A 114,677-nucleotide genomic window follows, 5' to 3' on the forward strand; every position below is an offset into this window, starting at 1 on the left:
CTGCGCGCGGGCGCTGGTGCCGAGCGTGGCCGCGGCAGCGGGATCGTCCAGCAGGTCGACGATGCGGTCCGCGAACGCCTGCGCATCGTCGGCAACGCGGATCGTGGCGGCATGGTCGATGCCTTCGGCGGCGGCGGCGGAGGCGACGACGGGGCGTGCCATCGCCATCGCCTCGAGCACCTTGTTCTGGATGCCGCGTGCGAGCTTTAGCGGCGCGACGCAGACGTCCGCCGCGGCGAGCCAGCCGCGGACGTCGTCGACCGCGCCGGTGACGAGGACGTCGTCGCTAGCCAGCGCCTGCACCGCGGCGGCGGGGGCACGGCCGACGATCGCGAAGCGCGCGGGGTGGCGGCGGCGGACGATCGGCAGGATGTCGCGGGCGAACCACGTGACCGCGTCGATGTTGGGGCGATAATCCATCTGGCCGGTGAAGACGATGAGGGGGGCGTTTCCACAAGAACCACCCACCCCCGGCCCCTCCCTTTCAGGGAGGGGAGAAAACCTTGCCGAATCGATGCCGTTTTCGACCGTCATCACCCTGCCCTGCGCGCCGCCGGCGCGGAACAGCGCGGCTTCGGCGTCGCTGACGAACAGGCTGGCAGAGACGCGCGCGGCGACGTCGCGTTCGAACGCGCCGAGCAGGCGGGCTTCGCGGCGCATCATCCAGCGCATCGGCCCGCGCGCGTCGGCGGCATAGCCAGCGAACTTGGCGGAATCGACGTCGACGAAATCCATGATCGCGAGGTCGTCGGGGCTGAGATACTGCGCCATCTGACCCGAGAAGACGAAGGTGGTCGCTATCGAATCCCGAGCGCGCACTGCAGCCATCGCGGTGGCGAAGCGCCGGTCGGCGAATGCGGTGAGCGAGACCGGCTTACCACTGGCCAATGCTTCGATCGCGGCGCGAGCCTGCGACTTGGTGCGCGGCACAATCATACAGCTGGCCAGCATATCGGTGAACGCCACCGGGGGTTCGAAGTCCCCTTCGTCCTCCGCAAACGCGACGAGGTGTACGCGCGCACGCTTCGCTAGATATTGCAGGATATGGAAGCTGCGGATCTTGTCGCCGCGGTCGGGCGGGAACGGGACGCGATGCGCGAGGAAGAGCAGCGCGCTCATCCCAGGCCCCGGGATATCCACGGGCCGGCGGCGTTGGCGGCCCAGAGCGGGAGCCTCTTCCACGTCCGCACCATCAGCGCGTATTTCGGGTTGAGCGGGTTCACCTCGCGCGCCGGGCCGTCGCTGCGCTTGGCGTAGAGGCGCGGTTCGGGGGTGAAGCCCCAGTTCTTCTTGAATGCCGCGGCGCCGGTGCCGGTCTTCGAGCGGCCGAAGTCGAAGCGCGTACAGCCGCGGGCGCGGGCGTGGCTCATCAGCGCGAAGTACATCCGGTCGTTGGCGCGAAGCCCGCGCGCCGCGTCGGTGCCGCCGCCCCAATAGGGATAGACGGTGCCCTGGAAGTACAGGCTGAGCACGCTCGCCACCGCGCGACCCTGATGGCGGACGGTCAGGATGTCGGCGTCCATCCCCGCCATCACCGCGCGGAAGAGTTTGGCGGGGAACACCGGCGTTCCGAGGTTGCGGACCGATTCGGCATAGACGCGGTAGTGCTCGGCCTGCATCGCCGCGCTCGTACCGGTCGCGATTTCGAGATCGAAGCCGAGCGCGCGGCGGACCTCGGCACGCTGCTTGCGCGGGATCGCCAGCATCTCGGCATCGTCGTCGGCCGCCAGGTCGCGGGCGAAGCCGAGATAGCTCGTGGCGTCACTGGTCCACCCGACGGGTGCCGCGCCGCCGCGCAATTCGACCGAGGGGCAGCCGATCCGCTGCGCCAGGGCCCAGGCTGCGGCCGACAGGTTTTCCACCGCCTGGCCGAGCACGCCGCCATCGACGCCGAACCCGGTCGACACCAGCGCACGCCCGAACAGCGGCGAGCGCATTTCGCTGAGTGGCAACACGCCGGCGATCGATCCGTCGGCCCGATCCGCGATCAGGTAGCGCGCGCGCTGGCCGCACCCAGCCTGCACCGCGAGGCTCCAGGCGGGGAGATGGAACGGCGTGGCGCCTTCGCTGGCTTGAACGAACGCGCTGATCCTGGCCGCTTCGCCCGCGTCGCGGAGATCCGCCTCGCGGACGCTCGGCGTCGTCATCGGAGTCGTGCCGCTTCGCCCGCAATCACCGCGTCGACGCGGCCCCATTCATGCCGGCCGATCAGCCCGCGCAACTTGCCCTTCATCGCCGCCAGACGGGAGTAGTGGCGTAGCTTCGACCGGATCGGTGCGGCGGCGACACGCGGCTGGGCGGGGTCGATTTCCCAGGGGTGGAAGTAGAACACCGCAGGCCGGTCCGCCCCGTTGACCTGACGCACCGCGAAATCGGTCAACGCGGACGGCAGCAGGCGGAAGAAGCCGCCGCCGGTCGCCAGCCGCCGTTTGCCGATCTGCGCGACCGTCACCGGCAGCTCGATCAACCCACTGTCCGGCAGCGGCTTGAACGCGTAGCGCGGCGCCTCGCGCCAGCCATAATGATCGTGCCTCAGCGGCGCGACGCTGGAGGAGTAGGTGTAGCCCTCTTCGGCAAGGACGACATGCGCCCAGGGGGTGCGCTGGTCGATCGAGAAGCTCGGCGCGCGGTAGCCGGTGACCGTCTGCCCCGCGGCATCCTCGATCGTCGCGCGCGTCCGCGCCAGATCGGCGCGGAACGTCGCGGCGTCCATCGTGAAGACGCGCTGGTGGTCCCAGCCATGGCTGGCGATCTCGTGCCCCGCATCGACGATCCGGCGGATCAGCCGCGGATAGCGGTCCGCGACCCAGCCGAGCGTGAAGAAGGTGCCGACGACGCCGCTCTCCGCGAACAGCGCCAGAGTCGCGTCGGTGTTCGCCTCGACGCGCGAGTCCAGGCTGTTCCAGTCGCCCTTGTCGATCACGCGTTCGAACGCGCCGACCTGGAACCACTCCTCGACGTCCACGGACATGCCATTCAGAACGTGGCCGTTGCGCATGGTCGTCAGGCCGCGTCGTGCCAGTTCGCGACACCCCGGATCGGGGCGTATTCGGGCTTGGCCGAATCGCTTTCGACCCAGTCGACCAGCAGCGTCAGCACGCGGCGCAACGCGGCATCCTGTTGCTCGACCCGCGCCTCTAGCTCGGTGACACGCGCCGCGAGCGCGTCGTGCGCGCCGTCATCGTCGCGAGGGCCGATGGCGTGCCAGCGCGATGCGGTCTCCGGCGCCTCTGTTGCGTTCACGATCGGCAACGGCGCGGCGGCGGGTTCGTCCGCTGCCGCCGGGCTGCCCATCGACAAGGTCGGCAGGTCGGTGTCGAGATCGGTCGTGACCGCCTCGACCACGCCTGCGTCGATCAGCGTCAGCCCCTCGACCGCGGCGTGCAGCATGACGCGGCCCGCGAGCAGGTTCAGCCTACGCGGCACGCCCGCCGACCCGCGGTACAGCGCAGCGAACGAATCGTCCTGGAAATCGGGGTTGCCGGTCCAGCCGACCACCGACAGCCGGTGCGCGATGTAATCGGCGACCTCATGCTCCTCCATCGGATCGAGATGGTGGATCGCGATGATCCGCTGGCGCAGCTGTTCGAGCCGCTCCGAGCCGTGCAGCCGATCACGGAATTCGGGCTGGCCGAGCAGCAGGATCTGCAGCAGCGCCTGGCCACCCGCCTGGAAGTTCGACAGCATCCGCAGCTCTTCGAGCGCGGAGACCGGCAGCGCTTGGGCCTCGTCGACGATCAGCAGCGTCCGCCGCCCGGTGCGTGCGACGGCGTGGAGCCCGCGTTCGATCGCGGTCAGCAGCTGCGCCTTTTCGAGCCCCGCCGGATCGACGCCCAGATCGGTCGCGACAATCCGGAGCAGATCCTCCGCCTCGATCGCGGTCGAAACGATCTTGATCGCATTCAGGCTCTTATGGTCGATCGTGTCCATCAGGTGGCCGACCAGCGTGGTCTTGCCCGCGCCGATATCACCCGTGATGACGATGAAGCCCTCGCCCTGCGCCAGGCCATAGCCGAGATACGCCATCGCCTTGCGGTGCGTAGCGGTCTCGAACCAGAATTTCGGGTCCGGGGTCAGCTGGAAGGGCCGACCGGTCAGTCCATAATGTTCGTCGTACATATGCCTGTCCTAGAACTGGTAGCGTGCGCCGAGCAGCGCTTGCGCCGACCAGTCGCTGTCGAAATCGCCGACCTTGAAGCTGTACAGCCCGACCGACGCCGTGGTGCCCAAACGCCCGAAGTTGCGATAATAGCTCCCCGTGGCGCCATATGACCACACGCCATTATCGCCCTCGATAAGCACGCCGTTGGCGCCAGCGTTGCCGCCAAGACCGCTGTCGTAGTAATTGACGAAGGCGTTGGCGTTGATCCCCGAATTCTCGGTGAGCGAACGCGCGAAGAACAGCTGGCCGTAATAGCTCTGATCCTCGAGCCCCGACACGACAAGGCCGGGCGCGGCGCGCGGCGCATAGAGCTTGCGGTTGGCATAGCCGATCCCGAGGCCCCAGGTGCTGCGGCCGCGGGTCGCGACCAGCACACCGTCGATGCCGCGCGCGCGGTAGCTCGCGGTCGAGATCGACTGGAACACGTCGTCCAGGCACCCGCCGGGCGCCGCGCCGGTCGATCCGAACACGCAGCCGTTGAACTGCTGGCTGAACCCTTGGGTCGGCGAGACGAAGCTGGTCGGCAGGCTCGCGAGCCCGGTGCGGAGCTGGCGTCCGAAGGTCTGCACGCCGTCATAGACGTTGACCGCTAGGCCGACCGTCTTCGACGCCTGATAGGTCGCGGTGCCGGTATAGCTGAGCGAGCCGTAGCGCTTGCCGACATGCCCCTCCACCGAAGTGCGGCGGTTGGGGCGCCAGATCACGCCCGCGTCGTAATAGACCCCGTCGGTGCGATAGGCGATCCGGCGCGGCGACCCCGCGGCGGTGACGTAGCGGCCGTTGTCGTCGAGCACCGGCGCGCCGGTGGCATCGACCGCGGCATCCTTCTGGCTGGTCTCGATCTTCTCATACCCCACGCCCGCGGTCAGCGCGACATAGGGCGACACCGGCAACAGCGCGTCGCCGCGGCCGTAATAGCCCTCATAGCGCTGCGACAGCTGGCTCGCGGTCTCGCGATCATAGGCGCCGCTCGCGGTCAGGCCGACGGGTAGCAGCGTGCCGGGCTTGAACCCGGCGCTCGCCAGCACGGTATGGCCGATCGAATCGTCGTAATAATCGAGCCGGCGGGTGCCGACGCTGGTGTCGGCGAAGGTCGGCGTCTCGACCTTGGTATAGCCGAAGCGGTAATCGGCATTGAGCGCGATCGGTCCGGCGTTGGTCGCCAGGCTGGGGCCGACATAGCCCGAATAGATCTGCGCGATATTGTCGACATTGCCGACCAGGATGCCGGGCGCGGCGCCGCGGATGTCGGAGCGGGCGCGCGTCGCGATGCCGCCGGCCTCGATCGACAGCGCGCGGGTCAGTTGGACGTCGGCACGGGCGAGACCCGAGAGCACGTCCTGGTCGCCGATGCGGTCGTCATAGGCGAAGCGGTGCTCGTACCGCACGCTGGCCTGCGCCGAGACGCGCTGCGTCTGGACCGAACCGTCCAGCCCCGCCGCGAGCGTGGTGTAGGTCACGACGTCGCCCCCGTTCAGATCGGCGTCGAGGATCTGGCTCGCCTCGATATAGGGCACGAGCGTGACGCGCCGCGCGTTCTGCGCGACCGCCGGACTGCTCGCGAGCCATGCGATCATCGCGACGCCGCCCCCCCGGGCCGCCGCACGGATCAACCGTGTCACTTGGATCCCTCCTGGCCGTAATAGCTGCCGAACCGCGCCCCACCCGGCACGAACGAGACTGCGTTGAGGACGAGCTGGATATGCTCGCAGCTGTCGAGCAGATTGACCGCGGCGCGCAGTTCGCCCTCGGGCGTGCGATCGGCGCGGACCACGAGCATCACCTGCCCGACCATCATCGCCAGCACCGGGGCTGGCGAGGCGGCGAGCGCGGGCGGCGAATCGAAGATGATGACGCGGCGCGGATTGGCCGCGAGCAGCCGCGCGAGCACCGTGCGCGTGCGCGCGCTCGCCAGCAGCTCGGTATCCATCGTGGTCTTGGTGCCTGCGGGCAGGATCGAGAGATGCGGCACGTCGGTACGCATCACCAGCGTCTCTACGTCGATATGCGAATCGGCGAGCGCGTCGAGCAGGCCGGGACCGTCCTGCAGCCCCAGCTGGTTGACGACATCCGGCTTGGCGACGTCGGCGTCGACCAGCAGCACCTCGGTATCGCGCTCGGCGGCGAGCGACAGCGCGAGGTTGATCGCGCAGAACGTCTTGCCGTCCTCGGGCCGCGCCGAGCAGACCAGGATGGTGCGCGCCTTGTCGGGGCTGTCGCTGTCGGCGATGCGGCCTTGCGTGATCAGCAACTGCCGCTTGATGAGCCGGAACTCCTCGGCGAGCGGCCCCACCGGCGCACCGGGCACGATCATGCCGTTGCCGGCGAGCATGCCGCGATCGATCAGCGCGATGTCGCCCTGGTCAACCGGCAGGTGGAAGTCGTCGGGCAGTTCCTCACCGATCGGCGCGCGCAGTTCGGCCGGAATGGCGAGGAAGGTCGGGTCGCTGTCGTCGGCCTCGAAAGGTTCGGCCGCGACGTGGTCGGGCTCGACCGGTGGCAGCTCCCGCGCGCGGACATGCGCCGAAAAGTCATAGACCTTGGCCGCGCGTTCGAGCAGCGACGGCTCGCGCCCGGTCTTCGGATTGGTCACGGTCATCCCCCTTACGCCGCCAGGCCGCGCTGGAGGATCTCGACCCCCAGCAGCAGGACATAGGCGGCCCCCAGCGCGGCGGTGCCGCCCAGGAACATCTTGAGTTTGCGGCGCCGCTGCTCGGACTGGATCCGGGTCACGACCTCACCGATCGATCCGATCACGGGCAGGCCAGAAGCCCTTTCGAGCCGCGTGCCGGTCGCGAAAGTGGTGCGCAGCTGCCCCATCGCGAACGCGGCGCCCACCCCGGCCCCGAGCCCGGCGATCAGCACACCGGTCAGCAGCAGCATCCGGTTTGGTGCGGTCGGCGTGCGCGGCGTGGTCGGCGGATCGATCACGCTGAACTTCACGCGGTCGGTCTGGGTCTGCGCCTGACCGCGCAGCGCGATCTGTTCGCGCTGGGTCAGCAGCTGGGCGTACTGGTCCTTCAGCACCTGATAGTCGCGGTCGATGCTGCCTTGCTCCGCGGCGGCTTCGGGATCGGCGGCGATCTTGCTGTTGAGCAGGTCGACATCGCCCTGCAGCTGGCTTTTGCGCATCCGCAGCGCGGCGACGGTGGCCTGCTTGTCGGCGAGCATCGATTGCAGCGAGACGTAGAGCGGGTTGGCGTTGGCCCCCGCCCCACCACTGCCGCCCGACAGCGGCTCGCCGCGCGCGGCTGCGGTGGCGGCGGCAAGCTGGCTCTTCAGCGCGACCACGTCGGGATGGTTGTCGGTATAGCCGCGCGCGCGTGCATCGGCGAGCTGGCCCTGGATCGCCTGCAATCGTGCACGGGCCGGGCCCGCCGTTCCGGCAGCACCCGCGGCGCCGGGCACCGTCGCGGGGGTACCGGCCATCTGGCCCTGCACCGCGGCCAGGCTCGACTGCGCCGCGGCGAGGTCGCTGTCGACCTGCGCCATCTGCGCGCGCGATGCGCCGATGCGGTCGCTGACGGTGCCCGTGCCGGGCAGCGCGCCGAGATAGCGGTTCTGGAAGTCGGCGCGCTTGGCTTCGGCGTCCTGCAGCTGCTTCTGGCGCTGTTCGAGCTGCGCGTCGAGGAAGGTCAGGCTCTGGCTGGTGCTGGTGCGATCGCCCGCCAGATTCTGTTCGACGAAGATGTCGATCAGCTTCTGCGTGATCGTCCGCGCCAGCTTGGGGCTGGAGGCGGTGGTCGTGATCTGGAACAGATTGTCCTGCTGCGACACGATCTTGATGTTCTGCGCGAGCCCGGCCACGCGGTCGGCAACGTCGCGGTCGCTCGACACGGTGTTGGCCAGGTCGGTGCCGCGCACGACCTTCTCCAGGTTGACCGCCGAGACGAGCGTCTGGCGGATCGTGTCGACGTCCTTCTGCGTCGACTGCGCGGGCGCATCCATCGTCGTCGGCAGGATGTTCTGCATCTGCACGAACACGCGCGCGCTCGATTCATATTTGCTCGGGATCTGCGATACGAACAGCCAGCCGAGCACGCACACGCCCCACGCCACCGCCAGCGCGAGCCAGCGGCGGTTCCAGATCGCGTGCAGCGCGATGCGGACTTCGTCGTAGATCCCGTTCATATCAGAACATCGATTCCGGAATGATGATCACGTCGCCCGGCTCGAGCCCGACATTGGCCGACGAATCGCCCTTCTTGAGCAGGTCGCCGATCTGCAGCGAGAATTCGGTCTGCTTGCCGGTCGCGCGGTCGTAGCGGACGAGGCGCGCCTTGTTGCCCGCCGCATATTGGCTGAGCCCGCCGACCGCGATCATCGCGTCGAGCAGGGTCATGTTGGCGCGGTAGGGGATCGACGCCGGCTTCTCGGTCGCGCCGACGATGCGGACCTGCTGGCTGTAGGTGCCCGAGAAATTCTCGACGATCACCGAGACGATCGGATCCTTGATATACTGGCTGAGCGCCTTCTTCATGTCCTCGGCGAGCACGGCCGGGGTCTTGCCGACCGCGGGCATGTCGTTGATCAGCGGCGTGGTGATGCGGCCGTCGGGGCGCACCTGGATCTTCGCCGACAGTTCGGGATTGCGCCAGACGAAGATGTTGAGCTGATCGAGCGGCCCGATGACATATTCCTCGCCCGGCATCTCCTTGTTCGCGACATAGGAGGCCGGCGGCAATTCGGGACGCCCGCCGGTGCTGGTGCAGGCGGCCAGCGTCGAGGCGGCGAGGCCGGTGATCAGCAGGGAACGGGCAACGGGTCCGGCACGCATGGGTAGAAGTCTCCTGACATCATGCCGAACGCCGGTCTGCACCGGGAACGGCTGAACTCAGGATCGATATGGGTCGAACAGGTGAATATAGCGTTAGGAACGCTCGACAACCAGTTCGGATGCAAGCGGATGGCCGAGGAAGGCCGCCGGACTCGCCGAGGCCCCATAGGCGCCTGCCAGGAAGATTGCGATCAGATCGCCGACCGCGACCGGCGGCAGCGCGACGCGGTCGCCGAGGCGGTCGAGCGGGGTGCACAACGGGCCGACGACGGTGACGTCGCCGTCCGCTTCGCCGCCCATGCGCGCGGCGACCGCCAGCGGATAGTTGCGGCGCACGACGGTGCCGAAATTGCCGCTCGCCGCGAGCTGGTGATTGAGCCCGCCGTCGACGATGACGAAGGTCTCCCCCTGGCTCTGCTTCACGTCGACGACGCGGGTGAGATAGACGCCTGCCTCGGCGACCAGCCAGCGGCCGAGTTCGATCGCGAAGCCGCTGTCGGCAAGAATGGGGGCGCGGGCAGCGATCGCGTCGGCAAGCGCAGCGCCGACGCGCTCGACGTCGAGCGCCACGTCGCCGGCGAAATACGGCACGCCGAAGCCGCCGCCGAGATTGACCAGCGGGGGGGCGGCTCCTGCCTCGTTTGCCAGCCGCGCGGCCAGATCCAGCGTCCCGGCCTGCGTGTCGATGATCGCCTGCGCGTCGAGCGCCTGGCTGCCTGCATAGATATGGAAGCCGCGCCAATCGGCGCCGGCGGCGACGATGCGGCGTACCAGTGCGGCGGCACGCGCCGCGTCGACGCCGAAGGGCGACGCGCGACCGCCCATCTTCATCCCGCTGCCGCGCAGTTCGATATCGGGGTTCACGCGGACCGCGAGGTGCGGGGTCAGGCCCAGCCGGCCGCCGATCGCAAAGGCGCGGTCGGCCTCGCCTTCGGATTCGACGTTGAGAGTCGCGCCGGCGACGATGGCGGCGGCGAGTTCGTCGTCGCGCTTGCCGGGGCCCGCGAAGCTGATCGCGCCGGCGGGCTTGACCGCGAGCGCCTTGGCGAGTTCGCCGGCGGAGGCGACGTCGAGGCCGTCGACCAGCGGCGCGAGGGCCGCGAGCAGGTCGGCGTAGGGGTTGGCCTTGATCGCGTAGTGGAGATCGACGCCAGCGAACGCCGCGCGGAACCGCACGATCCGCGTCGCGATGGCGGTCATGTCGTAGACGAACAGCGGCGTGTCGCCGGCCTGTCGCACAAGCGAGTCTGCGCTGTGTGTGCCGATCTGCAGCATCCCCGCCTGGTCTCGGAACTCCGGCGGGAGTGGCCCCATCGGTTTCATCGCGTCACCTCCGTGTTCCCCCGCGAAGGCGGGGGTCCAGACTGAGCCCCCGCCTTCGCGGGGGAACACGCCTTGACCTCCGCCGCAATCGCCGACCGATCGAGCTTGCCGTTCGCATTGTGCGGCAGCGCATCGCGCCAGTCATACCGCGCGGGCTGCATGAAGCTCGGCAGTGCCGCCCGCAGTCGCGCGCGCAACGCCGGTTCACCCGCCACGTCGCCGGCGAGAACCACCACGATCGCCTGCCCCAGGCGTTCGTCCGCGACCCCGACCGCGACCGCCTCGCGCGCTTCCCCGCCCGCCAGCACCGCTTCCTCGATCTCGAGCGGACTGATGCGGTTGCCTGCGCTCTTGATCATCTCGTCGTCGCGGCCGACGAAGCGCAGCAGTCCGTCGTCCCCCTCGACCACGGTGTCGCCCGACCAGACCGCAAGGCTGCCGTCCGGTTCGGGCCGGAAGCGATGCGCGGTCCGCTCGACGTCGCGCCAATAGCCTTGCGCGACCAGCGGCCCCGCGTGGACGAGTTCGCCCGGCTCCCCGACCGCAGCGCGCGTACCGTCGGCGCGGCGCACCGACACGTCCGCGAACGGGATCGCGCGGCCCATCGCGTCCGGATGCACGTCGATCAGGGCGGGGTCGAGATAGGTCGATCGGAACGCCTCGGTCAGCCCGTACATCGCGTAGAGATCGGCCTGCGTGAACCGCGCGCGCAAGCCCCGCACCAGCCGCGGCGTCAGCGCGCCGCCCGAATTGGTGAGCCGCCGGAGTTTCGCGGCGGTCTCGGGCGGCCAGTCCGCTTCGAGCAGCTGCACCCATAGCGGCGGCACCCCCGCCAAAGTCGTCGCATCGGTCCGCTCGACCGCCTTCACGACGTCGCGCGCGGTGAGGTAATCGAGCGGCGCCACAGACGCACCCGCCGCCCAGGTCGAGAGCAGCTGGTTCTGGCCGTAATCGAAGCTCAGCGGCAGCACCGCGAGCACGCGGTCGTCGGGCGTGAGCCTTAGGTAATGCGCGACCGAAATCGCGCCGAGCCACAAATTCGCGTGGCTGAGCATGACGCCCTTGGGCCGGCCGGTGGAGCCCGAGGTGTAGAGGATCGCCGCAAGCGTATCGGGATCGGCCCAGGACAGGCTCAAGCCCTCATCGTTCCCCGGCGAAGGCCGGGGCCCAGTTGGGAGAACAGACGTAACCGGAGCCGGTCCTTCGTTACCGAGGCCATCCCAACTGGGCCCCGGCCTCCGCCGGGGTACAAGCGGGAGTTCGACCTCCTCCACCACAACGCACCCTGCCGGCACATCCCCCGCCTCCAGCGTCCCCGCCCGCACGCCCTGCGTCACCAGCAGCGCCGCGCCACTATCGGCGAGGATATGCGCGACCTGCGCACGCCGCAGCGCCGGGTTCACCGGCACATGCACCAGCCCCGCGCGCGCCACGGCCAGCGGCATCACGCAGGCGAGACGCGTCTTCGGCAGCCACGTCGCTACCCGGTCGCCCGCCAACAGCCCCCGCTCCGCCAGCGCGCCGGCGGCCGCCGAAACCGCCCTTTCCAGCTCGGCGAACGTCATCGATCCGGCACGGTCGACCAGCGCCACCGCGTCCGGCGCGCCACGCGCGGGCAGATGGTCGATTGGATAGGGCTGAGGGTCGAGCGCGATCATCGGTGCCTCATACGCCCAAGGCGTTGCCGAATTCACCCCCGCACTATACCGCAGCGCGCAATCGCAACGGGTTTGGGTACGAAATTTGATCCGCGAAGGCACTTCCCAGGTCGACACCGCGGTCCGCGCGGTGCTGGCCGACATCCTCGGTCTGAGCGCGGAGCGCGTCGCCGCGTTCACGCCCGAGACACCGCTGTTCGGCGCGCTGCCAGAGCTCGATTCGATGGCGGTCGCCAGCGTGCTGACCGAGCTCGAGGATCGCCTGGGCATCCTGATCGAGGATGACGAGGTCGACGGCGAGATGCTCGAGACGTTCGGCGCGCTCGTCACGTTCGCCGCGACCAAGGCGCTTGTCTGACGTCTACGCCTGCGCGCGCGGCCGCGAGGCGCAGCTGTGCCTGGGGCCCGACTCCGGCCCGGTGCTGCTCGTCGCGCCGGCGCTGTTCGAGGAAGCCAATCGCCTGCGCGCGTTCACCGTCGCGATCATGCGTGCGCTGGCGTCGCACGGCGTCGCCAGCGTGCTGCCCGATCTTCCCGGCACCAACGATAGCCTGATCGCGACCGAGGATGCGCGGCTCGACGACTGGCAAGACGCCTTCGCCGCGGCGGTGCCGGCGCGGCGGACGTACGGATTCGCGATTCGCGGCGGCGCGCTGGTCGACGCGCGCGCCGCGCTTGCCGGCCGCTACCATCTGTCGCCGCCGACAGGAGCGGACATCGTCCGCGATCTGGTGCGGACGCGGCTTGCAGGCGTGCGCGAAGGCGGGGCGGCGTTCGACCCCGCCGACATCGACCGCCCCGGCCCGCCGATCGAACTGGCCGGTAATGCCATCGCCCGCGACCTGCTGTCCGCGCTGAAGTCCGCCGAACCTTCGCAGGCCGACCGCGTCGCCCGGCTGGAGGGTGACGGACGCCCAGCGGACCGGGTCTTTGCCGGAAGACCGCTCTGGCGCGCGGCAGAGCCCGGCACCGACCAGACGCTCGCCGCGGCGGTCGCCGACGACATCGCCGCCTGGATCTCCCGATGCGAAGGATGATCGGCATCCCCTGTGAAGGCGAGACTCTCGCCGCGACGATCGACGAGGGTCAGGGCACCACCGGCCTCCTGATCGTCTCGGGCGGCAACGAGATCCGCTGCGGCGCGCATCGCGGCATGGCGATGCTGGCGCGCCGCCTTGCCGACCGCGGCGTTCCGGTGCTGCGCTACGATCGCCGCGGGATCGGCGATTCGAGCGGCCCCAACGGCGGGTTCCTCACCGCCCGGCCCGACCTCGTCGCGGCAGCCGCAGCGTTTCGCGCCGAAGCGCCGCACGTCGAACGCGTGATCGGCTTCGGCAATTGCGACGCCGCCAGCACGCTCGCGCTGTTCGGCCGCGACGCCGGGCTCGACTCGATCATCCTCGCCAACCCCTGGGTAATCGAGGACACCGACGCCCTGCCCCCCGCCGCTGCGATCCGCGCGCGCTACGCCGATCGCCTGCGCGACCCGCGGGAATGGCGGCGGCTGCTTGGCGGCGGGGTTAATATTCGCGGTGTCCTCCGCGGCTTACGGAAGCTTGCTGACGAGCCTCGCGAGCATGCGCTGGCGGCGCGAGTCCTGTCGGCGATCGACCAATGGGGTCCAGCTGCGACCGTCATCCTAGCCACGGGCGATGCGACGGCACTGGCGTACGCGAGTGCCGCTCGAAACGCCGGACTGACGTGCAGCACGACCGAGATCACCACCGCGTCGCACAGCTTTTCGGGCCCGGCCGCTGCGCCGCTGGAGGAGGCGATCACCTCTCTTCTCCGTCATCCCGGACTTGATCCGGGATCCAGAGCCACGGGCGCCGCCGATCGTGACTCTGGATCCTGACGTTCGTCAGGATGACGGACGGCGTACCTACTCCGCCGCCTCGGCCATCTCAGCAAACTCCGCCGCCGCCAGGAAGCGCTCCGCGTCCAGCGCCGCCATGCACCCCGTCCCCGCGGCGGTAACCGCCTGGCGATACACCTTGTCGGCCACGTCGCCACAGGCGAACACACCCTCGACGCTGGTCCGCGTGCTGCCCGTCTCGACCGCGATATAACCGTCCGAATCGAGATCGATATGCCCGCGGAACAGCTCGGTCGCGGGGTGGTGGCCGATCGCGACGAAGCCGCCGTCGACGTCGAGCCGGCTATGCTCGCCCGTCACCGTATCCTCGAGGTCGAGCGCGACCAGTCCGGCATTGCCGCCGCCGTCGACGAACCCGCGCACCTCCTTGTTCCACAAGACCGTGACGCCCTTGTGCGCGAACAGCCGCTCCTGGAGGATCTTCTCGGCGCGCAGCGAATCGCGGCGGTGGATCAGCGTGACGTCGGGCGAATGGTTGGTCAGGTACAGCGCCTCCTCGACCGCGGTGTTGCCGCCGCCGATCACCGCGACCTTCTTGCCGCGATAGAAGAACCCGTCGCACGTCGCGCAGGCGCTGACGCCCTTGCCCTTCATCGGCTCCTCGCTGTCGATCCCGAGCCACTTCGCCTGCGCGCCGGTCGCGATCACCAGCGTCTCGCCTTCGTACACGTCACCCGAATCGCCGACCAAGCGGAAAGGCCGCTTGGAGACGTCGACCTCGACGATCGTGTCCCACATCATCCGCGTGCCGACATGCTCGGCCTGCGCCTGCATCTGCTCCATCAGCCAGGGGCCCTGGATCACGTCCTTGAAGCCGGGGTAATTCTCGACATCGGTCGTCGTGGTCAGCTGGCCGCCGGGCTGGATGCCCTGCACGACGATCGGCGCCATCCCCGCGCGCGCGCCATAGATCGCGGCGGACAGCCCGGCGGGGCCGGACCCGAGAATGAGCATGCGGGTGGTGTGCGTCGTCATGTTGGGCAATCCTTGGAGCGTCGGATCCCATCTAGGCGATGAGGCGAGCGATTTGAACCGTCGGGATCGCGTTGCCACCGCATCGAATTCCCGGCAGCTTCGTTTTGAGCGCGAAGCGAGGGACGATCATGAGCGAAGACATTGAAATCGAAGCCTACACCGCACCGGCCGGAGGCTGGGGTTCGATGCGGTCGCTGGCCGAAATCGGCGCGCGCGAAAAGATCGGGCCGGAGGCTCTCAAAGAGCTCAGCCGCCAGAACAAGCCCGACGGGTTCGTCTGCGTCAGCTGCGCCTGGGGCCGTCCCGCCAAGCCGCACATCGCCGAATTCTGCGAGAACGGGGCGAAGGCGACCGCATGGGAGCTGACCAGCTATCGCAACACCCCGGCGTTCTTCGCCAAGCACGACGTCACCGAACTGCGCGGCTGGAAGGATTTCGACCTCGAACAGGCCGGGCGCCTGACCCACCCGATGAAATATGACGCGAACACCGACCGCTATGCCGCTGTAAGCTGGGCCGAAGCCTTCGCCGATATCGGTGCGAAGCTGAAGGGCTACGACCCCAAGAAGGTCATCTTCTACTCGTCGGGCCGCGCCAGCCTTGAGACCTCGTACATGTATGCGCTGATGGCGCGGATGTACGGCAGCCACAATTTGCCCGACAGTTCGAACATGTGCCACGAGACGACATCGGTCGGGCTCAAGTCCGCGATCGGGGTGCCGGTCGGCACGATCCAGCTCGACGATTACGAGAAGTGCGACGCGATCTTCTTCTTCGGGCAGAACCCGGGGTCGAACAGCCCGCGCTTCCTGCATCCCTTGCGCGATTGCGCCAAGCGCGGCGTCGAGATCGTCGTGTTCAATCCGCTCAAGGAACGCGGGCTGGAGCGTTTCCAGGACCCGCAGAACCCGATCGAGATGGCGACGGGCAAGTCGACGCCGATCGCCTCGCAATATCACCAGGTGAAGGCCGGCGGCGACATCGCCGTCATGATGGGGATTTCGAAGTTCGTCATCGAAGCCGATGATATCGCCCGCGAAACCGGCGCACCTGGGATCATCGACCACGCCTTCATCGCCCAGCATACTACCGGGTTCGAGACCTTCGCGGACAAGGCACGCGCGACCAGCTGGGACGCGATCGAGCTCAACAGCGGCCTGACGCGCGCGGCGATCGAGGAAGCCGCGGCGGTCTATGCGCGGTCGAAGGCGACGATCGTGGTCTATGGCATGGGTCTGACGCAGCACGTCCACGGCATCGACAACGTCCATATGGTCGTGAACTTCATGCTGCTGCGCGGCAATGTCGGCAGGCCCGGCGCCGGGTTCGGTCCGGTCCGCGGCCATTCCAACGTCCAGGGTCAGCGCACCGTCGGGATCACCGAGAAGCCCGAACTGGCCCCGCTCGACCGGCTGAAGGAGCAATATGGCTTCGAACCGCCGCGCGAACTCGGCTGGGACACCGTCGCCACCTGCGAGGCGGTGATCGCGCACGAGGCGCAGGCGTTCATCGGGCTGGGCGGCAATTTCGTTCGCGCAGTCGCCGATACCGCGCCGGTCGAGGCGGCATGGCGCGACCTTGATCTGACCGTGCACGTCGCGACCAAGCTCAACCGCTCGCACCTGCTGCCCGGCAAGACGTCCTATGTACTCCCCTGCCTCGGCCGGATCGAGACCGACATGCAGGCGACCGGCGCGCAGAGCGTGTCGATCGAGGACTCATTCAGCCACATCTACGGCTCCAAGGGCAAGGCGACGCCCGCGTCCGACGCGTTGCTGTCGGAACCGGCGATCGTCGCAGGGATCGCCAAGGCAATGCTGCCCGCCAACCCTAAGGTCGATTGGGACGCGTGGGTCGGCGACTATGCCAAGGTGCGCGACGCGATCGAGGCGACCTATCCTGACATGTTCGCGCGGTTCAATGCGCGGATGTTCACGCCCGGCGGCTTCTGGAAAGGCAACGCCGCGGCGCACCGCGAGTGGAAGACCGAGAGCGGTCGCGCCGAGTTCAACACGCCCGAGGTGCTGAGTGCGACCGGGTTCGACGATGTCGAGGGGCGGTTCCGGTTGATGACTCTGCGGTCGAACGACCAGTTCAACACCACCATCTACGGCTATCACGACCGGTTCCGCGGGGTGAAGGGCACGCGCGACATCGTCTTCATGAACAAGCACGACATCGCGAAGATGGGAATCGCGGACGGGGATAGTGTGCACCTTGTCGGCGATGCGGGCGACAATGCGCAACGCCGTGTCGATGGACTGCGGGTTGTCGAATATGACATCCCGGTCGGGTGCGTCGGGGCCTATTATCCCGAATGCAACATCCTCATACCGACTGCGCACCATGCGCTGGAAAGCCATGTTCTAGCAGCGAAATCTGTGCCGGTACGGCTGGAAAAGGCGTGATTCTGGGGGTCGTCCTCGCCGGCGGCCGGTCCTCGCGCTTCGGGTCGAACAAGGCGGACGCGCTGTTGGCCGGTCGGTCGCTGGTCGAGCATGCGCGTGCGCAACTGGCGGCGCATGTCGCGACGACCTTGATCGTCGGCGGCGCGGCGGGCGACATCGCCGACCTGCCGCGCCCCGGCCTGGGGCCGCTGGGCGGCATCGCCGGTGCGCTCGATCGCGCGGCGAGCCTCGGCTACGTATCGGTGCTGACGATCGCCTGCGACATGCCCCGCGTGCCCGACGCGCTAATCGCCGAACTGGCCAAACGTGCCCCCGCCTATTGCGCCGACGCGCCCGTGCTCGGGCACTGGCCGACGGCGGCGGGGGCGCAACTGATCGCCGACATGGCGGCGTCGGACGACCATTCGGTACGGCGCTGGGCGCGTGCGATCGGCGCGGTCGAGGTCGCGACCGCGTCGCCGCTGCCCAACGTCAACACCCCCGCCGACCTGGCCGCGTTATGACGACGTCGCGCGCCGCCACCGTCACCGTGCTGCGGCCCGACGGCGTCACCCAAACCGAACGCCGGATCGCGGTCGAGGCGCCGGTCGCGATCGAGGTCGACGGACTGGGCTATGCGGTGATGATGATGACGCCGGCCGACCTGCCGGCCTTCGCCACCGGCTTCCTGCTGACCGAGCGGCTTGCGGACACGCCGGCCGACATCGTCGACATCGACGTGTTCGAAGGCGAACCCGGGTGGATCGTCCGGGTGACGCTGGCGGAGCGATGCCGCGGTCGAATCCACGACCGCGTCCGTCACCGCACCAGCGACACCAGCTGCGGGCTGTGCGGGATCGCCGGACTCGAGCAGTTGCGCCGCCCCGTCGCGCACCGCCCGCCCGCCCCGGACGTCGCGCCCGCCGCGCTGTTCGCGGCGCTTGCCGGGCTGCGCGACCATCAGCCGCTCAATGCCGAGACAGGCGCGATCCACGCCGCCGCGGCGTGCGACGCGTCGGGTGCGGTAATCGCCGCCTATGAGGATGTCGGGCGGCACAATGCGCTCGACAAGCTCGTCGGCGGGCTGGCAATCGCGAGGACGGGATGCGCGTTCATCCTGGTGACGTCGCGGATCAGCTTCGAGATGGTCGACAAGGCGCTGATCGCGCGCGCGCCGCTGCTCGTCGGGATCTCGGCGCCGACCAGTCTCGCGATCGATCACGCGCGCGAACACGGCCTTACGCTGCTGGCGCTGGCACGCAGCGACGCCATTCTGGTCGTCAACGATCCGTGCGACCGGTTCCGTCATCCTGACGACCGTCAGGACCCAGGATTTCACGCGTCCGCGCCCGTGGCCGGGATTCCGGATCAAGTCCGGGATGACGGCGGTGTATTGCGTGGAGATCGTACGGCCCCCTAGACCCGTCGCGACATGACAGCCCCCCCGACGATCGCATCTGCCACCGAACCCGACGGTGCGTCGCGCCTGACATCGCTCGACATCCTGCGCGGAGTCGCGATCCTCGGCATCCTGTTCATGAACATCAACGACATGGGCCGGTCGTTCAGCAACCCGGACATCCGCACGCTCGGCTGGACCGCGGCGGACCAGATCGCCTGGTGGCTGCGCGCGATCCTGGCCGACGGCACCGCGCGCGCAATGCTCGAAATGCTGTTCGGCGCGGGGATGGTGATCCTCACCGATCGTCTCTCGCACGCGGCGGAGGACGACGAGGGGCTGGTGCTGCAGCGCTATTACTGGCGCAACGCGGTGCTGTGGGTGTTCGGGATCATCCACATGGTCGTGCTGCTATGGCCGGGCGACATCCTCCATACCTATGCGATCGCGGCGATGCTCGCCTTCTGGTTCCGGCGGCTGCCCCCGCGGTGGCTGCTGACGCTCGGGCTGGCGGGCGCGGTGCTGCAGCTGGGCGGCGCGGGCTATTGGGGCGTCTACGCGCCGCTACAGGCACGTGCCGAGGTGACGGCGCTCACCGCCCGGCGCGATGCCGGTATACCGCTCGACGCGACCCAGCGCGCGACGCTCGCCAGGGCAGCCGAACGCGCCGCGACCCGCGCACGCGCGGTTGCCGACCACGCCGCCATCGTCGCCGCGGAGGACGCGGCGCGTTCCGGTACCACCGCCGACTGGATCGGCGCGCAGACCGCCAAGAGCATAGAACGGCTCGGGTTCGGCGAGATCTTCTCGATCCTGGAAGCCGCAACGACGATGCTGATCGGTGCCGCGCTGTTCAGGCTCGGCATCCTGCAGGGCAACCGGTCACGGCGGTTCTACGCCCGACTGACGCTCGCCGCTTATGGTGTCGGGCTGAGCCTGCGGGCGTGGGGCGCGTACGAGGTGACGCGCTTCACCGACGCGCCGCAATGGAACTGGGCAACGTCGGAGATCGCGCGCCTCGCGACCACGCTGGGGCATATCGGCGCGATCCATCTGCTGCTGAGCACGCTGCTCGGCGCGCGGCTGCTGCGGCCGTTCGCGGCGGCGGGGCGAACCGCGCTGACGCTCTACGTGCTGCAGACGATCGTTCTGCTCTGGATCCTGTTCCCGCCGTTCGGCTTCGCGCTCTACGGACGGCTCGACTGGATGCCGATGATGCTGGTCTGCGTCGCGGTCGATCTGGCGCTGCTGGGGGTCGCGGTCGTCTACGTCCGCCACTTCAGGATCGCGCCGGTCGAATGGGCCTGGCGCTCGATCGTCGAGCGGCGGCGGCTACCGTTTTGTCATGTCGAAAGCGGCGCGAGTGGTAGCGGAGGAGGGATTTGAACCCCCGACCCCAGGATTATGATTCCCGTGCTCTAACCAACTGAGCTACTCCGCCAAAGGCGTGCTTTCACTCGCGAGGGGGGCCTATAGGAAGGGGATTCCGGGCGGTCAAGCGAACATGTGCCGCGACAGCGCTTCCCATGGTCCGCCGCGATACCACCACGCCCCCAGCCCCGCGATCTCGATGTCGCGCGCGCGGAAATCGCGGTTGAGTTCGGCGAGCAGAAGCTTCGCCACCGCGGGCGTTACCTTGTTCTGGATCGTCACGTGCGGGCGCCATCCGCCGGCATCCTGCGGTGTCAGCATGCCCGTGAACGCGTCCGCCAACCGCGCGCGGATGCCGAGCAATTCGGGGGATTCGATCCGGTAGGCAACGCCGCGGCCAAGCGACATGAGTCCACCCACCCGCGCCTGGGGCGCCCGGATGCCGCGCGTCTCCTGGTTGAGGCGGTGCTTGAGCTCATCGACGCCCGAAGGCGGCAGATGGTGGAACAGCGTCAGATGCGCGTCGAGCTGGTTGCGCTCGGGCGGGAAGTGCGCGCGGCGCATGCCGTCGAAGAACGCGGTATCCTGCCGCCCGAACAGCGCGGTGACGATGATAGGGGCCGGCCCCGATTCGACGGACATCAAATCTCGATCTGACTGCCGAGCTCGACGACGCGGTTGGTCGGCAGGCGGAAGAACTCCATCGCGCTTTCGGCGTTGCGCAGCATCCACGCGAACAGCTTCTCGCGCCAGATCATCATGCCGGGCTTGTCCGACGCCAGCAGCGTCTGCCGCGACAGGAAGAAGCTGGTGTCCATCATCTTGAAGTCGGCGCCGCAATTATGCACCTCGCGCAGCGCCGCGGGCACGTCGGCGTCTTCCATGAAGCCGTAGCGCAGGATCAGGCGGTGGAACCCCTCGCCCAGTTCCTCGCGGATCGCGCGGTCGTGCGCGGGCCAATAGGGCTGGCCGACGATCTTGACCGTCAACAGGATCACGCGCTCGTGCAGCACCTTGTTGTGCTTCAAATTGTGCAGCAGCGCATGCGGCACGCCGTCCGGCGTCGACGTCATGAACACCGCGGTCCCCGGCACGCGCGACGCAGAGTTTGCAGCAGAATTAATGAACACCCGTATCGGCATCGCCGCCTCCCGCATCCGATCGATCATCAGCTGCCGCCCCTTCGACCAGGTGGTCAGGAAGGTGAAGATGATGAGACCGACCAGCAGCGGGAACCAGCCGCCCGCGGGCACCTTGGTCATGTTCGCCGCAAAATAGGCGCCGTCGACCAGGAAGAAGACGGCGAGCAGCGGCACGGCGGCATAGACCGGCCAGTTCCACAGCCGGAACAGCACGACGCCCAGCAGGCAGGTGTCGATCAGCATCGCCCCCGTGACCGCAATCCCGTAGGCGCTGGTCAGGTTTGACGAGGTGCGGAAGAACAGTACCAGCAGGATGACCATGATCATCAGCGCCCAGTTGACGAGCGGGATGTAGATCTGGCCCTGGGTCGAGGCACTGGTGTGTTCGATGCGCAGCCGGGGGATGAAGCCCAACTGGATCGCCTGCTGCGTGACCGAGAAGGCGCCCGAGATCACCGCTTGGCTCGCGATTACCGCAGCCATCGTCGCCAGGATGACGAGCGGCAGCTGGAGCGCCGGCGGCGCGAGATTGTAGAACGGGCTGACCAGCGCGGCACTGCCGTCGCGGAAGAGGAGCGCGCCCTGGCCCATATAGTTCATGATCAACGCGGGCAGGACGAAGACCAGCCACGATATGCCGATCGGCTTGCGGCCAAAATGCCCCATGTCCGCATAAAGCGCCTCCGCACCGGTGACCGCGAGCACGACCGAGCCCAGCGCCAGGAAGGCGCGTTCGGGATCGATCAGGAAGAACTGGACCGCGTAATGCGGCGAGAACGCCCAGAGGACCTCCGGCGTCTGCACGATGCTCAGCACGCCCAGCGTTCCGATCACCGCGAAATAGACCAGCATGATCGGCCCGAAGAACAGCCCGACACGCGCCGTTCCGCTGCTCTGGATATAGAACAGGAAGATCAGAATGGCGATCGAGATCGGGAGGACAAGCGCCCCAAAGCTGGGTGCCGCGACCGCCAGACCCTCGACCGCCGACAGCACCGAGACCGCAGGCGTGATCATGCTGTCGCCATAGAACAGCGCAGTCGCGAACACGCCGAGCAGGATGATACCCTTGCTCCAGTGCCGCGTCTTGGTCTTGCCCGAGACGAGCGCCAGCAGCGCCAGGCTGCCGCCCTCGCCCTTGTTGTCGGCGCGCATGATGATGATGACGTATTTGACCGTCACGACGATCATCATCGACCAGAACATCAGGCTGATCACGCCCATGATGTGCGCGGGGTCGAGCGCGAGCTTGTGATGCCCCGCGAAGGTCTCGCGAAACGCGTAGAGCGGGCTGGTGCCGATATCGCCGAAGACGATGCCGATCGCGCCGATCGCGAGCTTCAGCATGCCGTCCGAATGATGATGACCAAGATCGCCGTCGGCATCCTGGGGTACCGCCGGGAGCGCGGCCTGGGGAGAATCGGTCACCGGCGCTGCGCAGTGTCCGAAAGGTTGGTCATCGTCATCTTCAAAACCCGTTGTTCACCCCAATGCCCCGATTAGCACGCGCGCGCGCGGGGGAGCAACGGAAGTGTATCGCAGGGAACATAGATAGAACGTCGGCGTTGGGTATCGCGAAAGGAACACCGCATGTCCGATACCAATCCCAAATCCGAACCCTTCTCGAACGCCGAGAAGGATCCGCACGACTGGACCACCGGCGACGAGAAGATGACCGGTGCCCAGGCGAGCTACCTCAAGACCCTGTCAGAGGAAGCGCACGAGGAGTTCGACGACACCCTGACCAAGGCGGATGCGTCGATCAAGATCGACGAGCTGCAGGGCAAGACCGGCCGAGGCCAGTAGGCACCACTTGCACGGAAGCGCTTGATCCTCCCCCGGAAGGGGGAGGATTTAGTCTCCGGTTACCCGCGTCGGGCCGAGGTCGCCTTTGCCGACCGATCCCGACGCCATCGCCAGCATCGCATCGAGGCTCTTCTTCGCCTTGAGGCGCAGCCCTTCCTCGATCTCGATCCGGGGAGACAGGTCGCGCAGCGCGACGTACAGCTTCTCGACGGTGTTGAGCGCCATGTACGGGCAGATATTGCAGTTGCAGTTGCCGTCTGCGCCCGGCGCGCCGATGAAGCGCTTGTTCGGCAGCGCCTTTTCCATCTGGTGAATGATGTGCGGCTCGGTCGCGACGATCAGCGTGTCGCCCCCGCCCGTCGAATCCATCGCCATGGCGTATTCCAGGATCCCCCGCGTCGAGCCGATGTAATCGGCATGGTCGAGGATGATCGCCGGGCATTCGGGGTGCGCGACGACGGGGGCGCCGGGGTGCTGCGCCTTCAGCTTCATCAGCTCGGTCTCGCTGAACGCCTCGTGGACGATGCACACGCCCGGCCAGAGCAGCATCTCGCGGCCCGTCTTGCGCACCAGATAGCCGCCGAGATTGCGGTCGGGGCCGAAGATGATCTTCTGGTCTGCCGGCAGCTGCGCGAGGATCGTCTCGGCCGACGAGCTGGTGACGATGATGTCGCTGAGCGCCTTCACCTCGGTCGAGCAGTTAATATAGGTCAGCGCGATGTGATCGGGATGCTTGGCGCGAAACGCCGCGAACTGCTCGGGCGGGCAGCTGTCCTCCAAGCTGCAACCGGCATCCATGTCGGGCAGGATCACGGTCTTGCTCGGCGACAGGATTTTCGCGGTCTCCGCCATGAAGCGCACGCCGCAGAACGCGATGACGTCAGCGTCGGTCGCCGCCGCCTTGCGCGACAAATCGAGGCTGTCGCCGACGAAATCGGCGAGGTCCTGAAGCTCGGGCTTTTGGTAATAATGCGCGAGGATGACCGCGTTCTTCTCCTTGCGGAGGCGTTCGATCTCGGCGCGGATGTCGACGCCGACGAGGTTCTGACGAAGTTCCATGATGTTTCCCGAATTAGCTGGCGTTGCCTAGCACATCCTGCAGCGAGCGCGAGGTGTCCCAGCGTTCGGTGGAACCACCCTCCCCGGCAAAGCGGACTTGCACGGTGACCTTGCCCAGCCCTGCCGCGCCGAGTGGTCCGGCAATCAACCGGGTCAGTGCAGCGCGCGCGTTGGCGCGAGCCGCTGCGATCCGCGCGGGCTTGCGCGCTTCACCCTCGGCCACGCGGTCGGCGCCTTGCGACGCCTGGCGACGCATGGTGCCCATCATCTTGCGGGTGACGAACACGCCCTTGGTATCCTCGATATAGATGCGCGATTCGTCGATATTGATATCGCCGACACGGACATCGGGGGCGTGCACGGTGAGCACCTTGGCGGTTTCGTCCCACCGGAAATCGCCGGGGTCGAGCGCCGACAGGTCGACGAAATAGCCGACCGAGAACGGCGCCTTCATCACATAGCTCGAGTCGAGCCAGCTGAACCAGCCGCGGTTCGAGCCGACGCTCTGCACGGTTCCGGCAAGCGTGCTGACCTTGAGATCGCTCGCGCCTGCGAAGGTCGTCTCCACGATACGCGCGACCGCGGGGCCATCGCGGCCCTCGGTGGTGATCGTGTAGCGATCGGTATAGGTGCGATACGCGGCATAGATCGCGACCAGCGCGGCGATGCCGACGAGCAGCAGCACCACGATGCGGATGCTGCGCGTGGGCTGCGTCACGCCGCGATCTTCCACAGCGTCCCCTCCCCCTGCACCAGTCCGCGGTTCTGCAGATCGATCAGGTGCGCGAGCACCGAGCGTTCGGCGGCGGGCAGCAGCCGCACGTCGAGCCCGACATACATGCGCGCGACCATGTCGGGGATCGCCTGCGGCGCGGCGCGCAAGCCGCGCAGGATCTGGCCCTCGCGCTGCTTGCGGTGGCCGAGCATCCCGCGGACGAGCCGCTGCGGCTTGTCGATCGCCTCGCCATGCCCCGGGTAATAGACCCGGTCGTCGCGCGCCATCAGCTTGTCGAGGCTCGCCATATAGTCCGCCATGTCGCCATCGGGGGGCGAGACGATCGTCGTCGCCCATCCCATGACGTGGTCGCCGGAGAACAGCGCGCCCGTTTCCGGCAGCGCGAAGGCAAGATGGTTCGAGGTGTGGCCGGGGGTCGCGATCGCCTGCAGCGTCCAGCCATCGCCCGCGATCGCCTCGCCGTCTGCGAGCACCCGGTCCGGCGCATAGGCGGCGTCGAACGCCATGTCGGCGCGCGCGCCGTGATCGTCGAGGCCGAACGGCGCGGCACCGACGATCGGCGCACCGGTCAGCGCCTGGAGGGCGCGCGTCGCCGGGCTGTGGTCGCGGTGGTGGTGCGTGACGACGATCGCGGTAACCGGGCGGCCGGCAATGACATGGGCCAGGGCTGCAAGATGCGCCGCATCGTCCGGTCCAGGATCGATCACCGCAAGGTCGGTGGTGCCGACGATATGGGTCTGCGTGCCCGTATAGGTGTAGGGCGACGCATTGGGCGCGAGCACGCGGACGACGAGCGGCTCGAGCTGGATCGGGATGCCGGTCGGGTGCTCAGCCATACGCGCGAAATGGCGGGTCCGGCGGGTGATGGCAAGGGTCGTCTACAGTGGGAGCGTGTACCCCAATGCCTATCCGTTCTCCCGCGAAGGCGGGAGCCCAGGGTCAAACAGCGGTGCGCTCGATACCCTGGACCCCCGCCGTCGCGGGGGAACGGGAGGCGCCGGGGACCAGCTCCGGGGCTCACTCCGCCTTGGCAATATCCGCCTCGACCTCGGCGATCCCCTCGTCGATCCCGGCGAGCGCCTGCGCGCGCTGTTCGGCGGACATGCTCATATTGCCGACAATCCCCGCGCGCGCGCTGCGCAGACCCGTAATGGCGGAACGGAGCGCGCTGCGTTCGATGTCCTTGCTGTTCGCGGCGAGCTGGGCGCCATCGGCGGCGGCCTTTTCGATACGGTTCGAGCAGATGATCATGATCTTCCTGGCGCCTTGCTGGCGATGAATCACCATCTGCTTAGCATCGCCATCGCGGCCTTCGGCGCAGGACCTTTCGGTGATCTCGGGCATGTCCGCCATCGTCATCCGCTCGCCGTTGCGGATTGTCATGACGCGGGTCGGGCTGCCGGTGCGTACGGGCGGGACCGGCGGCATCGGCGGCACATCCCCTGCGTTCGGGAGCACGGCCCGCGGCGGCATGGGCGGAACGGACGTCACCGCTGGGACCGACGCGACCGGCGGCATCGGCGGGACCGGCGTGACGGGGGGAACGGGCTGGATGTCGGTGCGGATACGCGCGCCGATCGCCTCGGCGGCGCTGGTGCCCGATGCGGTGACGCCGAGCCCGGCGGCGACGAGTGCCGCAACCGAGACGGTGCCGATCGCGAAGCGACGGCGCGAGGTGCGCGAAGTTGTCAGCATGCGAAGTCTCCCTTTCAGGTCGGTGATGGTGTGAAGGTGGCACGCCGCCGACACCGCACCGCCATGCGCCGCCTTGACGATCGCGCAGGCATAGATGTGGCGGTCGACCGCCGAGCGGCCGGCGAGCACGCGTGCGTCGTTGGCGAGTTCCTGGTCGGCGCGGAAGCTGCGGAAGGCGCGCCACGCGATCGGGTTGAACCAGTGCAGCGCGAGCACGATCAGCGCCACCCAGTTGGCGATCAGGTCGCCGCGCTGGTGGTGACCGATCTCATGGGCCAGCGCGAGGGCGCGTTCGTCGGAGTCATACCGGTCGTCGAAATCGCGCGGGAAGGCGACGTAGCGACGGACAATGCCGAAAGCGAGCGGTCCGGGCGCGGCGGGACTGGCGATCACGCGCACACCCTGTTCGTCGTCGAGACGCTCGGCGGTGCCGAGCATCCGCGCGCAGAACCGGCTGTGCTGGACGAAATGCCAGACGAGGAACGCCGCCGCGCCCGCACCCCAAAGCGCACCGGCGACCAAACCGAGCGAGGGACCGGGGGCGGACGCGACGGCGGCGGAACCGGCGGGGTCGACCACATAGATGATGATCGTCTCGCCGGCACGCGAGAGCGGGGTGGCGGACGTGTGCCACCCCTGTGGCATGGGGGGCAGGATCAGCCGCAGCGCGGGCAAGGCCCACAGCGCATAGGCGACCTGCGCCCCGAACAGACGCCGTACGGGCGTACGGATAGCGAGGACGATGATCATCAGCACCGTCGAGGCGATCAGCGCCTCGATCGCCCAGCCGGGCAAGGCCGCGCTCACGCCCTCAACTCCTGGAGCAGCGCCTCGATCTCGGCGATGTCCTGCGCGGTGAGTTCGTCGCGTTCGGCGAGGTGCGCGACCAGCGGGGTCAGCTTGCCGCCGAACAGCCGGTCGATCAGCCGCCGCGATTCGCCGCTGACATAATCGTCGCGCGCAACCAGCGGGCGGTAGAGATACCGGCGGCCGTCCTGCTCATGGCCGATGACGGTCTTGGCGAGCAGCCGGCCGAGCAAGGTCTTGACGGTGTTGGCGCTCCAGCCCTTGGCCGGATCGACGCGCTCTGCGACATCCTGCGCGGTGAGCGGGGATTCATCCCACAGCACCTCCATGACCGCATGTTCGGCGTCGCTGATGCGTTCTGGCACGACTCGGCTCCTCTGTGACTACGACTGTAATCGTACCGATTACGGTTGTAGTCAAGAGGCATCAGACCACCGCATCAGGCGGTCATCAGATGATTGAAACGTCGGCGTTTTTGACAGCTGAAGGTCGCTAGAATCCGCGTTAACTATTGCACCCCGCAGGAAGCGGTCGATCGGCGCAATTGGCACGCGCTCTGCATCGCTCCCGATGTACCGAGCGTTTCAGCGCTTCAAGCCGGGTGGATCGGTCGCTTCGCGATCTCGCGTCGATCCACCCGCACCCGGTTCAGGCGTCCTTCGCCATCAGCTGCCCGAGTTCGCCGCTCTCATACATTTCCATCATGATGTCCGACCCGCCGACGAACTCGCCGTCGACGTAGAGCTGCGGGATGGTCGGCCAGTCCGAATAGGCCTTGATACCCTGACGGATACCCTGGTCCTGCAGCACGTCGACACTCTCGAACTCGACGTTCAGATGGTTGAGGATCGCGATCGCGCGGCTGGAGAAGCCGCACTGCGGGAACAGCGGGCTGCCCTTCATGAACAGCACGACGGGGTTGGCCTTCACCACCGCGTCAATGCGGGCGTGGGATTCGTCGGTCGGGGCTGGGGTAATCTGGTCGGTCATCGTTTCGTCCTCAAGCAATCACGGTGGTAAGCTGGAGCGCGTGCAACACGCCGCCCATGCGGTCGCCGAGCGCGGCGTAGACCGCCTTGTGCTGCTTCACGCGGCTGAGGCCGGCGAAGCTCGCGCTGGTGACGCGCGCGGCATAATGGTCGCCGTCGCCGGCGAGATCGGTGATCACAACGTCGGCGTCGGGGATCGCGGTGCGGATCATCGCGACGATATCGTCTGCAGCCATCGGCATTATTGCGACTCCAGCAACTGGCGGCGGGCCTCGATCATCTGGACCGTCAGCGCGCGGCGCACGGTGGCCTCGTCATGGTCGAGCCCCGCCGCGGTGAAATCGCCGACGAGCTTGCGCACGACGTCATCGTCGCCGCCGCCCTCCATATCGGCGTGGACCAGTGCGGTCGCATAGGCCTCCGATTCCTCGGGCGTCAGCGCCATCTCGGTCGCCGCCCATTGTCCGAGCAGGCGATTGCGTCGCGCGGTGATGCGGAACGCCAGCTCCTCTTCGCGGGCGAAGTGCGATTCGTTCGCGCGCTCGCGATCGTCGAACATAGTCATGGCGCGCAGGGTCCCCGTGGTTGTGTCCCAGCCAAGATAGGGGGCGGGCGCACGGGGCGCAACACGAGCGCGGGCGTGTCAGCCGACCTCGACGACCAGCTTCCCGATCGCGCCGCGCGCCGCCATCTTGGCGATCGCATCGCCGGCGCGGTCGAGCGGGAACGTCTCGGTCACGCGCGGTGCGATCTTCCCCTGTTCCCACAGCGCGAACAGGGTCGCGAGATGCGTCGCGTTCGCCTGCGGATCGCGCGCCGCGAACGCGCCCCAGAACACGCCGCAGACGTCGCAGCTCTTCAGCAACGTCAGGTTGAGCGGCAGCTTCGGAATACCCGCGGGGAAACCGACGACCAGATAGCGCCCCTCCCATGCGATCGACCGCAATGCGGGCTCGGCATAGTCGCCGCCGACCGGGTCATAGACCACGTGCGCGCCAGCCGGGCCGACCGCAGCCTTGAACTGCTCGGCCAGCGCCTTGGATTGGGCCTTGTCGAACGGCGCGCGAGGATAGATCAGCGTCGCGTCGGCGCCTGCCTGTTTCGCGGCCGCGGCCTTGGCGTCGGACGACACCGCGGCGACGACGGTCGCGCCGAACGCCTTGCCGAGCTCCACCGCGGCGAGCCCCACCCCGCCAGCCGCGCCGAGCACGAGCAGGGTCTGCCCCGCCGCAATATGCCCGCGATCGAGCAGCGCGTGGATGGTGGTGCCGTAGGTCAGGATCAGCGCCGCACCTTCGGCGAAGCTGCGCCCTTCGGGTAACCGGTATAATGCGGCGGCGCTGGTAACGACGCGTTCGGCGAGCCCGCCATGGCCGAGCATGGCGATCACGCGGTCGCCGATCGCCCAGCCGGTCACGCCCTCACCCAGTTCGGCGATCACGCCCGCGATCTCGCCACCCGGCGCGAACGGGCGCGTCGGCTTGAACTGGTATTTGTCCTCGATGATCAGCACGTCGGGATAGTTGATCGCGCAGGCCTTCACCGCGATCACCACCTGCCCCGGCCCGGCGACCGGATCGGGCAGGTCGCTCAATTCCAGCGTTTCAGGTCCGCCCGGCGCTCTCGACAACATCGCCCGCATACCCGCTCTCCTTGAGGCTCCAGGGACGATGCTCACGCACCGTCTCCTCGAATTTCGAAATCTGGGTATCCCTTGCCAGCGTTAGGCCGATCTCGTCCAGCCCCTCCATGAGACACTGCCGACGGAACGGGTCGAGTTCGAACGAAAAGCGATCCTGGTACGGTGTGGTGACCGTCATCGTCTCGAGATCGATCGTGATCGGCTCCGACTTGGCGACCTCGATCAACCGATCGATGACGTCCTCGGGCAGCACCACCGCGACGATGCCGTTCTTGAACGCATTGCCCGAGAAGATGTCCGAGAAGCTCGGCGCGATCACCGCCGCGATCCCCATGTCGGCAAGCGCCCAGGCCGCGTGTTCGCGGCTCGAGCCGCAGCCGAAATTGTCCCCCGCGATCAGGATCGGCGCGCCCGCATAGGCGGGGTCGTCGAAGATGTTGCCGGGTTGGGCCCGCACCGTCTCGAAAGCGCCCTTGCCGAGCCCGGTGCGGGTGATCGTCTTCAGCCAGTGCGCGGGGATGATGACGTCGGTGTCGACGTTCTTCGCACCCCAGGGATAGGCGGTGCCGCTGACGGAGGTGACGGGTTTCATTTCGGCGTCACATGCTCCCCAAGCGGACGGGCCGAGGCGACATACGCCGCCACGCCGCTGAACATCGCGCCCGCAACCAGCAAGACCAGAACCTTCTTCACGCCCGTTCCCCCATCAACTCGCGCACGTCGCTCAGATGTCCGGTCACCGCCGCGGCGGCGGCCATCGCGGGCGAGACGAGGTGCGTGCGCGCCCCCGGCCCCTGCCGCCCGACGAAATTGCGGTTCGACGTCGATGCGCAGCGCTCGCCCGGCGGCACCTTGTCCGGGTTCATCGCCAGGCACATCGAACATCCCGGCTCGCGCCATTCGAAGCCGGCACTGACGAAGATCCGGTCGAGACCCTCCGCCTCCGCCTGGCGCTTCACTTGCCCCGAACCGGGGACGACCAGCGCACGGACGCCCAACGCAACGTGGCGGCCCTCGGCGATGGCCGCGGCGGCACGCAGATCCTCGATCCGGCTGTTGGTGCAGCTGCCGATGAAGACGTGCTGGACGCTGACATCGGTCATCGGCGTGCCGGGCGTCAGGCCCATATAGTCGAGCGATTTGCGCGCCGCGATGCGCTTGGCGGGATCGGCGAAGCTGTCGGGATCGGGTACCACGCCGGTGATCGCGACGAAATCCTCGGGGCTGGTGCCCCAGGTCAGGCCGGGCGCAATCTCGGCCGCGTCGATGATCACGGTCTTGTCGTACACCGCCCCCGGGTCGCTCGGCAGCGTGCGCCAATAGGCGACCGCGTTGTCCCACGCCGTGCCCGAAGGCGCCATCGGCCGGCCCTTCAGATAGGCGAAGGTGGTATCGTCCGGCGCGACCAGTCCGGCGCGCGCGCCCGCCTCGATCGACATGTTCGCGATCGTCAGACGACCCTCGACCGAAAGGCCGCGGATCACGCTGCCGGTGAATTCGATGACGTAGCCGGTGCCGCCCGCGGCGCCCAGACGGCCGACGATCGTGAGGATCACGTCCTTGGCGCTGACCCCGAAGCCGAGCTCGCCGTCGACGCGCACTTCCATCGTCTTCGACGGCGACAGCAGCAGCGTCTGCGTGGCGAGCACATGCTCGACCTCGCTGGTGCCGATGCCGAACGCCAGCGCACCGAGCGCGCCATGCGCCGAGGTGTGGCTGTCGCCGCAGACCAACGTGGTGCCGGGCAGCGTGAAGCCGAGCTCGGGACCGATGACGTGGACGATGCCCTGCTGCACCGCGTTCGCGTCGATATAGTCGATGCCGAACTCGGTCGTATTGCGGCGAAGCGCATCGAGCTGCGCGGCACTTTCGGGGTCGGCGATCGGGATCTCGCGCCCCGCGGCGTCGACGCGCTGCGTCGTCGGCAGATTGTGGTCGGGGACGGCGAGCGTCAGATCGGGCCGGCGCACGCGGCGCCCGGCAAGCCGCAGCCCGTCGAACGCCTGCGGGCTGGTGACTTCGTGAACCAAATGGCGATCGATATAGATGAGGCAGGTGCCGTCGTCGCGGCGTTCGACGACATGCGCCGCCCAGATCTTCTCGTAGAGCGTTTGCGGACGGGATCGCATCATGCGGGTGTCGGTAACCGATAGTTGCACCGAGGCAAAGCCCTCGCGCAACTATCGGTCCGGCGACGCGACCGTCGCAACGATTTCGGCGTCAGCCGCCCTGCGCCAGATCCTTCACCGACGACACCAGCACCCCGATCACGATCGGGTTGCCCGCCGCCGACGTCGTTTCGACGACCAGGTTGCTCGACGAATTGAACGTCGTGCTGCTCTTCGTCGTGCTGTCCGAGCTGTTGCTGACATAATAGGGCCAGCAGCCATAGCCCTCTTTGCTCTGCTGTTCGGCATAGGTCTGCTCGGCGGTGCTGAAGCTCTGCGACGAGGTCGTTATGGTCGTGGTCCCGTCGGCGATGATCAGGTTGGTGACGACATATTGCATCGACCCCGTCGGACCGAACAGCGCGTCCCATTGCGTGAGGTCGGTCCACACCTCGGTGGTTTTGTTGTTGTACGCGTAAGCGAGCGCCGCGCCATAATACCAGGGCAGGAACGTCGTACCCCCCGCTTCGATCGACTCGCCCGACAACGGCAAGGCGGCGACGTTGATGAAGTGATCGTACGACACCGACACCGTGAAGGACGACGACGCGAAGGTTTGCGAGAAATCACTCGACTGCGAGCTGCTCGATTTCGAATAGAAATAGGTGCCGCCGGTCGAGCTGCTGCTGTTCGCCCACGAATCGCTGATGTCCGACGACGCCTCGGTCGACTCCATCGTGAAGTTCACGCTGGGCGCTGCGGCGATATCGGCGAGCACCTGCTCGTAGGTCTGGTTGAACGCGGTCGGGCCGCCCAGCGGCAGGTTGGCTTGCAGTTCCTGCGCGATATAAATCGGGTTCTCGAACCCGGCACGGTACAGGGTGTAGCATTGCGCCGCCGAGCCGGGGTTGGGGACGAGCGCCTCCATCGACCAGTTCTGGAACAGGTTCTGCAGCGCCGTTTGCAACACCGTCGGCGGTTCGCTGAACGCCGAAGGATTGGCCTGGAAATACGCCTGTTTGGTGGCGGTCCACGCCGCCATGTTGGCCTCGCCCATCGCCGCGTTGAAATTGGCGGCGCCGGCCGCCTGCACGAACGACAACAGCGAAGTGTACTCGCTCGACATGCTGACCAATGTGTCGGGCGTGTAATATTGCACCACCGAATTCGTCGGCAGCTCGTTCATCATATCCCACAACTGGTCCGTGGTCCGCGGCAGGATCACGTCGCCCTGGCTCAGCTGGAACTCCTCGACCGACAGGTTGAGTTCCTTCGCGAGCGTATTGTACCATTGCGCATTCACCGTATCGAGAACCGTACCGGTCCCCGTATCGGCTGCATCAAGATCGGCGGTTGGCCCCAGGTCTGCATCCGCATCCTGAACCGGAGTCGTATAGGACATGACATACCTCTCATGAAGACGCAGTTATGCACGAGCGTAGTAACGGGAATCGTTACTACGCTGGGGCGTCTTTCTGTATAGTCCCCCCTCACAACCACCATCGTCAATGTAGAGATAGTCCATTTTGACTATCAAACTGTCCAATATTATGAAATATTTGGCGTAAATTATATACCGCGCACGAAGAGACTATTGATGACAATTTGATTAACCACGGCGGCCATCTTTTGCACTGATCTGGACACACCAGTGGTTAGTCGTAAGCTATGGATTTTCGGCAGGATCTTCTCGATCTGGCACGCGACTCGGGACTGTGCGCGTCGGCTCAGTCCGTTTGCCGCGCGTCCAGTGCCGCACGAAGGTATGCGACGCTGTCCGCCAAGACCGGCGCCTTGCCGCGAAACGGCTTCGACAGCGCCATAACGACGTTCTCGTGGCTCAGTCCCGGATAGTCGATATGGCGCACCGGGGCGCCAAGCGCCTCCAGCCGGGCGGTCAAATTGACCGCGTTGTGCGGCTTCACCTGCGTGTCGTTCCCCGCCGTGACGAGCAGCATCCGCGGCGCATCGGCGCGCGCGAAATGGATCGGCTGGGTCATCGCCGGGTCCGCGGCGCCCTGCATCGCGTCGGCCGCGCGCTTGGCGGTGAAGGGGTAGAAATCATAGGGTCCGCACAGCCCGACGGCGGCGCGCACGATATGCGGATCGACACCCTCCGCGCGCAGCCAGCGCCGGTCGAGCGCCAGCATCTCTACGGTGTAGGCGCCCGCCGAATGGCCCGCGAGCGCGATTCGAGCGGGATCGCCGCCAAAGTCGCGCACATGGTCGCGAGTCCACTTCACGGCCTCCGCGCCGTCCTGCACGAACGCCGGGAAACGCACGTCGGGTACCTTGCGATAGTCGGGCAGCACGACGACGAACCCCGCCTTCGCATAGGCCCTCGCGGCAAACGCATAGGCGGCGCGGTCGCCGTGCGCCCAGCCGCCGCCATACCAGAAGATCAGCACCGGCAGGCCCGCGCGCGCGCCGCCCGATGGACGCCACACGTCGAGCGTCTGGCCGTGCGTCCCGAACGGCACGCCGGATCGCACCCTCGCGGTGCCGCGGCCGCCGCCCATCAGGCCATCGAGCACGCTGAGCGTCATCGGCCCCGCGGTCAGCGCGATCCCGCCGATCACCACGGCCAAAATGATGGCGACGATCGCCAGCCGGCGGATCACTGCGTGTAGCGCGCCGTCGTCTTCGCGGCGACCTCGTCCGCGGTCACGCCCGGCGCCAACTCGATGAGCCGGAACGGCGCCGCGTGATCGGCGCGCTGGAACACCGCCAGGTCGGTGACGATCATGTCGACGACGTTCTTGCCCGTCAGCGGCAGCGTGCACGCCGGGATGAATTTCGGGCTACCGTCCTTGGCGACGTGATCCATCACGACAATGATCTGCTTCACCCCGGCGACCAGATCCATCGCGCCGCCCATCCCCTTGATCATCTTGCCCGGGATCATCCAGTTGGCGATGTCGCCGGTCTCGCTGACCTCCATCGCGCCGAGCACGGTCAGGTCGATATGCCCGCCGCGGATCATCGCGAAACTGTCCGCCGAGCTGAAATAGGACGACGACGGCAGTTCGCTGATCGTCTGCTTGCCGGCGTTGATCAGGTCGGCGTCGACCTGGTCGTCATACGGGAACGGGCCGATCCCCAGCATCCCGTTTTCCGACTGCAGCGTCACCGTCATCCCCGCGGGGATGTTGTTCGCGACCAGCGTCGGAATGCCAATGCCCAGATTGACGTAGAAGCCGTCCTTCAGCTCTTGCGCGGCGCGTGCCGCCATCTGGTTGCGATCCCATGGCATCAGTTGAGGGCTCCGTCCTGAATTGTCGTGATCTCGGTGAATTGTTCGCGCAGTTCGGCGCCGACACCGTCGACGATCGCCTGCAACGCCTGGCCCTCGTCCAGCGACCAGGTTCCGGCATAGGCTTTGGCGGCATGGCGGATCGTGTCGGCCATCAGATAGCCGAACACGGTGGGATCCTGCAGCAGCCCGGCATCGATCCAGACGCTGCTGCCGGCCCCGTTGGTGATCCAAATCCGCGCGACTTCGACGGAATCGGGGGTCAGGACGTCGCCCTGATCGAGGCTGATCGCGTTCGGATGGTCGATGCTCATTTCGCAACTCCATTTGGGGTCCAGCGCGTGGCGGGCGGAAACACGGTGTCGAAATCGCCCTTCAGCCCGGTGCCGTAAACCGGGTTGGGCAGCATGAACCAGCCACGTCCCCACATCAGCGAGACTTTGCGCCCGCCGACCGCTTCGCGCCGCGCGGGCGGCGTCATCGATGACGCGTTGAAGAGATCGGTGAAGTCGCCGAGCTGGTCGCCCGACATCGCGACGACGCAATATTTGGCCGCGATCGCCCAGCGGCGCGCGTCCTTGCCGCTGCCGGTGCCGCCAGCATCGCCCTGCAGCCACAGCGTGTCGCCATGCACCACCGGCCCCAGCCCGATACGGTCGAGCATCGCCGCGGTCTCGGCGGCATGCGCGACGCTGCGGTTGGAATTGAAGATGACCGTGATGTCCGTGATCCGAGCCACCTTGATGACGTCGAGCAGCCCCGGCACCACCGCGACATGACCGCCGCCGGTACGTTCCCACTCCGCCCAGCGCGCCGAATCGAAGGTCTCGCCGCGCCGCGCGGCATCGGCCTCGTACCCGAGGTTCAAGACCGCGGTCTCGTCGATATCGAAGACGATCGCGAGCGGCTTGCTGCCGCACGGAACGAAACGGGGCGCGTCCAGCGTCGATCCCGGCGCGATCACGACCGAGGGCACGTCATGCCCGATCGATCGATCCGCGGGCAGGCCGACGAGATAATTGGCGAGCGCCATATAGGCCTGAAGATCGAGCGCCGCCGCTTCTCCCGAACCGTATAGATACTGCATCGCGCCCGGCACGGTCCCGCCGGTCGCGGCGGCGGTCGCGCCGGCGGTCGCGGCGGCGGTCGCGGCGGCGGTCGGCCGCGGCAGTTCCTTCATGTCGACGAGGCGATAGGCGGACGTCTTGCGCTTGTCGGGCCGCTTGGATTTGCGGTCCTGCAGCTTGGCGCGTCCGACGAATCCTCCCGCGACGATCGGGATCGCCGCCGCCGCACACCCCTGCAGCACGAGCGCGGCGGTTGCGAGGGCAAGCGTCGCGCGATGCCTCATGCCGATGCGCGCTCGCGGACGGTGCGGAACTCGATCTTCTTGTCGTAGGGCCCGCCCATGATCATCCGGTTCACATAGATGCCGGGCAGGTGGATGGCGTCGGGGTCGAGGGTGCCGACGGGGACGATCTCCTCGACCTCGGCGAGGCAGATCTTGCCCGCGGTCGCCATCGGTTGGTTGAAGTTGCGCGCGGTCTTGCGGAAGACGAGGTTGCCGGCCTCGTCGGCCTTCCAGCCCTTGATGATGCTCAAGTCGGCACGGATGCCGCGTTCGAGGATATACTCTTGACCGTCGAAGACCTTTACCTCCTTGCCCTCGGCGACCAGCGTGCCGACGCCGGTCTTGGTGTAGAAGCCCGGGATGCCCGCACCCCCTGCCCGGCAACGCTCGGCGAGCGTGCCCTGCGGGCAGAATTCGACCTCGAGCTCGCCGCTCAGATATTGCCGCTCGAACTCCTTGTTCTCGCCGACATAGGAGCTGATCATCTTCTTGACCTGACGCGAGCGGAGCAGTTTCCCCAGGCCCTGGCCGTCGATTCCGGCATTGTTGCTGGCGATCGTCAGATTCTTGACGCTCGACGCTTCGATCGCGTCGATCAGCCGTTCGGGGATGCCGCACAGGCCGAAGCCGCCGGCGCAGATCGTCATGCCGTCGAACAGTACGCCGTCCAGCGCCGCGCCCGCGTCGGTGTAGAGTTTCTGCGCCATCCAACCTCCTGTCGTTTTGCCGTGGCATAGGGCGCGGTGATCGCGACGGCAACGTCGGGCGACGCCGCGCCCGCCCATCGACTTCGCGCGAACCGCCGGGCTAGGGTGCGGCCAGGAGAAGTTCATGACCCAGCGTACCGGCGGCCGTATCCTCGTCGACCAACTCGTCGCACAAGGCTGCGACCGTATCTTTACCGTGCCGGGCGAAAGCTTCCTCGCGGTGCTCGACGCGCTGCACGATACGCCGGCGATCGAGCTCGTCACCTGCCGGCAGGAGGGCGGCGTGGCGTTCATGGCGTGCGCGGACGGCGCACTCACCGGGCGACCGGGAATCGCTTTCGTCACGCGCGGACCGGGCGCGACCAACGCGTCGATCGGGGTCCATGTCGCAATGCAGGATTCGCAGCCGATGATCCTGTTCATCGGCGACGTCGACCGCGGCACGCGCGACCGCGAGGCGTTCCAGGAAATCGATTTCACCGCGATGTTTGCCCCGATCGCCAAATGGGCGGCGCGGATCGACGACGCGCGGCGCATCCCCGAATATGTCGCGCGCGCCTATGCCACGGCGATGTCGGGCCGGCCGGGTCCGGTCGTGCTGGCGCTGCCCGAGGACATGCTGCTCGACATGGTCGAAGCGGTCGACCGGCCGCGCGTCGAGCGGGTGGCGCAGGCAGCCGATGCCGACACGATGGACCTGCTCGCCGACCTGCTCGCGACCGCCGAGCGACCGGTGGCGATCGTCGGCGGCGCCGGCTGGGACGTCGCCGCCTCGGGCGCGTTCGCGACCTGGGCAGACCGCAACGGTATTCCCGTGGCGGCCGCGTTCCGGCGGCAGGACGCGATCCCCAACGACTGCCCGGTGTGGGCCGGCAATCTTGGTTACGGCCCGAACCCGAAGCTGATCGAGCGCGTGAAGGCGGCCGACCTGCTGCTGGTCGTCGGCCCACGGCTCGGCGAGGCGACGACCGATGGCTATGCGCTGATCACGCCCGATCATCCCGGGCAACGGCTGATCCACGTCCATCCCGATCCGGACGAGTTGCGGCGCACCTATCGCACCGACGTCGCGATCTGCGCGGGGATGGCGGAGTTCGCCGAGGCCTTGCTCCTGATCGACCTGCCGCCACGGACCGCGGGGCGCGAGGCGCACGCGCAGTGGCGGACCTGGTCGACGCCGGAGCCGCGCGACCTGGCGATGGACCTGGGACCGTGCGTCGCGGCGATGCGCGAGCGGCTGCCGGCGGATACGATCATCTGCAACGGCGCGGGCAATTATTCGGGCTGGTGGCATCGCTACTGGCCCTATGCCGGGCCGGGCACGCAGCTGGCGCCGACCGCGGGGGCGATGGGATATGGTGTGCCCGCCGCGGTCGCCGCATCGCTGCGGCAGCCCGGGCGCTGCGTCGTCGCGCTGGCGGGCGACGGCTGTTTCCTGATGAACGGACAGGAACTGGCGACCGCGGTCGCGCACGGAGCGGACATGCTGGTGATCGTCGTCGACAATGGCGCGTACGGCACGATCCGGATGCATCAGGAGCGCGAGTATCCCGGCCGAGTATCAGCGACCGCGTTGCGCAATCCCGACTTCGCGGCGCTCGGGCGAGCCTATGGGTGCTGGGCGGAAACGGTGAAGCGGACCGAAGATTTCGCAGCCGCGCTGGGACGAGCGATGGGGCAGCCGGGCGTGAGCCTGCTGCATCTGGTGACCGACGTCGAAGCGATTACCGCTGGGACAACGCTGACAAAGATGCGCGGGACCGGGTAATTTCAGCCGAATACAGCATGCACCACCCCGGCGGAGGCCGGGGCCCAATTGGGGGACGGCGGTAACCAAGGGCAATCCCTTCTTTACAGCGACCTCCCAATTGGACCCCGGCCTTCGCCGGGGTGGCGTCGGTGACGTATGCTCATGTTCTCCCGCGAAGGCGGGAGTCCAGGGTTACGGGCGCTGGCATTTGGGGCTCCTGGACTCCCGCTTTCGCGGGAGAACGGTTTAGGCGACAGCGTGCGCCGTTAGGGCTTCGCGCACCGCGGCGAGCGCATCGGCGGCCTTGTCGCCATCCGGTCCGCCACCTTGCGCCATGTCGGGACGGCCGCCGCCGCCCTGCCCGCCCAGCGCCGCTACCGCGATCTTGAGCAGGTCCACCGCATTGTGGCTGGCGACCAGATCGGCGGTGACGCCGACCGCGACCGACGCGCGGCCTTCGTTGACGGCGACCATTACCGCGATGCCCGAACCGAGCCGCTGCTTCGCCTCGTCGACCGCGCCGCGCAGGCCCTTGGCCTCGAAGTCGTTCAGCACCTGGCCGAGGAACGCCACCCCGCCGACCTGCTCCGGCCCGGCCGCTTCGCCCGCACCACCGCCCATCGCCAGCGCCTTCTTCGCGTCGGCCAGTTCGCGCTCCAGCCGGCGGCGATCCTCGATCAGCGCCGCGACGCGTGCGGGCACCTCGTCCGGCGTGGACTTCAGCGCCGCCGCCGCCTCGCGCAACCGGTCGTCGCGCCCGGTCAGATAGGCGCGCGCCGCTTCTCCGGTCAGCGCCTCGACGCGGCGCACGCCGCTCGACACCGCACCTTCGCCGACGACCTTGAACAGGCCGATATCGCCGAGCGCGGACACGTGCGTGCCGCCGCACAGTTCGATCGAATAGGTTTTACCGTCGTCCTGCGATCCCATCGAGACGACGCGGACCTCGTCGCCATATTTCTCGCCGAACAGCGCCATCGCGCCCATCTCGATCGCGGCGTCGGGCGTCATCAGCAGCGTGGTAACCTGGCCATTGCCGCGGACCTGTGCGTTCACGTCCGATTCGACCTGCGCGATGTCGGCGGGCGTCATCGCCACCGGCTGCGAGAAATCGAAGCGCAGGCGGTCGGGGGCGACCAGACTGCCCTTCTGCGCGACGTGCTTGCCGAGGCGTTCGCGAAGGGCCTCGTGCAGAAGATGCGTCGCCGAGTGATTGGCCCGGATCTGCGCGCGGCGCGCGACGTCGATCTGCAGCTTGACCGGATCGCCGACCTTGATGTCGCCCGCGCCGATCACGGCGTGGTGGACGAACACGCGGCCGAGCTGCTTCGAGGTGTCGGTGACGGTGGCGTGCAACCCGGCATCGTTCGCAATCTGCCCCGCATCGCCGACCTGCCCGCCGCTCTCGCCGTAGAACGGCGTCTGGTTGACGACGATCGCCACGGTGTCGCCGGTGGTCGCGGACTCGACCCGCGCGCCGTCCTTGACCAGCGCGACGACTTCGCCCTCGCCGGTGTCCGACGCATAGCCGAGGAACTCGGTACCGCCGCTGGTCTCGGCGATGTCGAACCAGATATCGTCCGACGCCTTGGCGCCCGACCCCTTCCAGGCAGCGCGGGCGGCACGCTTCTGTTCGGCCATCGCGGTGTCGAAACCGGCGCGGTCGACGGTGATCCCGCGCTCGCGCAGCGCATCCTCGGTCAGGTCGTAGGGAAAGCCGAACGTGTCGTAGAGCTTGAACGCGGTCTCGCCGGGCAGCGTGCCCTCGGTCATGTCCGCGGTTGCCTCGTCGAGCAGCTTCAGCCCCTTGTCGAGCGTCTGGCGGAACCGCGTCTCCTCCTGCTGCAGCGTCGCCTCGATCAGCGACTGCGCGCGGAACAGCTCGGGATAGGCGGCGCCCATCTCGGTGACGAGCGCGGGCACCAGCCGGTGCATCAACGGCTCCTTCGCGCCCAGGATGTGCGCATGACGCATCGCGCGGCGCATGATCCGGCGCAGCACATAGCCGCGGCCTTCGTTCGCCGGCAGCACGCCGTCGGCGACCAGGAAGCCCGCGGTGCGAAGGTGATCCGCGATCACGCGGTGGCTGGCGGTGTTGGCGCCGTCGGTCGCGGTGTGGGTCAGCGAGCCCGATGCGGTGATCAGAGCCTTGAACGTGTCGGTGTCGTAATTGTCGGTGACGCCCTGCATCACCGCGGCGATCCGCTCCAGCCCCATGCCGGTGTCGATCGAGGGTTTGGGCAGATTGCCGACGATCTCGTTATTCTCCTGCTCATATTGCATGAACACGAGGTTCCAGATCTCGACGAACCGGTCGCCGTCCTCGTCGGGGCTACCCGGGGGGCCACCGGGGATGTGGTCGCCGTGGTCGAAGAAAATCTCCGAGCACGGGCCGCACGGGCCGTTCTCGCCCATCGTCCAGAAATTGTCCTTGGTCGGAATCCGGATGATGCGGTGGTCGGGCAGGCCGGCGACCTTTTTCCACAGGTCGAAGGCTTCGTCGTCCGTGTGATAGACGGTGGCGGTCAGCCGATCGGGCGACAGGCCCCAGTCGCGCGTCAGCAGAGTCCAGGCGTTGACGATCGCCTGTTCCTTGAAATAGTCGCCGAACGAGAAATTGCCGAGCATTTCGAAGAACGTATGGTGTCGGGCGGTGTAGCCGACATTGTCGAGGTCGTTATGCTTGCCGCCCGCGCGGACGCATTTCTGCGACGAGGTCGCGGTCGAATAGGGGCGCGATTCCTGGCCGGTGAAGACGTTCTTGAACGGCACCATCCCGGCGTTGACGAACATCAGCGTCGGGTCGTTCTGCGGCACCAAAGGCGCGGAGGGGACGATGGTGTGGCCCTCCCTCGCGAAGAAATCGAGGAAGCCGCGGCGGATGTCGTTGGTCGATGTCATGCGCGGGACTTAGGCGAGCGGCGCGGTTCGCTCAAGTGAGGTGTAGGCGCGATATCCTGCGCGCCCAACGTGTGCTTCCCCGCGAAGGCGGGGACCCATACTGGGCTCCCGCCTTCGCGGGAGAACAAGAGCGGGGCCAGCCGCTCGCGCGGGGCAACGCCGCTAAACCACCCCGGTGGTAAGAGGTGGTCGGCCCCCTACCCCAACGGCGCGTCGATCGATGTTGGCGGCGTGCTGAACCACTTCGGTCCGGCATCGATCATGTGGAAGCAATCCTCGATCCGCACCCCGAACTTGCCGGGCGCGTAGATTCCGGGCTCGTCCGAAAAGCACATCCCCGCCGCCAGCTTGGTCGTTTCGCCGTGGACGAAGTTGACCGGTTCGTGGCCGTCCATGCCGATTCCGTGTCCGGTGCGATGCGACAGGCCGGGCAGCGCGTACCCCGGTCCGTAACCGAGCGAATCGTAATATCGCCGAACCGCATCGTCGACGCTCCCCGCGGGCACGCCAATCCGCGCCGCGGCCAACGCGACCTGTTGCCCGCGCGCGACCTGATCCCAGGTTTTCCGCTGCGCTGCGCTCGCGGTGCCATGCACCCAGGTGCGCGAGATGTCGGACTGGTAGCCCTGGACGGTACAGCCGCAGTCCATCAGCACGACCTGGCCGTCGGCAACGCGGTGAACCTCGCGGCTGCCGTGCGGATAGGCCGACGCCTCGCCGATCAGCGCCAGTGCGAATTCGGGCGCGCCGCCGAGCTTCCTCGTCGCGGCATTCATCAGCGCAGAGATGTCAGGGCCGGTCATGCCCCTCTCGACCCGCGTATGGGTCCAGCGATAGGCCGCGAGCGTGACGTCGGTCGCCGCCTGCATCAGCGCGATCTCGGCGGGTGTCTTGATCATCCGGCAGCCGCGTACGACGGGGTTGGCGGAGACCTGAGGCACGGGCAGCACGCGGGCGAGCGCGGCGGCGGCGAAATAGCGGACGTTCTCCTCGATTCCAAGCGGCAGCACCGCGAGTTTGCGGTCGCGCAGGAAGCCCGCCACGACGGCGAGCGGGTTTTCGTCCTCCTGCCAAACCCGCACCTCGGCCGGCACCGCCAGCGTCTCGCGGACCGAGGGTTCCTCGAAGAACGGCGTGACGATGCACAGCGGGCCCTCGACGGGGAGGATCGCGAGGGTCAGCCGCTCGCTGGTATGCCAGCGGACGCCGGTAAAGTAGATCATCGACGATCCCGGCTCGATCACCACCGCGCCGATCCCCGCCGCCTTCATCAGTCCTTGCGCCCGCACCAGCCGCGCGGCGCGTTCGGCGGCGTCGATCGGTTTCGCACTGCCGGCGAGGTCGGACAGGGCCGACAGATCGGGGTCCGCCGCGCGCAGGATGGCGGCGCTCGACAGCAAGGGTAGCGCGGCGCCGGCGGCAAGGATGTGGCGGCGATTGGGGTAGGATGTCATGGCGGGAACGATAGGGTCCTTGACCGCGCCGCCGCAATCCCCTCCCTAGGCGCCAACGTTCCCAGGAGATCGACCTTGGCCAAGCGCCTGACCCTCTACATTCTCATCGGCCTGGTCTTGGGGCTTGTCGTCGGGTGGAGCTTGCACGTTTCGATCGACGACGGCAGCCCGGCATCGGCGGCGCGGCTGACCGAGATCGCCGGCTATGTCTCGATCATCACGACGATCTTTTTGCGGCTGATCAAGATGATCATCGCACCGCTGGTGTTCTCGACGCTGGTCGTCGGCATCGCGCATATGGGCGACACCGGCGCGCTCGGTCGCGTCGGCCTGCGCGCGGTCGGCTGGTTTCTCAGCGCGAGCCTGTTGTCGCTCACGCTCGGGCTGATCCTGGTCAATCTGTTCCACCCCGGCGTCGGGCTCGACCTGCCGCTGCCGCCCGTCACCGCGTCGAGCGGCGTCGACCAGGCCGCGTTCGACATCGCCAAGTTCGTCACGCACATCGTGCCGTCCTCGATGATCCAGGCGATGGCCGAGAACGAGATTCTGCAGATCGTGATCATGTCGCTGTTCGTCGGCGTCGCGATCACCGCGGTCGGCGAAAAGGCCGCGCCTCTGGTCCGCGCGATCGACGCGCTGGCGACGGTGATGCTGCAGATCACCGATTACGTGATGCGGTTCGCGCCGTTCGCGGTGTTCGCCGCGGTGACCGCCACGCTCGCAGAGCGCGGCCCCGGGGTGATCGGCGATCTCGGCTATTTCATGCTGACCTTCTATATCGGGCTCGCCCTGCTCTGGGTGCTGCTGATCGGGCTCGGTTATCTGTTCGTAGGGCGCCGGATGGGCGAACTGGTGGGCTATATCCGCGCGCCGCTGCTGCTCGCCTTCACCACCGCGTCGTCGGAGGCGGCGTATCCGCGCACGCTCGAGGCGCTCGACCGGTTCGGGGTGCCGCCGAAGATCTCCAGTTTCGTGCTGCCGCTCGGCTATTCGTTCAACCTCGACGGGTCGATGATCTACATGACGTTCGCGTCGCTGTTCATCGCGCAGGCGTACGGCATCGACCTGTCGCTGGGGCAGATGGTGACGATGCTGCTGGTGCTGATGGTGACGTCAAAGGGCATCGCCGGCGTGCCGCGCGCGTCGCTGGTGGTGATCGCCGCGACGCTGCCGCTGTTCAAGATTCCCGAGGCCGGGCTGCTGCTGATCCTCGCGGTCGACCATTTCCTCGACATGGGGCGCAGCGCGACCAACGTCATCGGCAATGCCGTCGCGGCGAGCGTCGTCGCGCGCTGGGAAGGCGAACTCGACCCACCCGAGCCGGTGGATATCGAACCACCGCACGCGCCGAGCCATGGGCTGGGCGGCCACGGCTGAAGGCTGAAAGCCATCGACACGCCCTCCCCGCGACCGTCATGCCAGCGCAGGCTGGCGTCTCCCCGGGGCGGGTGCTGCGGCACCAACGGGAGACCCCAGCCTTCGCTGGGGTGACGAAACGGGGGGTGACGAAACGGGGCCGACGGAACGGGTAGCGGCCGACCTTATGCGTAGGCGTAGGGCCCACCCTTCGCGAGCGCAGCCTGATACGCCGGCCGCGCATGCACCTTCGCCAACCACGCGATCGTCGCCGGGCGCGATGTATCGAGCCCGGCACGGCTGCGTGCGGCCTCGAGCGGGAAGCTCATCATGATGTCGGCAGCGGTCATTTCAGCACCCGCGAACCAGGGTCGCTGCGCGAGTTCGGATTCCACATAGTCGAGATGCACGTCGATCATCGGCTGGATCCGCTTGAGCGCGACCTTGCCGAACACCGGGATCCGACCGACCACGAGCTTCAGCAGCAGCGGCGGCATCAGCGACCCTTCGGCATAATGCAGCCAGAACCGGTAGCGCAGCGCGTCGGCGCGCTTCGCCGGTGCGCCCAGCCGGCCATCCGCCTTGTCGACCAGATATTCGACGATCGCGCCGGTCTCGGCGATCACGGAACCGTCCGCGTCGGTATCCTCGATCACGGGGGACTTCCCCAGCGGATGAACCTGCTTGAGTTCGGGCGGCGCGAGCATCGTCTTCTCATCGCGCTGATACCGCTTGATCTCATACGGCAGCCCGAGTTCCTCGAGCATCCACAGCACACGCTGCGACCGCGAATTGTTCAGATGGTGGACGATGATCGTCATGCGGTGATCCTCTATGCGCTGTGGCCGTGCCAGGCGGCGGCGCGGCGCCCATGACCGTGATGGTCGCAGACCATGGCCGTCGGCGCAACGCACGGAACGCCTGACCCACACCCGGCGGAGCGCCGCCGTCAACGGATTTTCCATGCGCGCGCGGTAAGGCGCTGAGCACGGAGGCCAGCATGTACAAGATTGCCTTCGACCCGATCCACGCCCTGGTTCGGATCCAGATGAACGCCATGCTGGGCGTCTCTGATACCGAACGCCTGGTCGGCGAGCTCATAACGACGATCACCGAGGCCAAGCTCGACAACTATGCGCTGATCATCGACGTATCCCAATGCCCCGTACAGTCGCAGGACATGATCGCCTCGATGGAACAGCTGCTGAAGCTGATGAAACGCGTGCGCGCGTTGGCGATCGTCACGGGCACGACGCTCGTCCGGCTTCAGGTCCAGCGGATCTTTCTCCAGCCTATGCCCGCTTCGCGTCCATCATCGACGAAGCGCTCAAATGGGTGTTGTTCGGAACCGAGCCGCCCCAACCCGAACCCACGATCGGCCTCCAGCACGGATAGCCGCCGCGACCCGCCCCGTCGCGGTTCGTCTTCGCTACTGTCGGCGGTGCCGCCAGCGCCGGAACAGGCCGCGCTTGTTCAATAATTCGAACATTTCCTCGGGCCCTTCGGGATCGAGCACCTCGTTGTCGGCAAGCCACGCCTCGACCGTGGTAAGATCGGGGACTTCATAGGGGCGCAGCGTCTTGCCCTCGCCGCGCAGGCGTTCGATCGTCGCGAGCAGCGAGCCGGTTTCCGCGATCGCGTCGCTGACCGTAGCGACCTCGACACCGAGATGCTCGGCGATGAGCGCGTCGCGGATCTTGCCGATGCAGGTTGCGGTGGCGTCGTCCGACGCCTCGATCGCCAGGTCGCATTCGGTGTCGAGCCGCAGCGAACGGTTGTTCATGTTCGACGAGCCGAGCCGGAACACGGACTCGTCCGCGATCAGGATCTTGGCATGGCAATAGATCGGTACGCCGCCCTCGGTATAGGGGTGATACATCCGCAGTCGCTGGTGCACATCGCGGTGCCCCAGCGCCGTCATCAGCCGGGCACGTGCAGTGTCCATCGCGATCGGCTCGAGCCAGCCCTGCGCGCTTTCGGGGTTGATGATCACGATCTCCGGACCGTCCGGTTCGTCGAGCCGACGCGCGATCGTCTCGGCGATCCGGCGCGACGCGAAATACTGGCTCTCGATGTACAGGTGCCGCTTCGCCCCGGCGATCTGCGCGAGGAACAGCGCCTCGCTCTCATGCACGGCCGGCTGATCGGGCATTTCGGGTTCGGTCCGCGCGATCGCGACCTGCTGCCCCTCGAAATCGACCGGCAGCCCCTCGGGCCAGAATTGGTCGCCGGGCGCGGGGTCGCTCATCGGCTTGCCTCCCGCGAGCCCCCAGCGCCGCCGGAACAGCTCGCCCAGCGCCACCGCGATCGGGCCCTCCACCGCGCTGATCGCGTCGTGCCAGGGCTTGTACGGTTTGCCCGAGGGTTGAATGCGCAACGGGTTGTCGTCGAGGTGCGCGCGCGTGTCCCAGCGGTCCCCGGTCATGTCGATCCCGCCGCAAAACGCAAAGCTGTCGTCGATAATGACGATCTTCTGGTGATGCGACGCGCCGGTCGGATGGTGGCCATCGAGCTTGGTGTGGATGCGGGGGTGGCGCATCCATTTGGCCATCGTGAATATCGTCGACCCGCGGAACAGCGCCTTGATCGCGCCGGTATCCCAGCGCAACAGGAACACTTCGAGATCGGGTTCGCGCTCGACCAGCCAGTAGATGAAGTCGCCGAGCGCGCGAGGCTCACCCTCGCGAACGATGCCGGGCTCCAGGCTGATGCGCGCATCGAAATCCCAGCCGATCAACATGATCCGACGCTTCGCCCCCATCATGGCGACGCGCGCATGGTGGAAATAATCCTCGGCATCGACGATCACGGCCATCCGCCGCGCTTCCTCGATCCGCCAGCACTCGGTTCCGACCCGCATCAGCGCCCCTAGTATGATGCAGCCAGACGGTCTGTCATGGGAACCGTTTGCCGCCTATCTATGCCGGACGATGCCCGACCGCGCCCCCTCTACCCTGCCGCCCGTGCAGCGCAAGGTCATCCATGTCGACATGGATGCCTTCTTCGCATCGGTCGAACAGCGGGACGACCCGGCGCTCCGGGACAAACCGGTCGCGGTCGGCGGGTCGCGCGCGCGCGGCGTGGTGGCTGCCGCGAGCTACGAAGCGCGCGTGTTCGGGGTGCGCAGCGCAATGCCGTCGGTGACCGCGATCCGGCGCTGCCCCGACCTGATCTTCGTCAGGCCGCGGTTCGACGTCTACAAGACGGTGTCGGATCAGATCCGCGCGATCTTCGCCGATTACAGCGCGCTGGTCGAACCGCTATCGCTCGACGAGGCGTATTTGGACGTCACCGACGATATCCGCGGGCTCGGATCGGCCAAGGCGATCGCCGAAGAGATCCGTGCGCGGATCCGCGAGGCCACCGGGCTGACCGCGTCGGCCGGGGTCAGCTACAACAAGTTCATCGCCAAGCTCGCATCGGACCAGAACAAGCCGGACGGCATCTGCGTGATCCCGCCGCACAAGGGCGCGGCCTTCGTCGCGTCGTTGCCGGTGAAACGCTTCCACGGCGTCGGGCCGGTCACCGCGCAGAAGATGGAGCGGCTCGGCATCCTGTCCGGCGCCGACCTGCGTGACCAGCCCCTGGCCTTCCTGCAAGCGCATTTCGGCAGCTCCGCGGACTATCTCTACCGCGCGGCACGCGGCGTCGATCATCGACCCGTGCGCGTCAACCGCGTCGCCAAGTCGGTCGGCGCGGAACGCACGTTCGAGACGAATCTGACCGATCCCGCCGACTTGCGCGATGCGATGGAGCGGGTCGCCGAGGCCGCCTGGGTGCGGATCGCGCGCCACGATGCCAAGGGGCGGACGGTGACGCTGAAGCTGCGTCACGCCGATTTCCGGACGATCACGCGCGCCCGCTCGTTCACGCGCGCGGTGTCGGACAAGGCGGCGTTCCTCGCCGCGGGGCAGGAGCTGTTGACCGCGCAGCTGCCGGTCCCCGACGGCGTGCGGCTGCTGGGGCTGACGCTGTCGGGGATCGTCGGCGAAGACGTGGTCGAGGTGCAACCGGGTTTGCCGCTGTAAGCCGGCGCCGCTCTGAAGACACTGCCCCCGGGCCGGGCGGCCCCACGGACGCAACGGCGCCTCGCATCGGGCTTCGGTTACGCTGGAATAATGTCGGTACCCGCCGCATCCTGGACGAGCACGGGACGCCCCGCGGACTCGGCATTCGCGGCCGGCAGCGTCAGGATCGCGACGGCGCCACACCCCCATCCCTCGCTGGACAGCCGGAGCCCGCCGCCCATCGCGGTCATCGAATTGGCGCACCAGTGGAGGCCAAGTCCGCCCGATTTGTGCGCCCGTGTCGAGAAGCCGCGCTGGAACAGCAGCGCACCGATCTCGGGCGAAAACCCCTCCCCATCGTCGCGGATCTCGAGCGCCACATGTCCATCCTCGACATGCACGGTGGCGGCGATCGTCCCGCTGCCACGGCCGCGCGCGACGATCGATTCGGCGGCATTGCCGAACACGTTGCCGATCACCTGGCTCAGGATCACCCGGCTTGCGAGGACGTAATGGGGTTCGCTCGGGAAGCTGAACGCGATCGACGCGCCTTCCGCATAGCGTGCGATCGTCGCGTTGCGCGCGATGATGTCGGTCACGTCGCAGACCTCGAGCATCGGCCGCTCGTGCGCCGCCCTTTGCTGCTGGCCGATGATGTCGAGCACATGCGTCATCGCCTCGCGTCCGACCGCGAGTTCACGCCGCGTGACGCTGCGACCATGGTCGTCCGCCTCGATTGCGGCGGTGACGAACGCGGCGAGCTTGTCACGCCGCGCTGGCGGCACATCGTCGCGCGCGAGCTCGGCCACCGCGCGATCGAGCACGGTGCGGTCGATCGGCGGCTCCTGCGCCAACCCCTGGCTCAGGATGGTGCTGATCGGGTTCAGCGCATTGCGGACATTGTGCATGACGGTGACCGCGCTTTCGCTGCGCCCCAGATCGAACGACTGGACCTCGAGCCGTTCGCGCAGATCGCGCAGCTGCTGCAGCATCGTGTTGAAACTGCGCCCGAGCGCGCCGATCTCATCCTCCCGGCCGTCCTCTTGGAGCAGCGCCAGCGAGCCCGAGGCGGGGACGCGTTGCATATGATCCTCGATCCGGCGGAGCGGGCGCAGCACGAGGCGCGCGATCAGGCGGCGCAGCACGACCAGCACCAACAGCAGCAACAGAATCGACCCCGCCACCGCCAGCAGCAAGACCCGGGCGCCGAGCAACGCGACCTCGCGCGGCACATCGAGCCGCGCAGCGGCGACCGCATGGCGGTCGACCCCGATCATCGGCACCGCGATCGACAGCGTCCGGTGGGCTTTGGTGACGGTCACGCTATCGCCAACCGCCGCCGCGTCGATCTGCGCGCGCAACCCGAGCTGCTGGGAAAGCCGCCGTGCGCTGACCATATGGGCAACGACGACATAGCCGCCCGGCGGCCCGGCCCCCTCGACGCCGAGCACGCGCGCCAGTCCGATCGCCGCGACGCCGTTGCCGACGCGCGCGTAGAAACCCCGCGCGTTCCGGCCCGCAAGCGCCACCGGCAGATCGAATCCGACAATCGCGGCAAGCAACGCGCGGCGCATGGCCGGCCGGTCGGCGCCCGTGCGGGGATCGCGCCAATAGGCGAGAACGGTGCCGCCGTTCGACCTGACATAGGCCAGCCCAGGCGCTCCGGTATCGTGCTCTACCGGCGGACCGGCGAGGCGTTCCATGGAATCCGGGTTCAGCCGTTGACTGCCATAATCGCGTGCGGCGATTTCCGCATGGGCTTCGATCCGGGCGAGCGCGGCGCCGGTGCGCTCAACACGACTGGCGATCGCCTTGACCTCGAGCGTCTCGAAGCTCGGCATGATGATGCACGCGAGCAGTAGCGTGATGGCGAGCGCCCCGGCGGCGCCCACCGAGGTCATGATCAGCACCAGCTTGGCGCCAAGCGATACAGGCCGCGGGCGGCGCATCAGCCGAGCGCCCCGCCCCCCAAGCCGACCTGATCGTCGACGGTGCCGCCGACATGACCGGCTTCGGCCATCGCGCGCGCGCGGTCCGCGGCGACCGGGGCCGAAAAGAAATGCCCCTGCAGATGGCTCGCGCCCGCAACCCGGAGCGCCTGGACCTGTGCCTCGGTCTCGACGCCCTCCGCGATCACGCCCAACCCAAGCGCACGGCCGAGCTGGATGATCGAATGGACGATCGCCGCGCTCTCGCGCTCTCGGCCCATGCCGTCGATGAACGACCGGTCGATCTTGAGGCAATCGAGCGCGAATTTGCGGATGTTGTAGAGGCTGGAATAGCCGGTGCCGAAATCGTCTAGCGCGATCCGGAACCCCATCTGACGCAGCTTGTATAGCGTCTCGGCGGCGCGTTCGGCGTCGTCGAAGATCGCGGTCTCGGTGATCTCGATCTGCAGCCGCGCGGGCTCGACCCCGGCGCGCAGCACGGTTTCCATGACGTGGCCGACGAAATTGTGACGGCGGAACTGACGCGGGCTGAAATTGACCGAGACATATTGACCCGGCCACTGTTTCATCACGTCCAGCGCTTCCTGCAGCACCCAATCGCCAAGCTCGTGGATGAGGTTCGATTCCTCCGCGATCGGGATGAAGATGGCGGGCGTGATCGGCCCATATTCGGTGGTGTTCCAACGCAACAATGCTTCGAAGCCGATGACCGCGACCGTGTCGCGCGCCACGATCGGCTGGTAGACCAGGCTGAGTTCGCGGCGCTCGATCGCCTTGCCGAGCCCCCCCTCGACACGACGGCGGAAGCGGATGCCTTCGTCCATGCTTTCGTCGAACAGCCGGGCCAGGCCACGCCCGCCGCGCTTGGCGTCGTTGAGCGCGAGATCCGCGTGGCGCATCACGTCGTTGGGGTCGCCGCCCTGCCCGCCGCGCGTGACGACGAGCCCCGCCGACGCGCCGGCGCGTACCGAACTGCCGAACAGCTGCACGCTGACCGCGCAGGCCGCGATCACGCGGTTGCACGCCATCACCGCGGCGTCTTCGCCGGGCGTATCGAACAGGATCCCGAATTCGTCGCCGCCAAGCCGTGCGACGATCGCGCCGTCGGGCGTCGAGCGGTTCAAGATCGCGCAGATCTCACGGATCAGCGCGTCGCCGGCGAGATGGCCGAGCGTGTCGTTGACCAGTTTGAAGCGATCGAGATCGACCATCACGGTCGCGAACAGTCCGTCGCAGCGGGTGCGCTCGGCGAGTGCGCGCAGGAAGGCGAGACGGTTGGGTGCGTCGGTCAGCGAGTCGTGCGTCGCCAGGTGCAGCGCGCGGCTTTCGTTCGCGGCGAGCTCGGCGGCCTGTTGTTCGAGCTGGACGACCTGTTCGGCAAGCGTCGCGCGGGCCTGCGCCAGATCGCGGTCGATCTGCCAGCGGCGGGAGAGCGCGGTCGCGGCCTGGACGATCTCGGCCACTTCGAACGGTTTGGCGATATAGAAGATCTTGTCGGCCGGGCCGGCGACCTTGCTGATCTCGACCGGTAGATAGTCGGAATAGCCGGTGACGATGACCAGGTTGATATCGGGATCGAGCGTGCGGATCTTCCGCGCGGTCTCGCGGCCGTCGATGCCCGGCGGCATCCGCACGTCGATGAACGCGACCGCGAACGGGTCGTTCGCCGCCAACGCCTGTTCGACCCGCACGATCGCAACGAGGCCCTGATTGACGTGGACGAACGTGAACGCGAGCGAATCGTCGGCGATCGCGACGTCGGTGCCGAACAGGTCGGCGGCCATCGCGCCGAGCGCGGTGCTGCGGTCCGATCGCTGGCCGGCGAAACTGCGCCGGTAGCTGTCGTGCATCCCGGGCTCGTCATCCACGATCAAAATACGCATCGAAACATCCGCTCCTCGGCGGCAGGTCGTCGCGTCTGAGGACGCAAACCTTAACGCTCTGTCTTGCTGAGCGCGGGTAGGCGGATGTGGTTAAACTCTCGTAAAAGAACCATTTTGCTGATCTTGCAATGCCTGATCTCCGAGCACGATCGCACCCAGCGGCCCGGCATTGTCGCCAAGCGCCGGCGCCACGACGAAGTTGTCGGTCAGCGCCACGTCTGGCAGGGTCACGTAACCGCCGAGACTGCGCGTCATCGCCGCTCGGACACGCGGGTACAGATGCGTCGCCCCCATCACCCCGCCGCCCATCACGATCCGCCGCGGGATTCCGGTGAGCACGAGCACGTGCAGCAACTGGCCGAGCGCGTGCGCGACGCCATCCCACACCGGATGATCGGCGGGCGCCTCGTTGGCCGGGTGGCCGATCCGCGCGGCGATCGCCGGCCCCGCCGCGAGCCCCTCGACGCAGGCACCGTGGAACGGACACGCGCCGATCCAGTCGTCGCCGGGCACGCGAACCGGGCGGATATGGCCGAGTTCGCTGTGGGTCAGCCCGTCGACCGGGCGCCCGCCCGCGATCATCCCGGCGCCGACCCCCGTGCCGACGGTGACATAGGCGATGTCGGCTAACCCCTTGGCGGCGCCCCAGCGGGCTTCGGCGAGCGCCGCGCCGACGACGTCGCTGTGGAACCCGGTCGGCACGCCGTAGCGTCGCTGCAGCCGCCCGGCGATGTCGGTGCCGGCCCAGCCCGGCTTGGGGGTCGAGGTGATATGCCCATAGTCGGCCGCATGCCGGTCGATCGAGACGGGGCCGAAGCTGGCGATTCCGATCGCGACGAACCCGCTCCAGCGGTCGAGCACCGCCTCGATCGCGGAGAGTGTCTCGTCGGGTCGCGTCGTCGGGATCCGCACCGTCTCCTCGATCTCGCCGGGGCCGCGCGCGAGGATGCAGATGCATTTGGTGCCGCCGAGTTCGATTCCGGCGATCAACGGGACTTCGGTCATGCGCATCTCCAATCGCAGCCGCTTTCCCCCCGGATGGCGTTTCGTCAAGATCAACGGCGGGTGGCGGACCGCGTGATCGCGTCGAACTCGGGTAGCGCGGCGTCGAAGTAATGGAGTTCGGCGCCGTCGAGCGAGGCACAGTAGAATTTGCCGTCGACCACCGCGAGCACCGCACGGCCGCGCCGCTTGACCTCGTCCGCGCCGACATAGGCGAAGTCGAATTGCAGTCCGGGCTGCCCCAGGAAGGTGACAGGCGCGACGCCGCGGGTCTCGAACAGCGCGGCGCCGGCGCGGATCCGGTAATAGCTCTCGATCATCGCGACGAGATCCTGCGGGCTCATCGTCGCGCGGAACACCGGCACTTGGCGGTCGGCCTTGCGGCGCTGCTTGGCGATCGCCTCGCCATCGGGCAGCCCGCCGATGAACCCGATCGAATCGAGACCAGGGCCGTTCGCGGTCCAATTCTCTTCCCAGGCAATATCGTGCCGCCCCTTCGGCGCCCTGTTCCACGCGGTGCCGGGATGCACGCGCATGCCGTTCTTCGCGACCGCGACGGTAGACGGCGGCACCAACGTATAGCGCGGCGCGCAGGCGGCGAGCGCGAGCAGCAGGACGAGGGGGAATGCGCGCATCGGCGGGCTCCTCATGGCGCGAGCACGAAGCGGACCATCGCCGCGTCGGTCGCATCGGGTTTGCGGTCGAGATACCGTGCCAGCGATGCCCGACCCTGTTCGGCATTGCCCGCCTTGAGCAACGCATAGCCGTTGGCACGCCACGCCTCGGGCGGCGCGTCGCTGAAACCCACCGCCTGGGCATAGGCGGCGGTTGCGCGCACGGCGTCGCCGGGTTCGTCGCGCAGCCGATACGCCTCGCCCTCATAATAGCGCAGCAGGCCGTCCCACTGTCCTTGCGCGAGCGCGGCGACGAGATAGAGGCTGGCACCCGGATCGTTGAGCTTGATCTGCTCGTCGAGCAGCTGCGCGCGGAGCGGCGCGACCGCGGCGAGCCATTCGGAACGGCGCCCGTCATACCGACGCGGGGGGACCGACGCCGCCTCCAGTTCGCGCGCCGACGCCGACAGGTCGAGCATCCGCTCCGCGCTCGGCGGATGCGTAGACAGCGCGTTTCGCGCCTTATCGCGGTAGCGCTTGTCGCGCGCGCGCGCGCTGGCGCGACGTTCCTCGATCACCTGCCGCCACATCGCCGCCGCGGCGTCGGGCGGATACCCCGCTGCGTCGATCAGCGCGATGCCATAGGCGTCGGCCTCCGCCTCCTGTTCACGGCTGAACCGAAGGATCGACAGGACGAGCGCGCCGTTGATCGCGTTGGCGAGATCGATCCAGGTCCGCGCGTCGCCCCCCACCCCCGCTGCGACGCCCGCCACCACGCCGGTCCCCGCGCCGACGAACGCCATGATCCCGGTCTTGGTCCGCGTGTCGCGCCAGCGCTGGAGCGAATGACGGCGCAGATAATGCGCGCATTCATGGCCGAGCACGGTCGCGAACTGCGCCTCGTCGCGGCACCGCGCGAGCAGCCCGGTATTGACGATCATCATCCCGTTCGGTGCCATCGACGCGTTGAACTCGGCATCGTGGATCAGATAGACCCGCGTCTCACGCGCGCGGTCGCCGAGCAAGCGCGCCATCACACCCTCCGTGTAGCGTTGCATGTCGGGGGACTGCAGTAATCGGTTCGACGACGCGATCTCGGTCTCGAGCCGGCCGAGATCCTGCCACAGCCCGCGTTCGTCGGCATCGGCGGGGCGATAATCGGGCCCGATCAGCGCGTGCATCGCCGCAGGGCGGATGTGTTCGGCAACCGCGGCACCGTGGAAGGCGCAACCGCACACCCCGCCCACGACGAACACGCGGCGGGTGGTCATCGCGCTGCGGCCATCACGCGCTTGCCGGGCTTCATCCGGTCGAGCAGTTTCGCGATCATCGTGTCCGCACCGGCAGGCTCGCGGATGTCGCCGACGCTCGAATTCAGCGCGTTGAACCAGACGACCCGACCGGTCTTCAGGTCCACCAGCGACGCGAATGCCGCCTGTTGCCCGCCATGCGCGACGACGCAGAAGCCGACGACGCAGCCGAGCATGCCCAGCGCCTGCACCGCGACCCGCCCCGTGCTCGCGAAACTGTCTTCGGCATGTAGGAACAGCGCATAGTCATAGCCGGTCGCGAGCCCGAACCGCACCGCGTCGTCGCCGAGCGTCCAGTCGAACCGTCCCTTCTTCGTCGGCAGCGAAAGTCCGCCATATTTGTGGATACGGATCGCGGTGCCGACCGCGCCGTGGAGCCGGTCGAGATCGGCGACCGCGGTCGGATCCGAACCGGTGACGTCGCGCGTCGCAGCGATCGTGACGGTGCCGCCGCGCCCAGCCTGCTGCGCTTCGATGGCCCGCAGGATGTTGGCGCGCGCCGCGGTGGTCCATTCCTCGCGCGGCTCGACCGCCCCGCCCGCGGTCAACAGGCCAACCGACACGTCGGGACGCATCACGATCAGCCGATAGCTGCCCTCGGGCGGCTGGAAACCGATATCGGCGAGCTGCTTGGTATGCGTGCAACCGCCGAGCAGCAAAGCCGCGGCGACCGCGGCGTACGAAACGCGTCCCATCGAAGCCCCCGCCCCCTGATCGCCGGCCAGAGTGGCAAGCGGCCGCGCGAACGAAAAGCGCAACCCGATCGGAAATCGGTGCGAATAGGTACTGGCACGGCGGCGCCGGGATCAGACTTGCGCCGCACGACCGTGTGACCGAAGATCGCTGGATCAGGTTTCACTCCAGCAGACAGGATATCCAATGGCCAAGAAGCCGGTAAAAGTCGCCAAGACCGCCGCAAACGCCGAAGCGCAACCGCAGTACAAGGTCGCCTACCGCGAAATCCAACCCTATGGCACGCTGAAGAATTTGCCGATCGCACTCGAAGACAATGCGCGCGCGCAGAGCGTAGCGATCCTCAACCAGGTGCTGGCCGACACGATGACGCTGCGCGACATGTACAAGAAGCATCACTGGCAGATGTCGGGCGCGACCTTCTATCAACTGCATTTGTTGCTCGACACGCATTACGAAGCGCAGGCAGCCTTGGTCGACACCATCGCCGAGCGGATCATGGCGCTGGGCGGGATCAGCATCGCAATGGCGCCCGATGTCGCCGAGATGACCCGCATCCCCCGCCCGCCCAAGGGCCGCGAGGACGTGCCGACGCAGCTCGCGCGGCTGCTCGAAGCGCATGAGATCATCCTGCGCCAGGCGCATGAGGGCGCCGAACAGGCCGACGAATCGGGCGACGACGGTACCAACGACCTGCTGGTCAGCGACATCATCCGCACCAACGAACCGCAAGTGTGGTTCCTGGCCGAGCATCTCGCCGCGACCGAACTGATCCGGGCGGACAAGTAACCGCGAGGATTGACGCTCCTCCCCCGTTCGCCCCGAGCGAACGGGGGAGGAAATCTCCGGCATGCGTCCCGCGGGCCGCGAGCCGATCAGGGCGTCGGCAGCGCCGCCAGCACGGCCTTCGCACCCCCGCGCTCGGGGGACTCATACCCGCCGAGCGCCACCGGCCGCAGAACCGTCCGCGCCGCCACCGCGTCACCGCGCCGGGCCAGCGCGGTGCCAAGTGCCAGTCGCGTGGTCGGAGAATTCGGGACCACCATCAGCGCCTTGGTAAGCCCGTCGATGGCGATGCTCGGCGGCGGATCGCCCGCCACGACATAGCTGCGATAATAGGCGACCAGCGGCAACGGGGCGTCGGTATCGAGCCGGTTGGCGCGGCCGATCGTCGCTCGCGCCTCGCGCAGCGCGGTGGCGCGCTCCGCGCCCGGCGCTACGGCCGCCAGTTGTGCGATCGCGCTGCCCTTCCACGTCAGCGCCGCCGCGCTGCCCGGCATCAGCGCCAGCGCGCGATCGGCGGCGCTGCGGCATTCGGCGGCGTTGCCGCTGCGGCATTCGGCCTCGGCGAGCAGGAGCTGCGCATCGGGATCGCCCGCGTACCGGGTCGCGTCGGCCCGCAGGCGTTGCAGCCATTTGTCGCGCTGTTCGAGCGCCTCGGCACGCGCCCTGATCATTTGCTTCGCCACCGCAGGATCGGCGTCGGCGGACGGCGCGGGCGGTATCTCGACCCGCGACCCCAGCTCGAGACGGCCCTTCACGAACGCCGCCTGCGCCATCGTCAACCGCCGGACGATCGGTGCTTCGGCATTGGTGGCCGGATAGGTCATGCGTTCATACGGCTTTTTCGCGCGGAAATAGCGCTTCAGGTCCTTGGCCAGCACGTCCATGTCGCCGAACGCGGTCATCGCCTGATCGGCGGGGATGCCGGCGGCGATCGCCTTCAGATATTGGCGGAGCTGGCCGTTTCGCTCGCTCGAAAAGAACAGGAAGTGGGTGAGCATCCAGGCGTGAACCGGCGTCCACCGCGTCCGCTTGCCCGGCTGTTCGAGATAGCGGCCGCTGAGCACGTCGGGCAACGAATAGCTGCCGAAACTGCGCAGCACGGTGGTGCTGCCTTCGGGCGCGCGGCCATATTCCATCACGCCGTCGCCGCGCGTCACCAGCGTCGAGAATATCTGCCCGAAACCGTCGAGGTACCAGCGCGGATAGGCGACAGGGAAGAACGTCTGCAGATAATGCTGCGCGAACCCCGCATAAATCATCGTCTCCGCCGAGATCGGCACCGACAGTTCGTTGGCGGGTGCGATCAGGTCGGGCGCGCTCTGCAAGCCGAACAGCGCGCTCTGTGCGGCGATCGCGCCACCACTTTCCGCGGCGCCGGCCCCCGGCAGTTGCAGCCCAAGGAGCGCCATGTTCGTGCCGCGTTCGATCACCGCCTTCTGGTCGATCCGCGTCGTCGCGAGCACCGCGCCGTCCTCGCGCGGATCATAATAGCGGCTGAGGTCGAACGCCGGATTGAACGGACCCTGCTGCCAGCGCAGATTGCGTAAGCTCATCGCCTGGAACTCGGCAGCACCGCCAATCAGCGTCACGCGCAGCTTGACCGTCTCGTCGGGTTTCTGCGCGCGGTCCAGCAGAACCGACAACAAGAAATGGAGCCGCTCGAGGTTGTGCGCGATCTCCGTCACCTCGCCCTCGCGCCCATCGCTCAGGACCACGACGTGCGCGGTCTCGGCTTCACGCCAGTCGCTGGGCTGGAACCGGCGGCCCTGCACGACGATCTCGTCGCCTTGCGCAAATGCGGAACCGGGAACCAGCAGCAGCGCCGCTGCCAAAGCCTTGATACCGCGCATAACGTTCCCCGCCCGGGCTGCTGCCCGGGGTTTCCGGGGCAAGTAAGACACAGCTTGCCGGCACGCACAATCGAACGTCCAGACGCATGTCGACCTAAACGCCGCCCGTGTGCGGCACACAAGCAAAGGGCGCCCGCATCGCTGCGAGCGCCCTCCGAATCGTCAGACGCGTTTGCGTCAGATGCCGTTGGACAGGTTCGTGTCCGGGTCATTCGTGCGCATGTCGTCGGCCTGGTTCTGGCCCGTCGCGCGAACCGCATCGGCCTTGTTCTCGAGGCCTTCTTCGCCAGCCGTCGTGGTCGCGTTGTCGGCTGCGTCTTCAATGTTGTCGGCAACCGCTTCGGTGTTCGACTCGATCGTGTCGGCGGCATTCTCGCGCGGGCTGCTGTTGCAGGCGGCGAGCGATGCGAGGCCGGCCATGACGGCGAGCGTAACAAACTTCTTCATGCACTATACTCCGTAATTCGAAAGCCGCCTGAACACGCGGCCCCGCCCTATCTGCCTCGAAACGCGCCGAAAGAGCAATCCATCAATAGGCGCTCGGCGTCGTGCGATAGCGGTCACGCTCGGCGGTCACTTCGTCGTGAGTATACGCCGGTGCAGCGTCGTCGAAACGCTCCCAACCGCTCTGGCGGTATGCCGCGCCACGCGTTGCCGCGTCGACCGACTGGTTGCGCTCGAGCACCGCTTCCGCATCGGCGGCCAGCGCATCGTCGACACGCGCGCTGAGCAGGGTGCCGCCGCGGCGGACGCCCTCCGAATAGACGTGCGCCTCTTCGTCGGTGTGACCCGCCTCTTTCAGCGCGCCGACGATCGTGCCCGTCGCCGCGCCGCCGGCAGCACCGATCCCGGCGCCGACCACGGTCGATGCCAGCCAACCGGCGGCAACGATCGGCCCGAGCCCGGGAATGGCAAGCAGTCCCAGACCCGCGAGCAACCCGCCAACACCGCCGAGCGCTGCGCCGGTCGATACGCCGCGGCTGACGTCGCCATGGTCGTTGACGTCACCGATTGCAGCCGCCGCATCGCCATGTGCGCCATCGGCGTTGTTCGCGACGATGCTGACCGCGTTGTGGGGGACGCCGAGGCGTTCGAGATCGTGGAGGGCCGCGGTTGCGTCGGCGTAGTTGTCGAACAGGCGGGTAATGGTCGTGGTCATCGTATCTCTCCTGAAGATGGGATCAGCGCGTGGTCACGTTGCCCTTGTAATCGAGCCCGACATGGACCTTCTTGCCGCCGCGCATCGCGGTACCGCGCCAGACGCCGTCCTTGTCCTTGGCCAGCGTCGACACTGCGCGGTAACCGGCCTTGGTGATCCGGCCACGCGCCTGGTCCTGCGAAAAGGAATTAGCGCCGCTGGCGGGTGCCGCGACATGCGCGGCGTCGCTGTCCTTGACGGCGGGATTGTGGGCGCCGGCGTGGGTGGCGGTCTGGGCGAAGGCGGTCGATGCCAGCAGCATCGCCCCCGCGGTCGCAAACACTCGAACGATCATGATGGCCTCCGTGGATAAGGGAATGAGGGTGACGACGTCGGTGGGTTCAGCGAACCGAACCGCGACGCATCATGTTGACGATCGCGAGCAGGATCACCGCGCCGACCAGCGAGATCAGGATCGACTGGATGTTGAGCGCGCCGTCCATGATCGATGCACCACCGATCAGCGGCGTGATGATGAAGCCCGCCAGCAGCGCGCCGACGATGCCGACGACGATGTTGAGGAAGACCCCCTGTTGCGCGTCGGTCCGCATGATCATGCTGGCAACCCAGCCGATGAGACCGCCGACGATGAGGAGGATGATGAGGTTCATTTTGAGTTCCCGTGCAGATGGATGGTACGGGATGCTCAACCAGCAAGTCCCCGGTTCCGTTCATTTCTCGCGTCGCGTCAATGATTTGGGATTGGTGACGAACTACCTATGATATTGGTGTTTTTGCATGCCGGCACCGGGAACTCCGGTGCTCGCCCGGCGCTGAGCATGGATGACGAAACCCAGCCCGAAGCCGCTGCACGCGCCCACGCTCCATCATCTCGAACAGCTGATGGAGGGGTTGATCGAGGGGGTGATCCTGATGGATCCGACCGGCGTGATACTCAGCGCCAACCCTGCCGCGCTCAAGGCGCACGGCGTCAGTGCGCTGGACGATCTGGGTGCCACCGCGGACGATTATGCGTCGCGCTTTGACCTGCGCTACCGCGACCATCACCGGCTCCACCGCCGCGATTATCCGCTGATGCGGCTGCTGGCGGGCGAGAGCTTTCCGGACCTGATCGTCGAGGTCGCCCCCGTCGGCGCCGCCGAACCGCGCTGGGTGCACCAGGTGCGCGACATCGTGATGGACGAGGATGGCGGCGAGCCGGACTGCCTGGGGCTCGTCATCACCGACGTCTCCGAACGTTTCGATGCGGAGGACCGGTTCGAAGCGATGTTCCACGCCAACCCCGCCCCCGCGCTGATCCTGCGCGTCGCCGACCAGCGGTTCGTGCTGGTCAACCAGGGGTTCCTCGACCTGTCGGGTCATGACCGCGACGAGATCGTCGCCAAGACGCTGTTCGACTTCGACTTCCTGGCCGGGGTCGAGCGCAAGGCGTTCGTCAAGGAGCGTGTCGCGCAAGGCGAGACGGTGCCGCAACTCGAGGCCGAATTGCCGCTCGCGGGCGGCGACACCACGCTGGTGGTGCTCGCAGGCCAACCGATCGAGGTCGCCAACCAGGATTGCCTGCTCTTCACCTTCGCCGACCTGGAGCCGCGGCGGCGCGCGGAACACGCGCTGCGCGCCAGCGAACGGCACTTCGCCTCGGTGTTCGAGATGGCGCCGGTCGCAATGGCGCTGACCGAGGGAGCGGACTACCGCATCGCACAGGTGAACACGGGATTCACCGCGCTGACCGGCTATGACGAACGCGCCGTGCTCGGCCGGGTCGCCGACGACCTGCAGCTCTGGAACGACGCAGCACAGCGCGAAGGACTGGAAGACGAGATCCGCGGGTCGTTCGGGTTTCGTGGGCATGACGTCCGCTTGCTCCGCCGGGACGGCCAGGCGGTCGACTGCCTCGTCTCCGCCGAGCGGATCAGCCGCGACGGGAGCCCTTGCGTGCTGTGGGTGTATCAGGACATCTCCGCACGCCGCCGCGGCGAGATCGAGCTCGTTGCGGCGATCGAGGCGGTGATGCAGGACGCCAACTGGCTCAGCCGCTCGATCATGGACAAGCTGGCGACGCTGCGAAATCCGGGCGCGGGGGTCGATGCCGCTGCTCCTGCCACCGACCTCAGCAAGCGCGAGCGCGAGGTGCTAGAACTGATGTGCAAGGACATGGACGACGGTGCGATCGCCGAACAGCTCGGCCTGTCGCGCAACACGATCCGCAACCACGTTGCCCGGCTTTACGCGAAGATCGGCGTCAACCGCCGCAGCGCCGCGATCGTCTGGGCGCACGATCGCGGCGTGGGGGCCTGATGGTCAGGATGCTGGCTCGTGCGTCCGCGGCACGAACAGCGCCAACACCAGCGTCGCTACCGCGATCACCAAAACACCCCAGAACGTCAGGTGCAGGCCATGCGCCAGCGCCGTGCGGCTGACCGCGGAGTCCGCTGCCGGAGCGTGACGCACCAGCAATTGCTGGATCTGATCGAGCGACCCGGCATGCCCGCGCGCCAGGCTGGCGTTGAGCACCGCCCCCAGCACGGTCGCGCCCAGCGTGCTGCCCAGGTTGCGCGCGAACATGTTGGAGGCGGTGGCGGCGCCGCGCTCGGCCCAGCCGACGCTGCCCTGGATCAGCACGATGGCGGCGGTGCTGAAGAAGCCCATGCCGAACCCCATCACCAGCGACCCCAGCCCCGCGACCAACGGCGACATATTCGGTCCCAGAACGACGAACGCGATCGCCCCGATCGGCAACAGGGTCGCGCCGGCGATCAGGATCGGCCGCAGTCCGAACCGCGCGAAATTGCGCGCCCCGAGGGTCGCCGCGATCGGCCAGCCGAGCACCATCGCGGTCAGCATGAAGCCGGCGACCAGCGGTGATTTCCCCATCACCGCCTGCACGTACATCGGCAGGAAGGTGGTGAGCCCGATCACCGCCATGCCGCTGAACAACGTCGCGGCGTTGGTCGCCGCCAGCGAGCGATGCGCCCACAGGCCGAACGCGATCATCGGATCGCGCGCGCGGCGTTCCTGCAGCACGAACAACACGCCTGCGACCACGAACACCACGCCCGCCGCCACCGTCACCGACGTCCTGCCCGCCCCCGCCTCGGTCAGGGCGACCATCAGCGAAGCGATCGCGACCGTGAACAGCCCGGCGCCCACGACGTCGACGCTGCGTTCCTCCGTCGACACCGTCTCGCGCAGGAAAACGAAGAAGCCGGCGGCGGCGGCAAGGCCGATCGGCACGTTGATCCAGAAGATCCACGCCCAGCTGACATGCTGGATGATCAACCCGCCCGCGAGTGGCCCGATCACCGACGACACGCCCCACACGCTCGCCAACCAACCCTGCACCGTGCCGCGCTCGTGCGCCGGATACAGGTCGCCGATCACGGTCAGCGACACCGGCTGGATCGCGCCCGCGCCGAGCCCCTGGATCAACCGGAACGCGATCAGCGCGGGCATCGACCAGGCGAACCCGCAGAGGATCGATCCGAGCAGGAAGATGCCGATCCCGACCAGCAGCACCGAACGTCGGCCATAGAGATCGGCGAGCTTGCCGAACACGACGGTGGTCGCGGTCTGCGCCAGCAGGAACGACGAGAACACCCAGGAATAGAGCTGGAGGTTGCCGAGCTGCCCGGCGATCTGCGGCATCGCGGTCGAGACGATCGTCGCCTCGATCGCGATCATGAACGATGCTGCCATCACCGCGGCGAGCACGAACGGGCGGCGGACGGCGGGCGGCGCGGTGTCGGCGATCACAGCGGCGGTCACGCGTCGCGCTCCATATGCGCCTTGAACGCCGCGGCGTGGTCGGGATGCCAGCGCGACAGCGCCGGCCGGTTATCGATGATGTCGCCCGCGGCCCAGGCGATGCGGCGGACGTCGGTCTCGCGCGCGACGTCGTTGTCGGGGCAGAGGATGTAGAAATCGCCGCGCGCGATCGCGGGCAGCATGAAGTCCACGACCTGTTCAGCGGTCCACGCCGCGTCCGGCTTCTCGTCGACGCCGCGACGGCGCGTGAAGCCGGTAAAGGTGAAGCCGGGGATCAGCAGATGCACGCTCACCCGCCCGTCGGTCGGCAGCAGATCGTGCGCGAGGCTTTCGGTCAGCGCCTTCAGCCCCGCCTTGCTGACGTTGTACGCGGTGTCGCCCGGCGGCAGCGTGATGCCCTGCTTCGACCCTGTGTTGATGATCGCGCACGGCCAGTCGGCGGCGAGCATGCCCGGTAGGAACGCCTGCAAACCGTACACCGCCCCCATCAGATTGGTCGCGATCGTCTGCTCCCAAACGGCGGCACCGGCCAGGATCCCGCCGCCGCCTTCGCGGCCGGCATTGTTCATCAGCACCGCCACCTCGCCGAGCGCCTCGGCCGCATCGCGCAGCGCCGCGATGTCGCCGGGATCGCTGACATCGGTGCGCACCGCGGACACGGTGAACCCGGCGCCGAGCAGTTCGCTGGCGGCGCTCGCCAGTTGCGCGTCGTCGATGTCGGCGATCAGGACGCGCATACCCGCCGCGCCGAAGCGGTGCGCCGCGGCTAGCCCGATACCGCTCGCGCCGCCGGTGATCACCGCCACGCGGTCCGCGGCGATGGCTGGATGCTGGTTCATCAATAGGTCCTTGGGATCAGGGAAGAACGCGCTGGCGCTTGAGGCTGTCGATCGCGTTCAGCAACGATTCGGTCGAGTTCATCCGCTCGGTAAAGCCGTGTTCGTAGATCTTGTTCACGTCGGAGATGACATCGGTCTCGGTGTTGAAGATGAAGTCGCCGAAGCCCCAGCCAACCAGGCCGTCATAGTCCGGCTGCGCCAGCCCGGCCTTCTCCGCCAGCGACCGCCACAACGGCCCCTTGTCCGCCATATGCTTGGCGAGGTTCAGCGGGACCGGCGTCGCGGTCTCGAGGCCCAGATGGCGCGCGACATCGTCCCACATCCGCTCCCAGCGGAAGGTGTCGCCGTTGGTGACGTTGAACGCCTCGCCCCCTGCCCGCGTGCTCGTCGCCGCCCAGCGGCTCGCACGCGCGAGCAGCCCGGAATCGGTGAACTGGACGAGCTGCCTGAACGCCCGGTCCGTACCAGGGAAGCGCAGCGGCACGCCGAGCGCACGGCTGATTTCCGCGAACGCGCCGACCACCAGCGCGATGTTCATCGGGTTGCCCCAGATATCGCCGACGACGACATCGGGGCGCAGCGCGACGTAATCCCAGCGGCTGCGGCTGGCACGGTCGCGAAGTTCGGCTTCCTGCGCCATGTACAAATTGGGCGGCATGTGCGGCGGATCGCTCTCGCGCGCCGGCGTCGGCACGTGCGCGGCGAGATGAATGCCGTAGATCTTGAAACCCTGATAGATGATCACGCGCTGCAGCGGCGCGCCTGCCGCCTCGAGCCCGTCGAGCAGATTACCAAGCATCGCCGCGTTGCGCGTCGCCTCGGTCGCCAGATCCGGATCGGGCGCGAGCGCGGCGTAGAAGACGTGGGTCGTGTCCTTGGCGTCGCGCAGCGCGGCCGCGGTCGCGTCAGCATCCGTCAGATCGGCCCGGATCGACGCGTGGCCCTGGATCGAACGGCGCGCGAGACCGCGCACCGTCCAGTCCTTGCCGTCCAGTTCGCGCATCACCGCGTCGCCGATGATCCCGGCGGCGCCTGCGACCAGCGCGGTTCCGGTCATTACCATTCGACCCCGATCTTGCCGAAGTGCCCACCGCCGGCCTGCAGCTTGAACGCCTCGGCCAACTGGTCAAGCGGGAAACGCTTGTCGATTACCGGCTTGATTCCGGTCACTTCAAGCGCGCGGACGAATTCCTGCTGTTCGCGGCGGCTGCCGACAATCAGACCCTGGAGCCGCGCCTGCTTGCCCATCAGCGCCGCGGTCGGCACGTCGCCCGACACGCCTGTCAGCACGCCGATCAGCGAGATATGCCCGCCGACGCGCACCGCCTGGATCGACTGGGCGAGCGTGCCTGGCCCGCCGACCTCGACGACATGATCGACGCCGCGGCCACCCGCCCAGTCGAAGATCGCCTGGCCCCATTCTGGCCGGTCGCGATAGTTCAGCGTGAAATCGGCGCCCAGTTCCTTCGCACGCGCGAGCTTCTCGTCGGAGGACGATGTGATCGCGACCGTCGCGCCCATCGCCTTGGCAAGCTGCAGCGCCCAGATCGACACGCCGCCGGTGCCGAGCAGCAGCACGGTGTCGCCCGCCTTCAGCTTGCCGTCGACGACCAGCGCGCGCCACGCGGTCAGCCCCGCGGTGGTGATCGCCGCCGCCTCGACCGCGTCATAGCCCTTGGGCGCGTGCGTGAACGCGGTCGCGGGTCGCACGACGAATTCCTGCGCGAAGCCGTCGATGCCGTCCCCCGGCGTCAGCCCGAAATCGCCGACGGTCGGGGTACCGTCCTGCCACTGCGGGAAGAAGCCCGACACGACCAGGTCGCCGATCGCGAACTCGGTCACGCCGTCACCAACCGCCTCGACCAGCCCTGCGCCGTCGGCGAGCGGAATGCGGCCGTCGTCGGTCGGCATGTGCCCGGTGACCACGCCCAGATCATGATAGTTGAGCGAGCTGCCATGCAGCGCGACGCGGATCTCGCCGGGCCCCGGCTGACCCGGATCGGCGCGCTCCACGACCGAGAGCTGGTCCAACCCGGCCGGAAGCCGCAACGTTACTGCTTTCATGTAAACACTCCTTGTGCGTCGGCCCCTCGAACGCACGGGGGTGCCAAGCTATCCCTCTCGAATCGAAACGCTTCGTTCGCGTTTGCGCGCCATTGCTTGCAGCGACGGACGGACACGCAGGAACAGCCGATAGCTTCGCTCCAGCGCGGCCAGAATGAGCGGATTCCGCGCCGCCAGCCCTAAAGGGCGCAGCAGCGGGATCGCACGCCACAACGCGGCGAACGCCGCCTCGCCCGACAGCAAGCGCCCGTCCTCGCGGGCGTGGAACCGCGCCAGCATCGCGTCGCGATCGATCGGGCAGCTGCTGGCGGGGTCGCCGGCATCGACGAAATGAATCGCGCCGCGACGATCGAGCCGCCGCATCAGCGCGATCTCGCGACGGCATAGCGGGCACCCGCCGTCATGCCATACCGTCAGCCTCGTCACGACGCCGCGTCTGCCGGACTGACGTTGCGCTCGCGAATCCGCTCGGCGAGCAAGGTCGCGAACCCCAGCCAGGCAACGAACGGCACCCCGGCCGCCGCTGCCGTCCGGTCGACCCGCGCCGCGGCCGCCACATAGCCCGCGCTGGTCGCGACCATCGCTGCCGATGCCGCCGCACTTGCCCCCAGCGCCTTGCGACGGAAGAACAATTCGGTCCAGCCGCCGACCATCGCGGTGTTGAGAATCCATAACCCGGCCGCAACATTGCGATCGCGGCCGCCAGGCAGGCGGAGTAGCCGATAACCGCCAACCGCCAGCCCGGTCTCGAGCACCGGCCACACCGCGCCGAAAACGGGATCGGGGGGTGTATAGGCCGGCTTGTCGAGCCGTTTGTACCACCGCCGGATACGGGGATGTGTCGGATCCGGCGCGTTGCGGAGGCCCATCACCGCGCTGATGCCCAGCACGCCGACGACGACGGCAATCGCCGCGGGGCGAGACAAACCTGTCCGGGCTTCAAGTGCGTCGGTGATCTCTGCCATGGCGATCCTCCTTGCGGACATCAGGTCCGCCCTCGCTAAGCGCGGCGCGAGCCGCGACGTTCCATGCCGCCGTTCAACGCCCCAACGGAGACTCGTCATAGCCTGCCAGGAGGGCGGCGACATCGTCGTAGATCGCGATCGCTCCGGCGCGCGTGAGCACATCGTCGGCGAACTTGCCCGACCGCACCGCGACCGCAGCGATCCCGCATTTGCCCGCCGCCTCGATATCATAGGGCGTGTCACCGACGACGAGCGCCTCCGATGCATCGACGCCGTCGAGCTTGCCGAGCGCGGTCGCGAAGATGTCCGGCGCGGGCTTGGTACGCTTGACGTCGTCGCTGCTCGTCGTCGCCGCCACTAGGTCACGTGCGTCGAGCAGGTCGAGATAATGGTCGAGCTCGGCACCCGAGGCCGACGATGCGAGCACGACTTTCTGCCCGCGCGCATGCGCGTTCGCCAGCAGGTCGTGCGCGCTTGGGAATGGCTTCGCGGTCTTCAGATACTTGGCCTTGAACGCGGCGCCATGCGCCTCGCCCAGTTTCTCCTGCGCATCCTCGTCGAGATCGGGCAGCAGCGTTGGTACGAGCATGTCGGTGCCCTTGCCGATCTGATCATGCAACCGCTGCCGATCGAAGGTCTGACCAATGCCTGCAAACGCCTCTTCCCAAGCCAGCACATGCATGTCGTTGGTGTCGACCAACGTACCGTCGATATCGAAGAGAATGGCCGTGATCTGCATGGGGGCTACGTGTCCTGAAATACTCACGCCGCGCCCTGCATCGGGCGGGTGCACGCGTGAAGACGATTGGCTCGGAACAGACGTAACCCTCCGCGCCGGATCAAGGTCCGTCGCGCCCGGATTATTGTGGGGAACGGCACCGATACTGAAACGATCCCATCAAATATTAAATCCAGGTGGGCGCAACCGACCGCACTGCAATCGGTTTTTGTCGCATGACCCTATCAACGACACCCTATGCCCTCGTCGTGGACGACGACCCGCTCATCTTGATGGATGCCTGCGGCATTCTCGAAGAGGCGGGTTTTCGCTTCCACCAGGCGAGCACCGGCGACGCCGCCAAGCGGATGCTCGAACATCACGCCGACAGCGTCGTGCTGCTCTTTTCGGACGTCGAGATGCCCGGTGATACCGACGGGTTCGCGTTGGCGCGATACGTCGCCGAACACTGGCCCTGGATCGAAATCGTCATCGCTAGCGGCCGGGTCACCGCCATGCCCGGCGACCTGCCCGACAAGGCGACGTTCATGCGCAAGCCGTTCGACAAGAAGATGGTGCATGACCACCTTCGCAACATCCTGCCCGACGGCAAGAAGCCGGATCCGCTGAAGCAGGCCGTGTGACCGAAGGTCGGCGCGGAGCGCGCCGACCTATTCGACCGTCACGCTTTTCGCCAGGTTGCGCGGCTGATCGACGTCCGTCCCCTTGGCCACCGCGACGTGATACGCGAGCAGCTGCACCGGGACAGCGTACACCAACGGCGCGATCAGCGGGTGGACCTTGGGCATGGTGATCGTCGCGATGCACCCCTCGCCCGCCGCCTGGATGCCGTCGTAGTCGCTGATCAGCACCACCTTGCCGCCCCGCGCCTGCACCTCCTGCATGTTGCTGACGGTCTTGTCGAACAACGGTCCCGACGGGGCAATGACGATCACCGGGACATGCTCGTCGATCAGCGCGATCGGCCCATGCTTCATCTCGCCCGCGGCATAGCCTTCGGCATGGATGTAGCTGATTTCCTTGAGCTTCAGCGCCCCCTCCAGCGCTAGAGGATAATCCGTGCCGCGACCCAGGTACAGTACGTCGCGCGCGCTCGCGATCACGCCCGACATCGCCTCGATCGCCTCGTCATAGGCGAGCGCGCCGTTGAGTGCGGCGGGCGCCTCGGCCAGGTGCCGGACGATGTCCCGCTCGTCGTCCACCGACAGCAGGCCCTTGGCCTTGGCGAGGTTGGCGGCAAGCGCGGCGAGCACTGCGAGCTGGCAGGTAAACGCCTTGGTTGAGGCAACACCGATCTCGGGTCCGGCATGCGTCGGCAGCAGCAGATCCGCCTCGCGCGCCATCGAGCTGGTGGGCACGTTGACAACGACCGCGATCTTCTGCCCCTCGGCCTTCGCATGGCGCAGCGCCGCCAGCGTGTCGGCGGTTTCGCCCGACTGCGAGATGAACAGCGCGAGCCCGCCCGGCTCCATTACCGGCGCGCGGTAACGGAATTCGGAGGCCACATCGAGATCGACGGGGACGCGGGCGAACTGTTCGAACCAGTATTTGGCGACCATGCCCGCGTAAAAGCTCGTCCCGCACGCGACGATCGTGACGCGCTTGATGCTCGACAGGTCGAACTCGGGGATCGGCAGCGACACCTCCCCCTCCATCCGCTTCAGGTACGACCGTAGCGTCTGCGCGACGACGATCGGCTGCTCGTAGATTTCCTTGAGCATGTAGTGCCGGTGGTTGCCCTTCGACACGAGTTCGCCAGTGATCCCGGAGATCGTGATCGCGCGCTCGACGGGGCTGTTGTCGCGGTCATAGACCTGCGCGCCGTCGCGGGTGAGCACGACCCAGTCGCCCTCGTCCAGATAGGCGATCCGCTGCGTCAGCGGCGCCAGCGCCAGCGCGTCCGAGCCGAGATACATCTCGCCCTCACCGTGTCCGACGACCAGCGGCGACCCGAGCCGCGCGCCGATCAACAGATCGGGATGCTGGCGGAACAGGATCGCGAGCGCGAACGCACCGTGCAGCCGCGGCAGCACGTCGCGCACCGCGGCGACCGGATCCATGCCGGCCTCGACCTTCTCGCTGATCAGGTGCGCGACAACCTCGGTATCGGTTTCGCTGGTGAAGACGCGGCCGCGTGCGATGAGCTCGTCGCGCAGCGGCTTGAAATTCTCGATGATCCCGTTGTGGACGACCGCCACTTCGCCGGTCGCGTGGGGGTGCGCGTTGTTGGTGGTCGGACCGCCATGCGTCGCCCAGCGCGTGTGCGCGATACCCGTCCGCCCGGGCAGCGGGTGCGCGGCGAGCTCGGTCGCCAGGTTGACCAGCTTCCCCGACGCGCGCCGCCGCTCGATCGCACCGTTATGATCGGTCGCGATACCGGCCGAATCATAGCCGCGATACTCGAGCCGCTTGAGACCATCGAGCAACCGCTCGGCGACATCCGTCGTGCTGAGGATACCAACGATTCCACACATTAAATTACACTCCTCAGGTGGGACGTCACTTGGCCGCCTTGCGCGCGACCATGCGGTCCCGAAAGCTTTTCGCCCAGCCGCGTTTTTCGGTTTGCGGCGGGCGAACAAGTACCAGCGCGTCCGCGCTGACATCCTGCGTTACGACGGAACCGGCGGCGACGATTGCGCCCGCGCCGATGCTGACGGGGGCCACCAGCGCGCTGTTCGAGCCGATGAACGCACCTTCGCCGATCACCGTCCTGGCCTTGAAATAACCGTCGTAATTGCAGGTAATCGTGCCCGCGCCGATGTTTGCACCGGCGCCGATCTCGGCATCGCCCAGATAGGTCAGGTGGCTCGCCTTGGCGCCGTCGCCGAGTACCGCCTTCTTCATCTCGACGAAATTGCCGACCTTCGACGCGGTGCCCATCACCGCGCCGGGGCGCAACCGCGCATAGGGGCCGACCTCCGCGCGTTCGCCGACCGTCGCGCCTTCCAAATGGCTGAATGCGTGGATCGTCGCACCGTCGGCGACGCGCGTGCCCGGACCGAACACGACATTGGGTTCGATCACGACGTCGCGACCGATCACCGTGTCATGCGCGAACCAGACTGTGTCCGGCGCGATCAGCGTAACGCCGTCCGCCATCGCCTGCATGCGCCGCGCGGCCTGCCACGCCGCCTCGACACCGGCGAGTTCGGCGCGGCTGTTGACGCCGGCCACTTCGCCCGCTGCGGTTTCGATCACTGCGGACGCTCGACCGTCGCTGGCGGCCAACATGACGATGTCGGGCAGATAATATTCCCCGGCCGCGTTGTCGTTCCCGACGCGGTCGAGCAGCGCGAACAGATCGTCCGATCGCACCGCCATCAGCCCCGAATTGCACAGCGTCTCGGCGCGCTCGGCTGGCGAAGCGTCCTTGTATTCGACCATCCGCTCGATCCGGCCTGCGGCGTCGGCAATGACGCGGCCATAGGCGCCGGGATCGGCGGGGCGGAACCCGAGCACGACCGCTGCCGGTGTGTCGTCGGCGTGAAGCCGATCGACCATCCGCCGCATCGTCTCGGCCGTCACCAGCGGCACGTCGCCGTACAGGATCAGCACGTCCCCCGAAAAGCCGGCGAGCGCGTCGCGCGCCTGGGCAACCGCATGGCCGGTGCCGAGCTGCTCGGTCTGCAACGCCGTGGCGATGCCGAACGGCGCGACCGCCGCCTCGACCTGGTCGCGTCCCGCGCCGGTCACGACGACGGTTTGTGCCGGCGACAGTTCGGCCGCGCTCGCGATCAGGTGCAGCAGCATCGGCCGACCGGCAATCGGATGCAGCACCTTGTGGAGATCGGACTTCATCCGCGTGCCCTTGCCGGCAGCAAGAATGACGATTGCGAGAGCGGGTGCCAGATTGCGGGCGGGAGCGGGCGTCATCATGCGGGCCCCGCTGCCACGAAAGCCTTGCCAATTCCATAGCCGGACTGGCACGCGACGGGCGATGACGCACTTTTCATTCGATATCGTCGGGTTCGACCTCGACGGAACATTGCTCGACACCAGCGGCGACCTGACCGCAGCGGTCAACCACGCGTTGGCGTCGATTGACCGCACGCCGCTGACTGTCGAGCAAGTCAAGCCGATGATCGGCGGCGGCGCGCGGCACATGCTGGCGCAAGGCATGGCCGCGACCGGGGGATGCGACACCGAGACGCTCGATCGGCTGCACGCGCTGCTGCTGGCATATTACGAGACGAACATCGCCGTCCTGACCCGCCCCTATCCCGGCGCGCTCGATGCGCTCGACGCGATCGTCGATGGCGGGGCGAAGGTCGCGATCGTCACTAACAAGCTCGAATCGCTGGCGACGACGGTGCTCCGCGAGCTCGGGTTGCTCGACCGGTTTGCCTGCGTGATCGGCGGCGACACCATGGGGTCGGGCAACGCCAAGCCCTCGCCCGCGCCGATCCACGAAATGATCCGGCGGTCGGGCGGCGGGCGCGCGGCGTTCGTCGGGGATTCGATCTTCGATATCCAGGCTGCGCACGCCGCCGGGCTGCCGGCAATCGCGTGTAGCTTTGGCTTTCTGATGCAGCCGGTCGCCGAGCTCAACGCCGACGCGATCATCGATGGCTATGACGCGCTTCTGCCAACGCTCGCGCGCCTTTCGGCGTGACCTCGCGGGCACTTTGGCTGTTCCGGCTGGCCCTGTTCGCGGCAGTGGTCTTCGCGGTGACGATGGCGCTGCTCCCGAAGCCGCCGCACATGCCTTTCGACAGGTTCGGCGACAAGGTTTCGCACATGCTCGCGTTCGCGACGATGGCGGGACTGGCGGCGGTCGCCTACCCGCGGCGCGGCCTGCTGCGGATCGGCGAGCGGTTGTCGTTCCTGGGCGCGATGGTCGAGGTACTGCAATCGATCCCGTCGCTGCACCGTGACTGCGACATCCGTGATTGGATCGCCGACACGATCGCGATCACCGTGGTGCTGCTGATCGTCGCGGCGATCCGCTGGCGGAATCCAATCGTGGGAAAGACGATTCACTGAGCCGTGCTGGTGCGTTCGGCAGGTCGAGGCGGACCTGTTAGCGGATACTCTTAATCCGGCTTCATGCCCCCTTTGACATCGCCACCCCCCTCCCCTATATCCGCCTCTCACCACAGCATCCGGGAAATGACTTGCCGTCGCGCAGCGGGTCGATCGTATTGGATCTTGAGGTTTCATTCGCCGGAGCCGCCGCACCTGATGCGCGCGGCTTTTCGGCGTTTCGTTGCGTCCCGTTCGGGGGTTCCCGGGCACGAATTTTCGGCTGAGAGGCAAATAAACCCATGGCAACCAGAGCGATCAACGAGGGCGGCACCGCAAAGCGCCGCATCCGGAAAGTCTTCGGCAACATCCACGAAGTCGTGCAGATGCCGAACCTGATCGAGGTCCAGCGCGAGAGCTACGAGCAGTTCCTGCGCTCCGACAAGTCGATCGGCCACGTTTCGGGCCTCGAGAAGACGCTGCGCAGCGTCTTCCCGATCCAGGATTTCGCCGGCACCGCCTATCTCGATTTCGACGATTACGTGCTCGAGCCGCCGAAGTTCGACGTCGAGGAATGCCGCCAGCGCGGGATCACCTATGCCGCGCCGATGCGCGTCACGCTGCGCCTGACCGCGTTCGAGGTCGATCCGGATACCGAGGCCAAGTCGGTCATCGATATCAAGGAGCAGGACGTGTACATGGGCGACATGCCGCTCATGACCGAGAACGGCACCTTCTTCATCAACGGCACCGAGCGCGTCATCGTCAGCCAGATGCACCGTTCGCCGGGCGTGCTGTTCGACCATGACCGCGGCAAGACGCATGCTTCAGGCAAGTATCTCTTCGCTGCGCGCGTGATTCCGTATCGCGGGTCGTGGCTCGATTTCGAGTTCGACGCGAAGGACATCGTCAACGTCCGCATCGATCGCAAGCGCAAGCTGCCGGTGACGGCGCTGCTCTACGCGCTCGGCATGACGTCGGAAGAGATCCTCAACTATTTCTACAACCGCGTGACGTTCGTCCGCGGCCAGGGTGGCTGGATCGTCCCCTTCCAGGTCGAGAACTGGCGTGGCCAGAAGCCGATGTTCGACATCGTCGACGCCAAGACCGGCGAAGTCGTGTTCCCGAACGGCCAGAAGATTTCGCCGCGCGCCGCGAACAAGGCGTTCAAGGACGGCCTGACCGACCTGCTGATCCCGACCGAGGAAATCTTCGGCCGCTATTCGGCATACGACCTTATCGACGAGTCGACCGGCGCGATCTACATCGAGGCCGGTGACGAGGTCACCGCCGAGAATCTCGAACTGCTCGACAAGGCCGGGATCGAGCAACTCGAACTGCTCGACATCGATCACGTCGCGACGGGTCCGTGGATCCGCAACACGCTGAAGGCCGACAAGGCCGAAGAGCGCGAGCAGGCACTGTCCGACATCTACCGCGTGATGCGTCCTGGCGAGCCGCCGACGCTGGAGACGGCAGAGGCTTTGTTCTCGGGCCTGTTCTTCGATCCGGATCGCTACGACCTGTCGGCCGTGGGCCGCGTGAAGCTCAACATGCGCCTCGACCTCGACGTCGAGGACACGGTGACGACGCTGCGTACCGAGGACATCCTCGAGGTCGTCAAGACGCTCGTCAACCTCAAGGACGGCAAGGGCGAGATCGACGATATCGATAACCTCGGTAACCGTCGTGTGCGTTCGGTCGGCGAGCTGCTCGAGAACCAGTACCGCGTCGGTCTGCTCCGCATGGAGCGCGCCGTGAAGGAGCGGATGTCGTCGGTCGACGTGTCGACGGTGATGCCGAACGACCTGATCAACGCCAAGCCCGCGGTTGCCGCGGTGCGTGAATTCTTCGGCTCGTCGCAGCTGTCGCAGTTCATGGATCAGACCAACCCGCTGTCGGAAGTCACCCACAAGCGTCGCGTGTCGGCACTTGGACCGGGTGGTCTGACGCGCGAGCGCGCAGGCTTCGAAGTCCGCGACGTTCATCCGACGCATTACGGCCGCATCTGCCCGATCGAGACGCCGGAAGGCCCGAACATCGGTCTGATCAACTCGCTCGCCAGCTTCTCGCGGGTGAACAAGTACGGCTTCATCGAGACGCCGTACCGCAAGGTCGTCGACCACAAGGTCACCGACGACGTCGTCTATCTGTCGGCGATGGAAGAGGCCAAGCACACGATCGCGCAGGCCAACGCCGACCTGACCGAAGATGGCGGGTTCACCGAGGAGCTGGTGTCGTCGCGTCAGGCGGGCGAGTTCCTGATGGCGCTGCCCGACCAGATCACGCTGATGGACGTTTCGCCGAAGCAGCTCGTTTCGGTTGCCGCATCGCTCATTCCGTTCCTGGAAAACGATGACGCCAACCGCGCGCTGATGGGCTCGAACATGCAGCGTCAGGCCGTGCCGCTCGTCCAGGCCGAGGCGCCGTTCGTCGGCACCGGCATGGAAGAGACGGTCGCGCGTGACTCGGGTGCGGCCATTTCGGCCAAGCGTGCGGGCATCGTCGACCAGGTCGACGCGGCGCGTATCGTGATCCGTGCGACCGGCGAGATCGATGCCGGCAAGTCGGGCGTCGACATCTACACGCTGATGAAGTTCCAGCGCTCGAACCAGTCGACCTGCATCAACCAGCGTCCGCTGGTGAAGGTGGGCGACGTGGTGCGTGCCGGCGACGTGCTCGCCGACGGCCCGTCGACCGAGTTCGGCGAGCTGGCGCTGGGCCGCAACAGCCTCGTCGCGTTCATGCCGTGGAACGGATACAACTACGAGGATTCGATCCTCATCAGCGAGCGGATCGTGAAGGACGACGTGTTCACGTCGATCCATATCGACGAGTTCGAGGTGATGGCCCGCGACACGAAGCTCGGGCCCGAGGACATCACGCGCGACATCCCCAACGTCGGCGAGGAAGCGCTTCGCAACCTCGACGAGGCGGGCATCGTCTACATCGGTGCCGAGGTCGAGCCGGGCGATATCCTCGCCGGCAAGATCACGCCCAAGGGTGAATCGCCGATGACGCCGGAGGAGAAGCTGCTCCGCGCGATCTTCGGCGAGAAGGCATCGGACGTGCGCGATACGTCGCTGCGTCTGCCGCCGGGCGTGTCGGGGACTGTGGTCGACGTTCGCGTCTTCAACCGTCACGGCATCGACAAGGACGAGCGCGCGATGGCGATCGAGCGCGAGGAGATCGAGCGGCTGAAGAAGGATTCGGACGACGAGCGTTCGATCCTGAACCGTGCAACCTGGTCGCGTCTTCGCGAGATGCTGCTCGACCAGGTGTCCACTTCGGTGCCCAAGGGCCTGAAGAAGGGCGCGCTGATCGACATGGAGATGCTCGACAGCGTCGATCGTCACGAGTGGTGGAAGTTCTCGGTTGCCGACGACAAGGTCCAGGGCAATCTGGAAGCCGTCAAGCAGCAGTATGACGACGCCGCCAAGCTGATCACGGACAAGTTCCACGATCGGCGCGAGAAGCTGGAGCGTGGCGACGAGCTGTCGCCGGGCGTGCTGAAGATGGTCAAGGTGTTCGTCGCGGTGAAGCGCAAGCTGCAGCCGGGCGACAAGATGGCCGGCCGTCACGGGAACAAGGGCGTCATCAGCCGCATCCTGCCGGCGGAGGACATGCCGTTCCTCGCCGACGGGACGCCGGTCGACATCGTGCTCAACCCGCTGGGCGTGCCGTCGCGCATGAACGTCGGGCAGATCTTCGAGACGCATCTGGGCTGGGCCGCACGCGGCCTCGGCCAGCAAATCACCCAGTCGCTCGAGGATTGGCGCGAGGCGAACCCCGATGCGAAGGCGGGCGCGATGCCCGAGGCCGTGAAGGATCGCCTGAAGACCGTGTATGGCGAGCAGTATCACGACGAGATCGAAGCCCGATCGGGCGACGAAATCATCGAGCTCGCGCAGAACCTGAAGAACGGCGTGCCGATGGCGACGCCAGTGTTCGACGGCGCGCGCGAGGCCGATGTGTCGGCGATGCTGGAACTGGCGGGTCTCGACCCGTCGGGCCAGTCGGACCTGTTCGACGGACGCACCGGCGACAAGTTCGACCGCAAGGTCACGGTCGGCTACATCTACATGCTGAAGCTCCACCATTTGGTCGACGACAAGATCCACGCACGGTCGATCGGGCCGTACAGCCTCGTCACGCAGCAGCCGCTGGGTGGTAAGGCGCAGTTCGGTGGCCAGCGCTTCGGCGAGATGGAAGTCTGGGCACTCCAGGCCTACGGCGCGGCGTATACTTTGCAGGAAATGCTGACGGTGAAGTCGGACGACGTGGTCGGACGCACCAAGGTCTATGAGGCGATCGTCAAGGGTGACGACACGTTCGAGGCCGGCATTCCGGAGAGCTTCAACGTGCTCGTCAAGGAAATGCGCTCGCTGGGCCTGAACGTGGACCTGAAGCAGTCGGAGCCTGGCTTCGACAGCGACGGGATCCAGATCGCGGCGGAGTAAGCCTCAACTCCTCCCCTCCCGCTTGCGGGAGGGGATCGAGGGGTGGGCTCCCGGCCGGCAGCGAAGCGCGACGCCGATGCCGGGTGCCCACCCCCTCCCAGCCTGAAGAGGCTGGGCCCCTCCCCCTCCCGCAAGCGGTAGGGGGGAAGATTTTTTCTAAGGACAGCTCATGAACGAGATGACCCCCTTCGCCAATCCGGTCGCCAAGGCCGAGACGTTCGACCAGATCCAGATCGGCATCGCATCGCCGGACAAGATCCGCAGCTGGTCGTTCGGCGAGATCAAGAAGCCCGAGACCATCAACTATCGCACGTTCAAGCCCGAGCGTGACGGCCTGTTCTGCGCGCGCATCTTCGGTCCGATCAAGGACTACGAGTGCCTGTGCGGCAAGTACAAGCGCATGAAGTACAAGGGCATCGTCTGCGAGAAGTGCGGCGTCGAGGTCACCGTCTCGAAGGTCCGCCGCGAGCGGATGGGCCATATCGAGCTGGCAGCGCCGGTCGCGCACATCTGGTTCCTGAAGTCGCTGCCGTCGCGCATCGGCCTGCTGCTCGACATGCAGCTGAAGCAGCTCGAGCGCGTGCTGTATTTCGAGGCGTATATCGTCATCGAGCCGGGCCTGACCCCGCTCGAAAAGTACCAGCTGATGACCGAGGACGAGCTCCTCGACGCGCAGGACCAGTATGGCGAGGACGCGTTCTCGGCCGGGATCGGCGCCGAAGCGGTGCGGATCATGCTGGAGTCGCTGGATCTCGAGGGTGAGCGCACCGCGCTGCTCGAAGAGCTCGCGGTCACCAAGTCCGAGCTGAAGCCCAAGAAGATCATCAAGCGGCTGAAGGTCGTCGAGAGCTTCATCGATTCGGGCAACCGCCCCGAATGGATGATCCTCGAGGTCGTGCCTGTGATCCCGCCCGAGCTGCGCCCGCTGGTGCCGCTGGACGGTGGTCGTTTCGCGACGTCGGATCTGAACGATCTGTATCGCCGCGTGATCAACCGCAACAATCGTTTGAAGCGTTTGATGGAGCTGCGCGCGCCGGACATCATCGTCCGCAACGAGAAGCGCATGCTCCAGGAGGCCGTCGACGCACTGTTCGATAACGGTCGTCGCGGTCGTACGATCACGGGCGCGAACAAGCGTCCGCTGAAGTCGCTGTCCGACATGCTCAAGGGCAAGCAGGGCCGCTTCCGCCAGAACCTGCTCGGCAAGCGCGTCGACTATTCGGGTCGTTCGGTCATTGTGACCGGGCCTGAGCTGAAGCTGCACCAGTGCGGCCTGCCGAAGAAGATGGCGCTCGAGCTGTTCAAGCCGTTCATCTACGCGCGCCTCGACGCCAAGGGCCTCAGCATGACGCTGAAGCAGGCGAAGAAGTGGGTCGAGAAGGAGCGCAAGGAAGTCTGGGATATCCTGGACGAGGTGATCCGCGAGCATCCGGTGATGCTGAACCGTGCGCCGACGCTTCACCGTCTGGGCATCCAGGCGTTCGAGCCGGTGCTGATCGAGGGCAAGGCGATCCAGCTTCACCCGCTGGTCTGCTCAGCGTTCAACGCCGACTTCGACGGCGATCAGATGGCCGTGCACGTCCCGCTGTCGCTCGAAGCGCAGCTCGAAGCGCGCGTGCTCATGATGTCGACCAACAACATCCTGTCGCCCGCCAACGGCAAGCCGATCATCGTGCCGTCGCAGGACATGGTGCTGGGTCTTTATTATCTGTCGATGATGAAGGAGAACGAGCCGGGCCAGGGCATGCTGCTCGGCGATATGGCCGAGGTGCACCAGGCACTCAACGCCGGCGCCGTGACCTTGCACAGCAAGATCATCAGCCGCGTTCCGCAGACCGATGAGAAGGGCAAGCAGTACCTGAAGCGGTACGAGACGACCCCGGGCCGCATGCTGCTGGGCGAGACGCTGCCGCACAGCCACAAGGTGCCGTTCGAGACCGTCAACCGCCTGCTGACCAAGAAGGACGTCGGCGACGTGATCGACGAGGTCTATCGTCACACCGGCCAGAAGGAGACCGTGCTGTTCGCTGATGCGATCATGTCGCTCGGCTTCCGTCACGCCTTCCGTGCGGGCATCTCGTTCGGCAAGGACGATATGATCATCCCGGACGCCAAGGTGGGTCTGGTCGACGATACCAAGGCGCTCGTGAAGGACTTCGAGCAGCAATATCAGGACGGCCTGATCACGCAGCAGGAGAAGTACAACAAGGTGATCGACGCCTGGAGCCGTTGCGGCGACCAGGTCGCGAACGCCATGATGGACGAGATCCGATCGGTGAAGATCGACGAGGAGACCGGCCGCGAAAAGCCGATCAACTCGATCTATATGATGGCGCACTCGGGTGCTCGTGGTTCGCAGGCGCAGATCAAGCAGCTCGCCGGCATGCGCGGACTGATGGCCAAGCCGTCGGGCGAGATCATCGAGACGCCGATCATCTCGAACTTCAAGGAGGGCCTGACCGTCCTCGAATACTTCAACTCCACCCACGGCGCCCGCAAGGGTCTCGCGGATACGGCGTTGAAGACGGCGAACTCGGGGTATCTCACCCGTCGTCTGGTCGATGTGTCGCAGGATTGCGTCATCATCGAGCAGGATTGCGGCACCGAGCGCGCACTCGAGATGAAGGCCATCCTTCAGGGTGGTTCGACGATCGCAAGCCTCGGCGAGCGTATCCTTGGTCGTACGACGGCGGAGGACATCGTCGATCCGAAGACCGGCAAGGTCGTCATCCCGTCGGGCACGCTGCTCGACGAGCCGATGATCACGCAGATCGAGGCGCTGGGTACGCAGTCGTGCAAGATCCGCAGCCCGCTGGTCTGCGAATCGAAGATCGGCGTCTGCGGCAAGTGCTACGGGCGCGATCTCGCGCGCGGTACGCCGGTGAACATCGGTGAAGCTGTCGGCGTCATCGCCGCGCAGTCGATCGGTGAGCCGGGCACGCAGCTGACGATGCGTACGTTCCACATCGGTGGCGCGGCGCAGCTCAACGAGACGTCGAACCTCGAAGCCCACGCAGATGGTACGGTGCAGTTCCGCGACCTGCGCATCATCGTCGACCAGCGTGGTCGTCGCGTGGTGCTCAGCCGCTCGGGCGAAATCGCGATCGTCGACATGGACGGCCGCGAGCTCTCGGTCGATCGGATTCCCTACGGCGCGTACGTGCTGTTCGACGATGGTCACATCGTGTCGAAGGGCGACCGGATGGCCGAGTGGGATCCGTTCACCATGCCGGTGATCACGGAGAACCCAGGTACGATCAAATATGTCGACCTGATCGAGGGCAAGACGCTCACCGAGCAGACCGACGAAGCGACGGGCATCGCCCAGCGCGTGGTGGTCGAATATCGGGCCGCGACCAAGTCGAAGGAGGATCTGCGTCCGCGCCTGACCCTGCTCGACGATGCGAGCGGCGAGAGCGGTCGCTACATGCTGGCGATCGGTGCGACGTTGTCGGTCGAGGATGGCGCACAGGTGCAGGGCGGCGACGTCGTGGCGCGTGTGTCGCGTGAGAGCGCCAAGACGCGCGACATCACCGGTGGTCTGCCGCGCGTTGCCGAGCTGTTCGAGGCGCGCAAGCCCAAGGAGAACGCGATCATCGCGAAGGTCTCGGGTCGCGTGGTGTTCGGCAAAGACTACAAGGCCAAGCGCAAGATCGGTATCCAGCCCGAGGACGGCAGCGAGGTCGTGGAGTATTTGATCCCGAAGTCGAAGGTCATCGACGTTCAGGAAGGCGACTACGTCAAGCGTGGCGACAATTTGATCGGCGGCTCGCCCGATCCGCACGACATTCTGGAAGTGCTCGGCATCGAGCCGCTTGCAGAGTATCTCGTGTCGGAAATCCAGGAGGTCTATCGTCTCCAGGGCGTGAAGATCAACGACAAGCACATCGAGACGATCGTTCGTCAGATGCTGCAGAAGGTCGAGATCACCGACGGCGGCGACACCACGCTGCTGGCCGGCGAGCAGGTCGATCGCGAGGAAATGGACGCGATCAACGAGAAGCTCGATAAGAAGCAGGTCCGTGCACAGGGCAAGCCGATCCTGCTCGGCATCACCAAGGCGTCGCTGCAGACCCGCAGCTTCATCTCGGCGGCGTCGTTCCAGGAGACCACGCGCGTGCTCACCGAGGCCGCGGTGCAGGGCAAGCAGGACATGCTGATGGGCCTGAAGGAGAACGTCATCGTCGGGCGTCTCATTCCGGCCGGCACCGGCGCGGGGCTCAACCGCCTTCGCGTCGCGGCCAACAGCCGCGATGCGGCGATGCGCGTCGCACAGCGCAAGATGGCCGAAGTCTCGATCATCGCGCCGGAAAGCGCGAAGGAAGAGCATGACGCCGAGTTGGCGCGGTCGGCACGCGATGCCGGCGGCACTGGCGACGATCCGCTGGCCGAGGTCGTGACGAGCGGCACCGGCACGGATGCGGACGCTGGCGAGTATCTGAACACGCCGGAGTAATCCGCGGGTTCGGCCGCTCAGGCTGAAGACGAAGAGGCCGCCGTCCGGGACACCGGGCGGCGGCCTTTTTCGTTCGAAATGGCGCAGGTTGCACGAGTCTGCGTCCGTTTTGCCGCCGATCCCGATGCATCGGGATGTGCGCGCCGGTCCGGGGCGGCGCACACTCGCGAGCGACGACAGCCGCTCCGGCTTCGTCGCAGGTGTCGCTTACCGACCCCTGTCCATCCGATCGGAGGATCAGATCATGGCGAAAGATACCGACGCGAAGCTACCCGACAGCGAACTGAAGAAGATTCAGTCGATAGTCCTCGATCACGTCCAGTCGCTCAATCGCGCGGGCTCGGTCGGCGGCGCCGACCCGGTCTCGAAGGAGGCAGCGTTGGCGGCACTCGGGTTCGAGGGGACGTCGGATGCGCCGGACCAGTGGCTGTGCGGCGCGGACAATGTCTGCGGCGCCAAGGCCTGAGCCCCGCGTCGTCATCAATCCCAAACCCGGAGACGCTGCCATGCTGCGCAAGTCGCAATATACGATCGACGTCGAATGCGACGGCTATCGCGTCTGGATCAACTCGTTGACCGGGGCGATCGACCGGGTGCCACCCTCGGCAGGCGCAGCATTCGCGGATATGGGATCGGACAGCCTGGCCACGCTCGTCGCGCGTGGCCACCTGACCGATCTCGATCCCGAGCAGCAGCGGTTCCAGGCGCTCGAGGCGTGGTCGATGATGGACGGGGTGCATCGCAAGAAGGCCAAGATCGTCATCTGCCCGTCGATGGACTGCAATTTCCGTTGCACCTATTGCTTCGAAGCGCCGCTGCAGGCGCGGATCGATTCGGGGCAGATGCCGACGCGCGCCGCGCACATGACGCGCGCGCAGGTGGCGCATATCTTCACGTCGTTCGACGATCTGCTGCCGTTCAACGATTCGATCGCGAACCATATCACGTTGTTCGGCGGCGAGCCGCTATGGGCGCGCAACCTGGACGTCGTCACCGACATCGTCGAGCGGGCACGAGCACGCAGCATGACCGTCAGCGCAGTCTCCAACGGCTATGATCTGGGCGCCTATCGCCATCTGCTCGGCGCGGGCGGTATCCAGCGCGTGCAGATCTCGCTGGACGGCCCCGCCGCGATCCATGACCGGATGCGCCCGCTAAAGGGCGGCGGCGCGAACTTCGACCGGATCATCGCGAATATCGATAGCGCCAAGGGCATCCCGGGGTTCAACATCGACATTCGGATGAACTATGATTCGGGCAACATGGCGCACGCCACCGCGTTGCATGCGCTACTGGAAGAGTACGGGATTATCGGACGCGCCAATGTCAGCTTCCACGCCAACCTGATCTCGATGAACCATTCCGGCGACGGCAAGGATTATGCGACGATCAAGCAGTATGAGGCGGTGTCGAAAACGCTGCCGGACGCGGAGCTAGACTGTTTCACCAGCGGGTTGCGCAGCAATTATGTCGATGCGCTGGACACCGGGGCGCCGCTCGCGCGGCGCGCGCATTTCTGTTCGGCGACGTCGGGGATGTACGTCTATTGCCCGGACGACCGGATCTATTCGTGCTGGGAAGGGATCGGCGAAGAGCATTCGTGGATCGGGACGTTCGGCAACGGCCCGATCGACTGGCGGATGAACGCCGTGCGCCGCTGGCACGACCGGACCGCGCCGGCGATGCCCAAGTGCCAGACGTGCAGCCATCTCTTCCTGTGCGGCGGGGGCTGTGCGGTCCATGCGATCGAGCAGACTGGCGACATCACCGTCTCGCAATGCGACGGCATCCGGAAGAAATTTCGGTACATGGTGCAGAAGACGATGCGCGAGCGCGATCCGTTGCAGATCGCCGGTTGAGGGTCACGCGGCGCGCGTTTAGCCCTTGATCACGTGTTTCGGTTCCGGCGACAGGGTCCGCGCGAGAGTCTCGAAGCTGCCGCCCTTTACGCGGATCTCGTTGAACGCCGGCGGGCTGCCGCGGGTCCGCTTGGACAGCGTTCCGGCGCCGATCATGCGCACGACGCGCCTCGCGCGATCGATCGGAATATCGAACGGATCGTGGACGTGTCCTGACAGCACCGCATGCGCGCCCGCTTCGGCGAGCGCGGTGAGTGCGCTGTCGCCGTGGCGCGTGCGCGCGGTGCCGGTGGTGCCGCCCTCGATCAGCGGATGATGCGCGGCGACGAAGATGAGGTTTCCCTTTGGCACGTCCGCGATCATCGCCAGCGCGCGTTGCAGCGAGCCGGGGCTCACTCGCCCCTTCGACCAGTTCAACCGCCACTGCGCGCGTGCGGTGGTCTTGAGCGGCACGATCGTCGTGCCGGGCAGGTCGAGCGGTTTCTCGATCATCGTCTCGACCGCGGCGTAGCGTTGATAGGGCGCGAAGAAGCGGCGGAACGGGTCCCAATAATAGGGGATGTCGTGGTTGCCGACCTCAAGCGTGACCGGCACGCCGAGCGAGCGAAGCCAGTCGCCGCCCCGCTGGAACTCGTCCTTGGTGGCGCGCATCGTCAGGTCGCCGGTCATGATCACGGCGTCGGGCTTCTCCTCCGTCACAAGCCGGGAGAACCACGCGATCGCGGCCGGGTCTTCGGCGCCGAAATGGACGTCGCTGACGTGGAAGAGTTTCAGAGAACAGGGGTCAGACAAGATCGGTCAGGCTCCGGGGCTGGTGGACGGGGCAGCCATTGAACTGGCCACGGAAGTTGGACGAGAGTTCGTACGGGCTTTGCCGCGCGCGGTTGATGCCGCCAAGCGGCTGGTGCGCGGCGACGCCGTCCCAGACGCTGTAGACGAGCGCATCGTCGGTACGTTCGGTCGTGCCGGCCTCCCAGCTGAGCTGCGGCGGGATGGTGAGCGTCGCGACAGTGACGAACGGGCTTTCCTGCGCGTCCCAGACTACGCTCGGGTCTTCGATCGGCATGCTCGCCAGGTCGGTATTGAGCTGGACGCGGAGTTCCCAGGTGCCGCCATGTTCGATCATCGCATCGCGCACCACTTCGCGGAGCGCATCGGGGCGCGTGGTGACGTCGACGAGCGTGCCGGTCAACCGGGTCAGTTCGGGCGATACGGGGAAGAGTGCGATCTTGGCGATATGGTCGCCGTAGCGGAACGGGGTCTGCGTGTAATAGGTCTCACCCATCGGGTGGACGGGCGGCGCGCCGCCGAGCGTCTTGAGCGTCGCGGATTCGCCGCCGACGGCTTCAAGCGCGGATTCGACGACGCGGAAGGTCGCAGACATCGCCTTCTTGACGCCCTCGAACCGGTCGGTGGTCTTGACCAGCAGCTTCAGATTCTTGGCGAACGCCTTGGCGTCGGGCGCGGAGAAGGCCGGGCCGTTGACCATGATGAAATCCTGGTTGGTCGACTCTTCCGATCCCGACAGCCGTGCGCCGTGGACGCCGAGGATCTTCAACGCGAGACCGCGCGGCAGGCTGACGCTGTCGTCAAGGATGTCGCCCGCGTTGGTCGAGAGGCGGATCACCGCCTCATGCGTGCCGGGCGCGGCGAAGAACCCCTGCGCGAACTGGGGCGGCAGGTGCCCGACCGTCAGCGTGCCGCGCGCGATGCCGTGCGCCTTGGCATGGACCGCGCGGACCGCGTGGCCATAATCCTTCGAGGTGGTGTCGAGGATCTCCTGGAAGCTCTCGTTCAGGCCCGCGATCGTCTCGGCCTCGTCGGGGGCGACCGTCTCGACCGACGGGTCGTAGCGGACGGGCGGGTTGGGCATGCAGTGTCTCCGGTAACTCGCAGGGGTAACCCGTCGCGCGGGGCGACGTTCCGTCGGCGGCCGATTGCAAAGCGCTGGGCGCGGGTGCAATCGCGCGTGGTTCCAAGGAGATCGCCCATGTTCCCGACCGTCGTCGCCCCCACCGTCGCCATCGCCGGATCGACCGAGCGGTTCCCGGTGCGGCGGATATTCTGCGTCGGGCAGAATTATGCCGATCACGCGCGCGAGATGGGCAACGATCCCGACCGGCAACAGCCGTTCTTCTTCATGAAACCCGCCGACGCGGTGGTCGAGAGCGGCGCCACCCTGCCCTTTCCGGTGCGTACCGACGATCTGCATCACGAGGTCGAACTGGTTGTTGCGCTCGGTGCGGGCGGGACGGATGTCGATGCGAAGGACGCGCTCGGGCTGGTCTACGGCAGCGCGGTCGGAATCGACCTGACGCGACGCGACCTGCAAGCAGTCGCGAAGAAGGCGGGTCGCCCATGGGACATGGCCAAGGGGTTCGACCGCTCGGCGCCGATCGGTGCGCTGACGCCGGGCATGCCGCCGGAAACGGGCGCGATCGCGCTGACCGTGGACGGCGAGACGCGGCAGTCGGGCGATCTGTCGATGATGATTTGGCGCGTGGCCGAGGTGATCGCGGTGCTGTCGACCTATGTCGAACTGGCACCCGGCGACCTGATCTTCACCGGCACGCCCGCGGGCGTCGGACCGATCCGTGCGGGGCAGCGCGTGCGCGCGACGATCGCGGGGCTCGCGCCGATGGAGATCGCGTTCGCGGGCTGAGGCGACGACGCCTAGCGTCCGTCGCCGAGCCGCGCCTCGATCCGCGCCAGCGTCTGCTTGATCTCTTCCTGTTCGGCATGGGTGAAGGCGTCGCTGTCGACGATCATCTTCGCCGCCATCTTCGCGGTGATCAGCGGCACCAGGAACAGCGGCACGACGTGCATCAGCGCGACCGCGACGATCTTGCCGCCAGCCGCGACCGGGAAGATGTCGCCATAGCCGATCGTCATCGCGGTCACGAACGACCACCACAGGCCGACGTCGATCGGCTTGCCTTCGAACCCTGCGAACAGCGCGGCGCACAGCAGGATGGTGACGAGGTAGCCGGTGACCAGCATCGGCAGCGCCTGGATGATCGGTCGCCAGGATCCCTTGGATCGTCGTCGCATGCTGTGTCCCCCTGCCCCGTCCGCACGATTATTACGCAGCGATATCAATCTGCCAAGGATCGCGATTGCCCCCGGGCCTCGATTGCGCCTAGCTTCGCGCCATCGTCTTCGGAGCTTTGCTGCATGAACCTGAAATTCGCTCTTCTCGCCTCGATCGCGCTTGCCGCAACGGCGTCTGCCCAGACCTCGACCGCGCCCGTCGGCGGCGATATCCCCGCCAAGTTCGTCCCGCCGATCGAAGCCCGCGACTATGTGAAGCGCGAAGTGATGGTGCCGATGCGCGACGGGACCAAGCTCTACACCGTGATAGTCTATCCGAAGGGCGTGACCAACGCGCCGATCGTGCTGACGCGGACGCCGTACAACGCCAAGGGCCGGGCGAACCGGTCCGACAGTTCGAGCATCTTGGCGACGCTGCCGCTGGCCGACGAGATGTTCGTCAAGGCCGGCTATATCCGCGTCTATCAGGACATCCGCGGCAAATACGGGTCGGAAGGCGACTATGTCGTCACGCGTCCGGTGATCGGGTCGCTCAACCCGACCAAGGTCGATCACGTCACCGACGCGTATGACACGATCGATTGGCTGGTGAACAAGACGAACCTGCCGGAATCGAACGGCCGCGTCGGCATGATCGGGTCGTCCTACGAAGGCTTCACGGTGGTGATGGCGCTGCTCAACCCGCACCCCGCGCTGAAGGTCGCGGCGCCGGAGAGCCCGATGATCGACGGCTGGATGGGCGACGACTGGTTCCATTACGGCGCGTTCCGCCTCGCCAACATCGCCTGGCTGGGCAGCCAGACCGGCTACAAGGGCGCCGGCACCGCGCCGCCGACCGGCGGCTACGACGATTACGAGAATTTCCGCGACGTGGGTTCGGCCGGGGACTGGGCGAAGAAGTCCGGGTACGACCAGCTGCCCTATTGGCAGCGGATGGTGGCGCACCCGGCGTATGACGCGTTCTGGCAGGGTCAGGCGCTCGACAAGCTCCTCGCCGCCAATCCCTCGAACGTGCCGACGATCTGGGAACAGGGGCTGTGGGACCAGGAGGACATGTACGGCGCGATCACATCGTGGGAGGCGCTGAAGGCCAAGGGCAAGCTTGGCAACAACCACCTCGTGATGGGGCCGTGGCGGCACAGCCAGGTCAACCGCGAAGGGCGGAGCCTGGGGCCGTTCGAGTGGAATGGCGACACCGCGGAGCAGTTCCGCGAAGAGATGATCCTGCCCTATTTCAACCAGTATCTGAAGGACGGCCCGGCGGTCACGCTGCCCGCGGCGACGATCTACAACACCGGCGAGAATCATTGGGACAAGTTCGCAAGCTGGCCGCTGGCGTGCGAGACGGGTTGCGCGGCGCCGCTGAAGCCGATCTATCTGCAGGCGGGCGGTGCGCTCGGCTTCGGGCAGGCGGCCGCGGGGGGCGACAGCTATGTCTCGGATCCGTCCAAGCCGGTGCCGCATCTGCCGCGGCCGGTGAATTTCGGCGATGGGCGCTGGGGTGACTGGCTGGTCAGCGACCAGCGCGGGGTCGACGGGCGGCCCGACGTGATGACCTACACGACCGAGGCACTGACCGCGCCGGTGCGGGTGTCGGGCGCGCCGATGGCGGACATCTTCGCCAAGACGACGGGCACCGACGGCGATTTCGTGGTCAAGGTGATCGACGTCTATCCAGCGGAGAACGCCAGCGAGCCGAAGATGGGCGGATACGAGCTGCCGATCAGCATGGACATCTTCCGTGGCCGCTATCGCAACAGCTTCGCCAAACCGACCGCGATTCCGGCGGGCAAGGTGCAGGAATACAAATTCCGCCTGCCGACGGTGAACCATGTGTTCCAGCCGGGCCACAAGATCATGGTGCAGATCCAGTCTAGCCAATTCCCGCTCTATGACCGCAACCCCCAGACCTTCGTGCCCAACATCTTCCTGGCGAAGAAGTCGGACTATAAGGCGGCGACGGTGACGATCATGCGCGGCGGGGCGCAGGGGAGCGCGGTGCTGTTGCCGGTGGTGCCGGTGGATCAGTCGGCGGTGATGGCAAAGTAGAGGCGACGTCACGGCATCCATCGCGGGCGCCCGACGTTACAGATGGGCAGGTCGGCATCGCGCCGCCCTGCCCATTTTTCTGGAGTATCACATGGCGACGACATTGACCGCGACCTTCGACACGCGCCGCGAGGCCGAGCTGACCATCGAGCGGCTGGTCCAGGACCGGGGGCTGGATCGCGCGAAGATCCTGGTCACCGCGGCGGGTGACGAGAATACCGCGGGCGAGGAAATCGCCGGATCAGACGAGAAGGCGGCCGAGCCGAGCCCGGAACGGCGCGACGACGCGGCGCTGAACGGGCAGGTGCTGGTGTCGGTCGAGGTCGCGGATGATGCGGCTGCAGCGGCGGTTCGGGATGCGTTTTCAGAGTTCGATGCGGAGGATGTGGCCGCCAAATAAGAAATATCCACCCCGGCGAAGGCCGGGGCCCAATTGGAGAGGTCTATGTAACGGCGGCATGTCCGTCGTTACCTCTGTCCCCCCAATTGGGCCCCGGCCTTCGCCGGGGTGGTGCCTTCCGCCGTTCCGATCGATTACCCCCGCTTCACCCCCGCGATCCACGCATCGACCTGTTCCTCCAGCACCCCGAGCGGCAGCGCGCCCGAGGCGAGCACGACTTCGTGGAAATCGGGCAAGTCGAACTTCGCCCCCAGCGCGGCTTCCGCCTTTTTCCGCAGCGCGGCGATGCGCAGCTGGCCGACCATGTAGCTGGTCGCCTGGCCCGGATTGTTGATGTAGCGGTCGACCTCCTTGGTCACGTCGCGGGCCGACAAGGGCGCGTTCGCGGTGAAATAGGCGATCGCCTGATCACGACTCCAGCGCTTGGCGTGCATGCCGGTGTCGAGCACCAGCCGGCACGCGCGCCAGACCTGCAGCGAGAGCATGCCGATCTCCGAATAGGGATCGGAATACGCCCCCATCTCCTTGGCGAGGCGTTCGGAATAGAGCCCCCATCCCTCCGTATAGGCGCCGTAATAGCCGAACCGCCGGAACTTCGGCACGTCGGTGAGTTCCTGCGCGCGGGCGATCTGGAAGTGGTGGCCCGGTGCGCCCTCGTGATGCGCGATGCCCTCGACCTGCGGCTTCTGAACTTGATTCATGTCGGCGAGATTGACGTAGAAGATCCCGGGCCGCGAGCCGTCGGGCGCGGGCTGGTTGTAGAAGGCGACCGACGCGGTCTCCTGTCGCCATGCTTCGACCGCGCGGACCTCGAGCGGCGCCTTGGGCAGGCGACGGAAGAAGCGCGGTGCCGCCGCCATGGTCTGCGCGATCGCGGCGCGCGCGTCGGTCAGATATTGCTGCCGTCCGGCGTTGGTATTCGGATATTTGAACTTCGGATCGGTGCGCAGGCTGACGAACAGGTCCTGGAGGCTGCCCTTGAACCCGATCCGCGTCATCACCGCCTGCATCTCGGCATGGATCGCCTTGACTTGATCGAGCCCCAGCTGGTGGATCTGATCGGCGGTCAGATCGGTGGTCGTGTAATAGGCGAGCCGCGCCTGGTAATAGGCGTCGCCGCCCGGCAGGCTCCACGCGCCGTCATTGCCCTTGGCCTGCGGCTCGATCGCATCGAGCGCGGCGAACAGCACGTCGAAGCCTTCGCGGAACGGCCCCTTGAGCGCGGCGACCGCGTCGGCGAGCAGCTGCGCCTTGACGTCCGCAGGCGCGGTCAGCTTGGCGAGTTTCGCCTTGAAGTCGGCGAGGATCGTGCTGTCGGCGGCGGTATCGAACGGCGCGCCGGTGATGACCTGACGCGCGTCGCTGCGCGCGGGCGCGAACACCATCTTGGGCGGGACGATGCCCTTGGCCGCCTGCGCGTGCATCGTCGCGGCGATCTCGCGCATCACGCGCAGGCTGTCGCGAAGGCGCGCGACATAGGCGCGCGCATCGGCGACGGTATCGACGCGGTGCTGGTTGATCAGGAAGACGGGGATGTCGCCCGCCGGGCTGCCGTTGGTCGAGACCGGGAAGGCATAGTCGCGAAACGCGAACTGGCGCGCGTCGGTGGCGACCTGATCCTCGAACAGCCGATAGCTGAGCCGCGCGCCGGCGCCGAGCCGGTCGGGGGCGAAATTGCGCTTCATTTCCGCAAGCTGCGCCTGTTCGAGCGCGAGGCGTCGGCGAGCGCCGGCATCGGTGTAATCGTCGAGCCGGTCGTAATTGGTCTTGAGGCCGAGACCGGTCTGCGTTTCGGGGCTGAGCGCGACCTGCGCGTCGAACGCCGAGTCAAGGAACGCCAGCAGCCGCGCATCGTCGGAGGCCGGTGACCCCTGCCCCAATACCGGTACCGCGGCGCTCGCCATCAGCGCACCAATGAATCCGCGTTTCGTCAGTCCGATCATGCCATCTTCCCCACAATGTCGCTCAGGGCTAACCACGCATTCGGTTTGGGGCAAGCACCGCGCCGCATGCTCCAGCTCCAGGCAAAGGGAGACGATCATGGATGACCACCGCGCCGCAAAGGTGGTGCCGCCGCTACCGCTGTGGTTGGGGCTGGCCGGGCTGATCCCGCAGTTGCTGGCGTTCATCGGCGTCGCTGCGGGGGAACCCGAAGGGCGGTTCACCGCACTGGCGCTCGCCTATGCCTATGCCGCGCTGATCCTCAGCTTTCTGGGTGGGATGTGGTGGGGGCTTGCCGCGCAGGCGCGCACGGCGGTGCCGCGCTGGGTGTGGGTCGCGGCGGTCGTGCCGTCGCTGATCGCGCTGCTGTCCGCCCTGCCCTGGGCGTTCGGCGATCGCTGGCCCGGGCCGTCGCTGGCGCTGCTCGGCCTTGCACTGCTCGGCTCGCTGGGAGTCGACTATCGGTTGCGCGCGGCGGGACTCTGCCCGGCGTGGTGGCTGCGGCTGAGGCTGCCGCTGTCGATCGGCCTGGGGCTTCTTACCCTCGGAACGGGGTATTTCGCCTGACTCGGCGGCCCGAAACGACTATGGAAAGACAACCATTTCTCTCTGGACAATTGGCCTCCAGTATCAGTTCATTGCAAAACCGTTATTTTTGAAACCGATACGGATTTATTGCCGAATTGACCGTCGGTTCACCCGTGTTTTCTGCCCACAATGCTGCGAAGACAAATATAAACGATATCTAAAGATCGCGGATGCATCGTACCGCCATGGACAGATCCGGATACGACCAGCCAGGCACCGTCGATGCAGGCGGCGCCTTGTTGCTCTTTCAGAACGCGATCCTGGGGATGATCGCGAAGGGCGATACGCTGGCGGCCACGTGCGTGCGGCTGTGCATCGAATTCGAGCGATTGCTGCCCGACGTGATCTGTTCGGTGCTGACGGTCGACGCCGATGGCTGCCTGCATCCGCTTGCCGCACCCAGCCTGGCGCTGCGGGACGTCCGGGCGCTCGACGGCCTCTCCGTCGAACCGCTGGCAAAGGCGGGCGACTGCACCGCACCATCCGGTGCCAAGGTCGTGGTCGGCGACATCGAGACCGATCCGCGCTGGGCCGCGCTTCGTCCGCTGGCGGCATCGCATGGGTTGCACGTGTGTTGGCCGAGCCCGATCGTCGACGCCGACGGCGTCACCGTCGCGACCATCGCCTTCTATTGCCGCGCGCGTCGCGGCCCCTCCGCGTTCGAACGCGATGTCGTGCGCAACTGCGTCTATCTGTGCCAGATCGCGATCGAGCGGCACCAGCGCGTGATCGAGCGGGAACGGCGCGCGAACACCGATGCGCTGACCAGGCTGCCCAATCGCGCCGCCTTCAACGACGCGCTGCCTGAACTCAAATGCGACGAGCCCGGCAGCTGGGCGCTGTTCGTGCTCGATCTCGACAATTTGAAGGTGACCAACGACACGTTCGGGCACCGCGCCGGGGACCGGCTGTTGCAGATCGCCGGCCGCCGGATTGCCGCCGCGGTGCACCCGGCGCGCACCTTTCGCATCGGCGGCGACGAGTTCGCGATCATCATCGAATCGGCCGAGACGTTGCGCGACCTGGATGGCGTCGCGGCGCGGATCCTGGTCGCGCTTGCCCCGCCGGCGGACTGTGGCGGCCAGATCATCGTCCCGCGCGCGACGATCGGCGGCGCGGTGCTGTCGGCAGAGGATTTCGTCGCCGACCGGGTCCGTCAGAATGCCGATTTCGCGCTGTATCATGCCAAGGAGACCGGCCGCGGCGGCTTCGTGCGCTACTGGCCCGGCTTGCGGTCGACGATGACGCGGCGTCTGGGTGCGATCCGCGACGTCGGCGCCGCGCTGCGCGACGACCGGATCGACGTGCATTACCAGCCGATCTTCCGGTTCGACACGCGCGAGATCGTCGGGCTGGAGGCATTGTGCCGGATGCGCGTCGGCGACACCATCGTCCCGGCATCGGCGTTTCACGCCGCCACCACCGACGTGCACGTTGCGACCGCGCTGACCGCGCGCGTGGTATCGCTGGTCGCGGCCGACCTGCGGCGCTGGCTCGACCTGGGTATCCCGTTCCAGCATGTCGGGATCAACGTGTCGTCGGCCGATCTGAGCGGGGGCACGCTGGAGGGCGTCCTAGTCACCGCGTTCGAGCGCGCCGGCGTGCCGCTCGACCACGTCATCCTCGAGGTGACCGAGTCCGTCTATATGGGTGACGGCGACCAAGCCGTTCAGGAGGCGATCCGCGCGCTGCGCGAGCGGGGGATGCGCATCGCGTTGGACGATTTCGGCACCGGGTTCGCCTCGCTGACACACCTGCTGACCGTGCCGGTCGACATCATCAAGATCGACAAGGCGTTCGTCGACCACCTCGCGGCCGACAGCGTCAGCATGACGATCGTCGAGGGGCTGGTCCGCATCGCCGACAAGCTGGGGGTTCGGATCGTCGCGGAAGGCGTCGAGACCGAAGACCAGGCGCAGCAGCTGCAGGATGCCGGTTGCACGCTCGGCCAGGGCTATCTGTTCTCTAGGGCGGTCGACCGGGACGACGCCACTGCGCTGTTGCTGGATTGCGCCCAATATGCGCGCGCACGGGCACAGATCGCGGCGCGCGGTTGAGCGCACGCGTCGCTACATCTGCAGCGGACGATCATAGCCGGTCAGCTCCAGATAGCCGCGGCCACCGGGTGCGCGCACCGCGCCTTCCCAATAGACCGGCAGCCCGCTGCGGCGCGCGTCGAGTTCCTGCGCCGCGAACATCGGCGTTAGGCGCCAGCGGCGGATCCGGCCGTCGGTCCGGATGCTAAGCTCCTGCGATACTGGGTAAACGGCGCCGGTCGCCGTACTGCGCCAGGTCGCGAGCGGGCGGAAGGCGACGTCGCGGGGGCCGAGAGCGGTCGTGCGTCCGTCGGCCCGGCGCAGCGACCCGCCCGCCCATAACGTCCCCCCGCCCTTGCGGCGGATGCGGAACGCCATCAGCGCCGAGCCGTCATCGAAATTGAGCCCGGTCCAATCCCAGCCTTGCGCGTCGGGGGCGAGATAGTCGGACGACCATTCGCGATCGAGCCACGCCTCGCCGGTCACCGCGACTCTCCTGCCGCCGCGTATGACGCTGCCGCGGACGCGGAGATGCGGGACCGAGTAATAATAGCTCGCCTGATCGGGACGCGGGCCCTTGCGGCTATAGCCCCCCTGCCCCTGCGGCAGCGGCGGTTGCGTCGGCTGGAAATCGAGCGCGAGCGCAAAGCCGTTCGCCGCGACGCGCGTCGTCCAGCGGCCGTCGGCGGCACGGCGCAGCCGCCAGTCGCGGATCGCGACGTCGGCATCGCCAATCCGCGCCTGCGCGAGCCCGAACCCCTGTCGCGCCGCCTGTTCGCCGTGCAGCAGCGTGCCCGTCGCCGGATCGGACAAGGCGGCGTGCGCGAACAGCACTTGCTGCGCGGCGAAGCGGCTGGGGTTGCGGGGGTCGACCGGCGGGCGGGTGCGGAAGAAGGTGACCTGAAAGCCGAGATCCCTGCCCGTATCGGTGCGCAGCCAGCCGGTGACGTACCACCATTCGGTGCGGAACGCCGGATGTGCGCCGTGATCGGCGGGGAAGCGCAGCACGATACCGGGCCGCACCACCGGATAGGGCGCGGGCGAAGCGACGCCGATTGCCGCGAGCAGACCGATCACCGCGCGCATCACCAATCCTCCCGTACCGATTGCACTGCGCTGTTCGCGGTCGCGCGGCGCCCGGCGAGCACCGCCGTCACCGCGGCCGCGCCGGTCAGTGCCGCGGCGACTCCGGCCAGCGTGCCGAACGGGATCCGCGTCGTCATCGTCCAGTTGAACGATTGCGGGTTGATGACGTGGATCAGCACCTGCGACAGGACCAGCCCGAGGCCGATCCCCGCGAGCGCACCGGTCAGCCCGACGATCGCGCCCTCGATACCGAGCATCGCGGTCAGTTGTGCTCGGGTCAGCCCGAGATGGCGGAGCATGCCGAATTCGCGTTCGCGCGCGATCGTCTGCGCCGACATCGTCGCCGCGACCCCCGCCAGCCCGACAAGGATCGCGACCGCCTCGAGCAGATAGGTGACCGCGAAGCTGCGATCGAACAGCGTCAGCGCGAGCCGCCGGAGAGTCGCGGGCTGGCCGACCTCGACCTGATCGCGCAAGCCAGGGGGCAGTTGCGCGGTCATCGCCTGCGCGACCTTCGCGGCGTCCACGCCGGGTAAGACCATCGCCGAAATCTCGTCGCGGCCGGTGTCGCCGGTGAGGCGCTCATAGTCGCCCTCGTCAACCAGCACCGCCCCCGCCTGCCGCCCGTAATCACGCCACACGCCCGCGACCACGAACCGCGTGCGCCCGGCGATCGGCAAGGTGATCGTCTCGCCCGGATCCCAGCCGTAGAGGCGCTGCGCGGGTTCGGACACCCAGACCGGCAGCGCGCGCGGCGGCAGCGAGGGGCCGCGTTCGATCAGCACCAGCAGCGGATCGCGGCCGCCACGTTCGGGCCGCGCGATCAGGCTGACCGGCGGGCGGTCCGCGGCGATCGTCAGCGGGATCTGTCGGCTGAACGCGAGCCGTGCGACGCCGGGCGTGGTCGCGAGCCGGGCGCGCGTGGCGGGGTCGAAGCTCGCGCCCGCGCTGGTCCGCAGATACAGGTCGGCGCCCAGCACCTGGTTGAGCCAGTCGTCGACCGCGCCGCGGAAGCTGGTGACCATCGTCGCCATCGCGATCATCAGCGCGGTCGACGCGACGATCCCGCATAAAGCCGTGGCGGCCTCGCCGGGGGCGCCGTGCAGATGGCGGAGCGCGAGCTGACCGGGCACGCTGCGCCAGCGCCGCCGCGCGAGCGGTGCCAGCAGCGTCCGCGCGAACCACGGCACGCCGGCGACTCCGCCCGCGAGCATCAGCGCCATCCCGGCGAAACCGAACAGCGGCAGCCCGCCGACCGCGGGCAGCATCGCCGCGCCGGCGCCTGCCACCAGCAGCGCAGCGGCGGGCCACCACGCGACCGCGCGCCGCGGGTCGAGCACATCGCCGGCATTCTTCAGCGCGGCGGCAGGCGCGGCGCGGGCCGCGACCCGTGCGGGGATTGCGCTGCCGAGGATCGCCGCGGCCAGACCGAGCGCGAAGAAGCCGAGCGCGGCCGCGGGCTGGAACACGAAATGCGCGGTGCCGCCGTTGAAATAGCCCGCGCCGAGATCGCCGCCGAACCAGCGCAGCGCGGCCCAGGCGAGCGCATAGCCCGCGACCAGCCCCGCCGCGGCGCCGACCAGCCCGATCGCCACGCCTTCGACCACCACCGCCGCGATCACCCCGCCGCGCGGCATGCCGAGCGTGCGCAACAGCGCGAACGCGCGTTGGCGGCGGACGACCGACAGGGACTGCGCCGAATAGACCAGGAACCCGCCGGTCAGCAGGGCGACCAGCGCGAGCATGTCGAGATTGACGCGGTAGGCGCGCGACAAGGCGTCGCCCTGCGCGTTCTGCGTCTCGGCGCTGGCGAGAATGGCGTCGGCGGGCAGCATCGTCTGCAACGCAGCGTCCGCGGCGTCGGGGTCCGCCAACACCAGATCGATCCGGTCGATGCGGCCGAGCCGGGCAAACCGCCACTGCGCCGCGGCGATGTCGATCACGCCGATCGCGACCGCATCGTCGGTCGCGGGCAGCATGCCGGCGACCCGCAGCGGCACCGTGCGGCCGTTGGCGACGACGATCAGTTCGGCGCCGACGCGCGCGCGGAGGTGGGTGAGGGCCGCGCGTGACAGGAACAGCGCGGACTCGTCGAATGCCGCGTCGTTGCCGCTGTCGGGCCCGCGCGGGCGGATGCCGATCAGCGACGGGGTCACCGCGGCGGCGCGGATCACGTCGACGCCGAGCAGAGTCAGCCGCGTCTTGCCGACCCGCGCGTCGAGCCGGACGACCGGGCTGACATCCACGACCCCCGCGGCGCGCGCGACGCGGGGGTAGAGGCGCTCGTCGAACCCCAGCGGGCTGGTCGCGCGAACCGAGCGTTCGGCAGCACCGCTCACGCCCCGCATCGCGCCGTCGAACGAGGCGAGCGCCGAACCGTTGACGAGGTGGACCGCGAAACCTAGCGCGACTCCCACCGCGATCGCCACCGCCGTCGTCAGGAAGCGGGCGGGATGGAACCGCCATTCGCCGCCGATCAGCCAGCCGAGCGCGAGCCGCCCCGACCACAGGCCGGGCTCAGACGCCACGCCGCTCCACCAGCCCGTCACGGCCGAGAGTCAGCACGCGATCGGCGATCGCCGCGCTGGCGTCCGAATGCGTCACCATCACCCCCGCTGCGCCGTTCTGCCGCACCGCACCCGCGAACAGCGCCAGCACGCGCGCCGCGGTCTCGGGATCGAGATTGCCGGTCGGCTCATCGGCCAGGATCAGCGCGGGGCGGTGGACCAGCGCGCGGGCGATCGCGACGCGCTGCAATTCGCCGCCCGACAGATCGCGCGCATAGCCGTCGCCGCGTCCCTCCAGCCCGACCGCGTCGAGCATCGCGCCGGCGCGCGCATCGGCCGCCTGCTGGTCGGGCGAGATCAGCGCCAGCGGCAGCGCGACGTTCTGGCGTAGCGTCAGATAAGGCAGGATGTGGAAGGCCTGGAACACGAAGCCGATCCGCTCGCGCCGCAACCGCGTCCGCGCGGTCTCGTCGAGCGTGCCGATGACGGTGCCGTCGATCGCGACGCTGCCCTGATCGGCCTCGTCGAGCCCGGCCAGGATGTTGAGCAGGGTCGATTTGCCCACCCCCGATTCACCGATGATCGCGACAAGTTCGCCCGCGCCGACGTCGAGATCGAGCCCGTGAAACAGTTCGCGCGGACCCGGCACCGACTTGCCGAGCGCACGGACCGCAAGAAGGGGGTGTGGTTCGTTCACGGGGTCCGCCGTGCCGCAGGTCCGCGCGCACCGCAATGGCCTAACGCGCTGCCACGCACGATTGCTAGATCGCGTCCCCCGCGCGGTACTTCAGTTCGAGATAGCGGCCCTGCGTGGCGACATCGTCGAGCGCATCGCGGGCGAGTGCGTGCGTCATGCGGAGCACTTCGGTGTCGATTAGCTGCAGGCCGTCGACCAGCTGCGCGGTCGGGGTCCGGTCGTTCGCCTGCGCCACGTCGCGCAGCGAAATCGGCACCGCGCGCCAGCTGTCGAGCAGGCTGGGGAGCTCGGTCGCGAGCAGCTTGCGGACCGAATCCGCCGTGGGATCGCGCGGATCGATACGCGCGAGTTGCGGCGCGAGATCATGCAGGCGCCGCGTGAGCGAGTCGGTGAGGTGCAGCGCGCGCGGCGGCAGGCCGCGGCGTTGCGCCGCCAGCCATGTTGCCGCCTCGACGCTCAGGCCCTGCAACGGCGCCCCGACCAGCGCCTCACGACCTGGCGCCCGGGGTTCGGCGCGCGTGACGATCAGCATCGTCAGCAGCAGCAGCGTCGCGCCGGAGGCCAGCGTCGCTACCGCAAACGGCGCGATCAGTCCCAGCGTGACCCAGAGCAGCACCGACGCCAGCCACACCATCAACAGCCGCATGAACAGCCGCTTGTGGCGTCGCGCCCGCGCCTCGCGTTCGCGGCGGGCCTGCGCCCTGCCCTCGGGCGAAACGCGGCGCAGCATTTCCTCGGCCTGGGTGAGCCCGACATCGGCAAGACCGACCGCGACCTTGCGCGCGCGGCGGATCATCTGTTCGCTCGGGTCACCCGCATCGTCGTTCATCGCGCATCCTTCCGCGCCCCCGCCACCGGTCGCCCGGCAAAGAGAGCCAGCCTATCGCCGATCGGTCGGTCTGCCCACCGTCTTTGGCGGTCGGCCGCAGCGGGGCGCGGCGGTCCCGGTCCGTAAGGGATTCTACGAAGCGCGCTTCCTCGATCCGGTTGCCATGATCGCCCTGAGGAGATCGGGGCATGATCAAGGACATTCTGGCGGTCGTGGACAATGGCGAGGCGGCAGCCTCGTTCCTGCGCGCCGCGGCGGCCTTTGCCGAGGCGAACGACGCCACGTTGCAGGTGGCGGTGTTGACGCCGGCGCCGATGACATCGCCGGCGCTCGCGCCGTTCGGCACGCTCTACGTACCCGAAGTCGTGCTGATGGGCGACGACGCCGCCAACGTCCTGCAGGTGCGGCATTGCCTGAAGGGGTTTGCCGGACCGATCGAGGTGTTCGGCTTTCACGACGACGTCTCGTGGCTGGCGGGCGACCTGAAGCGCAGCCCGCACGTCGCCGACCTGATCGTGATCGGCGCCGCCGAGACCTGGGCGACGCCGTGGCTGCGCCGCCGCGTCGCGAGAACGTTGATCCGCGCCAGCGGCACGCCGCTGCTGATAGTCCCCAAGAACGCCGAGATCGGGCGGATCAATCGCGCCATATTAGGATGGAAGCCATCGGCGGAGGCGACGCGGGCGATGCACGCGTTGGCGCACCTGGCGGTACCCGGCGCCGCGATCGACGTCGTCACGGTCGGCGATACGCTGCGCGAATGCGAGAGCGGCCATGACTGGCATGCCCAGGTAAAGCGGCATCTGACGCTCCACGGCTTTACCGTTGCAGGGCACTGGATCGTCAACGACGAGCGGTCCGAGACCGACGTGCTGACGCTCTACGCCAAGGAGACCAGGGCGGACGTGATCGTGATCGGCGGTTTCGCGCATTCGCGCGTCCACGACATCATCCTGGGCGGCGTGACCCGCGACTTCGTCGAACGGAGCGAAACGCCGATCCTGATCGTCGCATGATCCCCCGGAGTCGGTAGAACTACGCATAGCCGAGTCCGCCGGCGGGACCGAGACTGGCCCCCGCACGCCCGATGGGCATTTCCGATAGGCGACCCCATGACAGAGATATCCGCTACCGCGCGCGCTGCGCCCGACACGACACCGCCGGTGCATCTGGTGGTGAGCGCGAACCCAGCGCCCGACGGGTTCGATCATGCGATCGTCGAGGCGTATCGCACCACCGCAACCGAACATGGCCACACCGTAGTGGTGCGCGATCTCTATGTGCAGGATTTCGATCCCGTGCTGAAGCTCGACGAACGCCCGGGTCACGGCAGCGGAGCGACGCGCGCCGATGTCGTCGACGAACTGCGCTATGTCCGAGAGGCAGCCGCGATCGTGCTCGTCTATCCGATCTGGTACGGTTTTCCGCCTGCGATGCTGAAGGGTTATGTCGATCGCGTGCTCGGATCGGGCTATTCGTTCCGCGATTTCCACGACCAGAAGGGCCAGGCCACGCTCGCCGGCAAGCTGCTGGTGTCGTTCAGTACCTCGGGGCTGCCGCTCGCATGGCTGAGCGAAAAGGGCCAGGTGCTGTCGTTGCGCGAGATTTTCGACGTTTACCTATGGCGCGGGTTTGGGATGAAGCAGAGCGAGCATGTGATGATCGAGTCCGTCGTGCCGAACATGAGCAGCGCCTATGCCGCCGAGCAGCTCGAACGGGTGCGGCATACCACGAAGCGGACCTGCGCGCTGCTGGACGACACCCTCGTCTACGATAGCTACGAATACTGATCGCCGGTGTCGCCGTCGACCGGGCGGACCCCGCGCGCACCGTCATGGGTTACAGACCCAGTGAGGTCGCGCGCGCGCGACCCGGGTTTGGAGAGCGGCGTTGGGCAAGAAGGCGAAACGGACAGCGAGCGATGAAAGAGCGACGGGCGGGTCCGGCGCGGGCGAGGAGTTCGAACTGAAACTCGACGTCGAACCGGCGAGCCTGGACGCATTGATGCGCTCGCCTTGGCTGAACAGCGACGCCGCGGTCGATCGCGCGCAGGAGTCGGTGTATTTCGATACCCCGGACCGGGCGCTCAACGCGGCCGGCTTCTCGTTGCGCGTCCGGACGATCGGCGATCGCCATATCGAGACGGTCAAGGCCGAGGGCGCGGCGGCGGCGGGGCTGTTCGTCCGGCCCGAATGGGAGCGCACGATCGACCGCGCCGAGCCGGTGCTCGATGGATCCCCACTCCGCGGCGTGATCGCCGAAGCCGAACTGGAGCGGATCGGCCGCGCGTTCGCGGTGAGCGTGATGCGCAAGACCGTGCTCGTCGAGCGCCCCGGTGCGTCGATCGAACTGGTGTTCGACCGCGGCACCATCCGCGCCGGAGATCGCGCCGCCCCGGTCCACGAGATAGAGCTCGAACTGAAGCATGGCGACGCCGCCGCGCTGTTCGCGTTCGCGCGCGAGATCGACGAGACCGCGCCGGTGCGGCTGGGCGTGCTGACCAAGTCCGAACGCGGCTATCGGCTCGGCACCGCGCTGCCCGACAAGCCTGCAAAGGCCGCGCCGCTGGCGCTCGACGCAGACGCGACCACCAGGGCCGGGTTCCAGGCGATCGTCGGGGCGTGCCTGCGGCAGTTCCGTCTCAACGAAGCGATCCTCATGCGCACGGGTAGCGGCGGCGCGCTGCATCAAGCGCGGGTCGCGTTGCGGCGGCTGCGGTCGGCGCTGTCGACGTTCCGCCATGTCGTCGACGACGACCGGTACGACCCTCTTCGCATCGAACTGCGGTGGATCGCGGCGGCGCTGGGCGAAGCACGCAATCTCGACGTCCTGCTCGAGCGGATCGACGACGACGCCGCGGCTGCGCCACTGCGCGCGGCGCACGGGCGCGCCTATGCCGACGTGCAGACCGCACTGGCGTCGGCGCGGTTGCGGCATGCCATGCTCGACCTGTCCGAATGGACCGCGATCGGCGCTTGGCTGTCCGATCCTGCGACCCCCGACGCACGCGACCAGCCGATCGCGGCGTTTGCCGCCACCGCGCTCGAAAGGCATCGCCGGCGGCTGAAACGGCTGGGACGCAAGCTCGACCGTGTCGACGACGCGCAACGCCACGCCGCGCGGATCGAGGCGAAGAAGCTGCGCTACGCCACCGAATTCTTTGCCGGGCTGTTCGGTGGCAAGAAGGCGACGCGCCGGCACAAGGCGTTCTCTGCGGCGCTGGAGACCCTGCAGACGCAGCTAGGCGATCTCAACGATCTCGCGACCGCGCCGCAGGTGCTGGCCGACCTCGACCTGCTGGGGACGCCGACCGCCTTCGCACTGCAACCCGATCTGTCGCGTCGCGGCCCGCTGCTCGATCGTGCGGTCGACGCCTATGATCAGCTGATGGACAGCAAACCGTTCTGGCGTTGACGGGCGCGTTCACCCGCGATTGGTCGGCGCGCACCGGTGCGGCGAAAAACGCGTGTTAAGCTCTTGAAGAAGATTTATAATTGTGGCGGGGAGAGCCTCTACGCCGAGGCGCCACCGACTGGAGCGTGGGTGTAGAACCGATTGAGCGCATAAAGGGGGGACTTCAGTGTCGCGGATATTGATTGCGGACGACGACGAAGTCATGGGCGAGATCGCCTGCAACGCGCTGCTGGCCCATGGCCATGGCGCCGGCCTCGTCCAGGACGGGCTGGAAGCGCTGCGCATCGTCAAGGCCCGCCGGCCCGACCTGTTGGTGCTGGACTGCAACATGCCGGGGCTGTCGGGGGTGATGGTGCTCCGCGAGCTGCGCAACATTCCGGCATTCTGCGACCTGCCGGTGATGATGCTCACCGGCCGTCGCAGCGCGCAGGACGAGGAACTCGCCCGCTTTTCTGGGGCGGACGACTATATGAAGAAGCCGTTCGACCCGGAGGAGTTCGTGTTCCGGGTCGAGGAGCTGCTTGCCAAGCACAAGAAGAACCCCGCCAGCGTCTGGCGCGGGTAATCGGACCGGCCCAGCGATCGTGCCGTAAGCAGGTGGCGTCGGATCGTCTCCGACGCCACCAAACGTCTCAGGGCATCAATACCGTATCTACGACATGTACCACGCCGTTGGACGTCATCACGTCTGCCGTCGTGACCGTCGATGTGCCCCCCTTGGCATCGGTCAGCACGATCTTCCCCTTCGTGACGCGCGCTGTCAGCGGCTCGCCTTGCACGGTCGTGAGCGCCGCCTTGCCGCCTCCGGCCTTGATGGCGGCGAGAGCCTCCTTCGCCGTGATTTTTCCCGCCACGACGTGATAGGTCAAGACATTCGCAAGCTGAGCCTTGTTCTCTGCCTTCAAAAGAGTCGCCACCGTACCCGCTGGCAACTTCGAAAATGCGGCGTTCGTCGGTGCGAACACCGTGAACGGACCGGGACCCGACAGGGTCTCGACCAGGTCGGCGGCCTTCACCGCGGCGACAAGCGTGCTCAGGTCGGCGGTGGCGGACGCAGCCTGGACGATCGTTTTATCTGCCTCCGTCGCGGCGCCATCGGCGGTGGGGTTCGCTGTGACCGCAACGGGCATCGCGACCGATAATGCGAGCAAAGCGCCAAACGTGCGTACAATCCGTGCCATGTTCGTTCTCCTAGAGCTACAAAACCCCGTCTCGCCGCGACAAGCGGGCTTTCGGGATCCCAGACAGGTCGACGACGCTGCCATCACACCCTCGTAGGAACGGTAGCGAACTGGCTTGTCGAAGACCTGGCGGAAACCTCGCCACTTCCGACAGACCAGGCAATACGGGCTAAAGTACCGGTTCGCCCTGTCAGGACCTGGCTCGCCCTTTCTTTCAGCCAGCATGACGGCGGGTTTGGCGTCAGCAGCTGCATGCAAATCCGGGCGCCAAGGATCACCGGTACAAAGCGTGGCGGGCAGCGCGCGACATCGCCGCGGGCCGCCTGATCGCTTGGGGCGTCGATGACGGCCCGAAGGTCGAAATCTGGGCACTCCAGAACTCGCGCCGCTTGTCGAGCTCGAAGTTCCGCGCGTTTCTCGATGTGGTGACCGCACTGATGTCGGTGGACCAGACCCGAGAACACGGCGTCAACACGGCTTGATCGGACCAAGCAACAATCCGAGCAGACGACAGGTCCGCCCGGACCGTTGCCGGGGAAGCGCCTACATGCCGGCTGCGGTCGGGCGGACGATGACCTCGTTGATGTCGACACCCTCGGGCTGCTCCAGCGCGTAGCGGATCGCCCGCGCGATCGCGTCGGGGGTCAGCGACTTCTGCCGCCAGCTGGTCAAGGCCGTGGCGATCGCCGGATCGGTGATGTCATGGCCCAGTTCGGTGGCCACGACGCCGGGCGAGATGATCGTCGTCCGGATGTCGTCATGCTCCTGGCGCAGCCCTTCGGTGATGGCCCACACCGCATATTTGGTCGCGCAGTAGACGGCGGCGCTCGGCATCACGAAGTGCGCCGCGATCGATGCGACGTTGACGACGTGGCCCGCCCCTTGCGCCACGAAGCGCGGCAACACCGCGGCGATGCCGTTCAGCACGCCGTGGATGTTGACGTCGATCATCCGCGTCCACTCGTCCTGCTTCAGCGCCGCGAGCGGCGACAACGGCATGATGCCGGCGTTGTTGATCAGCACGTCGACACGTCCGAAGTGCGCTTCCGCAGCGTCGGCAAAGGCGGCGAAACTTGCCGCGTCGGTCACGTCCAGCGCCTGCCACGCGACGTTTGCGCCGAATTCGGCGGCCAGGGCTTCGAGGCGGTCGGTGCGGCGCGCGCCGATGAAGAGACGGGCGCCCTTGCCCGCCAGTTCGCGCACGGTCGCTTCGCCGATACCGCTGGACGCGCCGCTGATCAGCACGGTCTTGTCGATGACGTCGTTCATGATGGTCCTTTCGTGATGCCATAAGGCTGGACACAGATGGAACCGGACGCGCCACAGCCGTGACATGGATCGTCCGGAAGTGTTGCACGATCCTCCGAAACCGCGATGCCGTGCTTGCCGGGGCGGGCGGCAGCGAACACACCGTCGGCATGAGTTCGATCGCAGACCTCGCCGCATTGGTGGCGCGCCACGTGCCCAGGACCGGGATGGTGAGCACGCCGATCCCGCGATTGTCGCTGTTCCGGGCCGATGCGCCGACCGTGCCGTTGCCCGCGGTGTACGACGCGTCGCTTTGCATCATCGCCCAAGGCAGCAAGCGCGTGACGCTGGGCGAGCAGAGCCTGGTCTACGACGCCGCGCATCATCTGCTGGTCTCGGTCGACCTGCCGCTCGTCGGGCGCGTGATCCAGGCGGATCCGGACGCCCCGTATCTTTGCTGCAAGATCGACATCGACCAGGCCGTGCTGGCAGAGCTGGTCGTCGCGGCCGGCGGGCGGGCGCCCAAGGCCGAACTGCCCGCGCTCGCGGTGTATCGCAGCGACGACGATCTGATCGATGCCGCATGCCGGCTGATGCGCCTGCTCGACCAGCCCGACAGCATCGCTGCGCTCGCGCCCCTGATCGAGCGGGAAATCCTGTATCGCCTGCTGACCGGCCCGCACGGCCCCGGGCTCCGCTACATGGCGGTTGCCGACAGCAACCTCAACCAGATCAGCCGGGCCATCGCCACGATCCGCACGAGCTTCGATCAGCAGCTTCGCATCGGCGAGATCGCCGCGGCGGCGGGCATGAGCCCGTCATCGCTGCACGAACATTTCAAGGCGGTGACGAGAATGACGCCGCTGGCGTACCAGAAGCAGCTGCGCCTGCAGGAGGCGCGGCGCTTGATGCTGTCGGGCGGCACGACCGCGAGCAGCGCGGGCTTCACCGTCGGCTATGAGAGCCCGTCGCAATTCAACCGCGAATATGCGCGCCTGTTCGGCGCACCGCCCCGCCGCGACATCGAGCAGCTCCAGCGTAGCGGCAACCTCCTGACACCGGTATAGGCCGACTGGTGTTGGACGGACCCACATGCAGGATATGACGTCGCTTTTCTTGGGCCGGGGTAGCGAACACCTACCGGATCGTGACGATGACTTGATCCGCCGCGTTACCGGCGGGATCGAGGAGCCTCAACCGGTGGCGGCCCGGCGGGGCGAAGAACAGGAGCTGCTGGGCGGCGGGACCGAGGTCGCGATCGTCCAGGAAGACGTGGAGGGAGCGGACATCGCCGGTGGTTTCGATCGCCAGACGCTGGCGATCGGCGGGGATATCGGGGTCGATCGCATAGACGCTGCCCGAGGCGGGGTTGACGATCCGGGCACGGCGCGCGGTGGCCGGTGCGGCGGCGATCAGCGACTGTCCGGTGCCGCGCAGGAAATAGTCGATGCGGGGCTGCTCGATCGCGTCGGCGAAGGCGATGCGGCGGCGTTCGACGCCGACCGGCATCGGCGGACCGTTGTCGTCGTCGCGGTTGAGCGCGAGCATGACGTCGCGCCACACCGGCGCCGCGCCGCTGGTACCCGAGACCGCGCGCATCGGATCGCCCTCGACGTTCCCGACCCAGACGGCGACGGTGTAGCGCCGCGAGAAGCCGATGCACCAATTGTCGCGCATCCCCTTCGAGGTACCGGTTTTGACCGCAGTCCAGAACGGTAGCCGCAGCGCGGAATCGAGTCCGAACGTGGCCGCGCGCGCGTTTGGATCGGCCATCATGTCGGCGACGATCCAGGCGGCAGCGGGTGTCGTGATCGCGCGGGCATCGCGGTGGGGCGCATCCACCGTCAGCCGCAACGGCGACCAGCGCCCGCCATTGGCGAGCGACCGGTAGGCGTCGGCCTGTTCGAGCAAGGTCACCTCGGCGGAGCCAAGCGCGAGGCTGAAGCCGTAATAACCGCCGTCCTCGACGAGGCCACGATAGCCGGTATCCCACAGCCGGTCGCGGAACGGCTCGACCCCGACCAGCAACAGCGTCCGAACCGCGGGCACGTTGAGCGACCCAGCCAGCGCGCTGCGGACGGAGACGCGACCCTTGAACCCGCGATCATAGTTTTGCGGCACGTACAGCCCGGACGCGGTGTCGAGCTGCACGGGAGAATCGTCGAGCACCGAGGCGGGGGTCAGATACCCGCGCTCGATCGCCTGCGCGTACAGGAACGGTTTCAGCGTCGACCCGGCCTGACGATAGGCGTCGGCGGCATCGACCGCGGGCGCTGTCGACGCGCCGCTGATCCCGCCGACATAGGCGAGGACGTCGCCGGTCGCATTATCGACGACCACGGCCGCGCCGTCGCGCGCGCGCGATCCGCCGAGCCCGAGCAGCTGGCGACGCAGCGCGGCGGCGACCCGGCGCTGGATCCCGGCGTCGAGCGTGGTGGTGATGCGCAGGCCGGGCTTCGTCAGCAGCCGGTCGGCGAGATGCGGGGCGAGGCCCGGATCGAGCGCCAGCGTCCGCACCGGTCCGAGCATCGACGCGGCCTCGCTGGCGAACCGCGCGCAGTCGCCGGCTCCGCCTAACCGACACGCCTGCGCGGCGATACGCTCGGCGGGCGCCTGCGGGTCGGGCAGCAGAGCGGTCAGCAACAACGCGTCGTCGCGCGCCATCGCCGCCGCGGTCTTGCCGAACAGCGACAGCGCCGCCGCACCGATCCCCTGCGCCTCGCCGCGAAACGGCGCGAGGTTCAGATACGCCTCGAGAATCTGGTCCTTGCTCCAGCTCCTCTCCAGCGCCTCGGCCGCGCGCATCTGCCGGAGCTTGTCGCGCCAGCCCCGCGCGCCGGGCGTCGCGAGCGTCGGCGACAGGAAAGCGGCGACCTGCATCGACAGCGTGCTCGCTCCCCTGCCCCGCTCGCCCTGCGCACGCTCGCGGACCGACCCGAGGATCGCCAGCCAGTCCACCCCGCCATGATGGCGGAACCGCGCATCCTCGGCCGCGACGACGGTGGCGGGCACGACTGGCGCGATCTCGTCGAGCGGCACCCAGGCCAGCCGGCGCGCGGCGAAATCGACTCGCGCGCTGTCGATCAGCACGCCGTGCCGATCGTACAGCCACGATTCGGACGGCTTCCAGCCTGCGCGGACCTGTGCGTAGCCCGGCAAGGGCGGCGGAAACGTCGCCCAGTCGCACCCGATCGCCACGAGGATCAGCACCAGCAATCCGGCGAGCGCCGCGCGCTGCTTCATCGGTCCGCGACGACCATCGTCTGGTTCGGCACCGCCGCGTGGATCGCGGGCGAATACATCGCCTCGACCCGGCTCGGCGGCATCTGGAACCGACCGGCGCCGTTGAGCCGCAGCGTGTAAGACACGGTAGCGGTGCCCTTTGGCAGCCAGGCGAAATACGCACGCCACGTATCGCGCCCGCGCTCGACATAGCTCGGCCCGCTGCCCTCACTTTCGCCGCCCTGCTCGAGCAATTGCGATTGCCCGCCGAGATCGCCGATTACCGTCGCGCCCGCGGGCACGGGATCGCTGATCGCGACCCAGTTGCGCTCGGCGGTCGCTTCGACGGTCAGCGTCACGCGCAGCACGTCGCCGGTCGTCAGCCGTGCCTTGTTACGCGCCTGCACGACATCGACCTTCCGCGTCAGGCGATATCCGGCGAACAGTGGTTGCCGCAGCGGTACCGCCGCCGAGATCGACACGGTGGCCCAGGGCCCCGCGCCGCCCGCTTGCGTCAACCGCAGCGGCCCCGCCGCGGCGAGCGGGAACGACGTCGACCGCGCCGCCTCCGCCAATGGCCAGCCGCGCGAGATGCTGCGCCCCGCATAGGACAGCATCGTCGTGCCGGTGACCGCCTGCGCCGGATAGACCTGCGCGAAACGACGGGCGGCGATCGCGCCCCAGGCGTTGGCGGTGGTCGTGTCCCAATGCCCGCGCGACTGGCGCAGCGCCGTGCCGACCATCAGCCGCGGCGCATCGTCCTGCCAGCCCGGCCGTCCGAGCACCGTCGCGGTGACCTTGTTCGCCGCCTCGTCTGCCGACGACATCAGCCACCAGGAGGCGTTGGCCGAATCCGACAGGTCGAGCCGCGTGCCCTCGAACACCAGCCGGGTCCGCAGCACCGCCTCGGCCTGCGCCCGTGCCTCGATCGATACGCCGGGGATCACGCCCAGCGCGGCTATATAGTCGGCGAGGCTCGCGGTCGGCATGTCCGCCGGCGTCATCCCGATCTGGCCCAGCATCGCCGGGGTTGCCGCACCCTGCCGCGCCAGCGCCGCGAGCGCCGCGACCTTGGTCAGGCGGACGTCGCCATAATCCTCGCGCCGCAACCGGCCGTCGAGCACCGCCTTCATCGCCTCGATCATCCGCGCGCGCTGGACCGGCGGCAGCGACAGGTTCGCCGCGCCGGTGATCGACAGGACATAGGCGGTCAGCGCCTCCGACCCCTGCAGACTGTCGCCGGGGAAATAGCGGAGCAGCCCGTCGGGAGCCTGATAGGTCGGGATCTCGCCCGCCAGCGTCGCCCAGCCCGCCCCGTCGCCGAGCACGACGATCCGCGACAGCCGCTGCTCGAAACAGTTGTACGGATAGCGCGACATGTAATCGCGCACCCCGGCCAGCGACGGCGCCAGCGTATCGGCTAGGCGGATGTCGACGCTGCCCCGGCCCGGCAAGGCGCCGGCGGGCGGCGCGATCGGGATCATCATATTGTCGCCGACCTGCGCCAACGTCGCCGCCCAGATCTCGGTCGGCACGGCGGGGATGACGTCCTGCGTCACCGTAACCTGATCGGTCGCGCGACCGTCGTTGCTTTTAGCCCGCACCGTCCAGCGCAGGGTGTCCACCCCGGCGGGCGCGGTGAGGTTCCATGCGACGGGCGCGGCGCCGCCGGCCGGAATGGTGACGGTCAGCGGCTTGCCCTGTGCGATCCGCGGGACGACGTCGACGGTCGCGGTCACCGTCATCGGCCGATCCGATCCGTTGCGCAGCGTGAAGCGCGCGCCGTAGAAGTCGCCCGAGCGGACGAGTGGCGGCAGGCCCGCATAGAGCGACAGATCCTGTGCGGTGCGGATATCGGTGCTGCCCGTACCGAACGCCTGCGCGCCGTCGGTGGCGATCGCGACCAGCTTGAACGACGACAGCGCATCGGACAGCGGCACCGACACGCGCGCGCGGCCCTGGGCATCGAGCGGCACATGCCCTTTCCACAGCAACACCGGCTGGAAATTCTCGCGGTTGAGCCCGGACAGGTCGCCGCCGCCACCGCCGCCGCCCGCTTCGAGGGCCTTGCGCCCGTAATGCCGTTTGCCGACGACCTGCATCTGCGCGGTCGCGGTCAGCACCGACAGCGGACGGTCGCCCATCATCGCGTCGAGGATGTTCCAGCTGTCGTTCGGCGCGAGTTGCAGCAGCGCCTGATCGACGGCGGCGAAGGCGACGTCGGCCTCCCGCGCCGGGCTGCCATCGGGCTTCCTGACCTGGATCGCGACGGCGGCGGTGCCGCGCGGCGCATAGCGTTCGCGGTCCGCCTTGACCGCAACGCCGAGCGTATGGCCTTCCCACCCGACCTTCACCTTGGCGATGCCGAGGCGATAGGCGGGCTTGGCCAGATCGACCAATGCGGTCGGCGCCTGTGCCTCCTCGGGCCCGTCGGACAGGCCCAGCGTCCGCGCGATCCGGTGGATCCAGCTCCAGAACCCGCTCTCGACGCGGCCGCGCACGACCAGCACCGACACATAGACGTCGGGCGCATAGGCCGCGTCCATCGGCACCTCGATGACCGGGTCCTTGCCCGACAATTCCGTGACGAAGCTCGACAACACCCCCTCGCGCTCGACGCTGACGAGCGCGGTCGCCGAGCGGAACGGCATCCGCACCTGGAACCGCGCCGTCTCGCCCGAGGCGTAGGCCAGCTTTTCGGGGACCACGTCCATCCGGTCGCCATTGTCCCCGCCGAACCACCAGTCGTCGTCGCCCGCGAGCCACACCGACTTGACCGAGCGCGCCAGATTGCCGTTCGCATCGGTGGTCGTGACCACCGCATAGAGTTCGCCCGACGCCCCAGCGTCGACCTTGCACTGCGCCTGGCCCTGCGCATCGGTCGTGGCGCTGCACGACGCGGACAGTTTCGTCGTCCGCATCCGGTTGTCATAGGCATAGAATCCACCGATCAGCCGCCGCCGCGCGGTCAGTATCTCGCGGCTGTACAGCGCGACCGACAGCTTCTGTCCCTTGATCGGCTTGCCGTCGGTATCGAGCGCGACGAGGTTCAGGCGAAGATCGTCGGCGCGCATCATCCAGCCATCGGTGGCAATGCCGAGCTGGACGCCCGATGCGTAGATCGGGATTGATTTCGACGCGGTCAGCGTCTCGCCGTTGGCGTCGCGGTAATCCATTTCGACCTGCATGTCGGCGGTGCCGGGCAATGTCTGCGGCATATCGACCGTCATCCGGCGCGTGCCGTCGGTGCCGAGCGTCGCCGGCAGCATCTGGGTCGGCGGCAGCGGTGTCTTGGCATCCTCGCCCTCGCCGTCGAGCGGCTTGACGCCTTCCGCGATCGCATCGCCGCCGAAGCTGTATTTGTCGTAGCCGGTTGGCGTCGCCGCATGCGCGAACCAGCCGATACGGACGTCGACCGGCAGGTTCGACGCGCCACCGCCCGACAGATACCCCGCAAACAGATCGAGTTGGGCGGTCCGCGGTTTGACGAGCGCGGTTTTCGGACCGGTCACGCTCGCGCGCATCGTCGGCAGGCGGTATTCGTCGATCTTGAACGACTGGGCGGATTCGGTGACGGTATCGCCGACCACGAAGGCCAGGTCGTAATCTCCCATCGGTGCCCCTTGCGGTGCGGTCCACACCGTCTCGCCGGTGCCGTTCGCCCCGATCGTAACCGGCGTTTCGAACTGCGTGTCGGATCCGCGATGCGACAGCCTGAGCGTGCCGGTGAAGCCGGGTGCTAGCGAAAAGCCGCGCGCGTCCGGGCGGCGCAGGATATGCTTCATGTGGATCGTCTCGCCCTGGCGGACCAGGGCGCGATCGAACACGGTATGAATAATGTCGGTCGCCGCCGAATAGCCATAGGACAGGTCGAAGTCATAGGGGCGGATGCCCTCACCCCAATCGGTCAGGGTGAAGCTGAAATCGTCGCCGCTGCGCGCCGAGATCATCAGCGGATGCGAACCGCCCTCACCGCCCTTGGCATTGGGGCAGCTCCCATAGGTTTCGGGTTCGGGCAGCCCGCGCGCGACCATCAGGCCGCCGCTCTTGTCGGTTGCGCCGCGGGCGAGCGGCTTGCCGGTGCAGCTATCGCTCACCTGGACCACGGCATTTGCAACGGGCTTGCCGGTCGACAGCCGCGTGACCCAGGCCAGCGAGCGATCGCGGCCCCATTGGAAATGCACCGCGAGATCCGTGACCAGCGCGGCGCTCGCCACATAGCGCGGCACGTTGCGCCCGAGCAGCGCACGGCCAAGCTTCGGGCTCGCCAGTTCGACGATGTAGAATCCGGGTTTGCCGAGCGGCAGGCCGACGACTTCGAAATCCTTGCCCTTGCCCGGCAGCTCCAACGTGAAGGGGTCGCCCGCCCCGCCGCCCAACACCGGCTTTTCGCCGGTGTGGTTGATCTGGATCGGCTCGGCATCCTTGCGCTCGATCGTCTGGAAGTCCGACTTGCCGGCATCCTCCACCCGGCGCAGCCACGCGGCGATCTCGCCATCGGTGCCGGCGACGCGCAAACGCTGGCCACCGATACCCGCGGTCTGGCCTTGCAGCGACGGCTCGACGTTGCGGACGGTGACGGGCAGCACGCCGTTCTGTTCCAGCTCGATGATGCCGAAGTCGGCCGCGAACTTCACCAGCGGCGGTGCCTCGTCGAACTTCACCTCCAGCGGGAATCGTTCGCGATTGGCCAGGCTACGCCCGCTTTCGTCCTTCAGGTCCGCAGGGATCGACAGCGTCCCGCGCGTCGCGACCGGCAGCGGTGCGCCGAACGCCACCTGCTCGATGGCCGCGCGGCGCTTTTCCTCGTCGGAGAAGACCGGCGCGATCGCCGTCCCGTCGGCCAGCGTCAGCCGGATGGTCGCCGCCGCACTCATCGGGATCGGTGCGGAAAAGCGCAGATACGCCTTCTCGACCGGGCTGCATCCTGCCGCGGTGTTGACGCGCGAGCATTCGAAGCGCGCGGTAAAGGGTTTGCGGACGGTAAAGTCGAACCGCTGGTCCGCGCCCGCGAGCTTGCCCCCCGCACTGGCGATAGCGCCGCCCCAGATCAGCGCCATGTCACGTCCCGGCGGCAACGGTCGCCGGCACTTCAGCGCGGTGACGCCCGCCAGCACCCGTTGGCGCAACGCCGGATCGCTCGCCAGCGTCTTGGGCAATCCCGCGCTTTCCAGGAAGTTACCGACTAGGTAGGCATCGCCCATCCCGGCCAGCAGCTTGGCCGGCAGATCGGGCGCGAGAACATCGACCGCGATCTTCTCGCCGATGCCGTCGACCGCGCAATAGGCGTATGCAGCGATCGACATGCGCGTCGCCGGCATGTTCGCCGCGACCAGGAACACCTGATCTTCCTCGATATCGCCGTAGCGCGGCATGACTGCGCGGGCGACCGGCCCGCCCGCATCGACCACGAAACTGTCTGCATCGACCGCATAGCCCGTTGCGGTCCTCAGGCCGTCGCGCGTTGCGAGCGTGCAGCGCGTGCCGCCCGGCAAGGGTTGCGCGAAATCCCAGAAATAGGTTTGCGGATCGGCCCAGCGCCCCTCGCCGGCCACCGCGCACGACACCTTGAGTGGCGAAGCGGCCCGCGGATCGCCGAGCGGGACGATCGCATCGCTGAACCGCACGGTGAACCGTGCGATCGCACCATCCGAGATGGTGGGGGTGGCGAGCGTCACATGCGGCGTATCACCGCCGAATGCGGCAACCGGCGCAACGACGATCGCAAGCGCCGCCCACATTTTACGAAATCGCATGCCCGCTCTCCCCGTCCGCAGATTAGGGATCAGGGAGCGCTAGTCCATAAGAACCGGGTGATCGGGAACGCGAAATCGGCCTCGCCGCCGGTTTGGGGTTACAACGCGGTGTTCGTAGCCGGACGTGAGCTTTGCCTTGGCCAGTGCCAAACGCCGTCACCTGCCGGTTTACAAACCACGCGCGTGCTGCCTGCTCGAATGTCGCAACGAAGTTGGCCCCGAAATTGTCGCTAGCGTGCTACACGCCTGTATAGACGAACCCGACCGGCTCAACTTGCTAGGCCGTTGGCGGTGGCTGACGTCGAGTGCTCCGCGCGCCTCGACGCTACGAACCACTGGCATCATGTCCGCGCGGTCATAGCCTTAAGATCCATGGGGGTATCTCCTGCCGAGGCGGGCATCATACCCCCCAAGATACCCCCAAATGCAAATCGACGTCCTGGCATTCCGGGGTACAGGATGGGACGTGTTTGAAGCGCCTGAACGAGAGCCAAGCGACGGAAAAAGGGCACAAAAAAGCCGCCACAGGAAATTTTGGGCGGTTGTGGTATGTGTGGGAATGGTTGCGGGGACAGGATTTGAACCTGTGACCTTCAGGTTATGAGCCTGACGAGCTACCGGGC

Annotated in this window: 97 protein-coding genes and 1 tRNA gene (1 of these 98 running past the window's edge); 31 read left to right on the top strand and 67 right to left on the bottom strand. The window is 67.4% G+C overall.

Annotated elements, in window-relative coordinates; all coding sequences use genetic code 11:
- From U1701_RS15760 to U1701_RS15805, 10 genes are all read right to left on the bottom strand, one after another.
- A protein-coding gene (locus tag U1701_RS15760; RefSeq protein ID WP_332783529.1) for a TIGR03087 family PEP-CTERM/XrtA system glycosyltransferase crosses the window boundary here: on the bottom strand, window positions 1-1,119 show its 5' portion. It extends 186 nt beyond the left edge of the window; the window shows 1,119 of its 1,305 coding nt (coding positions 1-1,119); the start codon lies at window positions 1,117-1,119; its stop codon lies off the left edge, out of view.
- Window positions 1,116-2,147 (bottom strand): FemAB family XrtA/PEP-CTERM system-associated protein, encoded by a 1,032-nt coding sequence (locus U1701_RS15765; RefSeq protein WP_332783530.1) that lies wholly within the window; start codon window positions 2,145-2,147, stop codon window positions 1,116-1,118. The genes U1701_RS15760 and U1701_RS15765 overlap by 4 nt, the downstream gene beginning before the upstream one ends.
- Window positions 2,144-2,971, bottom strand: coding sequence for an XrtA system polysaccharide deacetylase (locus tag U1701_RS15770; protein ID WP_332783531.1), 828 nt, complete (start codon window positions 2,969-2,971; stop codon window positions 2,144-2,146). The genes U1701_RS15765 and U1701_RS15770 overlap by 4 nt, the downstream gene beginning before the upstream one ends.
- A 32-nt stretch (window positions 2,972-3,003) precedes the next feature.
- On the bottom strand, window positions 3,004-4,119 hold the full coding sequence (locus U1701_RS15775) for an ExeA family protein (protein ID WP_332783532.1): 1,116 nt from the start codon (window positions 4,117-4,119) through the stop codon (window positions 3,004-3,006).
- 9 nt (window positions 4,120-4,128) lie between these two features.
- On the bottom strand, window positions 4,129-5,784 hold the full coding sequence (locus U1701_RS15780) for a hypothetical protein (RefSeq protein ID WP_332783533.1): 1,656 nt from the start codon (window positions 5,782-5,784) through the stop codon (window positions 4,129-4,131).
- Window positions 5,781-6,761 carry an AAA family ATPase gene (locus tag U1701_RS15785; protein ID WP_332783534.1) on the bottom strand — a complete coding sequence of 327 codons (981 nt, stop codon included), beginning with the start codon at window positions 6,759-6,761 and terminating at the stop codon, window positions 5,781-5,783. Before U1701_RS15785 ends, U1701_RS15780 begins: the two co-directional genes overlap by 4 nt.
- A gap of 5 nt (window positions 6,762-6,766) precedes the next feature.
- Window positions 6,767-8,293: an XrtA system polysaccharide chain length determinant gene (locus tag U1701_RS15790; RefSeq protein ID WP_332783535.1), complete on the bottom strand. Its 1,527-nt coding sequence runs from the start codon at window positions 8,291-8,293 to the stop codon at window positions 6,767-6,769.
- 1 nt (window position 8,294) lies between these two features.
- Window positions 8,295-8,939 carry an XrtA/PEP-CTERM system exopolysaccharide export protein gene (locus tag U1701_RS15795; RefSeq protein WP_332783536.1) on the bottom strand — a complete coding sequence of 215 codons (645 nt, stop codon included), beginning with the start codon at window positions 8,937-8,939 and terminating at the stop codon, window positions 8,295-8,297.
- A 93-nt stretch (window positions 8,940-9,032) separates the two neighbouring features.
- Window positions 9,033-10,262 (bottom strand): pyridoxal-dependent decarboxylase, exosortase A system-associated, encoded by a 1,230-nt coding sequence (locus tag U1701_RS15800; protein WP_332783537.1) that lies wholly within the window; start codon window positions 10,260-10,262, stop codon window positions 9,033-9,035.
- A complete protein-coding gene (locus tag U1701_RS15805) occupies window positions 10,259-11,920 on the bottom strand; it encodes an AMP-binding protein (RefSeq protein ID WP_332783538.1) in 1,662 nt (553 codons plus the stop codon). Before U1701_RS15805 ends, U1701_RS15800 begins: the two co-directional genes overlap by 4 nt.
- A gap of 85 nt (window positions 11,921-12,005) precedes the next feature.
- Between U1701_RS15805 and U1701_RS15810 the strand changes: the two genes are divergently transcribed.
- The 3 genes from U1701_RS15810 to U1701_RS15820 are packed head-to-tail and all read left to right on the top strand — an operon-like array spanning window position 12,006 to window position 13,775.
- Complete coding sequence (locus U1701_RS15810; protein ID WP_332783539.1) at window positions 12,006-12,278, top strand: acyl carrier protein; 273 nt, start codon at window positions 12,006-12,008, stop codon at window positions 12,276-12,278.
- A complete protein-coding gene (locus U1701_RS15815) occupies window positions 12,271-12,957 on the top strand; it encodes a hypothetical protein (RefSeq protein ID WP_332783540.1) in 687 nt (228 codons plus the stop codon). The genes U1701_RS15810 and U1701_RS15815 overlap by 8 nt, the downstream gene beginning before the upstream one ends.
- A complete protein-coding gene (locus U1701_RS15820) occupies window positions 12,945-13,775 on the top strand; it encodes a hydrolase 1, exosortase A system-associated (RefSeq protein WP_332783541.1) in 831 nt (276 codons plus the stop codon). The genes U1701_RS15815 and U1701_RS15820 overlap by 13 nt, the downstream gene beginning before the upstream one ends.
- A 27-nt stretch (window positions 13,776-13,802) precedes the next feature.
- Here U1701_RS15820 and trxB read toward each other — a convergent pair whose 3' ends face one another.
- Window positions 13,803-14,771: a thioredoxin-disulfide reductase gene (gene trxB / locus U1701_RS15825; RefSeq protein WP_332783542.1), complete on the bottom strand. Its 969-nt coding sequence runs from the start codon at window positions 14,769-14,771 to the stop codon at window positions 13,803-13,805.
- Window positions 14,772-14,899: 128 nt separating this feature from the next.
- On the opposite strand from trxB, the gene U1701_RS15830 reads away from it, so the two are divergent.
- Genes U1701_RS15830 through U1701_RS15845 form a run of 4 tightly spaced genes read left to right on the top strand, consistent with a single transcriptional unit; the run spans window position 14,900 to window position 19,943 of the window.
- Window positions 14,900-17,179: an FdhF/YdeP family oxidoreductase gene (locus tag U1701_RS15830; RefSeq protein ID WP_332783543.1), complete on the top strand. Its 2,280-nt coding sequence runs from the start codon at window positions 14,900-14,902 to the stop codon at window positions 17,177-17,179.
- Window positions 17,176-17,682, top strand: coding sequence for a molybdenum cofactor guanylyltransferase (gene mobA / locus U1701_RS15835; RefSeq protein ID WP_332783544.1), 507 nt, complete (start codon window positions 17,176-17,178; stop codon window positions 17,680-17,682). The genes U1701_RS15830 and mobA overlap by 4 nt, the downstream gene beginning before the upstream one ends.
- Window positions 17,679-18,578: a formate dehydrogenase accessory sulfurtransferase FdhD gene (fdhD, locus tag U1701_RS15840; protein ID WP_332783545.1), complete on the top strand. Its 900-nt coding sequence runs from the start codon at window positions 17,679-17,681 to the stop codon at window positions 18,576-18,578. The genes mobA and fdhD overlap by 4 nt, the downstream gene beginning before the upstream one ends.
- Before the next feature lie 12 nt (window positions 18,579-18,590).
- A complete protein-coding gene (locus U1701_RS15845) occupies window positions 18,591-19,943 on the top strand; it encodes a DUF418 domain-containing protein (RefSeq protein WP_332783546.1) in 1,353 nt (450 codons plus the stop codon).
- On the opposite strand, the gene U1701_RS15850 is transcribed toward U1701_RS15845, so the two are convergent.
- The 3 genes from U1701_RS15850 to U1701_RS15860 all read right to left on the bottom strand — a co-directional run bounded on the left by U1701_RS15850 (window position 19,922) and on the right by U1701_RS15860 (window position 22,498).
- A tRNA-Met gene (locus U1701_RS15850) sits at window positions 19,922-19,998 on the bottom strand. The genes U1701_RS15845 and U1701_RS15850 overlap by 22 nt on opposite strands.
- 53 nt (window positions 19,999-20,051) lie before the next feature.
- Window positions 20,052-20,570, bottom strand: coding sequence for a 2'-5' RNA ligase family protein (locus tag U1701_RS15855; RefSeq protein WP_332783547.1), 519 nt, complete (start codon window positions 20,568-20,570; stop codon window positions 20,052-20,054).
- On the bottom strand, window positions 20,570-22,498 hold the full coding sequence (locus U1701_RS15860) for a potassium transporter Kup (protein WP_332783548.1): 1,929 nt from the start codon (window positions 22,496-22,498) through the stop codon (window positions 20,570-20,572). The genes U1701_RS15855 and U1701_RS15860 overlap by 1 nt, the downstream gene beginning before the upstream one ends.
- A gap of 162 nt (window positions 22,499-22,660) precedes the next feature.
- Here U1701_RS15860 and U1701_RS15865 point away from each other — a divergent pair, with 162 nt between their 5' ends.
- Window positions 22,661-22,876, top strand: a complete 216-nt coding sequence (locus tag U1701_RS15865) for a DUF3072 domain-containing protein (protein ID WP_332783549.1) — start codon at window positions 22,661-22,663, stop codon at window positions 22,874-22,876.
- A 48-nt stretch (window positions 22,877-22,924) separates the two neighbouring features.
- Here the strand turns inward: U1701_RS15865 and nadA are convergent, their stop codons facing one another.
- The 17 genes from nadA to U1701_RS15950 all read right to left on the bottom strand — a co-directional run bounded on the left by nadA (window position 22,925) and on the right by U1701_RS15950 (window position 37,223).
- Window positions 22,925-23,935 (bottom strand): quinolinate synthase NadA, encoded by a 1,011-nt coding sequence (gene nadA, locus U1701_RS15870; RefSeq protein WP_332783550.1) that lies wholly within the window; start codon window positions 23,933-23,935, stop codon window positions 22,925-22,927.
- Window positions 23,936-23,948: 13 nt separating this feature from the next.
- Window positions 23,949-24,653 carry a DUF4230 domain-containing protein gene (locus tag U1701_RS15875; RefSeq protein WP_332783551.1) on the bottom strand — a complete coding sequence of 235 codons (705 nt, stop codon included), beginning with the start codon at window positions 24,651-24,653 and terminating at the stop codon, window positions 23,949-23,951.
- Window positions 24,650-25,507, bottom strand: coding sequence for an MBL fold metallo-hydrolase (locus tag U1701_RS15880; RefSeq protein ID WP_332783552.1), 858 nt, complete (start codon window positions 25,505-25,507; stop codon window positions 24,650-24,652). The genes U1701_RS15875 and U1701_RS15880 overlap by 4 nt, the downstream gene beginning before the upstream one ends.
- Before the next feature lie 181 nt (window positions 25,508-25,688).
- Window positions 25,689-27,173, bottom strand: a complete 1,485-nt coding sequence (locus U1701_RS15885; RefSeq protein ID WP_332783553.1) for a M56 family metallopeptidase — start codon at window positions 27,171-27,173, stop codon at window positions 25,689-25,691.
- The gene (locus tag U1701_RS15890; RefSeq protein ID WP_332783554.1) at window positions 27,170-27,538 is read right to left on the bottom strand and encodes a BlaI/MecI/CopY family transcriptional regulator; all 369 of its coding nucleotides are present in this window, start codon (window positions 27,536-27,538) and stop codon (window positions 27,170-27,172) included. Before U1701_RS15890 ends, U1701_RS15885 begins: the two co-directional genes overlap by 4 nt.
- A gap of 283 nt (window positions 27,539-27,821) precedes the next feature.
- Complete coding sequence (gene grxD / locus U1701_RS15895; RefSeq protein ID WP_332783555.1) at window positions 27,822-28,163, bottom strand: Grx4 family monothiol glutaredoxin; 342 nt, start codon at window positions 28,161-28,163, stop codon at window positions 27,822-27,824.
- Window positions 28,164-28,173: 10 nt separating this feature from the next.
- Window positions 28,174-28,404: a BolA/IbaG family iron-sulfur metabolism protein gene (locus U1701_RS15900; RefSeq protein WP_332783556.1), complete on the bottom strand. Its 231-nt coding sequence runs from the start codon at window positions 28,402-28,404 to the stop codon at window positions 28,174-28,176.
- The gene (locus tag U1701_RS15905; RefSeq protein WP_332783557.1) at window positions 28,404-28,727 is read right to left on the bottom strand and encodes a DUF1476 domain-containing protein; all 324 of its coding nucleotides are present in this window, start codon (window positions 28,725-28,727) and stop codon (window positions 28,404-28,406) included. The genes U1701_RS15900 and U1701_RS15905 overlap by 1 nt, the downstream gene beginning before the upstream one ends.
- 78 nt (window positions 28,728-28,805) lie before the next feature.
- Entirely contained in the window at window positions 28,806-29,804 is a 999-nt protein-coding gene (locus U1701_RS15910) for an NADPH:quinone oxidoreductase family protein (protein WP_332783558.1), read from the bottom strand.
- On the bottom strand, window positions 29,767-30,396 hold the full coding sequence (gene leuD / locus U1701_RS15915; protein ID WP_332783559.1) for a 3-isopropylmalate dehydratase small subunit: 630 nt from the start codon (window positions 30,394-30,396) through the stop codon (window positions 29,767-29,769). Before leuD ends, U1701_RS15910 begins: the two co-directional genes overlap by 38 nt.
- 97 nt (window positions 30,397-30,493) lie before the next feature.
- Complete coding sequence (gene leuC, locus U1701_RS15920; protein WP_332783628.1) at window positions 30,494-31,933, bottom strand: 3-isopropylmalate dehydratase large subunit; 1,440 nt, start codon at window positions 31,931-31,933, stop codon at window positions 30,494-30,496.
- A 91-nt stretch (window positions 31,934-32,024) separates the two neighbouring features.
- A complete protein-coding gene (locus tag U1701_RS15925; RefSeq protein ID WP_332783560.1) occupies window positions 32,025-33,314 on the bottom strand; it encodes a hypothetical protein in 1,290 nt (429 codons plus the stop codon).
- 325 nt (window positions 33,315-33,639) lie between these two features.
- A complete protein-coding gene (locus U1701_RS15930; protein WP_332783561.1) occupies window positions 33,640-34,533 on the bottom strand; it encodes an alpha/beta hydrolase in 894 nt (297 codons plus the stop codon).
- Window positions 34,530-35,165, bottom strand: a complete 636-nt coding sequence (locus U1701_RS15935; RefSeq protein ID WP_332783562.1) for a 3-oxoacid CoA-transferase subunit B — start codon at window positions 35,163-35,165, stop codon at window positions 34,530-34,532. The genes U1701_RS15930 and U1701_RS15935 overlap by 4 nt, the downstream gene beginning before the upstream one ends.
- On the bottom strand, window positions 35,165-35,479 hold the full coding sequence (locus U1701_RS15940; RefSeq protein WP_332783563.1) for a DUF5076 domain-containing protein: 315 nt from the start codon (window positions 35,477-35,479) through the stop codon (window positions 35,165-35,167). Before U1701_RS15940 ends, U1701_RS15935 begins: the two co-directional genes overlap by 1 nt.
- A complete protein-coding gene (locus U1701_RS15945; RefSeq protein ID WP_332783564.1) occupies window positions 35,476-36,516 on the bottom strand; it encodes an HAD family acid phosphatase in 1,041 nt (346 codons plus the stop codon). Before U1701_RS15945 ends, U1701_RS15940 begins: the two co-directional genes overlap by 4 nt.
- Window positions 36,513-37,223, bottom strand: coding sequence for a CoA transferase subunit A (locus U1701_RS15950; protein WP_332783565.1), 711 nt, complete (start codon window positions 37,221-37,223; stop codon window positions 36,513-36,515). The genes U1701_RS15945 and U1701_RS15950 overlap by 4 nt, the downstream gene beginning before the upstream one ends.
- 124 nt (window positions 37,224-37,347) lie before the next feature.
- Here U1701_RS15950 and U1701_RS15955 point away from each other — a divergent pair, with 124 nt between their 5' ends.
- Window positions 37,348-38,991 (top strand): thiamine pyrophosphate-binding protein, encoded by a 1,644-nt coding sequence (locus U1701_RS15955; RefSeq protein ID WP_332783566.1) that lies wholly within the window; start codon window positions 37,348-37,350, stop codon window positions 38,989-38,991.
- A gap of 228 nt (window positions 38,992-39,219) precedes the next feature.
- Here U1701_RS15955 and alaS read toward each other — a convergent pair whose 3' ends face one another.
- Entirely contained in the window at window positions 39,220-41,874 is a 2,655-nt protein-coding gene (gene alaS, locus U1701_RS15960; protein ID WP_332783567.1) for an alanine--tRNA ligase, read from the bottom strand.
- Between the two features lie 197 nt (window positions 41,875-42,071).
- The gene (locus U1701_RS15965; protein ID WP_332783568.1) at window positions 42,072-43,328 is read right to left on the bottom strand and encodes a M24 family metallopeptidase; all 1,257 of its coding nucleotides are present in this window, start codon (window positions 43,326-43,328) and stop codon (window positions 42,072-42,074) included.
- 75 nt (window positions 43,329-43,403) lie between these two features.
- Between U1701_RS15965 and U1701_RS15970 the strand changes: the two genes are divergently transcribed.
- The gene (locus U1701_RS15970) at window positions 43,404-44,705 is read left to right on the top strand and encodes a dicarboxylate/amino acid:cation symporter (protein WP_332783569.1); all 1,302 of its coding nucleotides are present in this window, start codon (window positions 43,404-43,406) and stop codon (window positions 44,703-44,705) included.
- Window positions 44,706-44,869: 164 nt separating this feature from the next.
- Here the strand turns inward: U1701_RS15970 and U1701_RS15975 are convergent, their stop codons facing one another.
- Complete coding sequence (locus tag U1701_RS15975) at window positions 44,870-45,505, bottom strand: glutathione S-transferase family protein (RefSeq protein ID WP_332783570.1); 636 nt, start codon at window positions 45,503-45,505, stop codon at window positions 44,870-44,872.
- Between the two features lie 179 nt (window positions 45,506-45,684).
- Between U1701_RS15975 and U1701_RS15980 the strand changes: the two genes are divergently transcribed.
- Window positions 45,685-46,164 (top strand): hypothetical protein, encoded by a 480-nt coding sequence (locus U1701_RS15980; RefSeq protein ID WP_332783571.1) that lies wholly within the window; start codon window positions 45,685-45,687, stop codon window positions 46,162-46,164.
- On the opposite strand, the gene U1701_RS15985 is transcribed toward U1701_RS15980, so the two are convergent.
- On the bottom strand, window positions 46,114-47,544 hold the full coding sequence (locus U1701_RS15985; protein WP_332783572.1) for a phospholipase D-like domain-containing protein: 1,431 nt from the start codon (window positions 47,542-47,544) through the stop codon (window positions 46,114-46,116). The genes U1701_RS15980 and U1701_RS15985 overlap by 51 nt on opposite strands.
- Window positions 47,545-47,614: 70 nt before the next feature.
- Between U1701_RS15985 and dinB the strand changes: the two genes are divergently transcribed.
- Window positions 47,615-48,712 (top strand): DNA polymerase IV, encoded by a 1,098-nt coding sequence (dinB, locus tag U1701_RS15990; protein ID WP_332783573.1) that lies wholly within the window; start codon window positions 47,615-47,617, stop codon window positions 48,710-48,712.
- Between the two features lie 77 nt (window positions 48,713-48,789).
- Here the strand turns inward: dinB and U1701_RS15995 are convergent, their stop codons facing one another.
- The 6 genes from U1701_RS15995 to U1701_RS16020 form a co-directional block, all read right to left on the bottom strand.
- The gene (locus U1701_RS15995; protein WP_332783574.1) at window positions 48,790-50,640 is read right to left on the bottom strand and encodes an ATP-binding protein; all 1,851 of its coding nucleotides are present in this window, start codon (window positions 50,638-50,640) and stop codon (window positions 48,790-48,792) included.
- Entirely contained in the window at window positions 50,640-52,523 is a 1,884-nt protein-coding gene (locus U1701_RS16000) for a putative bifunctional diguanylate cyclase/phosphodiesterase (protein WP_332783575.1), read from the bottom strand. The genes U1701_RS15995 and U1701_RS16000 overlap by 1 nt, the downstream gene beginning before the upstream one ends.
- 90 nt (window positions 52,524-52,613) lie before the next feature.
- Window positions 52,614-53,528, bottom strand: a complete 915-nt coding sequence (locus U1701_RS16005; RefSeq protein ID WP_332783576.1) for an ROK family protein — start codon at window positions 53,526-53,528, stop codon at window positions 52,614-52,616.
- 50 nt (window positions 53,529-53,578) lie between these two features.
- The gene (locus tag U1701_RS16010) at window positions 53,579-54,160 is read right to left on the bottom strand and encodes a hypothetical protein (protein WP_332783577.1); all 582 of its coding nucleotides are present in this window, start codon (window positions 54,158-54,160) and stop codon (window positions 53,579-53,581) included.
- Between the two features lie 11 nt (window positions 54,161-54,171).
- Window positions 54,172-55,410, bottom strand: a complete 1,239-nt coding sequence (locus tag U1701_RS16015) for a M48 family metalloprotease (RefSeq protein WP_332783578.1) — start codon at window positions 55,408-55,410, stop codon at window positions 54,172-54,174.
- Window positions 55,407-56,144, bottom strand: a complete 738-nt coding sequence (locus tag U1701_RS16020; protein WP_332783579.1) for a hypothetical protein — start codon at window positions 56,142-56,144, stop codon at window positions 55,407-55,409. The genes U1701_RS16015 and U1701_RS16020 overlap by 4 nt, the downstream gene beginning before the upstream one ends.
- Before the next feature lie 184 nt (window positions 56,145-56,328).
- Between U1701_RS16020 and U1701_RS16025 the strand changes: the two genes are divergently transcribed.
- Window positions 56,329-56,931 (top strand): Dps family protein, encoded by a 603-nt coding sequence (locus tag U1701_RS16025; RefSeq protein ID WP_332783580.1) that lies wholly within the window; start codon window positions 56,329-56,331, stop codon window positions 56,929-56,931.
- An 86-nt stretch (window positions 56,932-57,017) separates the two neighbouring features.
- Here the strand turns inward: U1701_RS16025 and U1701_RS16030 are convergent, their stop codons facing one another.
- The 5 genes from U1701_RS16030 to U1701_RS16050 all read right to left on the bottom strand — a co-directional run bounded on the left by U1701_RS16030 (window position 57,018) and on the right by U1701_RS16050 (window position 60,587).
- A complete protein-coding gene (locus U1701_RS16030) occupies window positions 57,018-58,778 on the bottom strand; it encodes a tetratricopeptide repeat protein (RefSeq protein WP_332783581.1) in 1,761 nt (586 codons plus the stop codon).
- A gap of 177 nt (window positions 58,779-58,955) precedes the next feature.
- The gene (locus U1701_RS16035; protein WP_332783582.1) at window positions 58,956-59,225 is read right to left on the bottom strand and encodes a hypothetical protein; all 270 of its coding nucleotides are present in this window, start codon (window positions 59,223-59,225) and stop codon (window positions 58,956-58,958) included.
- 82 nt (window positions 59,226-59,307) lie between these two features.
- Window positions 59,308-59,937 carry a hypothetical protein gene (locus U1701_RS16040; RefSeq protein WP_332783583.1) on the bottom strand — a complete coding sequence of 210 codons (630 nt, stop codon included), beginning with the start codon at window positions 59,935-59,937 and terminating at the stop codon, window positions 59,308-59,310.
- Window positions 59,938-59,959: 22 nt separating this feature from the next.
- Entirely contained in the window at window positions 59,960-60,271 is a 312-nt protein-coding gene (locus U1701_RS16045; RefSeq protein ID WP_332783584.1) for a hypothetical protein, read from the bottom strand.
- A gap of 46 nt (window positions 60,272-60,317) precedes the next feature.
- Window positions 60,318-60,587 carry a GlsB/YeaQ/YmgE family stress response membrane protein gene (locus U1701_RS16050; protein WP_332783585.1) on the bottom strand — a complete coding sequence of 90 codons (270 nt, stop codon included), beginning with the start codon at window positions 60,585-60,587 and terminating at the stop codon, window positions 60,318-60,320.
- Between the two features lie 172 nt (window positions 60,588-60,759).
- Between U1701_RS16050 and U1701_RS16055 the strand changes: the two genes are divergently transcribed.
- Window positions 60,760-62,235, top strand: a complete 1,476-nt coding sequence (locus U1701_RS16055; protein WP_332783586.1) for a PAS domain S-box protein — start codon at window positions 60,760-60,762, stop codon at window positions 62,233-62,235.
- A 3-nt stretch (window positions 62,236-62,238) separates the two neighbouring features.
- Here the strand turns inward: U1701_RS16055 and U1701_RS16060 are convergent, their stop codons facing one another.
- The 7 genes from U1701_RS16060 to U1701_RS16090 form a co-directional block, all read right to left on the bottom strand.
- Window positions 62,239-63,702 carry an MDR family MFS transporter gene (locus U1701_RS16060; protein ID WP_332783587.1) on the bottom strand — a complete coding sequence of 488 codons (1,464 nt, stop codon included), beginning with the start codon at window positions 63,700-63,702 and terminating at the stop codon, window positions 62,239-62,241.
- Window positions 63,699-64,541, bottom strand: a complete 843-nt coding sequence (locus U1701_RS16065) for an SDR family NAD(P)-dependent oxidoreductase (protein WP_332783588.1) — start codon at window positions 64,539-64,541, stop codon at window positions 63,699-63,701. Before U1701_RS16065 ends, U1701_RS16060 begins: the two co-directional genes overlap by 4 nt.
- Window positions 64,542-64,557: 16 nt before the next feature.
- Window positions 64,558-65,604 carry an SDR family oxidoreductase gene (locus tag U1701_RS16070; protein ID WP_332783589.1) on the bottom strand — a complete coding sequence of 349 codons (1,047 nt, stop codon included), beginning with the start codon at window positions 65,602-65,604 and terminating at the stop codon, window positions 64,558-64,560.
- Window positions 65,598-66,605, bottom strand: coding sequence for a zinc-dependent alcohol dehydrogenase family protein (locus U1701_RS16075; RefSeq protein WP_332783590.1), 1,008 nt, complete (start codon window positions 66,603-66,605; stop codon window positions 65,598-65,600). Before U1701_RS16075 ends, U1701_RS16070 begins: the two co-directional genes overlap by 7 nt.
- A 48-nt stretch (window positions 66,606-66,653) precedes the next feature.
- A complete protein-coding gene (locus U1701_RS16080; RefSeq protein WP_332783591.1) occupies window positions 66,654-67,031 on the bottom strand; it encodes a thiol-disulfide oxidoreductase DCC family protein in 378 nt (125 codons plus the stop codon).
- A complete protein-coding gene (locus tag U1701_RS16085) occupies window positions 67,028-67,570 on the bottom strand; it encodes a TspO/MBR family protein (protein WP_332783592.1) in 543 nt (180 codons plus the stop codon). The genes U1701_RS16080 and U1701_RS16085 overlap by 4 nt, the downstream gene beginning before the upstream one ends.
- A 73-nt stretch (window positions 67,571-67,643) precedes the next feature.
- A complete protein-coding gene (locus U1701_RS16090) occupies window positions 67,644-68,309 on the bottom strand; it encodes an HAD family hydrolase (RefSeq protein WP_332783593.1) in 666 nt (221 codons plus the stop codon).
- Window positions 68,310-68,557: 248 nt separating this feature from the next.
- On the opposite strand from U1701_RS16090, the gene U1701_RS16095 reads away from it, so the two are divergent.
- Window positions 68,558-68,932 carry a response regulator gene (locus U1701_RS16095; protein WP_332783594.1) on the top strand — a complete coding sequence of 125 codons (375 nt, stop codon included), beginning with the start codon at window positions 68,558-68,560 and terminating at the stop codon, window positions 68,930-68,932.
- Between the two features lie 27 nt (window positions 68,933-68,959).
- Here the strand turns inward: U1701_RS16095 and glmS are convergent, their stop codons facing one another.
- Both glmS and glmU read right to left on the bottom strand, forming a co-directional pair.
- Entirely contained in the window at window positions 68,960-70,783 is a 1,824-nt protein-coding gene (glmS, locus tag U1701_RS16100) for a glutamine--fructose-6-phosphate transaminase (isomerizing) (RefSeq protein WP_332783595.1), read from the bottom strand.
- A 25-nt stretch (window positions 70,784-70,808) separates the two neighbouring features.
- The gene (glmU, locus tag U1701_RS16105) at window positions 70,809-72,188 is read right to left on the bottom strand and encodes a bifunctional UDP-N-acetylglucosamine diphosphorylase/glucosamine-1-phosphate N-acetyltransferase GlmU (protein ID WP_332783596.1); all 1,380 of its coding nucleotides are present in this window, start codon (window positions 72,186-72,188) and stop codon (window positions 70,809-70,811) included.
- 61 nt (window positions 72,189-72,249) lie between these two features.
- On the opposite strand from glmU, the gene U1701_RS16110 reads away from it, so the two are divergent.
- The 6 genes from U1701_RS16110 to U1701_RS16135 all read left to right on the top strand — a co-directional run bounded on the left by U1701_RS16110 (window position 72,250) and on the right by U1701_RS16135 (window position 84,049).
- A complete protein-coding gene (locus U1701_RS16110) occupies window positions 72,250-72,924 on the top strand; it encodes an HAD-IA family hydrolase (protein ID WP_332783597.1) in 675 nt (224 codons plus the stop codon).
- Window positions 72,921-73,295, top strand: coding sequence for a VanZ family protein (locus tag U1701_RS16115; RefSeq protein WP_332783598.1), 375 nt, complete (start codon window positions 72,921-72,923; stop codon window positions 73,293-73,295). The genes U1701_RS16110 and U1701_RS16115 overlap by 4 nt, the downstream gene beginning before the upstream one ends.
- Window positions 73,296-73,576: 281 nt before the next feature.
- Entirely contained in the window at window positions 73,577-77,734 is a 4,158-nt protein-coding gene (rpoB, locus tag U1701_RS16120) for a DNA-directed RNA polymerase subunit beta (RefSeq protein ID WP_332783599.1), read from the top strand.
- Window positions 77,735-77,903: 169 nt separating this feature from the next.
- Window positions 77,904-82,190: a DNA-directed RNA polymerase subunit beta' gene (gene rpoC, locus U1701_RS16125; protein WP_332783600.1), complete on the top strand. Its 4,287-nt coding sequence runs from the start codon at window positions 77,904-77,906 to the stop codon at window positions 82,188-82,190.
- A 244-nt stretch (window positions 82,191-82,434) separates the two neighbouring features.
- Window positions 82,435-82,656 (top strand): hypothetical protein, encoded by a 222-nt coding sequence (locus U1701_RS16130; RefSeq protein WP_332783601.1) that lies wholly within the window; start codon window positions 82,435-82,437, stop codon window positions 82,654-82,656.
- A 40-nt stretch (window positions 82,657-82,696) separates the two neighbouring features.
- Window positions 82,697-84,049, top strand: a complete 1,353-nt coding sequence (locus U1701_RS16135; protein WP_332783602.1) for a radical SAM/SPASM domain-containing protein — start codon at window positions 82,697-82,699, stop codon at window positions 84,047-84,049.
- An 18-nt stretch (window positions 84,050-84,067) separates the two neighbouring features.
- Here U1701_RS16135 and U1701_RS16140 read toward each other — a convergent pair whose 3' ends face one another.
- Complete coding sequence (locus U1701_RS16140; RefSeq protein WP_332783603.1) at window positions 84,068-84,841, bottom strand: metallophosphoesterase family protein; 774 nt, start codon at window positions 84,839-84,841, stop codon at window positions 84,068-84,070.
- Window positions 84,834-85,922 carry a catalase family protein gene (locus U1701_RS16145; protein WP_332783604.1) on the bottom strand — a complete coding sequence of 363 codons (1,089 nt, stop codon included), beginning with the start codon at window positions 85,920-85,922 and terminating at the stop codon, window positions 84,834-84,836. Before U1701_RS16145 ends, U1701_RS16140 begins: the two co-directional genes overlap by 8 nt.
- 117 nt (window positions 85,923-86,039) lie before the next feature.
- Here U1701_RS16145 and U1701_RS16150 point away from each other — a divergent pair, with 117 nt between their 5' ends.
- The gene (locus U1701_RS16150; RefSeq protein ID WP_332783605.1) at window positions 86,040-86,711 is read left to right on the top strand and encodes a fumarylacetoacetate hydrolase family protein; all 672 of its coding nucleotides are present in this window, start codon (window positions 86,040-86,042) and stop codon (window positions 86,709-86,711) included.
- Between the two features lie 11 nt (window positions 86,712-86,722).
- Here U1701_RS16150 and U1701_RS16155 read toward each other — a convergent pair whose 3' ends face one another.
- Window positions 86,723-87,100 carry a potassium channel family protein gene (locus U1701_RS16155; protein WP_332783606.1) on the bottom strand — a complete coding sequence of 126 codons (378 nt, stop codon included), beginning with the start codon at window positions 87,098-87,100 and terminating at the stop codon, window positions 86,723-86,725.
- A gap of 123 nt (window positions 87,101-87,223) precedes the next feature.
- On the opposite strand from U1701_RS16155, the gene U1701_RS16160 reads away from it, so the two are divergent.
- Both U1701_RS16160 and U1701_RS16165 read left to right on the top strand, forming a co-directional pair.
- Window positions 87,224-89,149 (top strand): CocE/NonD family hydrolase, encoded by a 1,926-nt coding sequence (locus U1701_RS16160; RefSeq protein WP_332783607.1) that lies wholly within the window; start codon window positions 87,224-87,226, stop codon window positions 89,147-89,149.
- A gap of 91 nt (window positions 89,150-89,240) precedes the next feature.
- Window positions 89,241-89,549, top strand: a complete 309-nt coding sequence (locus tag U1701_RS16165; RefSeq protein ID WP_332783608.1) for a hypothetical protein — start codon at window positions 89,241-89,243, stop codon at window positions 89,547-89,549.
- A 134-nt stretch (window positions 89,550-89,683) separates the two neighbouring features.
- Here the strand turns inward: U1701_RS16165 and U1701_RS16170 are convergent, their stop codons facing one another.
- Window positions 89,684-91,483: a DUF885 domain-containing protein gene (locus U1701_RS16170; protein ID WP_443026081.1), complete on the bottom strand. Its 1,800-nt coding sequence runs from the start codon at window positions 91,481-91,483 to the stop codon at window positions 89,684-89,686.
- A 106-nt stretch (window positions 91,484-91,589) separates the two neighbouring features.
- On the opposite strand from U1701_RS16170, the gene U1701_RS16175 reads away from it, so the two are divergent.
- Together U1701_RS16175 and U1701_RS16180 are read left to right on the top strand one after the other, a co-directional pair.
- On the top strand, window positions 91,590-92,057 hold the full coding sequence (locus U1701_RS16175) for a DUF3429 domain-containing protein (protein WP_332783609.1): 468 nt from the start codon (window positions 91,590-91,592) through the stop codon (window positions 92,055-92,057).
- 206 nt (window positions 92,058-92,263) lie between these two features.
- Window positions 92,264-94,135 (top strand): sensor domain-containing phosphodiesterase, encoded by a 1,872-nt coding sequence (locus tag U1701_RS16180; protein ID WP_332783610.1) that lies wholly within the window; start codon window positions 92,264-92,266, stop codon window positions 94,133-94,135.
- Window positions 94,136-94,147: 12 nt separating this feature from the next.
- Here the strand turns inward: U1701_RS16180 and U1701_RS16185 are convergent, their stop codons facing one another.
- The 4 genes from U1701_RS16185 to U1701_RS16200 form a co-directional block, all read right to left on the bottom strand.
- Window positions 94,148-95,200, bottom strand: coding sequence for a lipocalin-like domain-containing protein (locus tag U1701_RS16185; protein WP_332783611.1), 1,053 nt, complete (start codon window positions 95,198-95,200; stop codon window positions 94,148-94,150).
- Entirely contained in the window at window positions 95,200-97,728 is a 2,529-nt protein-coding gene (locus U1701_RS16190; RefSeq protein ID WP_332783612.1) for an ABC transporter permease, read from the bottom strand. The genes U1701_RS16185 and U1701_RS16190 overlap by 1 nt, the downstream gene beginning before the upstream one ends.
- A complete protein-coding gene (locus U1701_RS16195; RefSeq protein ID WP_332783613.1) occupies window positions 97,718-98,404 on the bottom strand; it encodes an ABC transporter ATP-binding protein in 687 nt (228 codons plus the stop codon). Before U1701_RS16195 ends, U1701_RS16190 begins: the two co-directional genes overlap by 11 nt.
- A 64-nt stretch (window positions 98,405-98,468) precedes the next feature.
- On the bottom strand, window positions 98,469-99,233 hold the full coding sequence (locus U1701_RS16200) for a hypothetical protein (RefSeq protein WP_332783614.1): 765 nt from the start codon (window positions 99,231-99,233) through the stop codon (window positions 98,469-98,471).
- Window positions 99,234-99,421: 188 nt separating this feature from the next.
- On the opposite strand from U1701_RS16200, the gene U1701_RS16205 reads away from it, so the two are divergent.
- The 4 genes from U1701_RS16205 (at window position 99,422) to U1701_RS16220 (ending at window position 103,212) form a co-directional block, all read left to right on the top strand.
- Window positions 99,422-100,249, top strand: a complete 828-nt coding sequence (locus tag U1701_RS16205) for a universal stress protein (protein ID WP_332783615.1) — start codon at window positions 99,422-99,424, stop codon at window positions 100,247-100,249.
- A gap of 96 nt (window positions 100,250-100,345) precedes the next feature.
- On the top strand, window positions 100,346-101,023 hold the full coding sequence (locus U1701_RS16210) for an NAD(P)H-dependent oxidoreductase (RefSeq protein WP_332783616.1): 678 nt from the start codon (window positions 100,346-100,348) through the stop codon (window positions 101,021-101,023).
- Between the two features lie 100 nt (window positions 101,024-101,123).
- Complete coding sequence (locus U1701_RS16215; protein WP_332783617.1) at window positions 101,124-102,647, top strand: CYTH and CHAD domain-containing protein; 1,524 nt, start codon at window positions 101,124-101,126, stop codon at window positions 102,645-102,647.
- Between the two features lie 166 nt (window positions 102,648-102,813).
- Window positions 102,814-103,212 (top strand): response regulator transcription factor, encoded by a 399-nt coding sequence (locus U1701_RS16220; RefSeq protein WP_332783618.1) that lies wholly within the window; start codon window positions 102,814-102,816, stop codon window positions 103,210-103,212.
- 67 nt (window positions 103,213-103,279) lie between these two features.
- Here the strand turns inward: U1701_RS16220 and U1701_RS16225 are convergent, their stop codons facing one another.
- Together U1701_RS16225 and U1701_RS16230 are read right to left on the bottom strand one after the other, a co-directional pair.
- Window positions 103,280-103,828, bottom strand: coding sequence for a fasciclin domain-containing protein (locus U1701_RS16225; RefSeq protein WP_443026079.1), 549 nt, complete (start codon window positions 103,826-103,828; stop codon window positions 103,280-103,282).
- Between the two features lie 543 nt (window positions 103,829-104,371).
- Window positions 104,372-105,097, bottom strand: coding sequence for an SDR family oxidoreductase (locus U1701_RS16230; protein ID WP_332783619.1), 726 nt, complete (start codon window positions 105,095-105,097; stop codon window positions 104,372-104,374).
- 149 nt (window positions 105,098-105,246) lie between these two features.
- Between U1701_RS16230 and U1701_RS16235 the strand changes: the two genes are divergently transcribed.
- Window positions 105,247-106,143 (top strand): AraC family transcriptional regulator, encoded by an 897-nt coding sequence (locus U1701_RS16235; RefSeq protein ID WP_332783620.1) that lies wholly within the window; start codon window positions 105,247-105,249, stop codon window positions 106,141-106,143.
- A gap of 70 nt (window positions 106,144-106,213) precedes the next feature.
- Here the strand turns inward: U1701_RS16235 and pbpC are convergent, their stop codons facing one another.
- Complete coding sequence (gene pbpC, locus U1701_RS16240) at window positions 106,214-108,319, bottom strand: penicillin-binding protein 1C (protein WP_332783621.1); 2,106 nt, start codon at window positions 108,317-108,319, stop codon at window positions 106,214-106,216.
- Window positions 108,316-114,054 carry an alpha-2-macroglobulin family protein gene (locus U1701_RS16245; RefSeq protein WP_332783622.1) on the bottom strand — a complete coding sequence of 1,913 codons (5,739 nt, stop codon included), beginning with the start codon at window positions 114,052-114,054 and terminating at the stop codon, window positions 108,316-108,318. The genes pbpC and U1701_RS16245 overlap by 4 nt, the downstream gene beginning before the upstream one ends.
- Window positions 114,055-114,677 lie beyond the last annotated feature (623 nt).

Source organism: Sphingomonas rhamnosi (assembly GCF_036663615.1).
GTDB lineage: Bacteria > Pseudomonadota > Alphaproteobacteria > Sphingomonadales > Sphingomonadaceae > Sphingomonas.

Coding starts and splice junctions, on each gene's coding strand:
- U1701_RS15790 (WP_332783535.1), bottom strand. CDS start 8,293: ATGAACGGGATCTACGACGAAGTCCGCATCGCGCTGCACGCGATCTGG.
- U1701_RS15775 (WP_332783532.1), bottom strand. CDS start 4,119: ATGTACGACGAACATTATGGACTGACCGGTCGGCCCTTCCAGCTGACC.
- leuC (WP_332783628.1), bottom strand. CDS start 31,933: ATGCGATCCCGTCCGCAAACGCTCTACGAGAAGATCTGGGCGGCGCAT.
- glmS (WP_332783595.1), bottom strand. CDS start 70,783: ATGTGTGGAATCGTTGGTATCCTCAGCACGACGGATGTCGCCGAGCGG.
- nadA (WP_332783550.1), bottom strand. CDS start 23,935: ATGGAACTTCGTCAGAACCTCGTCGGCGTCGACATCCGCGCCGAGATC.
- U1701_RS15965 (WP_332783568.1), bottom strand. CDS start 43,328: ATGACATCCTACCCCAATCGCCGCCACATCCTTGCCGCCGGCGCCGCG.
- U1701_RS16155 (WP_332783606.1), bottom strand. CDS start 87,100: ATGCGACGACGATCCAAGGGATCCTGGCGACCGATCATCCAGGCGCTG.
- U1701_RS15975 (WP_332783570.1), bottom strand. CDS start 45,505: ATGACGATCATCGTCCACCATCTGAACAATTCGCGGTCGCAGCGTGTG.
- U1701_RS15995 (WP_332783574.1), bottom strand. CDS start 50,640: ATGCGCCGCCCGCGGCCTGTATCGCTTGGCGCCAAGCTGGTGCTGATC.
- dinB (WP_332783573.1), top strand. CDS start 47,615: ATGCCCGACCGCGCCCCCTCTACCCTGCCGCCCGTGCAGCGCAAGGTC.
- U1701_RS16010 (WP_332783577.1), bottom strand. CDS start 54,160: ATGCGCGCATTCCCCCTCGTCCTGCTGCTCGCGCTCGCCGCCTGCGCG.
- U1701_RS16055 (WP_332783586.1), top strand. CDS start 60,760: ATGACGAAACCCAGCCCGAAGCCGCTGCACGCGCCCACGCTCCATCAT.
- U1701_RS16040 (WP_332783583.1), bottom strand. CDS start 59,937: ATGACCACGACCATTACCCGCCTGTTCGACAACTACGCCGACGCAACC.
- U1701_RS15955 (WP_332783566.1), top strand. CDS start 37,348: ATGACCCAGCGTACCGGCGGCCGTATCCTCGTCGACCAACTCGTCGCA.
- U1701_RS15795 (WP_332783536.1), bottom strand. CDS start 8,939: ATGCGTGCCGGACCCGTTGCCCGTTCCCTGCTGATCACCGGCCTCGCC.
- U1701_RS16150 (WP_332783605.1), top strand. CDS start 86,040: ATGTTCCCGACCGTCGTCGCCCCCACCGTCGCCATCGCCGGATCGACC.
- U1701_RS15980 (WP_332783571.1), top strand. CDS start 45,685: ATGTACAAGATTGCCTTCGACCCGATCCACGCCCTGGTTCGGATCCAG.
- U1701_RS15900 (WP_332783556.1), bottom strand. CDS start 28,404: ATGCCGATGGCTGCAGACGATATCGTCGCGATGATCCGCACCGCGATC.
- U1701_RS15845 (WP_332783546.1), top strand. CDS start 18,591: ATGACAGCCCCCCCGACGATCGCATCTGCCACCGAACCCGACGGTGCG.
- U1701_RS16005 (WP_332783576.1), bottom strand. CDS start 53,528: ATGACCGAAGTCCCGTTGATCGCCGGAATCGAACTCGGCGGCACCAAA.
- U1701_RS16020 (WP_332783579.1), bottom strand. CDS start 56,144: ATGGGACGCGTTTCGTACGCCGCGGTCGCCGCGGCTTTGCTGCTCGGC.
- U1701_RS16145 (WP_332783604.1), bottom strand. CDS start 85,922: ATGCCCAACCCGCCCGTCCGCTACGACCCGTCGGTCGAGACGGTCGCC.
- U1701_RS16065 (WP_332783588.1), bottom strand. CDS start 64,541: ATGAACCAGCATCCAGCCATCGCCGCGGACCGCGTGGCGGTGATCACC.
- glmU (WP_332783596.1), bottom strand. CDS start 72,188: ATGATGACGCCCGCTCCCGCCCGCAATCTGGCACCCGCTCTCGCAATC.
- U1701_RS16245 (WP_332783622.1), bottom strand. CDS start 114,054: ATGCGATTTCGTAAAATGTGGGCGGCGCTTGCGATCGTCGTTGCGCCG.
- U1701_RS15770 (WP_332783531.1), bottom strand. CDS start 2,971: ATGTCCGTGGACGTCGAGGAGTGGTTCCAGGTCGGCGCGTTCGAACGC.
- U1701_RS16230 (WP_332783619.1), bottom strand. CDS start 105,097: ATGAACGACGTCATCGACAAGACCGTGCTGATCAGCGGCGCGTCCAGC.
- U1701_RS16135 (WP_332783602.1), top strand. CDS start 82,697: ATGCTGCGCAAGTCGCAATATACGATCGACGTCGAATGCGACGGCTAT.
- U1701_RS15800 (WP_332783537.1), bottom strand. CDS start 10,262: ATGAAACCGATGGGGCCACTCCCGCCGGAGTTCCGAGACCAGGCGGGG.
- alaS (WP_332783567.1), bottom strand. CDS start 41,874: ATGACATCGACCAACGACATCCGCCGCGGCTTCCTCGATTTCTTCGCG.
- U1701_RS16090 (WP_332783593.1), bottom strand. CDS start 68,309: ATGCAGATCACGGCCATTCTCTTCGATATCGACGGTACGTTGGTCGAC.
- U1701_RS16025 (WP_332783580.1), top strand. CDS start 56,329: ATGGCCAAGAAGCCGGTAAAAGTCGCCAAGACCGCCGCAAACGCCGAA.
- U1701_RS15985 (WP_332783572.1), bottom strand. CDS start 47,544: ATGCGGGTCGGAACCGAGTGCTGGCGGATCGAGGAAGCGCGGCGGATG.
- leuD (WP_332783559.1), bottom strand. CDS start 30,396: ATGAAACCCGTCACCTCCGTCAGCGGCACCGCCTATCCCTGGGGTGCG.
- U1701_RS16180 (WP_332783610.1), top strand. CDS start 92,264: ATGGACAGATCCGGATACGACCAGCCAGGCACCGTCGATGCAGGCGGC.
- U1701_RS15880 (WP_332783552.1), bottom strand. CDS start 25,507: ATGGCTGAGCACCCGACCGGCATCCCGATCCAGCTCGAGCCGCTCGTC.
- U1701_RS16075 (WP_332783590.1), bottom strand. CDS start 66,605: ATGAAAGCAGTAACGTTGCGGCTTCCGGCCGGGTTGGACCAGCTCTCG.
- U1701_RS15935 (WP_332783562.1), bottom strand. CDS start 35,165: ATGCCATGGGATCGCAACCAGATGGCGGCACGCGCCGCGCAAGAGCTG.
- U1701_RS16050 (WP_332783585.1), bottom strand. CDS start 60,587: ATGAACCTCATCATCCTCCTCATCGTCGGCGGTCTCATCGGCTGGGTT.
- U1701_RS16225 (WP_443026079.1), bottom strand. CDS start 103,828: ATGGCACGGATTGTACGCACGTTTGGCGCTTTGCTCGCATTATCGGTC.
- fdhD (WP_332783545.1), top strand. CDS start 17,679: ATGACGACGTCGCGCGCCGCCACCGTCACCGTGCTGCGGCCCGACGGC.
- U1701_RS16175 (WP_332783609.1), top strand. CDS start 91,590: ATGGATGACCACCGCGCCGCAAAGGTGGTGCCGCCGCTACCGCTGTGG.
- U1701_RS16015 (WP_332783578.1), bottom strand. CDS start 55,410: ATGACCACCCGCCGCGTGTTCGTCGTGGGCGGGGTGTGCGGTTGCGCC.
- U1701_RS16045 (WP_332783584.1), bottom strand. CDS start 60,271: ATGATCGTTCGAGTGTTTGCGACCGCGGGGGCGATGCTGCTGGCATCG.
- U1701_RS16205 (WP_332783615.1), top strand. CDS start 99,422: ATGATCAAGGACATTCTGGCGGTCGTGGACAATGGCGAGGCGGCAGCC.
- U1701_RS16035 (WP_332783582.1), bottom strand. CDS start 59,225: ATGAAGAAGTTTGTTACGCTCGCCGTCATGGCCGGCCTCGCATCGCTC.
- rpoB (WP_332783599.1), top strand. CDS start 73,577: ATGGCAACCAGAGCGATCAACGAGGGCGGCACCGCAAAGCGCCGCATC.
- U1701_RS15865 (WP_332783549.1), top strand. CDS start 22,661: ATGTCCGATACCAATCCCAAATCCGAACCCTTCTCGAACGCCGAGAAG.
- U1701_RS16235 (WP_332783620.1), top strand. CDS start 105,247: ATGAGTTCGATCGCAGACCTCGCCGCATTGGTGGCGCGCCACGTGCCC.
- trxB (WP_332783542.1), bottom strand. CDS start 14,771: ATGACGACGCACACCACCCGCATGCTCATTCTCGGGTCCGGCCCCGCC.
- U1701_RS16030 (WP_332783581.1), bottom strand. CDS start 58,778: ATGCGCGGTATCAAGGCTTTGGCAGCGGCGCTGCTGCTGGTTCCCGGT.
- rpoC (WP_332783600.1), top strand. CDS start 77,904: ATGAACGAGATGACCCCCTTCGCCAATCCGGTCGCCAAGGCCGAGACG.
- U1701_RS16070 (WP_332783589.1), bottom strand. CDS start 65,604: ATGGTAATGACCGGAACCGCGCTGGTCGCAGGCGCCGCCGGGATCATC.
- U1701_RS16000 (WP_332783575.1), bottom strand. CDS start 52,523: ATGCGTATTTTGATCGTGGATGACGAGCCCGGGATGCACGACAGCTAC.
- U1701_RS15805 (WP_332783538.1), bottom strand. CDS start 11,920: ATGATCGCGCTCGACCCTCAGCCCTATCCAATCGACCATCTGCCCGCG.
- U1701_RS15950 (WP_332783565.1), bottom strand. CDS start 37,223: ATGGCGCAGAAACTCTACACCGACGCGGGCGCGGCGCTGGACGGCGTA.
- U1701_RS15855 (WP_332783547.1), bottom strand. CDS start 20,570: ATGTCCGTCGAATCGGGGCCGGCCCCTATCATCGTCACCGCGCTGTTC.
- U1701_RS15830 (WP_332783543.1), top strand. CDS start 14,900: ATGAGCGAAGACATTGAAATCGAAGCCTACACCGCACCGGCCGGAGGC.
- U1701_RS15905 (WP_332783557.1), bottom strand. CDS start 28,727: ATGACTATGTTCGACGATCGCGAGCGCGCGAACGAATCGCACTTCGCC.
- U1701_RS15820 (WP_332783541.1), top strand. CDS start 12,945: ATGCGAAGGATGATCGGCATCCCCTGTGAAGGCGAGACTCTCGCCGCG.
- U1701_RS15765 (WP_332783530.1), bottom strand. CDS start 2,147: ATGACGACGCCGAGCGTCCGCGAGGCGGATCTCCGCGACGCGGGCGAA.
- U1701_RS15910 (WP_332783558.1), bottom strand. CDS start 29,804: ATGCGGGCGATGTTGTCGAGAGCGCCGGGCGGACCTGAAACGCTGGAA.
- grxD (WP_332783555.1), bottom strand. CDS start 28,163: ATGACCGACCAGATTACCCCAGCCCCGACCGACGAATCCCACGCCCGC.
- U1701_RS15925 (WP_332783560.1), bottom strand. CDS start 33,314: ATGTCCTATACGACTCCGGTTCAGGATGCGGATGCAGACCTGGGGCCA.
- U1701_RS16130 (WP_332783601.1), top strand. CDS start 82,435: ATGGCGAAAGATACCGACGCGAAGCTACCCGACAGCGAACTGAAGAAG.
- U1701_RS16165 (WP_332783608.1), top strand. CDS start 89,241: ATGGCGACGACATTGACCGCGACCTTCGACACGCGCCGCGAGGCCGAG.
- U1701_RS15940 (WP_332783563.1), bottom strand. CDS start 35,479: ATGAGCATCGACCATCCGAACGCGATCAGCCTCGATCAGGGCGACGTC.
- U1701_RS16160 (WP_332783607.1), top strand. CDS start 87,224: ATGAACCTGAAATTCGCTCTTCTCGCCTCGATCGCGCTTGCCGCAACG.
- U1701_RS16200 (WP_332783614.1), bottom strand. CDS start 99,233: ATGAACGACGATGCGGGTGACCCGAGCGAACAGATGATCCGCCGCGCG.
- U1701_RS16085 (WP_332783592.1), bottom strand. CDS start 67,570: ATGGCAGAGATCACCGACGCACTTGAAGCCCGGACAGGTTTGTCTCGC.
- U1701_RS16210 (WP_332783616.1), top strand. CDS start 100,346: ATGACAGAGATATCCGCTACCGCGCGCGCTGCGCCCGACACGACACCG.
- U1701_RS15785 (WP_332783534.1), bottom strand. CDS start 6,761: ATGACCGTGACCAATCCGAAGACCGGGCGCGAGCCGTCGCTGCTCGAA.
- U1701_RS16110 (WP_332783597.1), top strand. CDS start 72,250: ATGACGCACTTTTCATTCGATATCGTCGGGTTCGACCTCGACGGAACA.
- pbpC (WP_332783621.1), bottom strand. CDS start 108,319: ATGAAGCAGCGCGCGGCGCTCGCCGGATTGCTGGTGCTGATCCTCGTG.
- U1701_RS16185 (WP_332783611.1), bottom strand. CDS start 95,200: ATGCGCGCGGTGATCGGTCTGCTCGCGGCAATCGGCGTCGCTTCGCCC.
- U1701_RS15945 (WP_332783564.1), bottom strand. CDS start 36,516: ATGAGGCATCGCGCGACGCTTGCCCTCGCAACCGCCGCGCTCGTGCTG.